This is a genomic window from Caballeronia glebae, assembly GCF_001545035.1.
Lineage (GTDB): Bacteria > Pseudomonadota > Gammaproteobacteria > Burkholderiales > Burkholderiaceae > Caballeronia > Caballeronia glebae.
In genome coordinates this window covers 113,661-227,494 of the sequence record NZ_FCOJ02000002.1, presented here as the reverse complement: position 1 = coordinate 227,494, position 113,834 = coordinate 113,661, and the positions used below count along the sequence as shown (strand labels likewise).

The window sequence follows — 113,834 nt, the reverse complement described above, 5'->3', positions numbered from 1 at the left end:
GCGCGCGTTGCTCACGCAGGCATCGCTCGGCTTCAATCAGGCTCTCGCGGCGGCGTTGACGCAAACGGGGCTGATGTCGAAAGTGATCTATCTCGACATCGTGCCGGTGCTCGCCAATGTCACCGCGAATTTCGCGCAGTTCGGCTTCACGGTGTCGAACACCGGGACGGCTTGTAATCTGCAGGCGATGGCGGCGGCGGCGAAGAAGTTCGGCGAGCCGAATCCGCAGGCTTTCGCGACTTCGCTGTTCTGCTCGCCGGAGACGTTGACCGTCGCGGGCGCGGATCAGACGTATATGTACGCGGACACCGTCCATCCGACGACGCATCTCGGCGCGCTCTACGCGCAGGCGGCGGAGCAAGTGGTTGCTAAGTCGGGGTTGGGGAAGTAAGGGATTCGGTTTAGGGATGGGAAAGCCGCTCGGTTGAGGTATCGCCGGGCGGTTTTTGTTTTGGTGGGTTGGTCTTCGGAGGGGCGGAGGAAACTCGCGTCTGTCGGTTGCGGGCGCGACCAACAAGGGGCTATCTCCGCGCAAGCGGAGGAAACGGCGTCACGCAGTTCTTGCAATCCATCGACTACGGTCTATCTCCGCGCACGCGGAGGAAACTGCCGCAAGCACGCAGCCATTAGATACACCCCGGGTCTATCTCCGCGCACGCGGAGGAAACCACTGACCCGAAACCGAGCCGCGATACATGAAAGGTCTATCTCCGCGCACGCGGAGGAAACTCGCGCAGAAGCGCTTCAGCGGCAAGATAAAAGGGTCTATCTCCGCGCACGCGGAGGAAACGACGGGCCCCTATATTGCCGACCTGATGAGGCGGGTCTATCTCCGCGCACGCGGAGGAAACATCGCGACACCGTCACACGGCACGGCGTATCAAGGTCTATCTCCGCGCACGCGGAGGAAACCGGGTCGTATTGAGCTGGCCAGTCCGCGACTGCGGTCTATCTCCGCGCACGCGGAGGAAACCAAGCGGGGCCTGAAAACGGACCGGAAAAAAGAGGTCTATCTCCGCGCACGCGGAGGAAACTGCGAATGACGTTTCCAACGCCGGGAAGACTCGGGTCTATCTCCGCGCACGCGGAGGAAACTCATCGACTACGAAATCCGACGCCCCGAGCGTGGGTCTATCTCCGCGCACGCGGAGGAAACCCTAGATCATAACCCACTGATCTAAAAGCAAAATCCCCACAACACATCTTCATAAAATCCGACCCAACCCCCACCCTCACTCCTGCGCCTCGAACGCCGCCGCCGCCCTCCCAAGTCTGTCGTTAACAGCAATCCACTCGACCGTCTCCGGCAGCTTCTCGATCAGAATCCGCTCGACATCCGCCCGATCGAGCGCCCGCAGCAGCCCGTAAAGATCGCGCGCGTAACCCTGCGGATCTTCCGGCGCAGCCACAAAATGCACGTTCGCCGCATGCGCCCATTCTCCCGCGCTCGACGCACGCGCAACCAGCGCGATCTTCTTCCCGCTCGCCCGATCCCGAGCCGAAAGCAGCGGCGCGATCGACGCAAACGGCAGCAACGCCAACGGCGTTCGCGGCGCGTAATGCGCTTTCAACGTCCCCGATGCGCGCGGCGCGGTCGCATCCGACCCATCCGGCAACTTCGGCGCGATCCCGATGACATCCGCGATCTGCTGCGGACTCACGTGCCCCGGCCGCAACAACGCCGGGAATCCGCGCGACAAATCCAGAATCGTCGATTCGATGCCGACATCCGCCGCGCCGCCATCGAGCACATGCACGGCATCGCCGAACTCGTCGCGCACGTGCTGCGCGGTCGTCGGACTGACATGGCCGAAACGATTCGCGGACGGCCCCGCGACGCCACCCTGCCTGTCCGTTCCCAGACGACGCCGATGAAACGCCGACAACAATTGTTGCGCCACCGGATGCGACGGGCACCGCACGCCGACAGAATCCTGTCCGCCGCTGACCGCCGCCGGAATATGCGCGGCGCGCTTGAGAATCAGCGTCAAAGGCCCGGGCCAGAAGGCATCGATGAGCTTTTGCGCATCGGCGGGCAGTTCGCGCACCCAATAGCCGGGATCGGCCTCGGGCGCGAGATGCACGATCACCGGATGATTGGCCGGCCGCCCTTTCGCGGCATAGATTCGCGCGATGGCGTCGGGATTCTCGGCGTCGCCGCCGAGCCCGTACACCGTCTCGGTCGGAAACGCGACGAGCTCGCCGGAGTCGAGCAAGGCGGCGGCTTCGTCGATCTGCGCCGCGCTCGGATAAATGAGGGTCATTGCTTCTACTACGAAAGAGCTCAATCGAGCGAGATGTGCAGCATACGCGCGCAGTCGCGCGCTGCCGTGCGCGCTTCTTCGAGCGTCGCCGCCGTGAAATTGATGTGGCCCATCTTGCGGCCGCGTCGCGCCTCTTCCTTGCCATACAGATGCAGGCGCGCCGCCGGCATCGCGGCGACTTCCGCCCACGCGGGCGCACGCGCCTTGGCGCCGTCGAACCAGATATCGCCGAGCAGATTCAGCATCGCGGCCGGCGAATGCTGGCGCGTGTCGCCGAGCGGCATGCCGGTCATCGCGCGCACTTGCTGCTCGAATTGACTGGTGGCGCAGGCATCGACGGTGTAGTGGCCGGAATTGTGCGGGCGCGGCGCCATTTCGTTGGCGATGAGCGAGCCATCTTCCAGCACGAAGAATTCGACGCACAGCACGCCGACATAACCGAGCTTCGCGGCAATCGTGAGCGCGGCGTCCTGCGCCTGCGCGACGAGGGCAGCGGAGGCATCGGGCGCGGGCACGACCGTCTTCGCGAGAATGCCGTTCACGTGCACGTTCTGCGCGAGCGGGAACACGGCCGACTTGCCGTCGCCGCCGCGCGCGATCAGCACGGACACCTCGTACTTCAGCGGCATGCGCTTTTCCAGCACGCACGGCACGCCCGACAGCGACGCATGCGCGTTGCGCACTTCCGCGACGTTGCGCACGCTGACCTGCCCCTTGCCGTCGTAGCCGAGACGCGCGGTCTTGAGAATGCCCGGCAGCACGGCCGCGATCTTCTCGTCGGGCAACGCGGCGAGCGCCTCCGCCGATTCGATCACGACATGCGGCGCAACCGGCACGCCCGATTCCGCAATGAAGCGCTTCTCCGCGACGCGATCCTGCGCGATCGCCACGCAGCTCGCCCCCGGACTCACGAAGGTGCACGACGCGAGGAATTCGAGACTCGCGGAAGGCACGTTCTCGAATTCCGTCGATACCGCCGCGCACAGGCGGCCGAGCTCGATGAGCGCGGCGCGGTCGTCATATGCGGCGCGGATGTGGCGATCCGCGACGGCGCCCGCGGGGCTCGTCTCGTCCGGATCGAGGACGGCGACGCGATAGCCCATCGATTGCGCGGCGAAGCAGAACATGCGGCCGAGCTGGCCGCCGCCGACCATGCCGAGCCAGGCGCCCGGCAGAATGGGAGACATCGGGGAGTTTTGTGGGTTCATCGTGGCTGAACGTGGGCTACGTTGCAAACTGTGAGCGGCGCGCGCCGTACCCGGCGCGCCAGACAGGACCAAGCGTGATCAAGCGGAATCAAGCGGGATCAAAGCGGCGGCAGCGCCATGTCCCGCGCCGCCTGATTCTGCTTCACGCGAAAAGCGGCGAGCGCGTCGGCGAACTTCGCATCGGCGACGCTCAGCATCGATACCGCGAACAGCGCCGCGTTCGCCGCGCCCGCCTCGCCGATGGCGAACGTCGCGACCGGCACGCCCTTGGGCATCTGCACGATCGAATGCAGCGAATCGACGCCCTTCAGATACTTGCTCGCCACCGGCACGCCGAGCACCGGCAGCGTGGTTTTCGCGGCGAGCATGCCGGGCAGATGCGCCGCGCCACCCGCGCCCGCGATGATCGCCCGCACGCCGCGCGCCCGCGCGCTCTCGGCGTAGGCGAACATTTCGTCCGGCATGCGATGCGCCGAAACGACCTTCGCCTCGTAAGGCACGCCGAATTCCTGAAGCATCGCGACGGCATGCTTCATCACTTCCCAGTCGGAGCTGGAGCCCATCAACACGCCGACGAGCGGCGCTTCGTGCGTATGCGCCGCGGTCTGTACTTCGCTCATTCCATTTCCCTTGAATTGCGCGCGCCGCTTCACGAGCGGCGCTTCATCCGACGATTACGAAAGCGTCTTGCCAGTGAGACGCTGCAACGCTTCCTGATATTTCTCCGAGGTCTTCGCGATCACGTCATCGGGCAGCTTCGGCGCGGGCGGTTCCTTCTTCCACGGCTGCGTTTCGAGCCAGTCGCGCACGAACTGCTTGTCGAAGGACGGCGGATTCGTGCCGACCTGATAGCCATCGGCGGGCCAGAAGCGCGACGAATCGGCGGTCAGCACTTCGTCCATCAGGTAGAGATCGCCCTTGTTGTCCAGACCGAACTCGAACTTCGTATCCGCGATGATGATGCCGCGCGTCGCCGCGTACTCCGCCGCTTCCTCGTACAACTGGATGGAAATGCGCTTGATCGTCGCGGAAAGCTCGGTGCCGATGCGCCGCTCCATCTCATCGTAGGTGATGTTTTCGTCGTGATGGCCCATTTCGGCCTTGGCCGCCGGCGTGAAAATCGGCTCGGGCAGCTTCTGCGCATTCTGCAGGCCCGGAGGCAATTCGACGCCGCACACCGCACCCGTCGCCTGATAGTCCTTCCAGCCGCTGCCCGCGAGATAGCCGCGCACCACGGCCTCGACGAGAATCGGTTCCAGCCGCTTCACGACGACCGCGCGATCTTTCACCTGTTCGGCTTCGCCGGCGGCGACAACCGTCGCCGGATCGATGCCCGTGTTGTGATTCGGCACGATATGGCCGAGCTTCTCGAACCAGAAATCGGCCATCGTGTTCAGCACGCGGCCCTTGTTCGGAATCGGCTCGCCCATGACGACGTCGAATGCGGAAAGCCGGTCGGTGGTCACGATCAGGAGCTTGTCGTCATCGACGGCGTAGTTGTCGCGGACCTTGCCGCGGCCGAGCAGCGGCAACGATTTGATCGTGGATTCGTATAGCGTGGACATCGTCATGTACCGGAGAAGGACTGAAAAGATGAGCCCCGCGCCTCGTGCACGAGGCCGCGGGGAAACAAACGCGAACGGGTTCCGAACCCGGAACCCGTTGATTTTACTTTACAAAACCCGCCTGATTCAGATCAGTCTCATTTCACGATCTGAGCAAGCGTGCCGGCCTTGTACTTTTCGGCGATCTTGTCGAGCGAAACCGGCTTGATCTTGCCTGCCATGCCTTCGCAGCCGAACTGCATATAGCGCTGACGGCAGATTTCCTTCGCCGCTTCGCGCGCGGGCTTCAGATAGTCGCGCGGATCGAACTTCGACGGATTTTCGAACAGATAGCGGCGGATCGCGCCGGTGATCGCGAGGCGCAGATCGGTGTCGATATTCACCTTGCGCACGCCGTGCTTGATACCTTCCTGAATTTCTTCGACCGGCACGCCGTAGGTTTCCTTCATGTCGCCGCCGAATTCGCGGATCTCGGCGAGCAGTTCCTGCGGCACCGACGACGAACCGTGCATCACGAGGTGCGTGTTCGGAATGCGCTGGTGAATTTCCCTGATGCGGTCGATGGCGAGGATATCGCCCGTCGGCTTCTTCGAGAACTTGTACGCGCCGTGCGACGTGCCGATGGCGATCGCCAACGCGTCGCATTGCGTCTGCCTGACGAAGTCGGCGGCCTGCTCGACGTCGGTCAGAAGCTGCTCGCGCGTCATCGTGCCTTCGGCGCCGTGACCGTCTTCCTTGTCGCCCTTCATGGTTTCGAGCGAGCCGAGCACGCCCAGTTCGGCCTCGACCGTGACGCCGATCGAATGCGAAAACTCCACGACTTGCTTCGACACCGCGACGTTGTACTCATACGACGCGACCGTCTTGCCGTCGGCTTCGAGCGAGCCGTCCATCATCACGCTGGTGAAACCTGAGCGGATCGCGGCCATGCACACGGCCGGCGACTGGCCGTGATCCTGGTGCATCACGACCGGAATATGCGGATACGACTCGACCGCCGCCTCGATCAGATGGCGCAGGAACGCTTCGCCCGCGTACTTACGCGCGCCGGCGGACGCCTGCATGATCACGGGCGCGTTGACTTCGTTCGCGGCCGACATGATCGCCTGCACCTGCTCCAGATTATTGACGTTGAAGGCCGGAAGGGCGTAACCGTGTTCGGCTGCGTGATCCAGCAATTGACGCATTGATATGAGAGGCATTGTGGTGAAACTCCATGATGTAAAACGAATTCGAGGCCTGTTTGCCGATGAAACGGTTTTGCGGATGCGACGCCGCCCTGTGGATGATTTCTGGCATTCCCGAAGGCTTGCCCTGCATGGGCAGCATGATCGTTTTCATAGGCAGACAGGCCTTGCGCGCTCGATTCCGCTCTCGGGCGGTTTTCGGCTTGATCGTTGCATCGACTGACGAATATGGCTCCGTCGTCTGGCGCGCTTGTTGAAGCGCCCGCCGCTGCTGGCAGGGCGGGCGCTCCGGACGTGCGACGAATCGCGCGATCCTTGCTCGCGCATCGTTCTCGTTATTGCTTACGCCGGCTAAGGCGTGCGATCGACTCAGATATGGTCGCCCACGCGCACGATCTTGAGCGTGTTGGTGCCGCCCGCCTGGCCCATCGGTTCGCCGACGGTCAGCACGACCATGTCGCCGCGCGCCGCATAACCCTTCGACACGACCACTTCCAGCGCCTGATTCAGCGCGGCGTCGCGGTCCATGTTCGTGTCGACGTGCAGCGACGTGACGTTGCGGTACAGCGCCATCGTGCGTTCGCTGGAAACGCGCGGCGTCAGCGCGAAGATCGGCACGTGGCTCCAGTGACGCGACATCCACAGCGCGGTCGAGCCGGATTCCGTCAACGCGACGACAGCCTTCGCGCCAAGGTGATAAGCGGTGAACAGCGCGCCCATCGCAATCGACTGGTCGATGCGCGTGAACGTGCGGTCGAGGAAATCGCGATCGAGCTGCGACTCTTCCGACTTCTCCGCTTCGACACAAATGGCCGCCATCGTCTCGATGGTCGTCACCGGATATTTGCCCGCGGCGGTTTCGGCGGAGAGCATCACGGCGTCGGTGCCGTCGAGCACGGCGTTCGCCACGTCGGACACTTCGGCGCGCGTCGGCACGGGCGCGTGGATCATCGATTCCATCATCTGCGTGGCGGTGATCACGAGCTTGTTCGACTCGCGCGCCATGCGGATCATGCGCTTTTGCAGCGCCGGCACCGCCGCGTTGCCCACTTCCACCGCGAGGTCGCCGCGCGCGACCATGATGCCGTCCGACGCGTCGAGAATGCCCTGCAACGCGGGAATGGCTTCGGCGCGCTCGATCTTCGCGATCATCTTCGGCTTGATGCCGTAGGGCGCCCCAGCGATGTTCGCCAGTTGCCGCGCCATTTCCATGTCCGTCGCGTTTTTCGGGAACGACACCGCGACGAAGTCCGCGCCGAGCGACATCGCCGTCTTGATGTCCTCCATGTCCTTCTCGGTCAGCGCGGGCGCGGTGAGACCGCCGCCCTGGCGGTTGATGCCCTTGTTGTTCGAGAGCTCGCCGCCGACCTTCACGACCGTGTGAATCTCCTCGCCGATCACGCGCGTCACGTCGAGCACGATGAGGCCGTCGTTGAGCAGCAGCACGTCGCCCGCGCGCAGATCGCGCGGCAGATCCTTATAGTCGAGACCGCAACGCTCGTTGTTGCCGAGCGTGCAATTGGCATCGAGGATGAACGGATTGCCCGCGACGAGCATCGTCTTGTTGTTCTCGAACTTGCCGACGCGGATCTTCGGGCCTTGCAGGTCCGCCATGATCGCGACTTCGCGGCCGATCTGGCGCGCCGCGTCGCGGACTATCTCGGCGCGCTGGCGATGATCGTCGGCGGTGCCGTGCGAAAAGTTGAAGCGTACGACGTCGAGACCCGCCTGAAGCATTTGCAGCAGGATGTCCGGGCTCGTGGAAGCCGGGCCGATGGTGGCAACAATCTTGGTAGCGCGATGCATGTCTTTCCTCGTCTCTGTAGGAACGCCCGTGTTGAGGCTGCGAGCACGTTGCGCTTGCGGTGAGGTGTTGCTCACCGGTTGCGCGCGCGCGCCAACTCGTGCCGGCGTCGCTTTGTCGATTTCTTGTCTGGCATGGGCGGCCACGCCGCCAATGATGACCGGAGGCGTCGCCGGCACTGCGGCTTCGTCTTCGGGAGATGCGGGTTCTGGCTGAGCCGCTTCCGCGATCGTCAAAGCTGCTTCAGCGGCGGCTTGGGGCGCGCCGCTGTCGATCACGTTCTGCGTCACATCGTCTTGCGCGCCGCCGGCAGCTTGCGCGCCCTTCTTCCCTGCTTTCGCCGGATTGTCTCGGGCCGCCAACGCCTTAAGCCCCGGCGCGCGATTCGAGCACTTCGACCGCCGGCAGCGTCTTGCCTTCCAGGAACTCCAGGAACGCGCCGCCGCCCGTCGAGATATAGCTCACCTTGTCCGCGATGCCGTACTTCGCGATGGCCGCGAGCGTGTCGCCGCCGCCCGCGATCGAGAACGCGGACGAACTGGCGATCGCCTGCGCGAGCGTCTTCGTGCCGTTGCCGAACTGGTCGAACTCGAACACGCCGACCGGACCGTTCCACACGATCGTGCCGGCCGTTTCGAGTTGCGCAGCGAGCGCCTTCGCGGTGTCCGGGCCGATGTCGAGGATCAGGTCGTCGTCGGCGACATCGGCGACGGGCTTGGTTTGCGCCTTCGCGGTCGCGGCGAATTCCTTGGCCGTGACGACGTCGCTCGGAATCGGCACCGATGCGCCGCGCGTGCGCGCCTGATCGATGATTTCCTTCGCTTCGCCGACGAGATCGGCCTCGGCCAGCGACTTGCCGATCGCAAGCCCCGACGCGAGCATGAACGTATTGGCGATGCCGCCGCCGACGATCAGTTGATCGACCTTCTCGGCGAGCGACTTGAGAATGGTGAGCTTGGTCGACACCTTCGAGCCCGCGACGATCGCGACGAGCGGACGCTTGGGGTTGCCGAGCGCCTTGCCGAGCGCATCGAGTTCGGCGGCGAGGAGCGGTCCGGCGCACGCAACAGGCGCGTACTTCGCGATGCCGTGCGTCGTGGCTTCGGCGCGGTGCGCGGTGCCGAACGCGTCGTTGACGTAGATGTCGCAGAGCTTGGCCAACTTCTGCGCGAGGCCGTCGTCGTTCTTCTTCTCGCCCTTGTTGCAGCGGCAGTTTTCCAGCAACACGACATTGCCCGGCTGGACCTGAACGCCGTCGACCCAGTCGGCGACGAGCGGCACGTCGCGGCCGAGCAGTTCCGACAGGCGTTTCGCGACCGGCGCGAGCGAGTCTTCCGGCTTGAACTGGCCTTCGGTCGGGCGGCCCAGATGGGACGTGACCATCACGGCCGCGCCCGCGTCGAGGGCGGCCTTGATCGCCGGGACCGAGGCACGCACGCGCGTATCTTCGGTGATGTTGCCGTCATCGTCTTGCGGCACGTTGAGATCCGCGCGGATGAACACACGCTTGCCGGAAACTTTGCCTTCGGCGATCAGATCGGTGAAACGCAGTACTTTCGTCATGGGAGTCAACGTAGATTAAGAAGCGGTTCGGGCGGGAACGGCCGTCGGGGCTGGGCCGGTTCGTGGAGTTGCCGCGCGCGGGCCGTCGGGCAGGACGGCTCGCGCGCGGATCAAGCTGGAGGCGAAGGACGCGCGGCGAAGCCGAACGCGCGTGCGGGAAGCGGGAGAAAGGGAGCGGAAAGATGAATCCGGAGATGCGCGCGAGCGGCGCTCAGACACGGCGACACGGCCGTGAGCGGCGAATTGCAAAAACGTAGCGCGGTGACTGCCGGACACACTTTCGACCTCGCTCACTCGGGAAAGACCGTCATTTTAACCGATCAACCCGGCTGCTTTTAGCGGGCAATCGTTGATGACGCGTATTTGACGCGGCACGCGCGCGGTTCGCAACCCCGCTCACGCCGCGAGCCGCAACAGCGTGAACACCAGCATGCCGACGGCGATCGTGCCCATCATGCCGCGCCGCCACAGGTAGTATGCGAGCCCCGCCGCCGACGCCCACAGCGCATGGTTCGACAGCGCGAGCGAAAAGCCCGCGGGCGTTTCCAGCAGTTCCGGCACGACGACGCCCGCGAGCGCCGCGGCCGGCGCATAGCGCAGCACGCGCTGCACGCGCGGCGGCAACACCATGCGCTCTCCGCCGATCAGAAAGAGCGCGCGCGTCAGCGCCGTGACCGCGCCCATGCCGAGAATCGCGAGCCAGACGTGCAGGGCGCTCATCGGCCGGTCCTCGTCGCGGCGCGCTTGCCGGCTTTGCCATCGACGACGGGTTTGGGCGCGGCGCGCTCGGCGACGACATCCGCGAACGTGCCCGCGACGAGCGCCGCGAACACCGCGAGCGGCAACCCGAAGCGATACGGCAGATCGAACGCCAGCAGCGCGACGACGCTCGCCACCGCGACGGCAGCGAACGTGGAGCGCGTCGCGATGGCCGAGACGATGAGCGGAATCAGCGCGAGCGTGCCGGCGAGTTCGAGGCCCCAGTCGTCGGGAATCAGGCTCGCGAGCAGAATCCCGAGCACCGACGACGTCTGCCAGGACAGCCAGCTCGATGTCGCCAGTCCCCAGAAGAACGCCTCCTTGCCGGGCTGCGAGCCGACCGGGAAATTCCGCTTCGAGAACATCAGGTAGATGATGTCGCCGTTGAAATAGCCGAGCAACAGACGCCGTTTCAGGGGCAAATAAGAAAAATGCGGCGCGAGCCCGGCACTAAAGATCACGAAACGCAGATTGACCATCGCGGCGGTCAGGAGAATCGTCCAGAGGGGAAGCTTCGCGGCGAAGAGCGGCAGCACCGCGAGCTGCGACGAGCCCGCGTACACCGCGAACGACATGCCGAGCGCCTGCGGCACGGTGAGGACCGACTTCGTCATGGCGACGCCGGTCACGAGGCCCCAGGAAAACGTCGCGAGGACGGCGGGAGAGAACGTGCGCACGCCCTCGAAAAACGCGCGGCGATTCGTGTCGGACAGCCGGTCGAGCATGAGCGAAGGCGAGGCGATCAGGACCACCCGTAATGCCACCGCGCGGCCTCGATCGATTGCGCGATGGATCGGAAAAAACCGGGAAAATCGGGAATGGTGAGCTTCGCCGTTCCATTGCGCTGTTTTCAGCGAACGACGAAAGGCAAATTATAGCCTCGTGAAAGGCGCTCCAAGATCGGCTTCGACGGGAAAAGACGCTAAAATAATGGTCTTTTATCGTCTTTGCGCCCTCGAAGCGCGCGTTTCCTCGTAGTCGTCGTTGCACGAACGCGCGAGGGTGCGCACGAGCGCCGCCGCCCCAGACACCGGACGGCCCGCCCCGAACTCACTTGAACGAGACAGCTAGGAGAACCGTATGTCAATGGCCGACCGCGACGGCAAGATCTGGATGGATGGCAAGCTAATCGACTGGCGTGATGCCAAGATCCACGTTCTGACCCACACGTTGCACTACGGCATGGGTGTTTTCGAAGGCGTGCGCGCATACAAGACCGCGCAGGGCACGGCAATTTTCCGCCTGAAGGAACACACGAAGCGCCTGCTCAACTCGGCGAAAATCTTCCAGATGGACGTCCCGTTCGACGTCGCGACGCTCGAAGCCGCGCAACTGGAAGTCGTGAAAGAGAACGCCCTGGAGTCGTGCTACATCCGCCCGATCATCTGGGTCGGCTCCGAAAAGCTCGGCGTTTCGGCCAAGGGCAACACCATTCACGTGGCCATCGCCGCGTGGCCGTGGGGCGCGTATCTCGGCGAAGACGGCCTCGCGAAAGGCATCCGCGTGAAGACGTCGTCGTTCACGCGCCATCACGTGAACGTGTCGATGGTCCGCGCGAAGGCGTCCGGCTGGTACGTGAACTCGATTCTCGCGAACCAGGAAGCCGTCACCGACGGCTACGACGAAGCCTTGCTGCTCGATGTCGACGGCTACGTCTCCGAAGGCTCCGGCGAGAACTTCTTCCTCGTGAACAACGGCAAGCTCTACACGCCCGATCTCGCTTCGTGCCTCGACGGCATCACGCGCGACACGGTCATCACGCTGGCGCGCGATTTCGGCATTCCGGTGATCGAAAAGCGCATCACCCGCGACGAGGTCTACACCTGCGACGAAGCGTTCTTCACCGGCACGGCCGCCGAAGTCACGCCGATCCGCGAGCTTGACAACCGCACCATCGGCGCCGGCAAGCGCGGCCCGATCACGGAAAAGCTGCAAAGCGCGTTCTTCGACGTCGTCGGCGGCAAGAACGAGAAGTACGCGAGCTGGCTCGCGAAGGTCTGACCGACCGCATGCAACGCGGCGAGCTGAACGCTCGCCGCCCGCTGGACACCTGAAAAGAGATAGCAATGAGCGATCTGAAGGAAATGCCGCTGGTGGAATTGTCCGCGAAGGACCTGCCCGCCTTCTGCCCGAACCCGAAAATGCAGCGCTGGAGCACGCATCCGCGCGTGTTCATCGACGTGACGCACGGCGAAGCGCGCTGCCCGTATTGCGGCACGCGCTACAAGCTGAAAGACGGCGAAGTGCTCAAGGGCGGCCACTGAAGCATCGATCCGGGCGCCGGCCGCGCCCCACTCGTCCGCGCCGCGATCTGCGCCACGAAAGCGCCGGCGCGGAACACACCCACGACAATCGACGACTCGCCCCAAGGCGGCGGGCCGCGTTCATTTTGAGATCGGATAACGACAGATGCGCCGTGCGCTGGTTATAGCACCGAACTGGATCGGTGACGCATTGATGGCGCAGCCGCTCTTTACGCTTTTGCGCAAGCTTCATCCGCGTATCGCGATCGATGCCGTCGCGCCCACCTGGGTCGCGCCCGTGCTGGAGCGCATGCCCGAAATTCGCGATGTCTACGCGACGGATCTGGCCCACGGCAAGCTGCAACTGCTGCGCCGCTGGCAACTCGCGAGCGACTTGCGCGATGTCGGTTACGACGCCGCTTACGTGCTGCCCAATTCCGTCAAGTCCGCGCTGATTCCGTGGATGGCGGGCATCAACCTGCGCATCGGTTACAAGGGCGAGAGCCGCTACGGGCTCTTGAACGTGCGTCACGCGAATCCGCCGAAGACCGAGCGTCCGCCGATGACCGCGCACTACGCGGCGCTCGCCTACACGCCGGGCGCGAAGCTGCCGTTCGTCGACAAGTTCGCGCAGCCCGAAGCGGCCGCGAAACCCGAGGCGCAGACGCTTCCCGTGCCGCGTCTCGAAGCCGATCCGAACGAAGCCGCGCGTGTCTCGACGCGCTTCAACCTCGACACGCGCGCGCCGCTCGTCGTGTTCTGCCCCGGCGCGGAATATGGCCCGGCCAAGCGCTGGCCGCCGGAGCATTTCGCGTCGCTCGCGCAGTTTATCGCGCAGTCGTTTCCGTATGCGCGCATCATCGCGCTCGGTTCGAAGAAGGATGCGCCGATCGCGCAGGCCATCGCCGATCGCGCGCCGATGGTGCGCAACCTGTGCGGCCAGACCTCGCTCGGCGAGGCGTGCGCGCTGATTTCGCGGGCGAGCGCCGTCGTCACCAACGATTCCGGCCTCATGCACGTCGCGGCCGCGTCGCGCCGGCCGCTCGTCGCGGTCTACGGCTCGACCGATCCGCGCCACACGCCGCCCTTGTCCGATCTCGCAAAGGTACAATGGCTGCACCTTGAATGCAGTCCGTGCTTTGCCCGCGAGTGTCCGCTCGGCCATCTGAACTGCCTTCGCGAACTCTCGGCCGAACAGGTCTTCGGCGATGTGCGCGGCATGCTGCTCGCGCATCGTTGATGTTGCGCGCACGCGTCGAAAAGCGTGCGCGTAGCGGCGGTTTCCGGCCGTGTGTGCGGGTGCGGACACGCGAATGTCTCCGAACGGGGGCATGCTTTGACCAATGACCGATGCAGCGCGCCGTTTCGTCGCCGCCACCATGAGCGGCTTCGTGCGGCGTGACGCACCGAATGCCAGAGACCCACGAGCCATGCCACGTTTCGCCCGCCTCTTCGAAGCCGCCGCCGATACTCTCAACGCTTACTATCAGGCAGTCGCGGACAACAGCATCGACAGTGTGATGTCGTTGTGGATCGACGAGGAGTTCGCCACCTGCGTGTGCGCGGACGGCACGCATCTGCACGGGCTGGAAAGCATCCGCGCGGGTTTCGGCAAGCAGTTCGAAGCGCTGCCCGTGACCATCGAGCCGCTCGATATCCGCGTGTACGACAGCCTGGGCACGGTCGTGTATGCGATCGCGGAGGCGCACCAGCCGCGCACGCCCGCCAACGTGCCACGCATGATCTACACGACCTACGTGATGGTTCACGAACGCGGCGAGTGGCGCATCGCGCATATTCACGCGAGCGAGATGCCGCTCGAAACCGCCGGCCAGTTCGCCGCAAAGCTGCGTCACGGTCAGGGACCGCTGCACTGAAGATTCGAAGCGCTGAAGAAGACGTCTGTCGGGGAGGGGCCATGAAGCGCGATCCGTTGTTGAAGCACGATTCGTCGTTCGTGGACAAAGCGCCCGCCGCGGCACTGAAGGAAACCGCGCGCCTCGTTGCGCCCGGCGTCGCGGATTGGCTCTACAACGCGCCGCGCTGGCTGCCGACGAGCCACGCGCAGACCATCGTCCCGGCCCTGTTCGGCCGCAAGCCCGCCGTGCGTTACCGGCGCGAGCGCTGGAACACGCCCGACGGCGATTTCATCGATCTCGACTTTCTCGCGCACGATCCCGGCGATCCGCACGATCAGCCCGCCGCGAACGCCCCGCTCTTCGTGCTCTTTCACGGCCTCGAAGGTAATTCCGATTCGCACTACGCCCGCACGATGATGGCCGCCGCCCGCGCGCGCGGCTGGCATGGCGTCGTGCCGCATTTCCGTAGTTGCAGCGGTCCGCTCAATCTGCTGCCGCGTTTCTACCATCTCGCGGATAGCGCCGAAGTCGACTGGATTCTCCGACGGCTCGCGCACGTGCATCGCGGGCCGATCGTCGCGGCGGGCGTGTCGCTCGGCGGCAACGTGCTGCTGCACTGGTTGTGTCAGCGTGGCACGGACGCGTCGATCGTGAGTGCGGCGGCCGCGATCTCCGCGCCGCTCGATGTCCACGCGGGCGGCCTCGCGATCTCGCAGGGCTTCGGCATGATCTATACGCGCAGCTTCCTGAAGTCGCTCAAGAAGAAGGCGCTCGCGAAGCTCGGCCAGTATCCCGGTCTCTACGACCGCAACGCCGTGCTCGCCGCGCGCACGTTGTACGAGTTCGACAACGTCGTCACCGCGCCGCTGCACGGCTTTCGCGACACCGAGCACTATTGGTCGACGGCGACGATCCGCGCGCATCTGAAGCACATCGAAGTGCCTGCGCTGCTCGTGAACGCGCGCAACGATCCGTTTCTGCCCGAGTTCGCGTTGCCGTCGCCGGCCGAAGTGTCGAAGCACGTCACGCTCGATCAGCCGAACCACGGCGGGCACGTCGGCTTCATGACGGGACCGTTTCCGGGCAAGATCGACTGGCTGTCGCTGCGCGTGTTCGGTTATCTGGAGAACTTCGTTTCGTGAACCATCATGGATGAAATCGTCAAGCAGGCGCTCGCCAAATGGCCCAACGTTCCGCATTGCACGGGCTGGTTGCTGCTCGACCGGCGCGGTCAGTGGCGCATGCGCGATGACGCCGCGCAAGCCGCCGGCGAACCCGGCACGCCGATCCGGCATGAAGCGCTGCTGGGCTTCATCAACCGCAACTACGAAAGCGACGCCGACGGCCAGTGGTTCTTTCAGAACGGCCCGCAGCGCGTGTACGTGGAGTTGCTGTACACGCCGTGGATCGTGCGCCTGCATGCAACCGACGGCGCATTGCGCCTGACCGATCAGGCCGGCGCGCCGTTCGAGCCGGCGCAGGTCTGGATCGACGACGAAGGCGGCATTCTCTTTTCCGATGCCGCGACGCCCGCGCGCGTGGCCGCCCTGCACGATCACGATCTGGAACTGTTCGCGGATCACGCGTCGCTCGACGAAGCCGGCAAGCACGGCACCTTCCATTGGCGCGATGCGGCCGATCTGACCGCGCAGCCGATCGCCCGCGCCGATGTCGCGGCGCGCTTCGGCTTCGTCGCGAGTCCTGCCGACCGCGCCGCCGCGCACGCCGCCGCGAAGAAAGACTGAGCTAGCCGTTTTTCTCCATCTCGCGCTCTTCCTTGTAGCGCGTCTCGAAATCGCGCAGCCGCGCGGAGATCGTCGAAAGATCGTAGAAGCTCGCGGACTTCACGTCGCGCGCTTCCTTCAGTTGCCGGATCGCGGATGCCCACGCGCCGTCGAGCGCGAACTTCTCGGCCATCGCCTGATGCTGTTGCAGCGGATCGTTGAGACCCGCGCTCGCCTGCGCGAGATAGAGCCACCAGTCGGGCCGCGTGGGTTCGGCGCGCGTTTCGCGGCGCGCGAGCGTCTGCGCTTCGGCGAAACGGCGTGCGGAAATCAGCGCCTGCAGTTGCACGTCGATGACCGCGTGCGACTCCGGCCAGCGCTTTTGCGCGATGTCCGCGAGGCGGATCGCATCGTCGTTGCGGCCCGCGCGGCGAGCGATGTCGGCCGCGAGCACGTCGAGGCTCGGCGTGCTGCGTAGCGGCTGCGGCGCGGGCCGAGGTTTCGACGCCGGAACCGCCCGCGCTTCGACGTGTACCGGCGCGAGCGCGATGTCGCTGCTCGCACGCGGCGCTTTCGCCGTCGCCGTCGCCGTTGCCGTTGCCGTTGCCGTTGCCGTGGCGGTGGCCGTTGCCGCCGCTTCGCGCTGCGGCGCGTTGCCGAGACTCAACGCGACGCGCGCATTGTCGAGCGGCGTCGCGATCATCGAAGCATCCGCGTTGCGCAGCGACGTCTCGCCGATCTTTTTGCGCGCGGGAGCGAGCGGCGCGCTCGCTGGCGTCGGAGCAGGCGCGTGCTCCGCCTGTTGAACTTGCGCCGACGCGGCCGCCGTGCTCGCCTCCTCGCCCTCGAACAGCTTGCGCGCTGAGGCGAGCGCGTCGTTGGCCGCGTCGTAGTTGCCGAGCAGCGATTGCGCGAGCGCGATCCCATACCAGTTCGACGCGGGATTGAGCGCCGTCTGATCCTCGATTTCAGATTTAAGCCGGCTCGCGACCTCGCGATAATCGCTCGCGTAATTCACCTGAAGCACGCGCGCGCGGGCCCGCACGAATGCGTATTCGGCCGATTGACGCGGCTGGCGGTACGGCACGCGCCGCGCGCGGCCTTCCATGTCGGCGATGCGATCGGTCGTGAGCGGGTGCGTTCGCACGTAGGGCGGCACGCCGTTGTCGGCCATCGACGCGCGATCGAGTCGCTCGAAGAACGCCGCCATCGCGTACGGATCGTAGCCGGCTGCGGCGAGCATCTGGAAACCGACGCGATCGGCTTCGTGCTCGGCGGCGCGCGAAAAGCGCAACTGATTGTCGACGGCGAACGCCTGGCCGCCCATCGCGATGCCCATGCCCAGGTCGCCGCTATGCGCGAGCAGGCCCGCGAGCAGACCGGCGACCATCGCGGCGAGCGCCGCGTAGGTGCTCTTTTCCTGCGTGCCGAGCATCCGCGCGATGTGGCGCTGAAGCACGTGCCCCATTTCATGACCGATGACCGATGCCAGTTCCGATTCCGTTTGCGTCGCGGCGATCAAGCCCGTGTTCACGCCGATGAAGCCGCCCGGCATCGAAAACGCGTTGATCTGCGGATCGCGCACGGCGAAGAGGTCGAAATCCGGCCGATATCCACCGAGATACTGCATGGCGGCCGCAGCGGAAAGCTTCGACGAGATCGAATTAAGGTAGTCGCGCAGCAGCCAGTCATCGAGATAGTCGGGGTCGGCGCGCACTTCGCGCATCATCCGCTCGCCGACCTTGCGCTCGGCCTGCGGCGTGAGCTTGCCGCCGGAGCCGTCGCCGAGATCCGGAAGCTGCATCGACGAAAGCGGCGCGCGCAGGCCGGACATGGTCCCGGGACGGTTCGCGAAACGGCTTTCCGCGCCGCCGTAGACACCGAACACGCCTTCCGCGATGTTGGCCGGCACGTCGCCGTCGGCGCTTTGCTGCGACGCGCGCAGTTGCGATGCCGCGAGCGTGCCGGTCGAACTCGCGGAAGGCGAATTCGTTTGCGCCAGCGCCGCGGGCGGCATGGCGAGGGCAACGCAAATAAGGAAGACGAGCGCGCGGCTCGGACGTGTCGAATGCATGGCGCGAAGCGGGCGAAGCGCCGATGGTCGGCTCGAAAGTTGAAACGAGCTTATCGTATCAAGTGTTGCGCGTGACGCCTGTCACGCCGGCCGCGCATTGCGGCGGAGCGCAACGTTTTGCGGAAAATCGCGCGGATTCACGCTGGTATGATAAGCGCCCATTTGAAGGAGACGCTATGTCCGGACTCACCCATTTCGATGCCGCAGGCGAGGCGCACATGGTCGATGTCGGCGCGAAAAACGAAACGCGTCGGGTGGCCGTTGCGCGCGGCTCGATCGCGATGCTCGCGCCCACGCTCGCGCTGATCCGCGAAGGCCGCGCGAAAAAGGGCGATGTGCTCGGCGTCGCGCGCATCGCCGCGATTCAGGGCGCAAAGCGCACGGCCGATCTGATTCCGCTGTGTCATCCGCTGGCGCTCACGCGCGTCGCGGTGGATTTCACGATCGATGAAGCGCTGCCCGGCGTGCATTGCCAAGTGCGCGTGGAGACGGTCGGGCGAACGGGCGTGGAAATGGAAGCGCTGACCGCCGTGCAGGTCGGATTGCTGACCATTTATGACATGTGCAAGGCGGTGGATCGGGGAATGACCATCACGAATGTGAAGGTCATGGAAAAGCATGGCGGCAAGTCGGGGGATTGGGTGGCGGACGATCACGCGCCGACACCCTGATCCATCACTCGTCGTCATCGTCCGACGAAGGCTCCTGGTCCGGCAGCGGCACACCATATAGCCTCACCAGATCCGCCTTGAACGAGGCGAGGGGCTTGCCCGCTTCGTCTGTCATATCGTAGACGGCCAAAAGCTGCTTCGGCCAATCGTGCAACTGCGTCGAGAAGATCTTCAGGCGCGCCATCGTGTCGAGCGCCTCCGCCTTCTGTCCGGCGAGCGCCTGCAACACCGCGTACCGGCGCAACACGGTTTCACCCGGCAACAGCGCAATCGCCTTCCGATGCGCCGCGAGTTTCTCCGCGACGTTCTGCGCGTTGATCGGCAGCAAGGTCGCCGCGCCGTATTCCCCCCAGGCCGTGAACAGGAACGACGGATCGTCGCGATACTGCTCGGCGGGGCGCGAACCGTAATAGAGCACCTCGGCGCGGTTGTAGTCGCGCAAAGTCGGGTACAACGCCGCGAGACCGCCGAGCACGAGCACGACATACACGCCATACGACAGCGGTCGCGCGACGAGTCGCAAAGGCCGCGTCTCCAGAAGGCCGAAGACGAGCATCGCCGGCATCAGAAAGAACATGTACTGCTGCGGATACTCGACGAGCGCGTGCATCAACAGCACGCCAAGTAGCGACAGCCCGAAAATGCGCGCTGGCGTCTGCGGGGCGCGCAGCACGCGAATCAGCCAGAACACGACGCTCGCGACCAGAATCGCCACGCCGAGCGCGCCCGTTTTCGCGAGCAGATCGATGAAAATATCGTGCGCGTTGTTCGCGATCTCGACGCCACCCAGATCGCGCACGAGGTCGAACTGATAGCGCGGAAACTCGCCCCAGCCGACGCCCAGCAGCGGATGCGTCTTGAACATCGTCCAGCCGTACTTCCAGAGCGCGAGGCGCGGCGCGATCTGGCTGGCTTCCTGCATGCGCTCCGCCGCCGATTGCGCGAGCCCGAGGTCGAAGCGCACGTTCGCCCAGCGCACCGCCGCGTTCACCGCGAAAAACACGATCGCGAGCAGGATCGGGACGATCCACGCGCGCACGTCGCGCCGGCCCGGGCCGTCGAAGCCTTCCGACGCAACCGGCCGCCCAAGTATGAAAGCCATCCAGAAACCGGCGACGACGATCACCGCCGTCTGCAGCCACGGCCCGCGCGACACGGTCAACGCGAGCCCGAGCGAATAGATCGCCGACAAAACCAGCCATAAAACGAACGGCAGGCGCCGCGCCTGTACGAAGTAAAGCGCACCCGCCAGCGCGAACGCGATCACGGTCGCGAGGTGATTCGCCTGCGCCATGTTGCCGAACGGACGCCTTTCGATCATCACGTTGTACGCGACCACGAACGGCGTGAACTTCACTTCGAGATGCATCAACTGCACGATCTGACAGAAGACCGCGAACAATCCGCCGACCATCAGCGCCGCGGCGCCGATACGCAGCGCTTTCTCGCCGAGTCCCGCCCGCACGAAGCCGAAGCCCGTATGCACCGCCACGAACGAAGCGAGCAGATACGCGCCGCCAAGCCAGTTCATCGACGGCTGCGCGATCGGCAAGAGCCAGGTCTGCGCGACGAGCAGCGCGCCGAACGCGAGCGGCATCAACGCGACGACCGGCGATGCGAACGGCACGCGCGGCTCGGAGACGCGCACGAGCAGAGCGACCGTCGCGCCGAGCGCCAGATAAAGCGCGAGCGCGCTGTATTCGGCGTAGAAGGTCGGAATCGGATACGTATGGTTGACGACCGCGAAAGGGAACGTCAACGCAAGGCACAGGACGGCAAAGCAGAGGAAGCGCGCGTATTGGGAAGGCATGAGGAACTGGGAACGTCGGCGACCGGCGCACTATACAAAACTTTGCCCCCGCTGTCCGTCGAAGCGCCGGATTTGCTACGAAATCGCTGGTTTTCGCGCAAAAACGACGGCGCGAAGGCGCGGCGGCGGCGTAAATACTGCCGCCGCGCCCCTCGTGTCCTACGCGCCCATCGTGCCTCTTACGCGCGGCACTCCGGCGGCGCGAGATTGGCCGGCAAGGTCGGCGCTTGCGTGGGCGCCGGACCTGCGCCCGGCGCGGGCAGCGACGATTCCGCTTTCGTGCCCGCGAAGCACTCCCATGTCACGGATCCCGCCTGCACCGCGCCACGACTGAGCGCGATGCGCGCGGTGGGTGCGTCGGCGTTATCGGGTGTCGAGGGCACGAGCACGAGCGTGTTCGAGCCCGCAGGCGCGACGCGCGTCGAATAGGCGATCGCGATCTGCCCGTTGTCGCTGTCGACCTGAATGGACTCGACGTTGCGCGTGCCCGGCGGCGATGAAAAGCCGCCCCCGAGATCCGCGCCGCTCGCCGCGTTCTCCGCCACCGCGAGCCGCGCGCCCGCCGCGAGCGTCAAGCCCTCGCCCACGCGACTTCGCGCCAGATAATCCTGATATGCCGGTATCGCATAGGCCGCGACCACGCCCACGATCGCGAGCACGATCATCAGTTCGATCAGCGTGAAGCCGCGCGTCAGTGCATCTCGCGCGCGCCCGAACCACAATGCGCGCCGCTTGCGCGGCGCGTACAAACCACAAACCGTCTTCGTCATTACTGCTCCCAAAAAACAAAAAAGCGCCCTTCCGCGCAATGCGGGCAGGACGCTTCGATCGTATTCAGGGAGCCGCTAAAGCGGCAGTCAGCCAAACGGCCTAGGAGAATTCAGCCCGCCGCGCGATTGCCATCGGCAAGCGCGCGCCGCTTGAGCAACCAGCCCAGCGCGACGACAAACAATGCACCCGCCAGGCGCGCCGCATATCCGGCCAGCTCGGTATTGAGCGCGGGCCATCGGTCGATGAACGGATCGTCGATGACCAGGCCGCCCGCGATCCACCCGAGCAGCCCCGCGCCGAACAGCGCGACGGCAGGAAAGCGGTCGAGCAGCTTCAGCACCAGCGTGCTGCCCCAGACGATGAGTGGAATGCTCACGATCAGGCCGAAGATCACGAGCGTGAGCCGATGACGCGGATCGGCGGCTTCGGCCGCGCCCGCGATGGCGATCACGTTGTCGAGGCTCATCACGGCATCGGCGACGATGATCGTCTTCACCGCGGCCCACAGCCGGTCCGATGCGTCGATCTCGTGTTCATCGTGGTCCGGCTGCATTAGCTTCACGCCGATCCACAGAAGCAGCACGCCGCCCAGGAACTTGAGAAACGGAACGTCGAGCAGCAAGACCGCGAACGCGATCAGCACGACGCGCAGGATGATTGCGCCGAGCGTGCCGAACACGATGCCACGCGTGCGCTGCCGATCCGGCAGATTGCGGCAAGCGAGCGCGATCACGACGGCATTGTCGCCGCCGAGAAGGATGTCGATCACGATGATCTGAACGACCGCGCCCCAGTGAAGCGTGGAGAAGAATTCGAGCATGTGGCGGAAATAAAAAAGCGAGGAAGCAATGCTCCCTCGCTTTTCATCGGTTTATACGAAAGGAATCAGTAAGAGTACCAAACCCTCGTGTAATTTGCCCGCTTCACTATTAGAGAATCGACTTCAGCAGACGTGCCATCTCCGACGGATTCTTCGTGACCTTGATGCCGCACGCGTCCATGATTTCGAGCTTGGCGTCCGCCGTGTCCGCGCCGCCCGAGATCAGCGCGCCCGCGTGGCCCATGCGCTTGCCCGCAGGCGCCGTCACGCCAGCGATGAAGCCGACGACCGGCTTCTTCATGTTGTCCTTGATCCAGTAAGCGGCATTCGCTTCGTCCGGACCGCCGATCTCGCCGATCATGATGACGGCGTCCGTTTCCGGATCGTCGTTGAACATCTGCATCACGTCGATGTGCTTCAGACCGTTGATCGGATCGCCGCCGATACCGACCGCCGACGACTGGCCGAGGCCCAGCGCCGTCAGTTGACCGACCGCTTCATACGTCAGCGTGCCCGAGCGCGACACCACGCCGATGCGGCCTTTCTTGTGGATGTGGCCCGGCATGATGCCGATCTTCAGCTCGTCCGGCGTGATCGTGCCGGGGCAGTTCGGTCCGAGCAGCAGCGTCTTGCGGTTTTCGCGACGCATGCGGTCCTTGATTTCGAGCATGTCGCGAACCGGAATACCTTCCGTGATGCAGATCGCGAGATCGAGATCGGCCTCGACGGCTTCCCAGATCGCGGCGGCTGCGCCCGCGGGCGGCACGTAGATGACCGAAACGGTCGCGCCGGTTTCAGCCTTCGCTTCCTTGACGGACGCGTAGATGGGAATGCCTTCGAAGTCTTCGCCCGCGCGCTTCGGGTTCACACCCGCGACGTAGGCTTCACGGCCGTTCGCGTATTCGCGGCAGGCGCGCGTATGGAACTGTCCGGTCTTGCCGGTGATGCCCTGCGTGATGACCTTCGTGTCTTTGTTGATCAGAATCGACATGTAGTGACCTCTGTTCGTTTGGCGTCGCTAAAGCTCACGCTTCGCGCCGCCATTCGTATCTGGTGGAACGCTCTCTTAGGCAGATAAGCGAATGCGCTTACTTGCCTTCGGCAGCCGCGACGACCTTCTGTGCGGCTTCTTCCATGCTGTCCGCCGAGATGATCGGCAGGCCCGAGTCAGCCAGCATCTTCTTGCCGAGGTCTTCGTTGGTGCCCTTCATGCGCACGACGAGCGGCACCTTCAGGTCCACGGCCTTCGACGCGACGATCACGCCTTCCGCGATCACGTCGCAGCGCATGATGCCGCCGAAGATGTTGACGAGGATCGCCTTCAGATTCGGGTTCTTCAGCATCAGCTTGAACGCTTCGGTCACTTTCTCGGTCGTGGCGCCGCCGCCGACGTCGAGGAAGTTGGCCGGCTCGCCGCCGAACAGCTTGATGGTGTCCATTGTCGCCATCGCGAGGCCCGCGCCGTTCACGAGACAGCCGATATTGCCGTCGAGCGAGATGTACGCGAGATCGAACTTCGACGCTTCGACTTCAGCCGGATCTTCTTCGTCGAGATCGCGGTACGCGACGATTTCCGGGTGACGGAACAGCGCGTTGGCATCGAAGTTGAACTTGGCGTCGAGCGCGATGACCTTGCCGTCGCCGGTCAGGATCAGCGGGTTGATTTCCGCGAGCGATGCGTCCGTCTCGTAGAACGCCTTGTACAGGCCTTGCAGAATCGCGCGCGCTTGCGGCAGCGACGCGTCGGGGATGCCGATCTTGCGGCCGAGGTCGTCGGCTTCTGCGTCCTTCAAGCCCGTCGACGGATCGACCGGCAGCTTGTGCAGCAGCTCGGGCGTCTTTTCCGCGACTTCTTCGATGTCCATGCCGCCTTCGCTCGACGCCATCACGACGATCTTCTGCGAAACGCGGTCGAGCACGAGGCCGACGTACAGTTCCTTCTTGATGTCCGCGCCTTCTTCGATCAGCAGACGATTGACCTTCTGGCCCTCGGGACCGGTCTGGTGCGTGACGAGCTGCATGCCGAGGATCTGGTTCGCGTATTCACGTACCTGTTCGATCGACTTCGCGACCTTCACGCCGCCGCCCTTACCGCGGCCGCCGGCGTGAATCTGCGCCTTGACGACCCAAACCGGGCCGCCCAGCTCTTCCGCGGCCTTGACCGCATCATCCACCGAGAACACGGGTTTGCCGCGCGGGACCGCGACGCCGAATTTCCGCAGGATTTCCTTACCCTGGTACTCGTGAATCTTCATGCGTGATTCCTTCAGTCTGAGAGTTGGAGTGAACTTCTGTTTGCTTGAACCGCTGATGCTTCGATTCTTGTTGGAATTGTTTGAATTCCGTGTGCGTGCGCAAGCGCCGCATGCGTGCTACGAGGCGGACTTTGTCTTCGGCCTGTCTTGTACCGCTGTTCCGGATTCGGTTTGTTCGGTGGGCGCGTGGCCGAACCAGCGCGGGTAATGTTCCTTGACCGCGGGTCCGTCGAAACGCAAGGCGTGGCATCGGCCGAGCTGAAACGGAGGCTCGTCCTGTTGCGCGGTGCGCTCGCCATGCGTGAATGGATTGCCGTTCTCGATTTTCCAGACGTCGCCCGCGAACGCTTGAATGGCCGCGGTCGGCAAGACACCGCACAGTTCGGTGAGATGCGTACAGCCGGCCGTGCCGCGCAGCAGCTTGTTGGCTTCGCGGCGAAAACTTTGGAGCAGATTGAGCCCGATGAGCTTGCGATAGGCAGAATTGGACTCGGCGCACAAACCGCCATAGGGCGCCCAGTCGGACGACGCTTCGACGTCGACGATGGTGAGTTCGCGGTCGATGGTAATGCGCAGCCAGAGTTCATGGATCGGCAGGCCGTGTGGCCGGACGCCCGTCGCGAGCTGGAGGTCGCGCGGCTTCTCATCGGTTAGACAGGCTTCGATATCCCACAGGCCGTCGTCGCGTTCGAACGCTTCCACCCGAATCGCGCGGCTATGACGCAATTGTCGGAGAGCGGGAGGCGAGAGAGGCATGCTGGAGTGAGCCGGTACGGGGGAAACCGTGGAATTTTAGCATATTGGGTATTTCGAGCCGGACATGCGCCTGACGAATGGAACGTGCGTGCGGATCGAGCGGAGCCGGCGCTCAATCGTCGACGATCTCTTCGCTCCAGTCTTCGTCGCCGCCCTTCAGGATTTTGCCGATCGTCCCGCCCGAAAAGCCGCGCGCGGCCAGAAAGCGCGCCTGCTTGGCACGCTCGGCTGGCGTTTCGGGCAGCACGCCGTATTTCTTCTCCCACACCGCGTGGGCGCGCGCGGTTTCGGACTGCGCGAGCTTGTCGGCGGTCTCGCTGATGAGCGTATCGCCGACAGCATGCCGTTTCAGTTCGCTCACGATCCGGCTGCCGCCCATGAGCGGCGCCCGCCGATGCACGACGCTCTCGACGAACCGCTCGTTCGACAGCCAGCCGTCGCGTTCGAGACTGTCGAGCAGAGTTTCGAGCGAATCGGCTTCTTCGACATGCGGACGCAGCTTGCGCGACAACTCCGCGCGACTGTATTCGCGGCGCGACAGGAATCCGAGCGCGCGGCCCTTCAACGAGCGCTGCGGACGTTTGGGATTGTTGGCTTCGCGTGCCGAGGTCTTGCGCGTGCGCTGGCTGGAGCGACTGTAGACCGGTTCGCCCGATTCGGCGGGCGTTGGTTCGGACGGCGCGCATTGTTCGAAGGGCTCGAATGGATCGGCGTCTTCGAATGGATTGGCGAAGGGATGTGAATCGACGGCGGGAACCGTGGGCTTTCCGCTCGGCGGCGCGCGATCGGCAGGAGGTGGCTTCGGCAGCTCTGTCGCCTGCTTCAGCAAGGCGCGAGCTTGTTCGAGACGGGCGGCGCGGTCAATCTCGTCCGCGCTGCTTTCGCCGTCTTTGGCTGGCTCGAAAACGCGACGCGCCGACGCGAATGACTTCGCGCCGGCGCGCTCCTTGTTGCTGCGCCTGAAGCTGCTGGACTTCGACGATGCGCTACGCCGCTCGCTGCTTCGTTCGTAGCGATTGGCGGATTCGGAATCGTCGCCGGTTCCTTCATCCGCCGCGTCTGCCTTGGATCCGAACCGGCGCGTCTGCATCTTCTTTCAGGCTCGATGCTTACTCGCCGTCGGCGGTTGCAGCGGTTGCGGCGCCTGCTGCGACAGCGTCGCCCAGTGCGGCCACGCCCAGCGATTCGCGGATCTTGTTCTCGATCTCGCGCGCAATGTCGGGATTCTCGCGCAGGAATTCGCGCGCGTTGTCCTTGCCCTGACCGATGCGATCGCCGTTGTAGCTGTACCAGGCGCCCGCCTTGTCGACCAGCTTGGCCTGCACGCCCAGATCGATGATTTCACCCTGACGCGAAATGCCTTCGCCGTAGAGAATGTCGAAGATGGCTTCCCGGAACGGCGGCGCCACCTTGTTCTTTACGACCTTCACGCGCGTCTCGTTGCCGATGACTTCGTCGTTCTTCTTGATCGAGCCGATACGGCGGATATCCAGACGCACCGACGAATAGAACTTGAGCGCGTTGCCGCCCGTGGTGGTTTCCGGGTTGCCGAACATCACGCCGATCTTCATGCGGATCTGATTGATGAAGATGACGAGGCAGTTCGTGCGCTTGATCGAGCCGGTGAGCTTGCGCAGCGCCTGCGACATCAGACGCGCCTGCAGACCGGGCAGCGAGTCGCCCATTTCGCCTTCGATTTCCGCCTTCGGCACGAGCGCCGCCACGGAGTCGATGACGATCATGTCGATGGAACCGGAGCGCACCAGCGCGTCCGTGATTTCCAGCGCCTGCTCGCCCGTGTCCGGCTGCGAGATCAGCAGTTCCTGCACGTTCACACCGAGCTTGCCCGCGTACTGCACGTCGAGCGCGTGTTCCGCGTCGATGAACGCCGCCGTGCCGCCGAGCTTCTGCATCTCTGCGATAACTTGCAACGTGAGCGTGGTCTTGCCCGACGACTCCGGACCGTAGATTTCGACGACACGGCCGCGCGGCAAGCCGCCGACGCCGAGCGCGATATCCAGTCCGAGCGAGCCGGTGGAAACCACTTGAATGTCTTCGACCGCCTCACCTGCGCCGAGCCGCATGATCGACCCTTTGCCGAATTGCTTTTCGATCTGCGAGAGCGCGGCGGCCAGGGCCTTGCTTTTCTCCGCAGTCATTCCAGCCGGGCCTTTCTTGCTTTCTTCCATGAATCGTCCTTTGCTATGATGAACGGCGTCTGAGGCAGTGTTCACGGGCTTTTCCGCTGCTCGATCGAGCATACGAAAGCGCCCTTCCCACTCACGCAGACACTGTATAAAAAAACAGTAGTTTTTGCAAGTATGTAACGGCGTGGCGCAGCTTTTTTGCCACGCCGCGCGAAACGCGCAAAAACCACGAACACCTGGAGACCGCCGCGCCGGGCGACATACGGTGCCGGCAACGCCGCTGCGCTTCATTGCGCATGCATGGCGGACAAAGGCGCACACGACGATGCGAATCCTCATTGCCGAAGACGACAGCATACTCGCGGACGGCCTCGTCCGATCACTCCGCCAATCGGGATACGCCGTTGACCATGTGAAGCATGGCGTCGAAGCGGATACCGCCCTTTCCGTGCAGACGTTCGACCTTCTGATCCTCGATCTCGGCCTGCCGCTCATGCCCGGCCTCGAAGTGCTGCGCCGCCTGCGCGCGCGCAATTCGCAGATGCCCGTGCTGATTCTCACCGCCGCCGACAGCGTCGATGAGCGCGTAAAAGGCCTCGACCTCGGCGCGGACGATTACATGGCCAAGCCCTTCGCGCTCAACGAACTCGAAGCGCGCGTGCGTGCGCTCACGCGGCGCGGCGCGGGCGGCGGTCCGACCGTCGTCAGGCACGGCTCGCTCTGCTTCGATCAGATCGGGCGGATCGCGACGATCGGCGATCAGGTCATCGACCTGTCCGCGCGTGAGCTCGGCGTGCTCGAAGTGCTTCTGCAAAGAACCGGCCGGCTCGTCTCGAAGGAACAACTTGTCAATCACCTGTGCGAGTGGGGCGAGGAAGTCAGCAATAACGCGATCGAGGTCTACGTGCATCGGCTGCGGAAGAAGATCGAGCCGAGCGGCGCGAAGATCATCACGGTACGCGGCCTGGGTTACACGCTGGAGAAAGCGGCCGCCGCAAACGGCGCCGGCGCGCAACACGCCGGCGAGTCCGCCAGCCATCAATATAAGTAGGTCGCATGGCGTCTCCCGTTTCCACCGAAACTCAGCGAAACGCGGAAGCGAACGACGACTCCGACGCCCGGCGCGACGCGCGCTACGCCAACCCGTTCGCGCCGCCCGACGAACTGGAGCCCGACACCGAAACGCATCCGCGCTCGCTCTTCGGCGAGATTCTCGACTGGATGCTCGCGCCGCTTCTCCTGCTCTGGCCGATGAGCATCGCCGTGACGTATCTCGTCGCGAAGTCGATCGCGAACGGGCCGTTCGACCGCGCGCTCGAAGCCGACGCCTACGTGCTCGCGCGCCAGATTCAGCCCGTGAACGGCGTCGCGGAACTGCGCCTGCCCGACGCGACGCGCGATTTTCTGCGCGCCGATAACGTCGACAGCGTGTTTTTTCAGGTGCTCGGCACGCGCGGCGAACTCGTCGGCGGCGACCGCGACATGCCGCTGCCGCACGACGACGATCGTCCGCAGCCGGGTATCGTCGAGTTTCGCGACGATGTGCTGCGCGGCAACGACATCCGCGTCGCGTATACGACCGTCGATCTGCCCGGCCTCACGTCGGGACGCGATCCGCGCGGCGCGCAGCCGGTGCTCGTGCAAGTGGCCGAGACGCTCGACAAACGCAGCCAGCTCGCCAACGACATCATCAAGGGCGTGATCCTGCCGCAGTTCGTCATCCTGCCGCTCGCGATCATCCTCGTTTGGTTCGGGCTTTCGCGCGGGCTCGCGCCGCTGCATGCGTTGCAGTCGAACATCCGCGCGCGTCGTCCGGACGATCTCTCGCCGCTTCAGGCCGGCAGCGCGCCGCCGGAGATCGCGCCGCTCGTCGCTTCGTTCAACGATCTGCTCACGCGCCTCGAACAGAACATGGAGTTCCAGAAGCGCTTCATCGCCGATGCCGCGCATCAGATGAAGACGCCGCTCGCGGGCCTGCGCATGCAGGCGGAATTGGCGATGCGTCAGGACGTATCGACGGAAGTGCAGCGCTCGCTCGAACAGATCGCGACGAGTTCCGAGCACGCGGCGCGCCTCGTCACGCAATTGCTCGCGCTCGCGCGCGCCGAGAATCGCGCGACGGGCCAGATATTCACGCGCATCGTGCTGACGGATCTCGCACGGCTCGCGGTGCGCGACTGGGTGCAGGCCGCGCTCGCGAAACGCATGGATCTCGGTTATGAAGAGCCGCCGTTTCCGGTCGAAGTGGAAGGCAACGTCGTGATGCTGCGCGAAATGTTGTCGAACCTGATCGACAACGCGATCCGCTACACGCCGGCGCGCGGGCGCATTACCGTGCGCGTGCGGACCGACGATAACGATCTCGATCTCGTGCATCTCGAAGTGGAAGACACAGGACCTGGCATTCCGGCGGCGGAGCGCGGGCGCGTGGTCGAGCGCTTCTATCGCATCCTCGGGCGCGATGGCGAAGGCAGCGGACTCGGCCTTGCCATTGTCAAGGAGATCGCGGCGATGCACGGCGGCACGCTTGCCATTGAGGATCACGTGTATCAGGAAAGCCCGCGGCTCGCCGGAACGCTTGTACGGGTCAGCCTGCAGCGGGTTTTTCCTGCCCGGGACAAACCCTGAGCGCTAGCGTCGCGGCGCTTTCGAACAAACGCACGAAGAACGATGTTTGCGAGTATTTAAACGATCGTTCGAAACACATATCGGCGGTTTCCCCGCAAATCCCTTTTTTCGATCATCCCGGCCGATGCTCGCCGCGTCAGAACGCCGTAAGTTTTCGTTCCAATAATCCTTTGCACCGGAGCCGCCCTATCGCGGACCGATGTAATCGATAATCAAAACAGGAGACGATGCATGGCTACGGTCGAAGGGCGCGTGTCACACGCACCGATGACGGCGGAGGAGAAGAAAGTCATCTTCGCCTCGTCGCTCGGCACGGTGTTCGAATGGTATGACTTCTATCTGGCGGGCTCGCTCGCCGTCTATATCAGCAAGACTTTCTTCTCGGGCGTCAATCCGACAGCCGGCTTCATCTTCACTTTGCTGGGCTTCGCGGCGGGCTTCGCGGTGCGTCCGTTCGGCGCGATCGTGTTCGGGCGTCTTGGCGACATGGTCGGGCGCAAGTACACGTTCCTCGTGACCATCGTCATCATGGGTCTGTCGACGTTCCTGATCGGTTTCTTGCCGGGATACGCGTCGATAGGCATCGCGGCGCCGATCATCTTCATCGCGATGCGGCTTTTGCAAGGACTCGCGCTCGGCGGCGAATACGGCGGCGCGGCGACCTACGTTGCGGAGCACGCGCCTTCGAACAAGCGCGGCGCGTGGACCGCGTGGATTCAGACCACGGCGACGCTCGGCCTCTTCATCTCGCTGATCGTGATTCTTGCGGTGCGCACGATCATGGGCGAAGAGCAGTTCGGCGCGTGGGGCTGGCGCATTCCGTTCCTCGTGTCGATCCTGCTGCTCGCCGTGTCCGTGTGGATCCGGATGAAGCTGCACGAGTCGCCGGTGTTCGAGCGCATCAAGGCCGAAGGCAAGACCTCGAAGGCGCCGCTCACGGAAGCGTTCGGCCAATGGAAGAACCTGAAGATCGTGCTGCTCGCGCTCTTCGGTCTGACGGCGGGACAGGCGGTCGTGTGGTACACGGGTCAGTTCTACTCGCTCTTCTTCCTCACGCAGACGTTGAAGGTGGATGGCACCAGCGCGAACATCATGGTCGCGGTGGCGCTTCTCATCGGCACGCCGTTCTTCGTATTCTTCGGATCGCTGTCGGATCGTATCGGCCGCAAGCCGATCATCATGGCGGGCTGCCTGATCGCCGCGTTGAGCTTCTTCCCGCTCTTCAAGGCGCTCGCGCACTACACGAACCCGACGCTCGAAGCCGCGACGCAAAAGTCGCCGATCGTCGTGATCGCCAATCCGGACGAATGCTCGTTCCAGTTCAACCCGGTGGGCACGGCCAAGTTCACGAGTTCCTGCGATATCGCGAAGGGCGCGCTGTCGAAGGCCGGTCTGAACTATGAGAACGTGGCGGCGCCCGCGGGCACGGTTGCGCAGATCAAGGTCGGCGAGACGGTGGTGAACACCTACGACGGCAAGGCCGCCGACGCGAAGGCGCAAGGCGCGGCGTTCGACAAGACGCTCGCCGGCACGTTGAAGAGCGCGGGCTATCCGGCGAAGGCCGATCCGGCGCTGATCAACTGGCCGATGGCGATCGTGGTCCTGACGATCCTCGTGATCTTCGTGACGATGGTGTACGGCCCGATCGCGGCGATGCTGGTCGAGATGTTCCCGGCGCGGATTCGCTATACGTCGATGTCTCTGCCGTATCACATCGGCAATGGCTGGTTCGGCGGCTTCCTGCCGGCGACGGCGTTCGCGATCGTCGCGGCCAAGGGCGACATCTACTCGGGCTTGTGGTATCCGATCGTGATCGCGTTGATCACCTTCGTGATCGGCATGCTGTTCGTGAAGGACACGCGCAAGTCGAATGTGTATCACGAGGACTGATTCTGGCCCGACCCTTCCCTTCCGCGCGATTCGTTAAGAATTTGCGTGGAAGGGGTTGACAGTAGTTTGGACGCTCGCCATAATCTCGTCTTCTTTCGGCGAATTAGCTCAGTTGGTTAGAGCGACGGAATCATAATCCGCAGGTCCGGGGTTCGAGTCCCTGATTCGCCACCAGCTTCAAGAAAAAGCCGCTGTTCCAAAAGGACAGCGGCTTTTTTGTTTTCCACGCGCGACCGCCCTCCACGTCGCGCTCATGCTTAAATAGCGCGTCCGCTTCCTCAAGCATCCAGAACGTGCCCACCTTCGACCAACTCGCGGCGACCATCCGCGACCGCTTCCCCGATCTGAGCCCGCAATTCCAGGCCGGCGCCGCCTTCCTGCTCGACTATCCCGACGAAGTCGCCGTCCTCTCGATGCGCAAGGTCGCCGAGCGCGCGAAGGTCCAACCCGCCGCGATGGTCCGTCTCTCGCAGCAACTCGGCTTCCCCGGCTGGAACGAGTTGCGCGATATCTTCGTGAGCCGCGTACGCACGCGGCCCGAACCGCTCACGACGCGCGCCCGTTCGCTCGTCAAAGGCGGCGCCGACAACCACCTGAACCGCGATCTCGCGCAAGCGCAATCGCACAATCTCGAACTCACGCTCGCGCAGAATGCGCAGAGCGTCGTCGAAGCAGCGAAGACCTTGAAGAAAGCGCCGCACGTGCACGTCGCGGGCTTTCGATCGTGCTACCCCATTGCGTTCGGCCTGCTTTACGGATACCGCCTGTTCCGCCCGTCGGTGAGTCTCGTCAGCGGAGAAGCCGGCACGCTCGAAATGCAGTTGCGCGGCATCGAAAAGAAGCACGCGGTGATCGTCGTCAGCTTCGCGCCGTATTCCGTCGAAGCGGTGCGCGTCGCGCAGGCGGCGATCGAGCGCGGCGCGAAACTCATCGCGCTGACCGATAGCGCCGTCTCGCCCATCGCGTTGAACGCGGATCACACGCTGATCTTCGCGCACGAATCGCCGTCGTTCTTTCCGTCGCTCGTCGCGGCGTCGGCGTTGGCGGAAATGCTCGTCGCGCATCTGCTCGCGCTCGAAGGCAAGGACGCAGTCGCGAATCTGGAACAGGCCGAAGCCGCACTGCACGCGCACGGCGCCTACGCGGCGAATTAGCCGATCGAGCGTTGCATCGACATTGCCGATACACGCGATATTGACAACATATGTTGTTGTCGCGCTAGAATGATACATCGCGTGTTGCACGCGCATTCCGCATTCGAAAGGCAAAACTATGACCACGGTATTTCACCGCGCGCCGCGCGCCAGGCTTCCCGTCGCCGTGCGCGGCGACGGCATCGAGATCGTCGATTCGACCGGCAAACGCTACATCGACGCGTGCGGCGGCGCGGCCGTCTCGTGTCTCGGGCACAGCCATCCGCGCGTGACCGAAGCCATCCAGCGGCAGGTGCAGCAGTTGCCTTACGCGCACACATCGTTCTTCACGACGCAGCCCGCCGAAGAACTCGCCGACCTGCTGATCGAAGCCGCGCCTAAAAACCTCGGTCACGTGTATTTCGTCTCCGGCGGCTCGGAAGCGATGGAAGCCGCGCTCAAGCTCGCGCGCCAGTATTTCGTCGAGAAAGGCGAGCCCGCGCGGCGGCATTTCATCGCGCGCCGGCAGAGCTATCACGGCAACACGCTCGGCGCGCTCGCGATCGGCGGCAACGCATGGCGTCGCGAGCCGTTCCTGCCGATGCTGATCGAAGCGCATCACGTCACGCCCTGTTTCGCGTATCGCGAGCAGCGCGCGGGCGAAACCAACGAAGCCTTCGCGCAACGCCTCGCCGACGAGCTCGAAGCGAAGATTCTCGATCTCGGAGCGGAATCGGTGGCGGCGTTCGTCGCGGAAACGGTCGTCGGCGCGACGGCGGGCGCGGTGCCGCCGGTGCGCGAATACTTCCGCAAGATCCGCGCGGTCTGCGACAAGTACGGCGTGCTCCTGATCCTCGACGAAGTGATGTCGGGCATGGGCCGCACGGGCTACTTGTTCGCGTGCGAAGAAGACGGCGTGTCGCCCGATATTCTCGCGATCGCGAAAGGTCTCGGCGCGGGCTATCAGCCGATCGGCGCGACGCTCGTCAGCAACGCGATCTTCGATACGATCGTCGGCGGTTCCGGGTTCTTTCAGCACGGTCACACGTATATCGGTCACGCGACGGCGTGCGCGGCGGCGCTCGAAGTGCAGCGGGTCATCGCCGAAGACAGCCTGCTCGACAACGTGAGGGCGCGCGGCGAGCAACTGCGCGCCTTGCTGCGCGAGCGGCAGGCGAATCACCCGTTCATCGGCGATGTGCGTGGCCGCGGCCTTTTCACCGGCGTCGAACTCGTGCGGGATCGCGCGGACAAAACGCCGTTCGATCCGAAGCACAAGCTCCACGCGCTCATCAAGAGCGAGGCGATGAAGCGCGGCCTCATGGTGTATCCGATGGGCGGCACCGTCGATGGCCGCATCGGCGATCACGTGCTCATCGCGCCGCCTTTCATCACGACGAGCGCGCAGATCGAGACGATCGTCGAACGCCTCTCCGATGCCATCGACGGCGCGCTCGGCGTCATCGGCGTGACGGCGGCATGATCGAGTCTTCGAACACATCACCGACATCGACCGAAAACATGAACAAGCGACTTCCCGATTTCCAGACAGCCACCGCGTCCGACGAACAGAAAGCCGTGTTGCAGGACATTCTGAGCGGCCCGCGCGGCAATCTAAACGGGCCGTTTCTCGGCTGGATCTTCAGCCCAGAACTCGCGCAAAACGCGCAAAAGCTCGGCGCGTTCTGCCGCTACAAAACCGGCCTGCCGCTGCGTCTTTCCGAGCTGGCGATTCTCGTGACCGCGGCGCGCTGGCGCTCGCAGGCCGAATGGCATATTCATCTTCCGATCGCGCTCGATGCCGGCGTGCCCGCCGATCTCGCCGAAGCGCTGCGTACGGACAAGACGCCCGCATTCGCCGATGCCGACGACAAGCTCGTCTTCGATTTTGCCACCGAGCTCTACGAAAAGAAGCGCGTGAGCGATACGACCTACGACGCCGCCGTCGCGCGCTTCGGCCATACGGTCGTGGTGAATCTCGTCGGCTTGCTGGGCTACTACGCGCTCGTCGCGATGACGCTCAACACGTTCGGGATGCGCGCCGAAGGGCAAACGGACCTGCCCTTCGCGGAGTGAGAGGCGCGCGCCGAAGCGCTACTCGAACGCCTTGTCGTTCGGCGCGGCGTAGAGTTTTTGCATCGTTTCGCTCATCGGGAAATCGAAGTTGATGTTCTTCGGCGGCACCGGCTTCGTGAACCACTTGTCGTACATCGTCCGGATCTCGGGGCCTTTCATCACCTGACTCATGGCGTCGTCGACGAGCTTTTTGAACTCCGGATCGTCGCGCCGCATCATGAAACCGTATGCCTCCGACGACTGCGGCGTGCCCACGAGCACCCAGTCGGAAGGCTTCGCCGCGAGCGAGCGCGTGCCGGCCAGCAGCACGTCGTCCATCATGTAGGCCACCGCGCGCCCGGTTTCGAGCGTCGCGCGCCCTTCCCCGTAGTCCTTCGCGCTGATGATGCTCATGTTCATCTTCTTCTCTTCGTTCATCTTGCGAAGAATGCGCTCGGACGTCGTGCCCTGATTCGTCACGACGGTCTTGCCCGCGAGATCGGGAAAGTCCTTGATGCCGGAGTCCTTCTTCGTGAGCAAACGCGTCGTCGCGACGAAGAACGTGTCCGAAAACGCGACCTGATTCTGCCGCGACGCGAGATTGGTCGTCACGCCGCATTCGAGATCGACCGTGCCGTTCTGCACGAGCGAAATGCGATTCTGCGACGTCACGGGAATGAAGCGCACGCGCAAATCCGGATGCTTCGTCTTCGCCTTAACCGCGTCGATCACCTTGTTGCACAAGTCCTGCGAGAAGCCAACGACGTCGTTGTTCGCATCGACGTAGGAGAACGGCACGGACGTCTCGCGATGCCCGATCGCGATCAGGTTGACGCTCTGAACCTTGGCGAGCGTCGGCTGGCCGTCCTGCCCGTAGCTCGCGCCCGCGACGAGGGATAACGCTACAGTCGATGTGAGCAACGACGTGAGTTTCATGGCGGCCTCTTTAGATGGAATGATACATATGTTGCCATCTACAAAATTCACGCAACATATGTATTCACCCTAAGCCACATCGCACGACCGCGCGTCGCGACTTTTGCTTACAAATGTCACAGCAATCGCGTCCACCGCCGTCGTCGCGCGGCGTTATAGCTGGCAGGCACCCACAGGAGTCGCTGCCATGAACGCCGTATCCGAGATTCAAACTAAGTCGTCCCGCATCCATCCGCTCGTCGCGGTAGCCGCCGTATCGGTCATCCTCGCGTGCGGCACCGGCATTGCCGCGATGACGGGCCTTCTCCCATCGTCGAAGGCGACGGCCACGACGGTCACGGCCTCGCCGCTCGTCGACGCGCAAACGGCCACGCACGCGCCTGTCGCGCAGGCGTCGCAGGCTTCGCAGCCGGTGATTCCGCAAGCCGCATCGCTGCCGCGCGCCGTGCGCGGGCATCATCCGACGCCGGTGCGCAGGCCCGCGCCGGCTCAGGAAAGCACGTCCTATGCGCCGCCTTCCGCGCCCGCCTACGATCCGTACGCCGGCGAAGTGACCGCCGTCAACGCCGTGCAAAGCGCGCAGCCGACGACCGGCATCGGGGCCATCGGCGGCGCGGTGGTCGGCGGCCTCGCGGGCACGCAGATCGGCAACGGCCGCGGACGCACGGCGGCGACGATCATCGGTGCGATCGGCGGCGGGCTCGCGGGCAACCAGATCGAACACGTCGTTCACAAGGCGACGACTTATCAGGTGCAGGTCCGCATGAGCGACGGCAGCGTGCGCAACTTCGATTACCAGGCCGCGCCCGGCGTGGCGGTCGGTCAGAAAGTGCACGTCTCCGGCGAGACGTTGACGCCCGCGTGAGCGAGCGGCCGCGCGCCTTAAGACAAAGCTAATTTTCCGGTGCGATGATGCTTTCGACGTCAAAAGCATCCAACGCACCCAGCGTTCCGGCGCGACAGACCGCCCCGGCCCGCGCGAACACCTCTTTCGGGAGTACTGCCGTGAAGAAGAAATCGACGAACATGAAATCCGCCCGTCCCGCGATGTCGCCGCTTTTGCGCGCGCTGACATACAGCCGCGCCGCACGCGAACCGATGATCGACGCGATGCTGTTGCACTGCTATGCGGCGCTCGATGCGTTTCATCGCGGACACGGTTCGCAGCCGCTTTTCATGACGCTATGCCGTCACATGCTGGTCGCCGAAGAGTTGTGCCAGCTTGGCCACGCGCCGGAATTCGAAGACGACATCATGTTCGCGCACGAAGCGCTGGTCGAACTCGATTCGCATCATTCGGCCGATGGCGTCTGGACACTCGACGCCGATCAACACGCGCGTCTGTGCACGGCGCTCGCCGTATTCGCTGAGCAACTGGAAGACGCGACGCTCGAACACATCGCGCAAGCCGAAGCGCGCATGGTCACGCAATCGCTCGTCGCGTCGAGCATGCGTTCGGGTATCGGGCGTGTGGAAGCGGTGTCGTCGGCTGGCTGAAAAGCGCTCCGAGGGTTGGGACTTTCCCGCAGGTGCTTATCATTTTGCGAATGTGTTTGCGAGCGTACATTCTTAGGAATGGCTATTCGCAATACTTATTTCAGCGCACGGGGGGGAAGCAGTAAAACGCGCTGAGAGACCGACAAACAGGATGGGCGGCACTCGAACGGGTTGTGGGTAAAAACAAAGCGCAAGAATAAGAAAGCAAAGCGCGAGTTTTTGCCGACGACGCGGCGAGTCGCAGGCGAAGGACGCCAGCGCCCCGACAAAGAAGCTCAAAAGCCGGCATTCGCCGGCTTTTTCTTTGGTGTTCCCGAAGCGGGATCAGCGGATGGCGGCGAACACGGTCCGCGCGCACTCGGCGCACCAGTGGCGCGGCACCGCGTCGGGACGCGCGTTCCACACGTGGCCGTATGCGCATCGCCAACTCAGGGGTGTCGCGACGTCGACATAGTGGTGCGAGAGCAGCGCGCCGCCGCGAGCTTGCGCGAGTTCGCGCAGACGCTTCGTCTCCAGTTCGCGCCGCTCGGTCGCGCAATTCATGCAGCGCACGTTCTGCGCAATGTCGAGCGCCTTGTCCCAGCGATGCCCGCGGCCGCAATCCCAGAGCGTGAGTCTCTTCGCATCGGCGCCGCTCAGCGCCCGATCGCGATAGCGCGATGCTTCGTCCATCAGACGAAGGCGCGTGTCGTATGTCATCGGATCGCTCATCGTTCTCATGCCGGGAATCAGCGTTGGCCGCCGCGAATCGCTTCGGAGCGCGACGTCGTCACGACGGTGCCGTCCGGGCCGAAATGCGCGTTGAACATGGCGTCCTGATTCACGCCATCTTCCAGCCAATGCCAGCTCCAGACGCGCTCCTTCTTCAGCCGATACTCCGCGATCTCGGTGGGCTTGCCGAGCAGTCTGCGTACTTCGTCCATCGTCATGCCGGGCCGCACTTTCGCGAAATTCGCGGCGGTCAGCACCTGCGTCACGGAGACGAAGCGGCCGTTCGCATCGAGATCGACCATATAGGTGTTCGTGCCCGCCGGGCCGCGCGGATATTCGAGGCGCTTGCTGCCGTCGGTGAAAGCGCGCTCGGTTTCCGGTTCGCCCATCTGATCGCGAATCTGCGCCTCGGTCGTGACGCCGGGCTGCAGATTCTTGAGCAACAGGTTATCCGGCTTCACGGCATTGAAAACCGACTTGAGCTTGTTCAACGCTTCCTCGCTCTGTTGCTGATCGCAGCCGGAAAACAGCGATGTCAGCGACGCCGCGGCCAGCACGGCGATGATGATCTTCTTCACTTTCGGCTCCCTTGCCGCGCGGATCAAATCAGCCACCCGACGCGCCGAGCAGCGGCATTGGATTGACCGCGGCGCCCGACTTTCTGACTTCGAAATGCAGCGACGGCGTGCCGCTCGGTCCGGTGCCCATGTCCGCGATGGTGGCGCCCTGTTTCACCGTGTCGCCTTCCTTCACGAGCAGCTTCTCGTTGTATGCGTAAGCGGTCAGATAGTCGTTGCTGTGCTTGACGATGATCATGCGCCCGTAGGCACGCAAGCCGCTGCCCGCGTACACCACCTTGCCCGAAGCCGCTGCCTTGACCGGTTGCCCGACCTTGCCTTCGATGTCTATGCCCTTGTTGCCGCTCGCGCCGAACTTGCGCACGATGTCGCCGCGCACGGGCCAGGCGAAGGTGCCCTTCGACGCGGTCGCGGCGGGTTTTTCAGACGCGGACTTTTCAGCTACGGACTTTTCGGCTGCCGGCTTTTCAGCCACGGGCTTTTCAGAAGCGGACTTTTCAGCCACGGACTTTTCAGAAGCCGATTTTTCAGCCACGGACTTTTCAGCCGCAGGCTTCTGCGCGATCGATTTTTCCGGTGTCGGCAGAAGCGGCGGCTGCGCCATCTTCGATCCGGCGGCCGTCGAACTCGCCATCGTCGACGGCGCACCCGGCGGCGCCACGCGCAACACCTGGCCGACGTTCACCTGCTTGCTCTCCGGCAGCGTGTTCCACTTGGCGAGATCGGCGGGCTTCTGCTTGAAGTTGCGCGAAATGCCGTAGAGCGTATCTCCGGGCTTCACGCGATAAAAGCCCGGCTCGACGGGCGTGGACGTCGTCGGTGCGAGCGGCGCGGGCGTCACGCTCGGCGACGCGCTCTGCAAGACCGGCGGCGCGGTCAACGCCGAATTTTCGACGATCGGCGCTGGCGAGCGCGGCGTCGATGTACACCCCGTCAGCCACGCGGTCATTCCCGCAACGAGCGCCATGCCCGCGATCGCCGCGCGCGGATTCGATCCGAAACCATTCTTGTGCATCACCACCAGCTTTCTCATGCTTGTCGTCTTGAACTTTTTCACTTGCCGGCCGCACTCGCTCAGGCGGCGTCTTCAACAGGCGCAAACGCCGATCGCCACGGTGAATACCGCGCGCTCCCGCTTGCACCGCATCATTCTCAAACTCTGAAGAAACACAATCCCGCCAGCATAAAACATTACAGAAGCAAATTCGCCTCAGTTACCTAAACGACACACTTCGTCAAACGGCTGACCGAAACCTTTGGCATTCCAAATTTTTGACATACACCGCGCCGGCCATGCGTCGGCCTGTCGTCCACGCGATTGGCAGGCGGCTGCATCGACAATCCTTGACAGTCGATAAGCGGCCGATTGCAGATTCCGCTTGCATTCCGCATCGCATCGCGCTTCCCGCGGCCGTGATTTGCGCGCCCCGTTCCGCCGCCAGGACGGTTCGATGTCTTCGCGAAGCCGGCATTCCACGACCTCGCGAATCCTGCCCTTATTCAAGCCTTCGAATTGCGACGGCTCATCTTCCACAGCGCGCCGATCGCCACCGGCACGATTGCCGCGCCGATCCCGACCAGCACGATCACGTTCAGATACTGCTTGATGAACGGAATGTTGCCGAAGAAATAGCCGAGCAACACGAGCAACAACACCCAGATGAGCGCGCCCAGAATATTGAAGAGCTGAAAGCGCGCGTGGCTCATCGACGACACGCCCGCGACGAACGGCGCGAAGGTCCGCACCACCGGTACGAAACGCGCGATCACGATGGTCTTGCCGCCGTGCTTTTCATAAAAATTGTGCGTTTTCTGCAGCGCGGCGCGGTCGAGAAAGCGTTCGAGCACGGGAATGTTCGTGTCGAACACTTTCGGCCCGATGGCGCGGCCGATCCAGTAGTTCAGCGTGTTGCCGGTCACGGCCGCGACAAGCAGAAGCGAGATCAGCGCGAAGAGATCCATCTCGTGCGACGCGGCGAACGCTCCGCCGATGAACAAGAGCGAATCGCCCGGCAGGAACGGAAACACGACGAGCCCGGTCTCGCAGAACACGATCAGGAACAACACCGCGTAGACCCAGGCGCCGTAATTCTGGATGAAGACACCGAGCGACTTGTCGATGTGAAGGATAAGTCCCAGGAATTGCAGCAACGTGTCCAAAAATCTTTCCTCAAAAAAGTAAGCCGGCGCCGGAAAAGCGGCGCGTCGGCAACGCGTGCGGGAGTCGCGCCATGATACCGAAGTGGCGCGTCGCCTCGGATAAAAAGGCGTATCCAGACGCCATGATGCGGCGTGTTGGCGGGCATGGACGGGCGCGGGCGATCGCGCCGGAGGCAAAAAGGGCGCAACGTCGCGAATCGTTATAATTTCGCCATGTCCGACCTCAACGAAACCTCCGCTGGCGCTTTGACAGCCGATGGCGAGCGCCGTTCGCGCGCCATCGCCCCGCTGCCCGACCAGCTCATCAGCCAGATCGCCGCGGGCGAAGTGGTCGAGCGGCCGGCGTCGGTCGTCAAGGAACTGCTGGAAAACGCGCTCGACGCCGGCGCGACGACGCTGCGCATCACGCTTGACGAAGGCGGCGTAAAACGCATCGTGGTTGCCGACGACGGTTGCGGCATTCCGCCGAACGAACTTGCCCTCGCGCTGATGCGCCACGCGACGAGCAAGATCCGCTCGCTCGCCGACCTGGAAGCCGTCGCGACGCTCGGGTTTCGCGGCGAGGCAATCGCATCGATCGCATCGGTGGCCGAGTTGTTCATCACGAGCCGCACCGAAAGCTGTGAGCACGCGACGCGCATCGACGCGCAGACCGGCGCGATTTCACCCGCCGCGGGCACCGTCGGCACGACGATGGAAGTGCGCGAACTGTATTTCAACACGCCCGCGCGGCGCAAGTTCCTGAAAAGCGAGCAGACCGAGCTCGGACATTGCCTCGACGTGATTCGCCGCACGGCGCTCGCGCGGCCCGATGTCGCGATTTCGGTGATGCACAACGGCAAAGCCGTCGAGCACTGGAACGCGAGCGATCCACGAACGCGCGTCGCGAAGATTCTCGGCGAGGTGTTCGAAACCGCGCACCTGCCGCTCGACGAGCGCGCGGGGCCGCTCGCCGTCTACGGCTGCGCGGGCCTGCCGACGGCGAGCCGCGGCCGCGCCGACCAGCAATATTTCTTCGTGAACGGCCGCTTCGTGCGCGACAAGCTGCTCACACACGCCGTGCGCGCCGCGTATGAAGACGTGTTGCACGGCAATCGCTATCCCGCGTATGTGCTGTTTCTCGATCTGCCGCCCGAATCCGTCGATGTGAACGTGCATCCGTCGAAAATCGAAGTGCGCTTTCGCGATTCGCGCTCGATTCACCAGTACGTCTTTCACGCCGTGCAGCGCGCGTTGGCGCGGCACGCGGGCGCATCGCCGGAAACCACGGCGGGCGGCCACGCGGCGCAGTTGCAGCCGACCGGCCCGGCGTCGTTCAGCGCGAAGCCCTTCGCGGGCACGCCGGACTCGCTCACCCTGAAAAGCGAGAATGGCACGAACTGGATGCGCCAGTCGCGCATGACGCAAGGCACGTTGCCCGTCGCGCAGCCCCTCGCGCTTTACGACGCGCTCTTCGGCCGCAAGGACACGGGCGCGGGTACGTCGAACGCGACGACGGCCGTCGACACGACTTATCCGTCGCTGAACGAGCGGCCGTCCGCGCCGTCGATGGCGAACGACAGCGCCCTCGATCATGCCGGCGAGCAGCCGCTCGGCTTCGCCGTCGGTCAGATTCACGGCATCTATGTGCTGGCGCAGAACGCGCGCGGTCTGGTGGTCGTCGACATGCACGCCGCGCACGAGCGCATTCTCTACGAGCAATTCAAGCACGCGCTCGCCGATCGCGCGATCGCGGTGCAGCCGCTTCTGATTCCCGTGTCGATGACGGCCGAGCCGGTCGAGATCGGCATCGTCGAGGAAGAGCGCGAGACGCTCGATGCGCTCGGCTTCGATCTCGCGGTGCTATCGCCGACGTCGATCGCGATCCGCGCCGTGCCCGCGTTGCTGAAGGACGCCGATCTGCAATCGCTCGCGCGCGCCGTGCTCGCCGACCTGCACGCCTATGGCGGCTCGCGCGTGCTCACCGAGCGTCAGCACGAATTGCTCGGCACGCTCGCATGCCACAACGCGGTGCGCGCGAATCGCCGGCTCACGCTCGACGAGATGAACGCGCTTCTGCGCCAGATGGAAGCGACCGAGCGCGCCGATCAGTGCAATCACGGCCGGCCAACGTGGTATCAACTCACGCTCGCCGATCTCGACCGCCTCTTCATGCGCGGCCAATGAGCGCTTCCGCTTTGCCTGTGGCTTGCCTTCTCGGGCCGACCGCGTCGGGAAAAACCGCGGCCGCGCTGGCGTTCGCGGCGCGGCATCCGGTGGAAATCGTCAGCGTGGATTCGGCGCTCGTTTATCGCGAGATGGATATCGGCACGGCCAAGCCGAGCGCTGCGGAGCGGGCGGCGGCGGCGCATCATCTGATCGACATCATCGATCCCGCCGAGAGCTATTCCGCCGCGCAGTTTCGCGCGGATGCGCTGCGCCTGACCGGTGAGATCGTCGCGCGCGGCAATGTGCCGTTGCTGGTCGGCGGGACGATGCTCTACTACAAGGCGCTGACGCAAGGTCTGAACGATCTCCCCACCGCCGACGCCGACGTGCGCGCCGCACTCGACGCCGATGCCGCCCGCGACGGCTGGCCCGCGCTGCACGCACGGCTCGCGGCGGTCGATCCGCAAACCGCCGCGCGGCTCGCGCCGAACGACTCGCAGCGCATTCAGCGCGCGCTCGAAATATTCATGCTTTCCGGGCAGCCGATGTCCACGCTGCTCGCCGCGCCGCGCACCCAGCACGCGGATACGCCGTACCGCTTCGTGCCGATCGCGCTGGAGCCGTCGGACCGCGCGGTGCTGCACGCGCGTATCGCCGCGCGTTTCGATGCGATGCTCGCGCATGGTTTCATCGACGAAGTTCGCGCGTTGCGTGCTCGCGGCGATTTGAATCTGTCGATGCCGTCGATACGCTGCGTCGGCTATCGGCAAGCGTGGGAATATCTCGACGGCGCGACGGGCTATGACGAAATGCGCGACAAGGGCATTTTCGCGACGCGGCAGTTGTGCAAGCGGCAATTGACGTGGCTGCGCGCGATGCCGGAGCGAGTCGTGGTGGATTGCTGCGCGGAAGACGCGACAGAGCGCGCGCTGGAGGCGATCGAAAGGATCGCGGGCGGCTGAAGCCGGAAACAAAAAACCCTCGCGCTCGGCGAGGGTTTTGGCTTCTGATGTCAACGCGACACGGCGATATCAGACCACCACCGTCTGCGCCTCGCCTTCCTTGCTCTCGCGCACCACGCCGATCTTCCACACTTGCTCGCCCGCGCCCGACAGCAAACCGGTAGCCGCATCGGCATCTTCCGCCGCGACGATCACGGCCATCCCGATGCCGCAGTTGAACACGCGATGCATCTCCGCATCCGCCACGCCGCCGTGCTTCTGCAGCCACGCGAAAAGCGGCGGCAGCGGCCACGCGCGATGATCCAGCTCCGCCGTCAGGCCTTCGCGCAGCACGCGCGGAATGTTCTCGACGAGACCGCCGCCCGTGATGTGCGCCATGCCCTTCACCGTGATGCTTTGCATTGCCGACAGCAGCGGCTTCACGTAAATGCGCGTGGGCGCCATCAAGGCGTCGGCGAGCGAGCGGCCGTCGAAATCGGCGTTCAGATCGGGATTCGCGCGCTCGATGATCTTGCGCACCAGCGAATAACCGTTCGAATGGATGCCGCTCGACGCGAGGCCCAGCACGACGTCGCCCGGCTTGATCGTGCTGCCGTCGATGATCTTGCTCTTTTCCACCGCGCCGACCGCGAAGCCCGCGAGGTCGTATTCGCCGTCCGGATACATGCCCGGCATTTCCGCCGTCTCGCCGCCGATCAGCGCGCAGCCCGCGAATTCGCAACCCGTGGCGATGCCCTTCACGACGTCCGCGGCGGTGTCGACGTCCAGCTTGCCGCACGCGAAGTAATCGAGGAAGAAGAGCGGCTCGGCGCCCTGCACGAGGATGTCGTTCACGCTCATCGCGACGAGATCCTGGCCGACCGTGTCATGCCGGTTCAGCGTGAACGCGAGGCGCAGCTTCGTGCCGACGCCGTCCGTGCCCGACACGAGCACCGGCTCCTTGTACTTCTTCGGCACCTCGAAGAGCGCGCCGAAACCGCCGATGCCGCCCAGCACGCCGTCACGCAACGTTTTCTTGGCAAACGGCTTGATCCGGTCGACGAGCGCGTCGCCCGCGTCGATGTCCACGCCCGCGTCGCGATACGACAAACCTTGGGCGTCCGGTGCGGATTTCGGTTGATTCATGGAGGGGAGAGCGAGAAGGTCGGTAAAATGCGATTTTAACCGATGATGACCCGTCGACGGTCGGCAGGCCGGATTTTCCCGCGTACGCCAGAATGGCGAAGGCGTTTTTTTCGAGATCGAAGGCGATCTCGAAAACGCCCGAGCCATTGACGCACAGGGTTGTTCGCTGCGGCCTTGCGCGTATACCCGCGGCTCAGCCGACAGTTTTCAAGATACGCCCGACTCAAGGCCTGACGATACCGATCTCCCGTGCAACGCCAACTGACGCTCGATCTGGGCACGCCGCCCCCCGCCACCTTCGACAATTTTTTCGCCGCCGGCAATCACGAACTGATCGCGCGGCTGCGCGCGCTCGAAGGCGCGCTCGCGGCCGGGCCGGTCGCGGACCGCACGTTCTACGTGTGGGGCGAGCCGGGCAGCGGCCGCAGCCATTTGCTGCAGGCGCTCACGCACGAGGCGAACGGCCATGCGCGCTATCTGAGCCCGCAAAGCGCGCTCAACGCGTTCGGTTTCGATCCGCGCGTGACGCTTTATGCCGTCGACGACTGCGACCGCCTTTCGCCCGCCCAGCAGATCGCCCTCTTCAATCTCTTCAACGAAGTGCGCGCGTATCCGACGAGCGCGCTGGTCGCGACCGGCAACTACGCGCCGCTTGCGCTCACGGTGCGCGAAGATCTGCGCACGCGGCTCGGCTGGGGCCTCGTGTTCCACCTTCAGCCGCTATCCGACGAAGCGAAAGCATCGGTGCTGAAGCACGCGGCGCGTGAACGCGGCATCGTGCTCGCCGAGGACGTGCCCGGCTATTTGCTCACGCACTTTCGCCGCGACATGCCGAGCCTCATGGCGCTCCTCGACGAGCTCGACCGCTTTTCGCTCGAACAAAAGCGCGCGGTGACGCGGGCGCTCCTGCGCACGATGCTCCAGCAGAGCGGCCGCGCCGCGCCGCTCGCGCCCGTATCGGCGCAGGAGCAGACGCCCGCAGATCCCATCTTCCCCGATTCCGCCCCGGCCGCGCCGGACAACGATCCGACCCGCTTCAAGTAGAATGCGCACCCATGGACCTCGCCCTCTTCGATCTCGACCACACGCTCATTCCCACCGACAGCGACCACGAATGGGGCCGCTTCATGGTGAAGCTCGGCATCGTCGAGGCGCAATCCTTCGCGCGTCAGAACGACGCCTTCTACGCCGATTACAAGGCGGGCGTGCTCGATATCAACGCGTATCTGCACGCGATGCTGGCCCCGCTCGCGAAATACTCGCGCGCGCAACTCACCGACTGGCACACGCAATTCATGCGCGAGGTGATCAACCCGCGCATCGTGCCGGCGGCCGTCACGCTCGTGCGCGAGCATCAGGACAACGGCGATCTCTGCTGTCTCGTCACCGCAACGAACGCGTTCATCACCGCGCCCATCGCGGAAGCATTCGGCATCGAAACGCTGATCGCCTGCGAAGTGGAAACGGTCGACGATCATCCGCACGGCGCGCTCACCGGCCGGCCGGCCGGCACGCCGAGCTATCGCGAAGGCAAGATCGTGCGCGTCGAGCAATGGCTCGCGTCGCTCGGCAAGCATCTCGACGACTTCAAGCACAGCTATTTCTACAGCGACTCGCACAACGACATTCCGCTGCTCGAGCGCGTCACCGACCCGGTCGCGACCAACCCCGACGACACCCTGCGCGCGCACGCGCAAGCCAAAGGCTGGCGCATCCTGAACCTGTTCGACACACGTGATTAAAAAACTCATCCGCAAGCTGTTCGGGCATGAAAGCGCCGATTCCGACGAAGGCGCTGCGAACGACACGCCGAGCGCTTCGCCCGAGGCCAAACCCGCTCGCAAGAGCACGCGCAAGAAAGCCGCCGCGCCCGTGAAGCGCGACCCGAGCGTGCCGATCATCCTTTCATCGGAGATTCACGGCATCGATCCGTCGCTGATCTCGAAGAACGCGGTCCGCGTGACCGACGGTCTGCAGCACGGCGGACATCGTGCGTTCATCGTCGGCGGCGCGGTGCGCGATCTGCTGCTCGGCGTCGCGCCGAAAGACTTCGACGTCGCCACCGACGCCACGCCCGATCAGGTGCAAAAGCTCTTTCGCCGCGCGCGCATCATCGGGCGGCGCTTTCAGATCGTGCACGTGCAGTTCGGGCAAGAGATCATCGAGACCTCGACGTTTCGCGCGCTCATGGACGTGCCGCCGGAGCCTTCCGCCGAACCGCCGCGACGCCTGAAACGCGGCGAGCTCGACAGCCGCACGCACGCCGTCGATGCGAGCGGCCGCGTGCTGCGCGACAACGTCTGGGGCGAGCAGCACGAAGACGCCACGCGCCGCGACTTCACCATCAACGCGATGTACTACGATCCGGCCACGCAAACCGTGCTGGATTATCACGACGGCATGGCCGATATCCGCGCGCGCCTGTTGCGCATGATCGGCGATCCGGCCACGCGTTATCGCGAAGACCCGGTGCGCATGCTGCGCGTCGTGCGTTTCGCGGCAAAGCTCGGCTTCGAGATCGACGAAGCCACGCGCGCGCCGATCAAGGACCTCGCCGACCTGATGAACAACGTGCCGGCCGCGCGCCTCTTCGACGAGATGCTGAAGCTGCTGCTGTCCGGTCATGCGCTCGCGTGTCTCACGCGGCTGCGTCAGGAAGGCCTGCATCACGGCGTATTGCCTTTGCTCGATGTCGTGCTCGAACAGCCGCATGGCGAGAAGTTCGTCACGCTCGCGCTCACCAGCACCGACGAGCGCGTGCGCGCGGGCAAGAGCGTGTCGCCCGGCTTCCTGTTCGCCACGCTTCTATGGCACGACGTGCAGACGCGCTGGCAGCAATACACGGCGAACGACGACTATCCGGTGCCGGCATTGCATCGCGCGATGGACGATGTCCTCGACATGCAGACGGAAAAGCTCGCGATCCACAAGCGCTTCTCGTCCGACATGCGCGAGATCTGGGGTCTTCAGCATCGGCTGGAAAAGCGCGGCCGCAGCGCGCTTAAGCTGCTGGAACACCAAAGATTCAGAGCGGGGTATGATTTCCTGCTACTGCGTTGCGAATCGGGCGAGCTCGATGCGGCCATCGGCCAATGGTGGAGCGACTTCATCGACGGCGATCACGCCGCGCGCGAAGCGCTGCTGTCCGAAGGCGGCAAGGATCGCAGCGGCCCGAAGAAGCGGCGGCGCCGCAGCAACGCGAAGCGCCGCACGGGCGAGCCGGGCGAGTTGGGTACGCAAGACGAGCAAGCCGCGCAAGAAAACGCTGGCGAGCCGGTATCGAGCGCGGCGAACAAGCGCGAAGGCGCCGACAACGAGTAACGCCGGATTTGGTTACAGTAGCGAAGAGCGATCCTGCTTACCCGCTTTTCGCTGTGACCCACGCGTAGGACTTTTGCCATGACGATTGCTTATCTGGGCCTGGGGGCGAATCTCGGCGATGCGCGCCAGACCCTGAAAGACGCAGTCGTGTGTCTCGCCCAGCAGCACACGATCAGCGTGCTCGCGAAATCGAGCGTCTATCGAACCGCGCCGATCGATTCATCGGGCGACGATTACTTCAATTGCGTCGTCAAGCTCGAAACGAGCCTGCCCGCGCGATCGCTGTTGCGTCTGTGTCATCACATCGAGTTGCAGTTCGGGCGCGAGCGGCCGTATCGCAATGCGCCGCGCACGCTCGATCTCGACATTCTGTTGTACGGCGCATCGAGCATCGACGAAGCGGATCTCGTCGTGCCGCATCCGCGCATGACCGAGCGCGCGTTCGTGCTCGTGCCGCTCGTCGAGCTAGAGCCGGATCTCATTCTTCCGCAACGCGGCCGCGCGGATGCGTTCATCGACGAGGTCGCCGATCAGCGCATCGAGAAAGTGGCCGCCTGCCAGTGCATGGTCGCCGCGCAGCCGAGCGCCGCGGACGCAACCGCCACTCCTTCCACCAAGACAGACTGCCGATGAGCGTAACGCCACTCACCGTGACCGCGCCGCAATTGCGGCCGCCGCATCGTTACATCGCGATCGAAGGGCCGATCGGCGTCGGCAAGACGACGCTTGCGACGCTGCTCGCCGAACGCTGGTCGATGCGCACGCTCTTCGAGCGCCCGCAGGACAATCCGTTTCTCGAACGCTTCTATCGCGACACGACGCGGCACGCGCTCGCCACGCAGTTGAGCTTTGCGTTGCAGCGCGCCTCGCAGGCGCTGGAAGCCGCCGATATCGTGACGGGCGGCGCCGCGTTGATGACCGACTTTCTCACGCAAAAGAGCGAGATTTTCGCGCGTCTCACGCTGCCCGACGACGAGTTTCAGCTCTACAAGGACGTCGTCTCGCGCATTCGAGCGAGCGCCCCCGCGCCCGATCTCGTCATCTATCTGCAGGCGAGCCCGGAAGTGCTCTTCTCGCGCATCCAGAAACGCGCGCTGCCAATGGAACTGCAAATCTCGGATTCGTATCTGCGCGCGCTCTGCGATGCTTATAACGAATACTTCTATCACTACGACGCGACGCCGTTGCTCACGGTGAACGCCGAGCACCTGAACCCGCTTGCTTCCGATGACGACCTCGCGCTTCTGATCGAGCGCATCGAGACCATGCGCGGGCGCAAGGAATTCTTTGTCAAAGGCGTGTCGGTCTGAACTCGCAGCCCGGCCACGCTCTCTTCAGTGAAACGATCATGACGTATCTGCAGGAAACGAATCGCGCGACGATCACCGTCCCCAAGCTCCAGACCATGCGCGAAAACGGCGAGCGCATCGCGATGCTCACGTGCTACGACGCGAGCTTTGGCGCATTGCTCGAACGCGCGGGCGTCGATGTGATGCTGATCGGCGATTCGCTCGGCAACGTGCTGCAAGGCCACGGCACGACGCTGCCCGTGACGCTCGCCGACATTGCGTATCACACGGCATCGGTCGCGCGCGGCAATCGCAGCGCGCTGATCGTCGCGGACATGCCGTTCGGCACCATCGGCTCGAAGGAAGACGCCTACGCGAACGCCGTGCAACTGATGCGCGCGGGCGCGCAAATGGTGAAGATCGAAGGCGGCGAATGGCTCGCGGACACCGTGCGCTTTCTCGTCGAGCGCTCGATTCCGGTGTGCGGACACGTCGGTTTGACGCCGCAATCGGTGCACGCTTTCGGCGGCTTCAAGGTGCAGGGCAAGTCCGAAGCGGCGGCCGAGCAGATGAAGCGCGACGCCCTTGCGCTGCAGGAAGCGGGCGCGCAACTGCTCGTGATCGAAGCCGTGCCGACATTGCTCGCGAGCGAAGTCACCGCCGCGCTCGCGATTCCGACGATCGGCATCGGCGCGGGCCTCGGCTGTTCGGGGCAAGTGCTCGTGCTGCACGACATGCTCGGCATCTTCCACGGCAAGCGGCCGCGCTTCGTCAAGGACTTCATGCAAGGTCAGCCGAGCATTCTCGCAGCCGTCGAAGCGTACGTGCGCGCGGTGAAGGACGGCAGCTTCCCCGGCCCTGAGCACACGTTCTGATTGTTTGCGCCCGGCATCGACCGGGCTTTTGGTTTCGGCGTGCGCGGTCTGCGTTTTGTCGTACATACTGGCGAGCTTCTTGCACATACGCTTGCTGGCAGTCACCAAAAAAAAAGCGAGAACAATCATGTGGCAGGTTCTTCCCGATGAATACGTCCGGGCTCAACTGGCGGTCGGCGCGCTCGTCGCGCTGGGCGTGGCGCGCGTGGTGGCTGCGGGAATCGGGGCACAGCGCGGCTGGCGCATTGCGGCCGTCACGCGCTGGTTCATCGGTGCGGCGGTCGTGTTCTGCCTGCCGCAGATTATCGAAGTGATCTTCCTCGGCAATTCACACACGGCGTTCGTCGAACTGCAAGGCAAGATCATCGGCTGCGCGGTGGCGCTCTTTTGCGCGCCGATCGTCAGCCACAGGCTCGGCTACGAGTAACGATCGCGCCGGGTTCGCGCCGGGTTCGGCCGCCCGTCGGCGTTTCCGATCCAGCGCTTTTCATTGACGAAACGCATCGGAATTTTCGTATTGCCACGACGAGGGCCGACGGCGTACTGTCGCTTTGCGCAGCCTACCGTTTGAAAGGATCGACGCTCAGCGAATCGTTTCGTCGTCCAAATCGAAATTGAAGTTGGCGAGGCTGTCGCATTTCCCATTTCTGGAGCGACAGATGCCTGGTTTCCTGAAGCAGTATTTCTTTCTCGCGTTTGCGTTGGTGTTCGCGTCGACGGGCAGCGCTCCGGCATGGAGCGCGCCCGACTGCTCGACCATGAACACGCCGATCCTTCAATCCGTCAACCCGGCGTTGCAGAGCAATCTCCTCACGCCATGGCAGGAGGAGATCGACAGCGCGGCTCGCGACAACGGCTTTACGGACAAGCGCGGCACTGCCTTTCTCGTCTCGATGAACCAGGCGGACGGACTCGTTCCGGTAACACGCACGTATCACCCGGGCACGCACGACTTCTTCTGGACCACCAATCCGCAATCCGCGGCCGCCTATGGCTATCAACCGACGACGCTGGTCTTCTACGCATCGCCGGACAACGCGTCCGGCTGCGACGTGCCCGTGTACCGCTTCAACAAGAACGGAATGCATCGGTACGCGGTGACGCCTGCCGATCAGGCGCAACTGAAGGCCGACAACTGGACCGCGGACGGCGTCGTGTTCTGGGCGCGCGCCAATCCGAAGTTCAGCATCGCAATCATGCCCGACACGCAGATGGAAGTGGGCGTCGACGGCGGCGGCAAGGACGACAAGCGTTTCGCGCAGCGCACGCAGTGGCTCGCGGATTCTCGATACACGCTGAATCTGCAATACGTCCTGCACAGCGGCGACGTAACCAACTGGGGCGAACGCGACACGCCGCAACTCGACATGGCGAGCGAGGCGATCAAGCGGCTGGAGCAAGTGAAACTTCCCTATGTGCTCACCGTGGGCAATCACGACACGCGCGCGGTTTGCGCAGGCGGCTCCGCGTGCCCGGGCGAAAAGGCGTGGGAAACCGTGCGGCAACTGCCGGCGTTCAACCGATACTTCAATGCGCGTTTCTCGAATGGCGGCGTCGCGGGCCAGTTCGCGGCCGGCGATCTCTCCAACGTGTACAGCACTTTCGAAGCGGGCGGCCTGAAATGGCTCGTGATGTCGCTGGAATTGTGGCCGCGCGCGGAGGTGCTCACATGGGCCGACGGGATCATCAAGAGCATGCCGACGCGTAACGTGATCATCGTCACGCACTCGTTCCTGAACAGCGGCGGCGCGATACGAGCCGACAACGGCGGCTACGGCGTCAGCAGCCCGGCTACGATCTACGAAAAGGTGATCAAGTACAACCCGAACGTGCGCTTCGTGTTCTCCGGGCACGAGGGGAACGCGGCGCGTCTCGTCGTGCCGGCCGGCGGCAACAACGCGGTCGCGTATCTGCAGGCGTTTCACTCGGCTACCACCAATCCGGTGCGCATCGTGGAGATCGACACGGACGCCAACACCGCGACGAGTTTCATCGCCGCGCCGTACACGAACGAGACGTGGGACCAGTACTGGAGCCTCGACAGCAACATGAAGTACGTGCGCTGAACGCTGGCGGCCGGGCCCGCCGCGCGTCAATTCATCAGCGCCGATCCCGGCATGCTGTGCGACAGCACGGCGGCCGCCACGAAAACTCCGGCCATCATCAGTGCTTCGACGCGCATCACGTTGATGACCGTGTGCGCGTCCATCGTCGATGCCGAGCGTGACAGGCGCGGCAACGCCGACCAGCGATTGAGCGCGCCGAATACGAGCGCCGCCGCGACCAGCAGCAACTTCACGATCAACGCATGACCCCACGTGCTCGCGCTCAGCACCGCGAGCGATCCGCCGGTGCCGCGCCACGCGTTGAACGCGCCCGTCAGCACGACGAGCGCGACCGCGATCGACGCCGCTCGCGACATGCGCGCGACCGTGCGGATCAGAAACGCCCGCGCCACCGATGTATCGAGCGCCGGCAACACGAACGCGCCCACGACGACAATGCCGCCCCACACCGCTGTCGCCAGCAGATGCAGCGTCTGGACCGCTTCGGCGAGCGAGAACGCGCCAGCATCGGCGGCATGCCCGACCGCCGACTTGCCCGCCGCGACGATCAGCGCCGCAAGCAGCGCCATGCCGATGCGCGCAACCGCCGTTGCGCCGCCGCCTGCCGTTGCCGCCGCCGCCAACAACAGCACGCTGCCCGCCAGCGCGACCGACCAGCCGATGCCCGCATGAGTGGCCGTCGCGACGAGCCACAACGCGTCGCCCGCCTGCGCGATCGGCGCGCCGCTCATCGACGCCGATTGCAGCCACAACGAAACGAAGGTGCACAGCACGAGCGAAATGGCGGCGATCGAACCGCCGCGCGCCGCCCGCAGCCAGCCGCGCCGCGCGGGCGACACGGTCGCGAACGCCTGTTCGCGTGACAACCAGACGTTCAGCAGCAGCGCACCGAGCGTGCAGGCAAAGGCAAAATCGGCGAGCGCCGCGAAGGCCGTCTGCGCGAGCCAGAGAGGATCGTCGTTCATCATGCGGAATCGGGCGCGGCGCGAACGCGCATGGCCAAGGGGAAGGTCATCGGGGGAAATTGGCGGAGTCTAAACGAACGTTCACGGTGCAGCACAGCATCGAACGTGATCGAAACGCCTTGAATTTTTGCCGGACGCTTCCGAAACTGCATGAAGCGCATCGGTCGGACGTCGCATCGAGTCGAATATTTGTCGAAAGTCATTGAACCGCGCGCGCCTAGGAAGTTCGCCGCGGGCGGTCAATAGCCGCGCGGCATATTGTCGCGAATGCGCTGCAGTGGGACTTAGAGCGAGATTGTGTCAAATAGTCACCATCATGCATCGATGATAGAATTCCGCGTCGCATCAGAGGCTCGTCGAGCCGCTGTGGCCGTGGTCCGCCACCCACCGCCCCTTGCGTGGCCGTGGTTCGCCACCTTCGCACCGAGCCGCACGAAGCTCGGCAGGTCCCCGAATTTCATGGAGTGTCGCGTGTTTTCAAGACGCATTTTTCGTCCGCTGCTCGCTATGGCTTTTGCCTCGGCTCTGGTAGGCAGCGCTGGCGTTTTCAGCTCCGCCGCGCAGGCGCAAAACCAGCCGATCGCACCGGACACGATGGCCGCGCGCGTGCAAGGCTGTACCGCGTGCCACGGCGTTCACGGTGAAGGCACGGACAACGACTACTTCCCGCGTCTTGCCGGCAAGCCTGCCGACTATCTGTACAACCAGCTCCAGAATTTCCGCGAAGGCCGGCGCAGATATCCGCCGATGAACTACCTCGTCACGTATCTCTCGGACGATTACCTTCATCAGATCGCGACGTACTTCTCGAACCAGCGCCCGCCGTATCCGCCGCCCGTCAAATCGAACGTGTCGGCATCGACGCTCTCGCGCGGCCAGCAGATCGTGCTGAACGGCGATGCGTCGAAGAACATTCCCGCGTGCGCGGCCTGCCACGGCAAGGGTCTGACCGGCATGCAGCCGGCCATCCCGGGTCTCGTCGGCCTGCATTCGGACTACATCAGCGCGCAAGTCGGCGCATGGAAGTCGGGCACGCGTCACGCCAAAGCGCCCGACTGCATGCAGCAGATCGCCTCGCGCCTGACGGATGACGACGTGACCGCCGTCGCCGCATGGCTCTCTACGCAAACCGCACCCGCCAACCCGGTGCCCGCGCCTGCTGGCTCGTTGAAGATGCCGCTCAAGTGCGGCAGCGAACTGCAATAAGGCGTCTGGAGCGACAACATAATGAAACGCAAGTCCCTGTTCGCACTTTCCTCGGCTGTCGTGGTGGCAGCCGTCGCAGCCGGCGCCGTCCTCTGGTCGGGCGGCGACAACCTGCATTCGGGCGGCGCCATCGCGGCGACACCGGCCGACAAAGCCGCGCTCGTTAAGCAAGGTGAATACCTCGCGCGCGCCGGCGACTGTATCGCGTGCCACACGGTGCGCGGCGGCAAGGAGTTCGGCGGCGGCCTGCCTATGGCAACGCCTTTCGGCACCATGTTCACGCCGAACATCACGCCGGACGATCAATACGGCATCGGCAAGTGGACCTCCGACGACTTCTATCGCGCGATGCACACGGGTCGCTCGAAAGACGGTTCGCTGCTCTATCCGGGCTTCCCGTTCACGAGCTACACGAAGGTCACGCGCGCCGACTCGGACGCGATCTATGCGTACCTGCGTTCCGTGCCGCCGATCTCGGAGCCGAGCCGTCCGCATGAACTGCGCTTCCCGTTCAACAACCGCAATCTGCTGATCGGCTGGCGCACGCTGTTCTTCTCCGAAGGCGAGTACAAGCCGGACCCGACCAAGTCGGTCGAATGGAACCGTGGCGCGTATCTCGTGGAAGGCCTCGGTCACTGCGGCATGTGCCATACATCGATCAACGCGATGGGCGGCCCGGTAAGCTCGGCGGCCTTTGCCGGCGGCCTGATCCCGCTGCAGAACTGGTACGCGCCGTCGCTGACGTCGAACAAGGAAGCCGGTCTGGGCGACTGGGACCTGAAAGACATCAACGATCTGCTGAAGACCGGCGTGTCGCAACGCGGCGCGGTGTTCGGCCCGATGGCGGAAGTGGTTCACAACAGCCTGCAGTACATGACCGACGCGGACATCAACGCGATCTCGACCTATCTCAAGTCGATTCCGCAGAAGAAGGAAGCGCCGGAAGTCATGCAGCTGGAGACGTCGGACAAGTTCGGCGGCGAGCTGCAGACGCTGGGCAAGAAGGTCTACACCGAAAACTGCGCGAAGTGCCATCAGGAAAACGGTCTCGGCAAGCCGCCGGCATATCCGCCGCTCGCCAACAACCAGTCGATCCAGATGCCGTCGGCCGTCAACCCGATCCGCATGACCTTGAACGGCGGATATCCGCCGAGCACGGAAGGCAACCCGATGCCGCACGGCATGCCGCCTTTCGCGCAGGCGCTGTCGGATACGGAAGTCGCCGCAGTCGTGACGTACATCCGTATGTCGTGGGGCAACCACGGCACGCCGGTGTCGCCGCAGCAGGTGAGCAACCTGCGTTCGGCGCCGCTCGACTGACGTCCGCGGCGGCCATCCGCCAAGAGAGCGTACAATACGCATTTGGGGCGCAGCCTTCGTAGTTGGGGCCGCGCCCTTTGTCTTTTGGTGGATTCGATTCATGCACGCAGGCGAGCGTTTCAACAGCATCAGCCATCTGGTCGGCGCGCTGCTGTCGGTGGCGGGACTGGCCGCGCTCGTCACGATGGGCGCGCTGGACGGCGACGCGTACAAGGTCGTCAGCTTCGCCGTGTATGGCGCGATGCTCTGCGTGCTCTACATCATCTCCACGCTGTATCACTGGGCGCGCACCCCGCGCGTGAAAGCGATACTGCAAAAGTGCGATCACTCGGCCATCTACTTGTTGATCGCCGGCAGCTACACGCCGTATACACTAGTGACCTTGCGTGGTCCCTGGGGCTGGTCGCTCTTCGGCGTGAGCTGGGGGCTTGCGACGCTCGGCATCACGCAGGAACTGACGCTCGGGCGCCGAACCCGCAGCGTATCGATGGTGCTGTACGTGTTGATGGGCTGGCTTGCGCTCGTAGCCGTTCATCCGCTCGTTAAGGCGCTGCCGCCCGCGGGCACCGCGTGGCTGGTGGCAGGCGGCGTGATCTACAGCGCCGGCATCTACTTTTTCATCAACGACGAGCGCATTCGGCACGGACATGGGATCTGGCATCTGTTCGTGCTGGCAGGCAGCCTGTGCCAGTTCGTGAGCGTCGCGCGCTACGTCGCGTGAGCACTGGCCGGAACGGGCGCCACCGCGTCGAATAGTCCGTCGATGCAACTTAGCGCCAGATGACGTGTCTTGATAGCACGTCGAACCTCGCGGCAACGCCAGGCGATCGCTGATCGCCAGATGGCCCGCCGCCCGATTTTTCTTCGAGCGATGCACATGCGCTCTGCCGGCCGAACATGATTCGCCGCGCCCCGTTTCGCATGCGCGCCGTTCGACATAACGAATAAGCACCCAATTTATGTCTTTTGATTCACTCGGCCTGTCCGAACCTCTGCTTCGCGCCGTCAACGAACTCGGCTATTCCATTCCCACCCCGATCCAGCTTCAGGCGATTCCCGCCGTGCTGAAAGGCGGCGACCTGCTCGCGGGCGCGCAAACCGGCACGGGCAAGACCGCCGGTTTCACGCTGCCGATCCTGCAACGCCTGTCGCAACTCGCGCCCGCTGCGGGCGGTGCGAAGCGTCCGGTGCGCGCACTGATCCTCACGCCGACGCGCGAACTCGCCGCGCAGGTCGAGGAAAGCGTCCGCGCGTACGGCAAATATCTGAAGCTCAAGTCGACGGTTATGTTCGGCGGCGTCGGCATCAATCCGCAGATCGACGCCTTGAAGCGCGGCGTCGATATCGTCGTGGCGACGCCGGGGCGTCTGCTCGATCACATGCAGCAAAAGACGATCGACGTTTCGCAACTCGAAATTCTCGTGCTCGACGAAGCCGACCGCATGCTCGACATGGGCTTCATTCACGACATCAAGCGCGTGCTCGCGCGCCTGCCGGCGAAGCGCCAGAACCTGCTGTTCTCGGCAACTTTCTCCGACGAGATCAAGACGCTCGCGGACAACCTGCTCGATTCGCCCGCGCTGATCGAAGTCGCGCGCCGCAATACGACGGCGGAAACCGTGGATCAGAAAATCCATCCGGTCGATCGCGATCGCAAGCGCGAGTTGCTCACGCATCTGATCCGCGGCAATAACTGGTTCCAGGTGCTCGTGTTCACGCGCACGAAGCACGGCGCGAACCGTCTCGCCGAGCAACTGGGGCGCGACGGTATCAGCGCGCTCGCGATTCACGGCAACAAGAGCCAGTCGGCCCGCACGCGCGCGCTCAGCGAATTCAAGGCCGAGACGCTGCAGGTGCTGGTCGCGACCGATATCGCGGCGCGTGGCATCGACATCGATCAACTGCCTCACGTCGTCAACTTCGATCTGCCGAACGTGCCGGAAGACTATGTGCACCGCATCGGCCGCACGGGTCGCGCGGGCGCGGAAGGCGAAGCGGTGTCGCTCGTGTGCGTGGATGAGCATCAACTGCTGAAGGACATCGAACGCCTCATCAAGCGTCCGATTCCGCACGAAGTGGTTCCCGGCTTCGAGCCGGACCCGAACGAGAAGCCGGAGCCGATCCAGCGCCGCAGTCAAGGGCGCGGTCAGGCACCGGGTCAGGGCCAGGGGCGTCAGAATCCGCGCGGTGGCGAGGGACGTCCGAACGGCGAAGCGCGTCGTGAAGGCGGTCGTCCGAACGGCGAGGCACGTGGCGCGCGGCCGGCGAAGCCGAGCAATGGCGGCGCTCAGCCTTCCCGCGATGCGCGCAATCACAGCAAGCCGAACGTGAACGCGGACTCCGCGCCGCGTCGTCAAGAGCCGGCTAAAGCGGGTCAGGTCGCGAATTCGCGCAAGCCCGGCGGCAACCCCGGCGCGTTGCTCAACGGACGCCGCGACGCAGTGCGATCGGGCGATCGCGGCCGTTAAGTCATCTCGTGTCTTTCGGTGCGGCGCACGCGTGCGTCGCGCCGATGCGTCAGGCAGCGGCGCTCGCCGCTCGCTTCAGCCAGTCGAGTTGCTCGCGCCAGCGCGCGAGCGCCGATTGCGCTTCCGTCAGTTCGAAGACGATTCCGTTCGTGAGTCGCGCATATCCCACCCGTTGCACTTCCCCGCTTTCGATCGTGCCGACGAAGCACGCGAGCGGCACGTCGTCGAGCGACACGCGGCGCACATCCAGATGCACCTGATAGAACGCCTCGTCGAATACGAAGGCGAGCGTCGCGCGTCCGGTCGCGGTGACGGCCTGAGCGGTCCGCGACGACGGCCACAACGCAAACGCGAGCCTGCGCGCATCCGGCGCAAGCAGTTCGCCTGCGCTCAGCAGCGCCGTTCGCACGCGATGAGCGTGATCCGACGCGCATAGCGATGCGGTGAAACCGTCGCCGGCATGAGCGAGCGTACCCTCGAAGCGCGCGCGCAACTCGGGCGGCCATTCATCGAAAACGGATTGGGACGAGAGCGACGGTTGAGGCACGTCAGGTTCGGTCATGAAAAGATGCCGGCTTTGCGCCGGCATCGTCGATGGTTAGCGGAAGAACAACTGCGTCATTTTCGAGAGCGGATAGTGCACGCCGGGTTGAATGCGCGCGGGCAGATCGAGCGGTTTGAGCAGCATCTTGATGGCCTGATCCGCCGACAGATTGCGCCGCACGAGCGCATTCACGCGCGCGGACAGATCGCGGTTGTACTCCGCATCCTGCGCGCGCTCGGGATAACGAATGGCGAAGACATGTCGCAGCGCGATCTCCGAATCTTCGCTCTTCAGTTCCAGCACGCGCCGCACGAGTGCGCCGAGCACGGCCAGGCGACCATTGCCTTCGATCTTGTTCCACTTCTTGAAGAAATGGAAAAAGTGCTTGTAGTGCCGCACTTCGTCCGTGCGGATGTTGTCGGTGAGCTCTTTCAGCACCGGCTCATCCGAACAATCGTTGATCGCGCGATAAAGCGTGGCCGTTCCCGTCTCCACGACGCAGCGCGCCACCATTTCGAGCGCGCGCTTCTTCTCGAAGTCCTCGTAGGAGCAGGTGAGCGAGTATTCGTCGAAGAAATTCTTGAACGCCGTGTCCCAGTCGAACTCTGGCCACACGTAATTGATATAAGTCTTGAGCGCCCTGCCGTGCTGCATCTCCTCGGGCTCCCATTCGTTGTTGAGCCACGCCGAGATCTCGGGATCGTCGTGAAAATACTTGCTGAGATTGCTCGTATAGAGGTCCGTGCCGCTCTCAATGAACGAGCAGGCGCACAACAACAAGAGAAGATGCTCGTTGGATGCCGCCTTTTGGCGATCGATTCGCGTGAGATCGATGTCTTCGATGCGCCAGGGCATCACGTAGGTACTGTCTGTATGCATATATCGCGCTCCCAAGCTGGACTGAACGCGCCTTCGGCCGGCAAGAGACGGCCGAGGTTCAGGCGACGCCGTGAACGTTCGATTCCAGCGTCCTCGACTTCAAGTAATAGCGGCTCTTTTTCATCTTAGCCGCCCTGCAACGAGTTTGCAGACATGGGGACAGACTCGTGCGTGGCGCGCCAGTTCCGTGCGTGCCAAATTCTTACGATTCAATGGGTTCAACCATGACGCGCTGCAGCATTAATCGTGCCGGTCATGCTTAAAAAAATGCGTCGTATGGTCTCTGGATGCACGAAAGGCGGCCGAAGCCGCCTCTGATGTTTAGCGCGATGCCGCTGCGGCGTGCGCCGCTACGCCGCGCGCCGCGCCACGTGCATGCGCCAGGCGACGACCGCGAGTGAAATCCCGGAAAGTACCGCGGCCAGCAACACGTAGTAGCTCGGCGCGAGTTTGTCGCCCGTGACGTGGATGAAGGCTTCGACGATGGTCGGTGCGAAACCGCCGAACAGCGTGACGCCGAGCGCATAGCCGATCGAGAGACCCGTCGAGCGCACGCGGGTGGGGAAAATCTCGGACATGAGCGCGGGCATCGGGCCGGAGTAGGCCGCTTTCAGAATGCCCGCGACCGACTGGAGGACGACCAGCGACGCGACCGTCGGATACGCCTGCAGCCACGCGAACATCGGATAAATCGTGACGCCCATGAAAATCGACGTGCCGAGCATGATGCGGATGCGCCCGATCCGGTCGGAGAGCGCGCCCATCAACGGCGAAAAAATGAACTGAAGTCCACCGTTCAGCACCACGACGGCGAACGATGCAGTCGCGGGAAGGTGCAACTGCTTCACCGCGTACATCGGCATATAGAGTTGCAACACGTACACGCCGACGGTCGATTGCGCGACGATGCCGACAGCGAGCAAGAGATTCAGCCATTGATTCGCGAAGGACACGCCGGGCGCGCTCTCCTTACCAGCGGCACGCGTCGCGAGAAATTCCGGCGTTTCGTCCAGATGCGAGCGGATGTAGTAGCCGACCGGCCCGACGAGCAGACCGAAGACGAACGGAATGCGCCAGCCCCAGCTTTCGAGTTGCGGCGGCGGCAACCAGGCGGTGAGCACCGAGCCGAACGCCGCGGCCATGATAGCGGCAAGCCCCTGGCTCGCGAACTGCCAGCTCGCGTAGTAACCGCGCCGGGCTTCGCTATGTTCGACCATGAATGCTGTCGCGCTGCCGAACTCGCCACCTACCGCGAAGCCCTGCACGAGGCGCGCGAGCAGGATCAGCAGCGGCGCCGCGATACCGATTTGCCGATACGAAGGCATGAGGGCCATCGTCAACGTGCCCACCATCATCAGCAGAATGGCTAGCGTGAGCGCGGCCTTGCGCCCTTTGCGGTCGCCGTAGACGCCGAGCACGATCGCGCCGAGCGGCCGCATCAGGAAGGAAATGCCGAACGTACCGATGGCGAGCATCGTCGAGAGCCACTCGTCGTGCGACGGAAAGAACGCCTTCGCGATGACCGTCGCGAAGTAGCCGTAGACGAGAAAATCGAACCACTCAAGCGCGTTGCCGATCGACGACGAGAACACGATGCGACGGATCATCGCCTTCGACTGCGCCGCCCTTGGGGCGGATGTCTCAGCATTCGCCGCCGCCGCGCCGCCAGCATCCGGCGTCCGATACACGCTTTCGTTCATGACGTCTCCTTCCCCTGCTTCCATGTCGTAATGTCGAGCCCTATGCGGCAAGGCACGGGCGCACGCATGCCCCTCGCCCGCGAGATTGCGGCGATCGGATGCGCTTGTTTTTATCGACGAAGACCGGCCGATGGCGCGGCCTCCGAGAGATTTGCCCTAGAACCCGGCGGCGAGTCCGTCGCGCCGGCTGTCGCTTGCCGCAACGTAGCCGCGCTCGGGATCATTGCGATCGAGCTTCCAGATGTACTGGCCCGAGCCGAAGTCCATGTAGGGATCGTCGATGGACTTGATCGTGTGGCCGAGGCCTTCGAGCCCGCGCGCGGTTTCGAGATCGAGCGTGGCTTCGATGTCGATGGTGAAGTCGCGATTCACCTTCCAGCGCGGCGCGTCGCACGCGGCCTGCGGCTGCTGGCCGTAATCGAGCATGCGCACGATGGATTGCAGATGCCCTTGCGGCTGCATGTCGCCGCCCATCACGCCGAAGCTCATGACAGCCTCGCGGTTGCCTTCGACTTCCTGCGTGAGGAATGCCGGAATGATCGTGTGGAACGGACGCTTGCCGCCTTCCACGACATTCGCGGACTTCGGATCCATCGAGAATCCGCAGCCACGGTTCTGCAGTGCGATGCCCGTGTCGGGCACGACGACGCCCGAGCCGAAGCCCATGTAATTCGACTGGATGAAGCTCACCATCATGCCGCGCTCGTCCGCCACCGACATATAGATGGTGCCGCCCGCCTTCGGCATGCCGAAGTCGAACTGCGTGGCCTTCCTCGGATCGATGCGCTTGGCGCGTTCGGTCAGGTAAGCGTCGTCGAGCATTTGCTCCGGCGTGACTTCCATCGAGCGCGGATCGGCGACATAGCGATACACATCGGCGAAGGCGAGCTTCATCGCTTCGATTTGCAGATGCTGCGACTCGATGCGATCGACGTTCAGCGTGCTTACATCGAACTTGTCGAGAATGCCGAGCGCGATCAGCGCCGCGATGCCCTGGCCGTTCGGTGGAATCTCGTGAACCGTGTAGCCCCGATAATCCTTGCTGATTGGCTCGACCCAGTCCGCGCGATAGTTGCGCAGGTCGTCCATCGTCATTGCCGCACCGCCCACGCGCGCAAACGCGGCGATGCGCTCCGCGATCTCGCCTTCGTAGAACGCGCGCGGACCTTGCTGCGCAAGCTGGCGCAGCGTCTTCGCGTGGCCGGGAAAGCGCACGAGCTCGCTCACTTCAGGCGCGCGGCCGTGCGGCATGAACACATCCGCGAAGCCCGGCATATCCTTCAGTTCCGGCACCGCCGCCGCCCATTTGTATGCAACGATGCTCGCCACCGCATGACCACGCTCGGCGATCTCGATGGCAGGTTCCATGAGATCCGCGAAGGGCAGCGAGCCGAACTTCGTGTGCAGCGCCTCCCACCCGGCGATGACGCCTGGCACCGTCACCGCGTCCCAGCCGCGCTTGGGCTGGCGCGCGAGGCCGTTCTCCTCGCCATGTTTGCGGCGGAAATAGTCGACGTTCCACGCCGCCGGCGACACGCCCGATGCATTCAACCCGTGCAGCTTCTGGCCGTCCCAGACGAGCGCGAAAGCGTCGCCGCCCAACCCGCACGACACCGGCTCCACCACGGTGATGGCGGCCGCCGCGGCGATGGCGGCATCGACGGCATTGCCGCCCTTCCATAGCATGCGCAGACCGGCTTGCGCGGCCAGCGGATGAGATGTCGACACGATATTGCGGGCGAACACCGGAAGGCGCGGCGTGGGGTACGGGTTTTGCCAGTTGAAGCGAGTCATTGAATGAAGTCCGAAATTCCAGCGGGCATAACGTCCCGGATAGCTTTGTGGTCCGGCCGGGCAAAAGGGGAATATTGCATTGTCCGCTTAAGTGAAAACAAATTCATTTATCGTATAAATTAATGAATACAACTCATTAATCGATCGCATGCCTTTGACGCCTCGATGTGCCTTCATCCAACCGATGTTTGTGTGCGCCGCCGCACGAACTTCAAGTCGATTCTCCGAATTCGCGCAAACGCCGGACCGCTTTCACGACATGAAAAAGTCAAAGCCAAAATTTTCACTGCGGATTTGTCACTTGTCAGACGCTTGCCTACAATCCGTATTCCCGGCAGTCGCAGCACAAAATCGATGCGTCTGCCCGGCAATTTCAGTTTTCCCGTACAACGTTTCGAAGCAAAAAGATCCGGCTTACAAAGCCGGCTGCTTATGCCGTTCGGTCGTCATGGAGAACACAATGCTGAGTCCGCACGAATTTGCCACGCTGCTATTGGTTCAAGAAGCGCCTAATCAGGTCGACATGGAACGCGAAGAGCTCGACGCTCTGCTCGAACGTCAGCTCGTCCAACTCGAAAATCTCGCATCCGGGCGTCAGCAATGGCGCCTCACCGCCACCGGCGATTCCACCGTCAAGGCGTTCAAGCGTTACTCGTAGCTCGCGGCAGGACTCAGGGCGCGGCTTTTTGGGCCGCGTCCGTTTCACTTCTCCTCTACCTAACATCGAATCGCGTCAGCCGGCACGCAGTGTCGGGTCCACCGCCGCGCGCCAGCTCACCGCCTGCGCCCGCTGATCCAGGAAGAAATTCGCCCATGCGCTTTGCGCCTCGGGGCCGGGATTTGCGCGATAGGCGCGATACCGCTCGGCGATCGACGCCTGGAACGCGCAGAACCGCTCCCTCGACAACCCGTGGCGTCGCTCGGCCACATAGGCATCGTAGAAAGCCGAATAGACCGATTGCGCGTCCGCCCCGTAGTCGACGGCCGACGTTCCGCACATGTCCTGCAGCGCACTCAACGACGGCGCGCCCCTCGATCCGTCCAGACTGGGCGTGCCCACGCAGCCCGCGAGCAACGCCGCGCCCAGCACACCGGAAACCAACAACATTCGCATTGCACTCACCTTCGATCGATTTAGTGCCGCCAGTATCGGACGAACGGGATCGTCGCGCCACTCGGCCGAATGGCATAGGCCAATCGACACTCGAACGAGAGGTGTTGCGCGGCTTATGCCGTTCGGCCAGGTTGTCCGCGTGGCCTCACTCCGATAGATTGCGGAAACGGACGTCGCCTTCGCTGCACGAAGCGTCGATGTCCGCCGAACCGGAGGAGACCATGCAGGATCAGTACGTTCTCGCACTCGACCAGGGCACCACCAGCTCGCGGGCCATGCTGTTCGACAGGAACGGCAATATCGTGTCCGTGGCGCAGAAGGAGTTCCAGCAGATCTATCCCCAGGCGGGCTGGGTCGAGCACGACCCGCAGGAGATCTGGTCGACGCAGGCGGGCGTCGCTGCGGAAGCCGTCACGCGCGCCGGCGCGAGCGCCGCATCGATCGCGGCGGTCGGCATCACGAACCAGCGCGAAACCACGATCGTCTGGGACCGCGAGTCGGGCAAACCGGTCTATAACGCGATCGTCTGGCAGGACCGCCGCACGGCCGGCCTCTGCGACGAACTCAAGTCGCGCGGGCTAGAAGCGATGGTGCGGGCGAAGACCGGCTTGCCCATCGACGCATATTTTTCAGCGACAAAGATCCGCTGGATTCTCGACAACGTGGAAGGCGCGCGCGACAAAGCGAAGCAGGGACGGCTCGCGTTCGGCACGGTCGATAGCTGGCTCGTGTGGAATTTCACGCGGCACGGCATGCATATCACCGACATCACCAACGCGTCGCGCACCATGCTCTTCAACATCCACGAACGCCGCTGGGACGACGAGCTGCTCGACGCGCTCGATATTCCCCGCAGCATGCTGCCCGAAGTGCGCACATCGTCCGAACTGTATGGCACGACGCAAGGCACGGTGTTCGCCGCCGACGTCCCGCTCGCATCGCTTGCCGGCGATCAGCACGCCGCGCTTTTCGGACAGATGTGCACGGATCCCGGCATGGTGAAGAACACTTACGGCACCGGCTGCTTTCTCGTCATGAACACGGGCGACAAGCCAATCGAGTCGCGCAACAACCTCGTCACGACCATCGCGTGGCAGATCGGCGATCAGGTTAACTATGCGCTCGAAGGCAGCATCTTCATCGCGGGCGCGATCGTTCAGTGGCTGCGCGACGGCCTCGGTCTCATTCGGCACGCGAGCGAAGTCGAGACGCTCGCGAGCGGCGTGCCTCACAGCGACGGCGTCTATCTCGTACCGGCGTTCGCTGGGCTTGGCGCGCCGCACTGGAACGCGCGCGCACGCGGCACACTCTTCGGCGTCACGCGCGGGACGACATCGGGTCATATCGCGCGGGCGGCGCTCGATTCGATCGCCTATCAGTCCCTCGACGTGCTGAAGGCCATGGAAGCGGATTCCGGCATACACATCGGCGAGTTGCGCGTCGATGGCGGCGCCTGCGCGAACGATCTGCTGATGCAATTCCAGGCCGACATCCTCGGCGTCGATGTCGCGCGCCCGCGCATCGCGGAAACGACGGCGCTCGGCGCGGCTTATCTGGCGGGGCTCGCGGTCGGGTACTGGAAGGACGTCGATGAACTCAAGGCGCAATGGCAACTGGAGCGGCGGTTCACGCCGTCGATGCCGAAACAGGAAATCGATTCGTGCCTTGCCGGATGGCAGCGCGCGGTCAACGCTGCAAAGACCTGGGCGGACAACTAGCGGCGGCGCAATGTCGTTTCCCGCAACGCGTTGTCATGCGGCGGTGCAAAAAACGCTGCCGTGCTGTATTCTCAAAAATGCTGGCGAGCCTTTCGGCCTGCCGGCATCCAGTACGTCTTCAGGGCGGGGTGCAATTCCCCACCGGCGGTATGTGGCGAGGCTTCGCGGCCGGACCACGAGCCCGCGAGCGCCCGTGCGAGATTCATGCGCGGGGTCAGCAGATCTGGTGAGACGCCAGAGCCGACGGTCACAGTCCGGATGAGAGAAGATGTGCAGATGGTCATGTCCGTTCCCCTTGGCGATTCCTACGTCGCGCCGAACCGGACGCCGCCGCGCCTTTTGGCGCGTCGCCGTGGGGTGTCGTTCTGTCTGTTTGCAATGCCCTGAAACGTTTTTCGCTTAAATTTCCCGCGAGAGCGTTTCACATGTCCCAGACCCAAACTACCAACCTGTCGTTCGCCACACCCGCCGTCATCGCCGACGACGCCTTTGCCGATCTCGCCCAACTCGCTTCGTTTGAAGCCCCGCCGCGCATCGCCGCCGCGCTCGACGCCATGCGCGAAGGCCGCCCGGTCGTCCTGCAGGACGACGATGATCGCGAAAACGAAGTCGATCTGATCGTCGCCGCCGAGAAGCTCACCGACGCCACCATGGCGCTTCTGATCCGCGAGGGCAGCGGCATCGTGTGCCTGTGCCTGCCCGACGAAAAAGTGCGCGCGCTAGAACTTCCGCCGATGGCCGCCGCCAACCGCAGCCGCTACGGCACGGCGTTCACGGTGTCGATCGAAGCGCGCGAAGGTGTGAGCACCGGCGTGTCGGCGGCGGATCGCGTAACGACGATCCGCGCGGCCATCGCCGATCACGCGAAGCCCGGCGATATCGTGCGGCCCGGCCACGTTTTTCCGCTGCGCGCGATGCCCGGCGGCGTGCTCGCGCGTCGCGGCCACACTGAAGGCACCGTCGATCTGGCGATTCTCGCCGGCCTCAAGCCCGCCGGCGTGCTGTGCGAGCTGATGAACGCCGACGGCACGATGGCGCGCGGCGCGCAAGTCGAGCGATTCGCAAAGGAACGCGGCCTGCCGATGCTGACCATCGCGGAACTGGTCGAATTCCGCGCGGCGCTCGCAGCGGCGCGTGAGACCGTGGCGGAAGAAACGGTCTGAGCGAGAAAGCGTCTAGGACAGCACGTCGCCGAAATCTCCGCGCACGCCCGCCGCGACGAGCGCGGGCAGTTCGTCCATGTGCTCCATGATCCGCGTGATGCCGGTTTCGCGCAGCACTTGCGCGTAGCCGGACGGAATATGACTCGCGCCGACGAACGCGATGGTCTTCATGCCCGCCGCGCGCGCCGCCGTCAATCCCGCGACACTGTCTTCCACGACGAGGCAGCGCTCGGGCGCGACATCGAGCGTGCGCGACGCGAGCAAATAGACGTCGGGATAAGGCTTGGGACGCTCGACCTGCTGCGCGCTGAACACGCGCGCGCCGACGACTTCGTCCAGCCCCGCGCGCCGCACCGACGCGCGCACGCGCTCCAGGCGGCTGTTCGACACGACCGCCACGGGCAGGCCGCAGCCTTCCAGCGCGGCGCGCACGCCGGCGATCGGCCCGACCGAGCGCGCCAGTTCCACTGCGACGCGCGCCTCGATCGTATCGACGAACTTCGGTGGCATAACAATGCCGAACTTCGTTTCCAAATGGGTCAGGAAGCGCGAGGTCTGCTGCCCGAAAGCCGTCTTGACGACCGGTTTGAAGTCGATGCCGGGAAACGTCTCGTTGAGCACGTCCAGCATCACGCGATCCGCGACGACTTCGCTATCGACGAGCACGCCGTCGCAATCGCAGATGAGATGTTCGATCATGTTGGCTCGAATTACGTTGAGCCAACATGATAAGCGTTCAACAAGCGTCGGCTGCTTTTACTTCGGATGTAATGCGCGGCGCGTCGAGTCGCGCGGCGAACCATGTCACCGCGAGCGCGGCGAGCGCGACCGCAGCCGCCGCCCACGGGAGCGCATCGAGGCCGTGACCGTGCGTCAGCACCGCGCCGCCGAGCCACGCGCCGCCCGCATTGCCGACGTTGAACGCGCCGATATTGAGCGTCGACGCCAGATTCGGCGCGTCTTTCGCCTTCTCGACGACGCGCGTCTGCAAGGGCGGCACCGTCGCGAACGCCGCGATGCCCCAGATGAAGATCGTCAGGATCGCGCCAATCTGGCTGTGGCTCGTCTTCGCGAACACGGCCATCACCACGGCGAGCGCGAACAGAATGCCCATCAGCGACGGCATCAGCGCGCGGTCCGCGAGCTTGCCGCCGATCGTATTGCCGATCGTCAGCCCGAGACCGAACAACACCAGAACCAGCGTAACGGCGCGCGGCGAGAATCCGCCCACCTGTTCGAGAATCGGCGCGATGTAGGTGAACACCACGAACACGCCGCCGAAACCGAGTACCGTCATCGTGAGCGCGAGCCAGACCTGGCCGTCGCGCAGCACGCGCACTTCCCGGCCGAGGCCGCTCGGCGCGGCGTCGTGCCGATTGGGCACGAGCGCGGTCACGCCGAGCGCGGAGAGCACGCCCAGACCGGCGACGATCCAGAACGTCGCGCGCCAGCCCAGCTCCTGGCCGACGAACGTCCCGAACGGCACGCCCAGCACGTTCGCGAGCGTGAGCCCGGTGAACATCAGCGCAATGGCGCTCGCACGCTTCTCGGCCGGCACGAGCGACGCCGCCACGACAGCGCCGATGCCGAAGAACGAGCCGTGAGCGAACGACGTCACGACGCGCGCGATCATCAGCAAGCCATAGTTCGGCGCGAGCGCGCACAACACGTTGCCGACGATGAACACGAGCATCAGCAGTTGCAGCGCGAGCTTGCGCGGCAGCTTGCTCGTGAGCACCGCGAGCAGCGGCGCGCCGACCGCGACGCCGAGCGCGTAGCCGGTGACGAGCAGGCCCGCCGACGGAATCGACACGGAAAGATCGTGCGCGACGTTGGGCAGGAGGCCCATGATGACGAACTCCGTCGTGCCGATGGCGAACGCGCTGATCGCCAGCGCGAGAAGTGGAAGAGGCATGATGACTCCAGATCAGGATTGAGCAGTCACGAATTCGACGACCACGCCCGGCGCGAGGCGCACGAAGAGCTGACGCTCGCGGGCGAGCGGCACTTCGGCGAATTGATAGGCGTAGCCGTGGCAATCGAGACGTTCGAGCAACGCGCGCCATTCGGCTTCGTCGTCGATGCGCAGCGCCAGATGGTCGATGCGCGCCCCGCCCGCCCGTTCCGCCGACGCCGATCCGGCCGCGCCCGATGCGATCAGATGCACCGCCGGCCGCGCGCCGAGATACAGCCAGTAGCCGGCGACGCCGAAAGGCGGCCGCGGCCCGGTGCGCATGCCGGCGATATCGACGAAAAAGCGCATGAACGCATCGCAATCCGGCGCAACGATGGTGACGTGGTCGAGTTGCATGTCGTGTCTGCTCCCTCAAGGGTTTACGCTGAAGCGAATTCTGCGGGCAGCGCAATGTTTTGAGAATTGGCCTACGCTTTGAATCATTCTCAAAGCGGATTTGAAAATGACGATGGATCGGCTCGGCGACATGCGCCTTTTCGTGGAAGCGGCGGCGGCGGGAAGCCTCTCGGCGGCGGGACGCAAGCTCGGACTTTCGCCGGCGGCGGCGAGCGCGCGGCTCATCAAGCTGGAAAAGGCGCTGCACACGCGACTCTTCGAGCGCACCACGCGCCAGTTGCGCGTAACGGACGAAGGCCGCATGTATCTGGTGCATTGCCGGATCGCGCTGCAGGCGATCGACGATGCCGAAGCCGCGCTGCAGGCCGGCCAGAACGTCGTGCGCGGCAAGGTGCGCATTTCCGCGACGTCGAATTTCGGGCGCTCGATGCTGCGCGGCTGGCTCGACGAGTTCAGCGCGTTGCATCCGGATGTGAAGTTCGCGCTGACGCTATCGGATTCGGTGTCGAATCTCTTACTGGAAGAAATCGATCTCGCGATCCGCTTCGGCGCCCCGCCCGATAGCGGACTCGCCGCCCGCGCGCTCGCGCCGAATCGCCGCGTGTTGTGCGCATCGCCCGGCTATCTCGCGCGCAAGGGCGCGCCCCAAACGCCCGCCGATCTGATCGGGCACGATTTCGTCGTGGTGGTCACGGCGAACGGGCCGCTCAACGAGTTAACTTTCGTGCGCGGCGACGAGCGTTACGCGTACACGATTCCGCTCGCCGACGCCTGGGAAACCAACGACGGCGCGATGACGCGCGCGTGGGCGCTCGCGGGCCACGGCATCGCGCATAAATCGATCTGGGATATCGCCGCCGACGTGCGCGCCGGCACGCTGCAAATGGTGCTGCCCGACTGGTGTACGCACGAGGCCGCCGTGCACGCTCTCTTTCACGCCAATCGCTACATGGCTCCGCGCGTGCGCGTGCTGCTCGACTTTCTGGTCGAGCGTTTCGAAAAAACGACGAACGAACTGCTCGGCGATCTGGCTTATCCGCCCGACATGCGCGGGCAACGTCCGAGATGGCGGCCAGAGCTATAATATTGGGCCAAATACAGTAAAAAGCGGTGCAGATCAGCGTAAATGCGCCGCAACTCCCTTTTCAATCTCTTATATAGCGCCCCCAGGTTAACCACTGCGACCGGCGACGATTCATGACCAAAAAAGTTTATGTAAAGACCTTCGGCTGCCAGATGAACGAGTACGACTCCGACAAAATGGTCGACGTGCTCGGCGCGGCGGAAGGACTCGTCAAGACGGACACGCCCGAAGACGCGGACGTCATTTTGTTCAACACGTGCTCCGTGCGCGAGAAGGCCCAGGAGAAAGTGTTCTCCGATCTCGGCCGCGTGCGGGAGCTGAAGGAAGCGAATCCGAATCTGCTGATCGGCGTCGGCGGTTGCGTCGCGAGCCAGGAAGGCGCGTCGATCGTCGCGCGCGCGCCGTATGTCGATCTCGTTTTCGGCCCGCAAACGCTGCATCGCCTGCCCGCGATGATCGATCAGCGCCGCGCCACCGGCCGCGCGCAGATCGACATCTCGTTCCCGGAAATCGAGAAGTTCGATCATCTGCCGCCCGCGCGCATCGACGGCCCGAGCGCGTTCGTGTCGATCATGGAAGGCTGCAGCAAGTACTGCAGCTATTGCGTCGTGCCGTACACGCGCGGTGAGGAAGTGTCGCGTCCGCTCGACGACGTGCTCACCGAAATCGCCGGCCTCGCCGATCAGGGCGTGCGCGAAGTCACGCTGCTCGGCCAGAACGTGAACGCCTATCGCGGCGCGCTCTCGCTCGGTTCGCACGAGATCGCGGACTTCGCGACGCTCATCGAGTACGTCGCGGACATTCCGGGCATCGAACGCATTCGCTATACGACTTCGCATCCGAAGGAATTCACGCAGCGCCTCATCGACACCTACGCGAAAGTGCCGAAGCTCGTCTCGCATCTGCATTTGCCGGTGCAGCACGGCTCGGATCGCATTCTTATGGCGATGAAGCGCGGCTACACCGTGCTCGAATACAAGTCGGTCATCCGCAAGCTTCGCGCGATCCGTCCGGACTTGTCGCTCTCCACGGATTTCATCGTCGGCTTTCCCGGCGAGACCGAGGACGATTTCAACAAGATGATGACGCTCGTCGACGAGATGAGCTACGACACGAGCTTTTCGTTCATTTACAGCCCGCGCCCCGGCACGCCGGCCGCGAATCTGCATGACGACACGCCGCGCGAGGTCAAGCTCAAGCGTCTGCAACATTTGCAGGCGACGATCGAGACCAACGTGCAGCGCATCAGCGAATCGATGGTCGGAAAGGTCGAACGCATTCTGGTCGAGCGCCCGGCGCGCAAGGATCCGAACGAGCTCGCGGGACGCACGCAGAACAACCGCGTCGTCAATTTCCCGGCGCCGGCCGAGTCGCACGCGCGGCTGACCGGCCAGATGATCGACGTGAAAATCGTCCATGCGTATCCGCACTCGCTGCGCGGCGAGCTGGTCATGACGCCCGATCTGACGCACTAAAGACAGGAACCCTAGTTCACTTTGAAGAACGCTCCTACGCAGCACCTGGAATTCACCGCACCGCGCGAGGACAACGCGCGGCTCGCCAACCTCTGCGGCCCGCTCGATGAAAATCTGCGGCAGATCGAGCAGGCGCTCGACGTGACGCTTTCGCGTCGCGGCCACAAGATCGCGATTCGCGGCCGTGGCGCGAAGGTCGCGCTCGCGGCGCTCGAAAACTTCTACAACCGCGCGCGCGATCCGATTACCGTCGACGACATCCAGCTCGCCCTCGTCGAGGCCAGTCATGCGACGCGTCGCGCCAAAGACGCGCGCGAAGCCAACGGCGAAGAAGGCGAGGCCGATCCGCGTTTTCGTGGCGATCCGGATCATCCGTTCGATGAGCCGAGCGCGACGATCGATCTCGGCGAAGACGAAGACCACGGGCCGAAGCTCTACACGCGCCGCGCCGATCTTCGCGGACGCACGCCCGCGCAGCGCGAGTATCTGAAGCAGATCATCGCGCACGACGTGACGTTCGGCATCGGGCCGGCGGGCACGGGCAAGACCTATCTCGCGGTTGCATGCGCGGTCGATGCGCTGGAGCGCGATCAGGTCAAGCGCATCGTGCTGACGCGCCCGGCCGTCGAAGCGGGCGAGCGGCTCGGCTTTCTGCCGGGCGATCTCGCGCAGAAGGTCGATCCGTATCTGCGCCCGCTCTACGACGCGCTTTACGATCTGCTCGGCTTCGACAAGACCGCGAAGATGTTCGAGCGCCAGATGATCGAAATCGCGCCGCTCGCGTACATGCGCGGGCGCACGCTGAATCACGCGTTCATCATTCTCGACGAGGCGCAGAACACCACGCCCGAGCAGATGAAAATGTTCCTCACGCGTATCGGCTTCGGCTCGAAGGCGGTCGTCACCGGCGACACGACGCAGGTCGACTTGCCGCGCGGCCACAAGAGCGGGCTGATCGAGGCGCAGCACGTGCTGGCGGAAGTGCGCGGTATCGCGATTACCCATTTCACGTCGGCGGACGTGGTGAGGCATCCGCTCGTCGCGCGCATCGTCGAAGCTTACGACGCGCAATCGCAGAAAGACGCGGCGCTCGCCGAGGCCGCGCGCGCCGCTCAACAGCAATCGCAGAAGCCCGAATAATGCCGCGCCTCACGCTGAGCTTGCAGTTCCCCGCGGCGAAAGCGTATCCGTCGCACAAGGCGATCCTGCCGCGCGCGACGGTCGCGCGCTGGATCAAGGCTGCGCTTTTCGCCGACGCCGAGCTGACCGTGCGCTTCGTCGACGAGGAAGAAGGCCGGATGCTCAACCGCACATATCGGCAGAAGGATTACGCGACGAACGTGCTGACCTTCGCGTATGCGGAATCGGAAGAAGATCCCGTCGCGGGCGATCTGATTCTGTGTTGCCCGGTCGTCGAGCGCGAGGCCGCCGAACAGGGCAAGCCGCTCGCCGCGCATTACGCGCATCTGATCGTCCACGGCACGCTCCATGCGCAAGGCTACGACCACGAAGTCGAAAGCGAAGCGCAGGAGATGGAATCCATCGAGACGGATATCATGCAGTCTCTGGGATTTTCCGATCCTTACGTGCCTTTGACCTGAAGCCGGTCCGATGTCCTCGATGCCTTGAAAGCGCCGTGAACGACAAGCTGCCCGAACCCACGCAAACCGCTTCACTTTCTGACATTGCCCCGGCGTGCTGCGCCGGCTATCCGCCCGCGCTCGGCGACTCGGCGCTGTGGACGGACGCGCAGCTCGCGGCGTCGCGCGAGGCGACGTTCGCGCATTGGGACGGCAAGTCGGACGTCTGGCTCTTCGGCTACGGATCGCTGATCTGGAATCCCGGCCTGCCGACGGTCGAAGCCGTGCGCGGAAAAGTGCATGGCTATCATCGCGGGCTTTATTTGTGGTCGCGCGTGAATCGCGGCACGCCGGAGCAGCCGGGCCTCGTGCTCGCGCTCGATCGCGGCGGATCGTGCACCGGCATGGCGTTTCGTCTCGACGGCATCGGCGCGACCGAACATCTCGACGTGCTGTGGCGCCGCGAAATGGCGATGGGCTCGTACCGCCCCGCCTGGCTGCCCTGCACGCTCGCGGACGGACGGCGCGTCGACGCGCTCGCATTCGTCATGCGGCGCGATGTGGCCTCCTACACCGGCAAGCTCGCCGATCCAGTCGTGCGCACCGTGCTTGGCTGCGCGAGCGGCCGCTATGGCACGACGCTGGATTACGTCAGCCGGACCGTCGAGGCGTTGCGCGAAAGCGGCATGCCGGATCGGGCGCTGGAGGCGCTGTTGCAGCGCTGCCGGGCGCAGGGCAATCGATGACGCGCGTGCTTTTTGCCCGCGCATGATTTTCGCGCCGCATATCGTCCGTTCGGCCAACGTTTCGGGCTGGACATACTTCTCGCATATTTATCGGCTAGCATGGCTCATGTCATGCGCGCCGTGCCACGCAGCCCGCATTTTGCCTTGGTGTATGCTTAACTTTCCGCTAACCCGCGCCCGGGAACTCCCGGGCGCTCCGCTATGAACGATCCCTATCCCAGTCGACGCCACACCGACAAACCGCAAGAAAAGCGCTCGCTTCTCGAACGCTTGACGGATTTCATCTCGCACGAGCCCGAATCGCGCGGCGAACTACTCGAAGTGCTTCAGGATGCGCACGAGCGCAACCTGCTCGACGCCGATTCGCTTTCGATGATCGAAGGCGTCTTCCAGGTGTCCGATCTCTGCGCGCGCGACATCATGATTCCGCGCGCCCAGATGGACGCCATCAACATCGCGGAAACGCCCGCCGAATTCATCCCCTTCGTGCTCGACAAAGCGCACTCGCGCTATCCCGTGTACGAAGGCAATCGCGACAACATCATCGGCGTGCTGCTCGCGAAAGACCTCCTGCGCTATTACGCCGAAGAAGAATTCGACGTGCGCGGCATGCTGCGCCCCGCCGTGTTCATTCCCGAATCGAAGCGCCTGAACGTGCTGCTGCACGACTTTCGCGTGAACCGCAATCACATCGCGATCGTCGTCGATGAATACGGCGGCGTCGCCGGCCTCATCACGATCGAGGACGTGCTGGAGCAGATCGTCGGCGACATCGAGGACGAATACGACTTCGACGAGGAAGCCGGCAACATCATCGCGACGCCCGACGGCAAGTTTCGCGTGCGCGCGCTAACCGGCATCGAACAGTTCAACGAGGAATTCGGCGCCGATTTCTCCGACGACGAAGTCGATACCATCGGCGGTCTCGTCACGCATCACTTCGGGCGCGTGCCGCATCGCGGCGAGAAAGTGCGCATCGACGAATTCGTGTTCGAGATCCAGCGCGGCGATGCCCGCCAGATTCACGTTCTTCTCGTGCGGCGCGTGCCGAATCTCGCGCAGCAACATCACCACGCGGGCGACGACGAAGACGAACTGCGCGACTAAGCGCTTCGCGGGCGTCGAAACCGAACGGCGCCCGCCCTCATTCCTTCACCCGCTTTTCAGATTCATCTCGACCTTCATCAATGGCCGATTCATCGTTTCGCTCGTTATTCCGTCAACGTGCCGCGTCCGCGGCTTCCGCCACGTCCGTATCGCCGCGCGCATTGCCGTTCTGGCATTACCTGGTCGCCGCCGTGCTCGGCGCGGTCAACACGCTCTCCTTCGCGCCGACGCCGCACGGCGGGTGGATCGAACTCGTCATCTTCGCGTTGTTTTTCGCGTGGCTCTCGCGCACGAACGGCTGGAAGAGCGCCGCCGCGACCGGCTGGGCGTTCGGCTTCGGCAACTTCGTGACGGGCGTGTGGTGGCTGTACATCAGCATGCATGTGTACGGCGGCATGGCCGCGCCGCTCGCCGCCACCGCCGTCGCGTTGTTCTCGCTGTATCTCGCGATCTATCCGGCCTTGTCGAGCGTCGTCTGGTCGTTAGTCGCGGGCCGCGCGCGCTTCGGCGATGAAGACGCCGCCACCGCACGCGACATCGAGACATCGCCCCGCAATGCGCCGACATGGCACGGCGCGTTTGCGTTCGCGAGCGCATGGGCGCTCGGCGAATGGCTGCGTGGCCTCGTCTTCACCGGCTTTCCGTGGCTCGCGAGCGGTTATGCGCAAGTCGACGGGCCGCTCAAGGGCTTCGGCGCGATCGCGGGCGTATATGGCGTCGGCTGGGTGCTCGCGCTCGTCGCCGCGCTTATCGTGGAGGCGGTGTATCACTTGCGCAAAACGCAGCGGCTCGCGTTCGCGCCGGGCATCGCGGCCATCGCGCTGATCGTCGCGGGCATGCTGCTATCGCTCGTCGAATGGACGACGCCCGCCAACGCGCCGCTCGATGTGCGTCTGCTGCAAGGCAACGTGAAGCAGGAGATGAAGTTCGAGCAAGCGGGCGTCGATGAATCGCTCGCGCTCTATAAGCGGCTCATCACCGCGAAGCCGGCCGATCTGATCGTCACGCCGGAAACCGCGCTGCCGGTGCTGTCGGTGCAGATTCCGCAAGACTTCGCCGTGGCGATACGCAATTTCGCCGACGACACGAACTCCTCGATTCTCTTCGGCGCGATCGGCGTCTCGATTCTTCCCGACGGCCGCGCGACCGATTTCACCAACAGCCTCTTCGGTGTTACGCCGCACGTGAACGGCGTCTTCCGCTACGACAAACATCATCTCGTGCCCTTCGGCGAGTTCGTGCCGCTCGGTTTCCACTGGTTCGTGCGCATGATGGGCATTCCGCTCGGCGATCTCGCGCGCGGGCCGAGCGTGCAGCAAGCGTTCATGGTGCACAACCAGCCGATCGCCGTCGATATCTGCTACGAGGACATCTTCGGCGAAGAGATCGCGCGCACGATCCGCGAACAGGAAACGCCCGCGGGCATTCTCGTCAACTCGACGAATCTCGCATGGTTCGGCAATACGATCGCGCTTGACCAGCATCTTCAGATCGCGCGGATGCGTTCGATCGAAACCGGCCGGCCGATGCTGCGTTCGACCAACACCGGCATGACGGCGGTGATCGCGGCCAACGGCGATGTCGTGTCGAAGCTGCCTACGTTCACCACGGGCGTGCTCGAAGCGCGCGTGCAAGGGACGTCGGGCCGCACGCCATATGTGACGAGCGGAAACATGACGGTGATCGCGATCTCGCTGATTTTGCTCGCGTTCGGGTTCGCGTTCGCGCCGAGCAGAAAACGTTCGGGCACACGCTGAACATCGGTTGAAACGAAGCCGCGTTGCACCCTGCGACGCGGCTCGCGCGGCCCGCCCTCCTCCCAAAAAGCCGCACCCGCTCCTGCGTTCGGCTAAAATTCCACGTTTCAGCACTTCGGCCGAGCTTCCGAGTCGCGTCGTCACGACGATGTCCGCGCCGCGTTCGCCCGCATAAGGCAATCATGCTCACTTTCCAGCAAATCATTCTGACGCTGCAGTCCTACTGGAACGAGAAGGGCTGCGCGCTCCTCCAGCCGATCGACATGGAAGTCGGCGCAGGCACCTCGCACGTCCATACGTTCCTGCGCGCAATCGGCCCGGAGCCGTGGCGCGCGGCCTATGTTCAACCGTCGCGCCGCCCGAAGGACGGTCGCTACGGCGAGAATCCGAACCGCCTGCAGCACTACTATCAGTATCAGGTCGTGCTCAAGCCCGCGCCGGAAAACATCCTCGATCTGTACCTCGGCTCGCTCGAAGCGCTCGGCTTCGACTTGAAGCAGAACGACGTGCGCTTCGTCGAGGACGACTGGGAAAACCCGACGCTCGGCGCCTGGGGTCTCGGCTGGGAAGTGTGGCTCAACGGCATGGAAGTGACGCAGTTCACCTATTTCCAGCAAGCGGGCGGCATCGATTGCAAGCCCGTGCTCGGCGAAATCACCTACGGTCTCGAACGCCTCGCGATGTACCTGCAGAAGGTCGAGAACGTGTACGACCTCGTCTGGACCGAGTGGGAAGAAGACGGCCCGGACGGCCCCGTTCTGCGTCAACTGAGCTACGGCGACGTGTATCACCAGAACGAAGTCGAGCAGTCCACGTACAACTTCGAGCACGCGAACGTCGATCTGCTGTTCACGTTCTTCAAGAGCTACGAAGAAGAAGCGAAGAAGATGATCGACGCGAAGCTCGCGCTGCCCGCGTATGAGCTCGTGCTGAAGGCCGGCCACACGTTCAATCTGCTCGACGCGCGCGGCGCCATTTCCGTGACGGAGCGCGCGGCGTATATCGGCCGCATTCGCGTGTTGTCGCGCCTCGTCGCGCAGGCTTATTACGAGTCGCGTGAAGCGCTCGGCTTCCCGATGCTCGGCAATCCGGTCAAGGGCGATCGCGATCTCATCAGCGACGAGCAGGAAGCGCAGCGCCCCGCATGGGCGCCGCCGCTCCGAGTGGAAAGCTCGCCCACGGGCAACAACGAACAGGTTTGACGAGGCTCGACAGAACAATGACGCAATCCAACCACGCTTCTCTGCTCGTCGAGCTGCTCACCGAAGAACTGCCGCCGAAAGCGCTCGCGCGTCTCGGCACCGCTTTCGCTGAAGGCATCGTCGAACGTCTCGCCTCGCGCGATCTGATCGACGGCGCGCCTTCGTTCGAGAAGTACGCCACGCCGCGCCGCCTCGCCGTGCTCATCAGAAACGTGCGCGATGTCGCGCCGGAAAAGCAGGTGCGCGAAAAGGTCCTGCCGGTGACGGTCGCGCTCGATAAGGAAGGCAATCCCACGCCGCCGCTCGCGAAGAAACTCGCGGCTCTCGGCTTTCCCGACTTCCCCCTCGCCGAACTCGAACGCGCGCAGGACGGCAAGGCCGAAGCCTTCTTCCTGCGCTACGCCGCGCCGGGCGCGACGCTCGCCGACGGCCTGCAGGCCGCGCTCGACGAAACCCTCGGCAAGCTGCCGATTCCGAAGGTCATGACCTACCAGCGTCCGGACGGCACCAGCGTGCAGTTCGTGCGTCCCGTGCAGCGCCTGGTCGCGATGCACGGCCGCAACGTCGTGCCGGTCAGCGCGCTCGGCGTCGACTCGGTCGACACGACCATCGGTCATCGTTTCATGTCGGAAGGCTTCGTCGCGATCGCTCATGCCGATGACTACGCCGACACGTTGCGCCACAAGGGCCGCGTCGTCGCCAATTTCGACGATCGCCGCGAATCGATCCGCACGCAGCTGCAGGCCTTCGCGGGCGAAGATCGCGTCGTGATGCCCGAAGCGCTGCTCGACGAAGTGAACGCGCTCGTCGAATGGCCGGTCGTCTACGAATGCCGCTTCGACGAGGAATTCCTGCAAGTGCCGCAGGAATGTCTCATCCTGACGATGCAGACGAACCAGAAATATTTCGCGCTCACGGACCCGAACGGCAAGCTGCGCTCGCGCTTCCTGATCGTGTCGAATATCGATACGAAGACGCCGGGCGAGATCGTCGAAGGCAACCAGCGCGTCGTGCGCCCGCGCCTCGCCGACGCGAAGTTCTTCTTCACGCAGGACAAGAAAAAGCGCCTCGAAGACCGCGTGCCGCTGCTCGCGAACGTCGTGTATCACAACAAGCTCGGCTCGGCCCTGCAACGCGTGGAGCGTCTCGAAGCGCTCGCGGGCGAGATCGCGCCGATGGTCGGCGTCGACCCGGCATTGACGCGCCGCGCCGCGCGTCTCGCCAAGGCGGACCTGCTGACCGATATGGTCGGCGAATTCCCCGAACTGCAAGGCACGATGGGCACGTACTACGCGCGTCACGACGGCGAGCCGGAAGAAGTCGCGCTCGCGTGCTCGGAGCACTATCAGCCGCGCTTCTCGGGCGACGAAACGCCGTCGACGGGCGTCGGCGCCGCGGTCGCGCTCGCGGACAAGCTGGAAACGATCGTCGGCATCTGGGGCATCGGGCTCGCGCCCACGGGGGAGAAAGACCCGTTCGCGCTGCGCCGTCACGCGCTGGGCGTCTTGCGCATCCTGCTGGAAAAGAAGCTGCCAGTCGATCTGCGCGATCTCGTCGGCGCGGCGCAACGCCAGTTCGCGGGCATGCCGCAAGTCGCCGATTCGACCGAAGCCATCTACGCGTTCTTCCTCGATCGGCTGCGCGGTCTGTTGCGCGAGCGCGGCTTCGAAGCGAACGATATCGAAGCGGTGCTGAGCCTGAATCCGACGCGTCTCGACGACATCGTCGCGCGCCTCGACGCCGTGCGCGAATTCGCGGCGCTGCCCGAAGCCGCGTCGCTCGCGGCGGCCAACAAGCGCATCTCGAACATTCTCAGGAAGTCGGAGCAAGGCGCGCCGTCGGCGGTGAACAAGGCGCTGCTCGTCGAAGCGGCCGAGAAGAACCTGTACGCGCAGATTGAGCAAGTGAGCCCGCGCGTGCAGAGCCAGCTCGCCGCGCGCAACTATACGGAAGCGTTGAGCGCGCTCGCCGCGCTGCGCGAGTCCGTCGATACGTTCTTCAACGACGTGATGGTGAACGCGGAAGACGCCGACTTGCGCCGCAATCGGCTCGCATTGCTCAACGCATTGCATCAGCAGATGAACTGCGTCGCCGACATCTCGAAGCTCGCCGCCTGACGCGCCGCCATGGTCATGAACAGAAAACTGGTCATCCTCGATCGCGACGGCGTGATCAACGTCGATTCCGATGCGTTCATCAAGTCGCCGGACGAATGGGTCGCGATTCCCGGCAGCCTCGAAGCCATCGCGCGGCTGAATCAGTCGGGCTATCGCGTGGCGATCGCATCGAATCAGTCGGGCATCGGCCGCGGTCTCTTCGACATGGCCGCGCTCAACGCAATGCATCAGAAGATGAATCGCGCGGCCGCGGCCGTTGGCGGGCGTATCGACGCGGTGTTTTTCTGCCCGCACACGGCGGAAGATCAGTGCGATTGCAGAAAGCCAAAACCCGGCATGTTGCAGCAGATCATCGACCGCTTCGAGATCGATCCCGAAGACACGCCTGTCGTCGGCGATTCGCTGCGCGATCTGCAGGCGGGCGCGGCGCTCGGCTTTCCCGTGCATCTCGTGCTGACCGGCAAAGGCGAAAAGACGCTCAAGGAAGGCCAGTTGCCCGAAGGCACCGTCGTTCACAAAGACTTGCGCGCGTTCGCGCTCGACTTCCTCGCGCGGCATCAGGACCGCTCCGCGGCTCAGTAACATCGAGACTCCATGCGCTTCATCCGTTCGTTGCTGTTCATGCTTTATCTCATCGTGTACACGGTGCCGTACGCGATCGCCTGCTTCATCGCGTTTCCGTTCATGCGCGCCGACAAGCGTTACTGGATGGCCGCCGGCTGGTGCAAATCGACGATCGTCGTGCTGCGGTATCTGATCGGCATTCGCTACACGATCGAAGGCATGGAGAATCTGCCCAACGGGCCCGCCGTGCTGCTGTCGAAGCATCAGTCGGCATGGGAGACGGTCGCGTTTCCCGCGCTGATGCCGCGACCGCTTTGCTACGTGTTCAAGCGCGAACTGCTCTTTGTGCCTTTCTTCGGCTGGGCGCTCGGACTCCTGAAAATGGTGCACATCGACCGCAAGCAGGGCCGCGACGCGTTCACGTCGGTCACGCGCCAGGGCCGCGCGCGCATGGACGAAGGCGCGTGGGTCATCATGTTTCCCGAAGGCACGCGCACGCGCGTCGGCAGCCAGGGCAAGTACAAGACGGGCGGCGCGCGTTTCGCCGTGGCAACCGGTGCGCCGGTCGTGCCGATCGCGCACAACGCGGGGCACGTGTGGCCACGCAATTCGTTCATCAAATATCCGGGTATAGTCACGGTGTCTGTCGGCAAGCCGATCGATACGGCCGGCCTCACACCCGAGGAAGTGAACGAGCGCGTCGAGATCTGGATCGAGGCGGAAATGCGCCGCATCGATCCTCACGCTTACGCCGCGTCGAACGCGCAGCCGGGTGAAGCCGGCGCTGCGGGCGCGGGCCGCTGACGCGGCCGGCGTTCGAATCGAGCTGCGGCGTGCCCTACTCTTTCTTCTCGTCATTCCTGCGCCGCGAGCGCAAAGCGGAGCCGATGCGGAAAGCCCCATCGCGACAGCGTCCCGCCGTCGCGCTCGATACTCTGCAACTCGATCTGCCGTTCGAGCATGCGCCGGCTTACTCCGGCGCGACGCCCGCGAACGGACCGGCTCCGCTGCGCGGCGAAGTCCCCGCCGCCGATCCCGCTCCCGTCCCGACGCCCACCGCTCCGGCGCCGCCGCTGCCGCTGCCCGATGGCGTGCGCCTGCGCCGCATCGTGCTCAAGGCGGGCGCGCTCGAATACCGGTTGAGGCGTTCGTCGCGGCGCACGATCGGCTTCTGCATCGACGGCACCGGGCTTACGATCACCGCGCCGCGCTGGGTGACGATCGCGGATATCGAAAGCGCGATCCTCGACAAGCAGAACTGGATCGTCAGGAAGCTCACCGAATGGCAGACGCGCGTCGAGCAACGCGCGCTGCCGCGCATCGAATGGAAGGACGGCGCGCAGCTTCCGTTTCTCGGCAAGACGATCAGCGTGGCGCTGACGGCGGCAAGCGCGCTCTCGTTCGATGACGAGACCAGCGTGCTCACGCTTCCCCTGCCCGCGCTCGCCGACGCGCAGCAGATCAAGGATCGCGTGCAAGGCTGGCTGCAAAGCGAAGCGAAGCGCATTTTCGGCGCGCGGCTCGCGGTCTATGCGGCGAAGCTCGGCGTCGAGTATCGGGCGTATGCGCTGTCGTCGGCGGCGACGCGCTGGGGCAGTTGCTCCAGCGACGGCAAGATCCGCCTGAACTGGCGGCTCATCCATTTCCCGATGTCGATCATCGACTACGTCGTCGCGCACGAGCTCGCGCATCTGCGCGAAATGAACCACAGCCCGCGCTTCTGGCAGACGGTCGAATCGATATTCCCCGAGTTCCGCGAGGCGCGGCATACGCTGAAGCATCATCCGCCGGACCTGTTGCCGGCGCTCTGAGCGTCGTCAGCGCGCAAAAAGCGTCGACGGTACAATTTCTTTCCTGTCCCCCCGCAAACCCACAAACAGGAATCCCACCATGCGACTCCTCCACACGATGCTGCGCGTCGGCGACCTGCAGCGTTCCATCGACTTCTACACTCGCATTCTCGGCATGAAAGTGCTGCGTCAAAGCGAAAACACCGAGTACAAGTACACGCTCGCGTTCGTCGGCTACGGCCCGGAAAGCGAGAACAGCGTGCTCGAACTGACCTATAACTGGGGCACCGAAAAGTACGATCTCGGCACGGCATACGGCCATATCGCGCTCGAAGTCGACGACGCCGCTAACGCGTGCGAGCGCATCCGGGAGGCAGGCGGCAAGGTCACGCGCGAAGCGGGTCCCGTGAAGGGCGGCACGACGGTGATCGCGTTCGTCGAAGATCCGGACGGCTACAAGGTCGAGCTCATCGAAAGGCATTCCTGATTCACGCATGATTCACGCATGACTCACGCATAAGCTCGCGCCGCGCATCCGTCGCGGCGCACGACACCTGCGCAATTCCACGGGCCCGACCCGGCCTTTCACCCTCGCGGCCGGTTCGCTGGCACAATCGACGCTCCAAATCAGTGCATGCCGATGTGCGCGTCACGTCGGCTCTCTCCAGCCACGCTTGCCCGACAGCCGATGAGCACGCCGACCCTCGCCCTGCGCCGCGCCCCCGACGCCACCGCCGTCATCGTGATGATCGCCTTGTGCGGCGCGTGGGGATTCCAGCAAGTCGCGATCAAGGAAGCGAACGCATCGATTCCGCCAATGCTGCAGGCCGGCATCCGCTCGACGATCGCAACGGTGCTCGTATGGATCTGGACGCGCACACGCGGCGTGCCGCTCTTCCAGCGCGACGACACGCTACCCGCTGGACTGCTCGCGGGCTTGCTGTTCGGCGGCGAGTTCGTCTGCATCTTTTTCGGCCTGAGTCTCACCACGGCGACGCGCATGGCCGTGTTTCTCTACACCGCGCCCTGCTTCACCGCGCTCGGTCTCCACTGGTTCGTCGCGGGCGAGCGGCTCTCGCGCACGCAGTGGAGCGGCATCGTGCTGGCGTTCTGCGGCATCGCGCTCGCGTTCGCCGACGGCTTTCTGCACGGCAATGCCCACAGCGCGTCGACGTTGCAAGGCGTCGCGGGCGACGCGCTCGGCATCATGGCCGGCATCTTCTGGGCCGCGACGACCGTGGTCGTGCGCGCGTCCACGCTGGCGCATGCGAGCGCGAGCAAGACGCTCTTCTATCAACTGGCGGTGTCGGCGGTTTTGCTGCTTGCGCTGGCGGCGGGAATTGGACAGACGCACGTCGAAGCCGTATCTGCGCTCGCGCTCGCGAGTCTCGCGTATCAGGCGATCGTCGTTGCGTTCATCAGCTATCTGACGTGGTTCTGGCTGCTCACGCGCTACATGGCGTCGCGGCTTTCGGTGTTTTCGTTTCTCACGCCGATCTTCGGCGTCACCTTCGGCGTGCTTCTGCTCGGCGAGCATTTCACCGCGCGCTTCATGATCGCGGCGGCGATGGTGCTCGCGGGCATCGCGCTGGTGAACCGGCCGGCGCCGCGCAGCTAAGGTCGGTCATTCCGGCGCGGTCGCGCGGATCGTGATCATGTCGCGATCGATGTCGTCGTGACTGGCCGGCACGTGCGCATGCTCCGCCGGAATCGGCTCGGTCGGATAGCCGTGCTTTTCCCACGCATCGAGCCCGCCCTTCAACGGGCGAACTTGTTTGAAGCCCTTCGCCCGCAACTTCCGCGCAATGTTCTTCGCGGTGGCCTCGTTCGGGCACACGCAATACACGACCACCTCGTGCTCCGCATACAACTGATCGACGCGATCCGGCGAATCGAGATCCAGCGCGATCGCGCCCGCGATGCGATGTGGCTCGCGACGGCGAATGTCCGCCGGGCGCGCGTCGTAGATCACGGGCGGCGTGTCGGTGCGCATCATCGCGTCGAGCTGGTCGGGCGTGATGTGAAACTTCGCGAGCCACTGGCGAAACTGCTCGCGCCTGATCCATCGATACAGCACGAAGCCGAGCGCGACCATCACGAAAACGTCGATCACCGTCGCGCCGTTGGCCCGCACCAGCACGAGGAGCCGTCCGAGTTGCTCCTGCAGCGCCGCGCCGCCGAGCATCCAGGCGCTCGCCCACGCCGTCGCGCCGATAAGATCCCACAACACGAAGACGTGCACTGCGATCTGCGTGGTGCCGAGCAACGGCGCCGACACGAGCCCGAGCCCCGGCACGAACTTCGACAGCGCGAGCAGCGGCACGCCGAAGCGCTCGAACCAGCGGCGCGCGGTGCGCAGCGTCGAATCGATCGAAAGCGAAAAGCGCACGAGCGAATTCAGAAAGCTCCGACCGTAGAGACGGCCCGCGGTGAACCACAAGGAATCGGCAAGCAGGACGGCGAGCACCGCGGCCAGGAGCATCTGCCAGAACGGCACGTTGCCGGCGGCGACGAGCGTGCCGGCGAGAATCAACATCGGCGCGGCGGGGACCGGCACGCCGAGTTGCGTCGCGAGGACGCTGACGAAGACGGCCCACGCGCCCCAGGACGACGCAAGCGCAGTCGGGACGTGCGGCATTCGAACCTCTTGATGAGCTTTCGTAGGAGTGACAGCCGGCGTTTGATGCACGGCACAAAGGGTTACACTGTATCGCGATCCTGACAAAAACGCCCAATCGATCCGGGCGAAAGAAGCACGGATTGACGCGCGGCAAAGCGCCGCAAGGCCGCCCGGGGGAACCAGCGTGCAAGCGATCACTCAGCCTTTCTTCGATATCGACACCGGCACGATGACGTATGTCGTCTACGAGGCGCCCGGCTCGGCGGGGGCAATCGTCGATCCCGTGCTCGACTACGATCCCAAAGCCGCGCGCACGTCGACCGAATCCGCCGATGCGGTCATCGCGTTCGTGCGCGAATCGCAACTTTCCGTCGAATGGATTCTGGAAACGCACGCGCACGCCGACCATCTTTCGGCGGCGCCTTATCTGAAGCGCACGCTTGGCGGAAAGACCGGGATCGGCGAGTCGATATGCGCGGTGCAGGGCGTGTTCAAGAAGATCTTCGATCTCGAACCGGAGTTTCAGCTCGACGGCTCGCAGTTCGATCATCTCTTTGCCGATGGCGAGCGCTTCATGATCGGCGAGATCGAGGCCACCGCGCTCTTCGTGCCGGGGCACACGCCCGCCGACATGGCGTATCGGATCGGCGACGCGGTGTTCGTCGGCGACACGCTCTTCATGCCGGACCTGGGCACCGCGCGCTGCGATTTTCCGGGCGGCAGCGCGCGCCGGCTGTATCGATCGATTCAACGTCTGCTCGCGCTCGATCCCGACACGCGGATTTTCGTGTGTCACGACTATCCGCCCGAGACGCGTGGCCCGCAATGGCAAACCACGGTGCGCGAGCAGAGTGAGAAAAACATTCACGTAGGCGGCGGCAAGACCGAGGACGAGTTCGTCGCGATGCGCGAGGCGCGCGACGCGACCCTCGGCATGCCCACGCTCATCCTGCCCGCGATTCAGGTGAACATCCGCGCCGGCCACTTTCCCGAAGCGGCGGGCAACGGCACGACCTATCTGAAGATTCCGCTGAACGCGTTCTAGCCTTCGATTCTGCCGCGCGTCACGCCGAGCAGACCGGCCATGGCGCGGCGCGCAGCGTTCGAATCGCGTGCGATGATCGCTTCGAAAACCGCCGTATGTTCCGCGAGCGATGCGTTGTACACGTCGGCGCGCTTCGCATTCAGGCGCAACTGGCCTTCGAGCGTGCGCTCAATCAGCGCGCCGAGCGGAATGAGCAATTCGTTGCTGCATGCGGCGAGCACGCCCAGATGGAAGTCGAGATCGGCGCGCACCCATTCGTCGACGTTCTGCGCGTCCGCCATCGCCCGATGTGCGCGCGTGAGGCGCTCGCGGGTGTGTTCCTCGTGGTTTTCGGCGGCGAGCGCGGCGGCGTATGGCTCGATCATCTCGCGCATTTCCTGAAGCTTGAGCGCGAATTGCAGCGGCGGCGCGACGCGCGAGTACCAGTCGAGCATGTCGGCGTCGAGCAGATTCCACGCATTCTGGGCGCGCACGCGCGTGCCGACTTTCGGGCGCGACTCGACGAGCCCTTTCGACGTGAGCGTGCGCAACGCCTCGCGTAGCACCGTGCGGCTCACGCCGAAGCGCTCCATCAGTTCCGCTTCGCGCGGCAGCGGCGAGCCCGGCGCGAAGTCGCCGCGCAAAATCGCCATGCCCAGTTCATGCGTCACGCGGCCATGCAGATCGCGGTAAATAATCGTCTTCCTCCACGTTTGAGAAGGATTATCGGGTATTCGACTGATGTTTGGTAAGTCTCAATATCTGTCGAATAATACTATTAATATGCCTAAATCACCGGTTTTTGCTACCATGTAAAACCCTTCAGGAGACGCTCAATGAAAATCACGAAACTTGAGACCTTCATCGTTCCGCCGCGCTGGTGCTTCCTCAAGATCGAAACCGACGAGGGCATCACGGGCTGGGGCGAGCCGGTCGTCGAAGGCCGCGCGCACACGGTCGCCGCCGCCGTCGATGAACTCGCCGACTATCTCGTCGGCCGCGACCCGCGTCATATCGAAGACCTCTGGCAGGTGATGTATCGCTCCGGCTTCTATCGCGGCGGTCCCATCGGCATGAGCGCGATCGCGGGCGTCGATCAGGCGCTGTGGGACATTCTCGGCAAGCATCATGGCGTGCCGGTTCACGCGCTGCTCGGCGGTCAGGTGCGCGACAAGATCAAGGTGTATTCGTGGATCGGCGGCGACCGGCCAAGCGATGTCGCGAACAACGCGCGCGCCGTGGTGGAGCGCGGCTTCAAGGCCGTGAAGATGAACGGCTCGGAAGAACTGCAGATCATCGATACCTTCGACAAGGTGCAGGGCGTGATCGACAACGTGCGCGCGGTGCGCGAGGCGGTCGGGCCGAACGTTGGCATCGGCGTCGATTTTCATGGACGCGTGCACAAGCCGATGGCGAAGGTGCTCGCCAAAGAGCTCGATCCGTTCAAGCTGATGTTCATCGAAGAGCCGGTGCTTTCGGAGAACGTCGAGGCGTTGCGCGATATCGTCAACCAGACGAGCACGCCGATCGCGCTCGGCGAGCGGCTCTATTCGCGCTGGGACTTCAAGCACATTCTGGCGGGCGGCTACGTCGACATCATTCAGCCGGACGCATCGCACGCGGGCGGCATCACCGAATGCCGCAAGATCGCGACGATGGCCGAAGCCTATGATGTCGCGCTCGCGCTCCATTGCCCGCTCGGTCCGATCGCGCTCGCGACCTGCCTGCAGATCGACGCGGTCAGCTACAACGCGTTCATCCAGGAACAGAGCCTCGGCATTCACTACAACAAGGGCAACGACCTGCTCGATTACATCAGGAATCCGGAAGTCTTCAAGTACGAAGACGGCATGGTGTCGATCCCGCAGGGACCGGGGCTCGGTATCGAAGTGAACGAGGAGAAGGTGCGCGAAATGGCGAAGGTCGGCCATCGCTGGCGCAATCCGGTGTGGCGTCACGCGGACGGCAGCGTCGCCGAATGGTGATCGTGTCGTGCTGACTGCGCGCTGTTCTAACGCGCGGTCAGCGTTTCAGACGAGCCTTGACCGCGCCGCGTAGCGCATTGCTGATGAGCAGATCTTCGGCTTCGAGCAAGTCGTCGGGCGTGAGCGTGCGTTCGACGGCGCCGAGTTCTTCGATCGATACCGCGCGCATCACGCCCGGCAACACGCCGGCTCCGATGGGCGGCGTGCACCACTCGCCGTCGAGTTTCACGAAGACGTTCGAGCGGCCGCCTTCGGTCAACTCGCCGCGTTCGTTGACGAACAACATGTCGAACGCGCCTTCGGCTTCGGCCGCTTTCCACGCGCGATCGTAGTCGGCGCGGCGCGTCGTCTTGTGTCCGAGGAGCGGATCGGCGGAATCTTTCGGCGCGAATCCTCGATCCGACGCCAGCAAGACGTTCACCGTATCCGAGGGCAACGGCGCAAGCGGCGCACTCGTTATCGTGACGCGCCCGCTCTTGTCCAGCGCGATGCGCATGCGATACGGCTTTTCGGCCTCGAATCCCGCGCAATGCACGGCGACTTGCGTGTCGAGCGCGCGCGCGTCGAAGGCAAAGCCGAGGTACGCCGCGCTGCCCTTCAGCCGCGCTGCGTGACGCGCGTAATGGCGCACGCCCTCATCGCGCGTCGCGAAGGTCGTTTCGAAGAGTTCGAAGCCGGGGTCCGCGCCGGTCAGAAAGCGTGCTTTCAACAGACACTCCTCGTATTCGTCGGCGGCGACGCTGTCGAGCACGATGCCCGCGCCGATGCCGAGCACGCCGCGCCGCGCGGCCGCGTCGATGACGAGCGTGCGAATCGCCACCGACATGCAGAAGTCGCCGCTCGCATCGAGCCATCCGATCGCGCCGGTGTAGAGACCGCGCGGCGTGCTCTCGATTTCGTCGATCAGTTGCATCGTTCGGTACTTCGGCGCGCCGGTGATCGAGCCGCACGGAAAGAGCGCGCGCACGATGCCCGCGAACGACGTGCCGGGAATCACGCGCGCTTCGATCGTCGAGGTCATCTGCCACACCGACGCATACGGCTCGACCGAAAACAGCGCGGGCACGTTCACCGAACCCGTGACCGCCACGCGCGACATGTCGTTGCGCAACAGATCGACGATCATCACGTTCTCGGCGCGATTCTTCGGATCGAGGCGCAACGTTTCCGGATCGGCCTCGCGCGGCGCGGTGCCTTTCATCGGCCGCGCGCGCAGCAGATCGCCATGCTTTTCGACGAACAACTCCGGCGAGCACGACACGACCGATCTGCCATCGGGCAACGCGATGAACGCGCCGTAATGCACGGCCTGGCGCTCACGCAATCGCCGATACAACGCGAGCGGCGTGCCGAACACATCGAAGTTCAGCCGATACGTGTAGTTGATCTGATACGACTCGCCTTCGCGCAATGCGTCGTGCACGGCGGCGATGGCGGCATCGAATTCGCCGCGCGTAACGCTCGGTTCGATGCCCGCCACGCCCGCCGTGTCTTCGTCGCCCGTGGATTCGAGCCACACGTCCACTTCACCGCGCGACAAGTGCGCGCAATCGCGGAACATGAGCACGCGCAGTGCATGCTCTTCGCCACGCCCGATTTCGCCGAACTGGAGATTGCGCCCGAACTCGTAATCCGCGACGACGAGCGCGTGCAAACCGCTCTGCAAATCGCGCGCATTCTCGGCACACACCGCATCGAGATCGCGCGCGTTCACGCACACGCGTTCGCGCACGAAGTCCGTGTACAAACGACTCGACCGCCTTTCGGCGGTCGCGTCGCAATCGTCGAGCAGCGCGAACACCGCGCTGCGCTCTTCCGTTTTCATCGTCATGCTCGCACAACGTACGACGCACTCGACCGCATTAGTCGAAGAAACTCTTCACGCGGTCGAACCAGCTCTTGCTTTGCGGACTATGCCGCGCGCCGCCCTCGACGAGCGATTTCTCGAACTGCTTGAGCAGATCGCGCTGCGTGTCGGTGAGCTTGATCGGCGTTTCGACCTGCACATGCACATACAGATCGCCGGCGATACTCGAACGCAAACCCTTGATGCCCTTCCCACGCAGACGGAACGTCTTGCCCGACTGCGTGCCTTCCGGCACCGTGAAGCTCGCGCGGCCCGCCAGTGTGGGCACTTCGATCTCCCCGCCGAGCGCCGCCGTCGTGAACGGAATAGGCATCTGGCAATGCAGGTCGTCGCCGTCGCGCTCGAACACCGAGTGCTGCTTGATGTGGATTTCCACATACAGATCGCCGCTCGGACCACCGTTGATGCCCGGCTCGCCGTTGCCCGCCGAGCGGATACGCATGCCGTCGTCGATGCCCGCCGGAATCTTCACTTCCAGCGTCTTCGTTTCCTTCACCTTGCCCGCGCCGTGGCAGTTCGCGCACGGTTCGGGAACGTAGCTGCCGCTGCCATGACACTTCGGGCACGTCTGCTGGATGCTGAAAAAGCCCTGCGACATGCGCACCTGGCCTTGACCGTGGCAGGTCGGGCAGGTTTCGGGCTTCGTGCCCGGCTTCGCGCCCGAGCCGTGGCAGATGTTGCAGTTGACCCAGCTCGGCACGCGAATCTGCGTGTCGTAGCCGTGCGCCGCCTGCTCCAGCGTGATCTCCATGCTGTAACGCAAGTCCGCGCCGCGATACACCTGCGGCCCGCCGCGCCCGCCGCGCGCTGCGCCGCCCGCCGCTTGTCCGAAGATGTCGCCGAAGATATCGCCGAAGGCATCGGCGAAACCGCCGAAGCCTTGCGCGCCCGCGCCCGCCATGTTCGGATCGACGCCCGCGTGCCCGTACTGATCGTACGCGGCGCGCTTCTGCTGGTCGGAGAGCATTTCGTAGGCTTCTTTCCCTTCCTTGAAATTCTCTTCCGCCTTCTTGTTGTCCGGATTGCGGTCAGGGTGATACTTCATCGCGAGCTTGCGATACGCCTTCTTGATCTCTTCGTCGCTCGCGTTCTTCGCGACGCCCAGAACGTCGTAGTAATCCCGTTTCGCCATGTCGGTTCAATGCCGCCGCGCTTGAGCGCGCCGGTTCCTGTCAGATGCTGCGGGTACGGTTGCCACCCGCGCGTAAAACCTGTTGCGCCTCGCCACAAGCAAGGCGCCTCTAAAAACAACGTGCCCGGAGAGCCGAAAAGCTCGCCAGGCGCGTTCCACGTCAGACGCCAACGCGTCCCGGTGATACCACCGAAAAGCGCGTGAATGTCGCCACTCACGCGCCCGATTCGGCGTTAGTCCTTCTTCACTTCCTTGAAGTCGGCGTCGACGACATCGTCGTGCTGCTGGCTCGCGCCCGCGTCCGCCGAAGCGCCCGCGCCCGCCGCACCAGCGGCCGCGCTCGCCGCGCCCTGCTGCGCCTGCATGTCGGCGTACATCTTTTCGCCGAGCTTCTGCGAAGCCTGAGACAGCGTCTCGATCTTCGCTTCGATCGTGGCCTTGTCGCTCGAACCGCTCTTCAGCGTGTCTTCGAGATCCTTCAGCGCCGCTTCGATCTTTTCCTTCTCCGCCGCGTCGACCTTGTCGCCGTACTCCGCGACAGCCTTCTTCGTGCTGTGAACCAGCGCGTCGCCCTGGTTGCGCGCGTCGGCCAGCTCGCGCAGCTTGTGATCTTCCTCGGCGTTGGCTTCGGCGTCCTTCACCATCTTGTCGATTTCAGCGTCCGTCAGACCCGAGTTCGCCTTGATGGTGATCTTGTTTTCCTTGCCCGTCGCCTTGTCCTTCGCGCCGACGTGCAGAATGCCGTTCGCGTCGATGTCGAAGGTCACTTCGATCTGCGGCGTGCCGCGCGGTGCCGGCGGAATGCCTTCGAGGTTGAATTCGCCGAGCAGCTTGTTGCCCACGGCCATTTCACGCTCGCCCTGGAACACCTTGATCGTCACGGCGCCCTGGTTGTCGTCCGCCGTCGAATACACTTGCGCGTGCTTCGTCGGGATGGTCGTGTTCTTGTTGATCATCTTCGTCATCACGCCGCCGAGCGTCTCGATGCCGAGCGAAAGCGGAGTCACGTCGAGCAGCAGAACGTCCTTGCGGTCGCCCGACAGAACCTGACCCTGAATCGCGGCGCCCACGGCAACCGCTTCGTCCGGGTTCACGTCACGGCGCGGGTCCTTGCCGAAGAACTCCTTCACCTTTTCCTGCACCTTCGGCATACGCGTCATGCCGCCGACGAGAATCACGTCGTCGATGTCGCCGACCTTCACGCCCGCATCCTTGATGGCGATGCGGCACGGTTCGATCGTGCGCTCGATCAGCTCTTCGACGAGCGCTTCGAGCTTCGCGCGGGTGAACTTGAGGTTCAAGTGCTTCGGACCGGATGCATCCGCCGTGATGTACGGCAGGTTGATGTCGGTCTGAGCCGTCGACGACAGTTCGATCTTCGCCTTTTCAGCAGCTTCCTTCAGGCGTTGCAGCGCGAGCACGTCCTTCGACAGGTCGACGCCCTGCTCCTTCTTGAACTCGCCGATGATGTAATCGATGATGCGCTGGTCGAAGTCTTCACCGCCGAGGAACGTGTCGCCGTTCGTCGAGAGCACTTCGAACTGCATTTCGCCGTCCACGTCCGCGATCTCGATGATCGACATGTCGAACGTGCCGCCGCCCAGGTCGAACACCGCGATCTTGCGGTCGCCCTTTTCGGCCTTGTCCAGACCGAACGCGAGCGCGGCCGCGGTCGGCTCGTTGATGATGCGCTTCACTTCCAGACCGGCGATGCGGCCCGCGTCCTTCGTTGCCTGACGCTGGCTGTCGTTGAAGTACGCCGGCACCGTGATGACGGCTTCCGTCACCGGCTCGCCGAGGTAGTCTTCGGCGGTCTTCTTCATCTTGCGGAGCACTTCGGCCGAAACCTGCGACGGCGCGAGGCTCTTGCCATGCGCTTCGACCCATGCGTCGCCGTTGTCGTGCTTGACGATCTTGTAGGGCATCAGGTTGATGTCCTTCTGCACTTCCTTCTCTTCGAAGCGGCGGCCGATCAGGCGCTTGACCGCGTACAGCGTGTTACGCGGATTCGTGACCGACTGGCGCTTTGCAGGCGCGCCGACGAGGATCTCGTTGTCATCCATGTACGCGATGATCGACGGCGTGGTGCGCGCGCCTTCCGAGTTCTCGATGACCTTGACCTGATTGCCTTCCATCAACGCCACGCACGAGTTCGTGGTGCCGAGGTCGATACCGATGATTCTGCCCATTTTTTATACTCTCCTAGCTTTGATCGCATTGGCGTTGCGGCCGGCGGTGTGTCGTGCCTGACGCCGGCTTTTGCCGATTTACCGGGCCGAACGCCCAAAATTCATACCTGTACGCAAGATAAGTGCGCCAGGTTCGATTTCAAGACCCTGCAAACGATGCGGTCTATAGTTTTTTCGTGCGACGGCCGGCGCGCGATGCCGCGCGAAGCGCAGAACGGGCGCGCGCTGGCCATGATCGCCTCGGGATGCGTTACTTCGGCGCCGCGACGGTCACGAGCGCCGGACGCAACACGCGGTCCGCGATGACGTAGCCCTTTTGCAGCACCGAAACGACGGTATTCGGATCCTGTTCGGCCGGCACCATCGAGATAGCCTGATGGCGATGCGGATCGAATTTCTCGCCGACCGGATTCAGCGCGATCACGCGGCCTTTCTCCAGCGCGCCGGTAAGCTGGCGCAACGTCAGTTCGACGCCCTCGCGAACCTTGGCGAGATCCGTCGACTGGTCGGCTAGCGCGGCTTCGAGGCTGTCGAGCACCGGCAACAGGTTTTCCGCGAAATTCTCGATGGCAAATTTATGCGCCTTCGAGACGTCTTCCTGGCTGCGGCGGCGCACGTTTTCCGTCTCGGCCTTCGCGCGCAGGAATTCTTCCTTGAGTGCGGCGATGGCGGCCTGCGCTTCGGCGAGCGCAGCTTCAGCCTCGTTCGGCGCGGCTTGCGGCGCAGCGGCCGCGTTGGCGGATGCGCCCTGAGGCGCTTGAGCGGCCGCGTTGGTCGGCTCGGCGGACTGGCGCGCGTTATCGTCGGCGGGCGCCGGGTTCTGGCTCGCTGAATTCTCTTGCGTGTTTTCCATGTCGCTGAATATGCATTGCTGTGGGTTAAATCGGCTGCGAAAGCGGCCAGACGAAAATATCGGCCGCGTTTTTCGCACTAACGGCCGAAATTGGGGCTTCGAGAGCTTTTTCAAGCCTTCAAAGCGAGTTTTTCGGACAAATGTCAACGCCCAGATGGCGCCGAAATGACCGGCAACGCAGACTTCGCCACAGCGCGCAATTTTCAGATTGAGGGGAAGCCCTTAGTCGCCTACACTTCAAACAAGCACCGCAGGACGCACGTTTACCCTAATCCTACGAAATGCTTCAAACCGCTTACAGCCCTTGCCTGTTTCCTGATCCGGCCGCTTTCTGACCGGGCAACCCGCTCTCCGGGGATACCATGAAACTGACCTTTGCTATCGCGGTGGTCGCCCTGGTACTCGTTGCGGGAACGACCACCATCTGCATGTCCGGCGTCGTGACCGACCGTAACACCGAGTACGGCGGCGTTCACGCGACCATCGAAAGCTACTTCAATCCGAACGAGAAAATTTGTCGATAGTGCGCCGGTCGCGCTTCGTCGGCCTGCCCTGCAACGCCGACGTGGGTTCGCGAAAATTCTTGCGGCGCTCGGCCTCGGCCACGCGTTTCGCGCGGCCTTCCCCGGTTTCGGCGTAGAGCGTCTGCGCGACCGTCGCCGGGCCGCGCACGTCGCACAGGCCCAGCACTTCGACCTGCCATACCAGCCGCTCAATATCGATCTCGACGATATCGCCGACACGCACATCCTTCGACGGCTTCACGTTCGCCCCGCCGATCTTCACGCGGCCCTTCTCGACCGCATCGCTCGCGAGCGATCGCGTCTTGAAGAAACGCGCCGCCCACAGCCATTTATCGATGCGCAAACGCGCGTCGGGTTCCGTCGAAATCTTGTAGTTCATCGGTAAATGCTCGAAAAAGCCGTGCTCAGGCCACTGCGGTGAGCGGCTGCGCGGTCTGCACGGGCCATCCCTGAAGATGTTGCGCGGCGATTTCGCCCAGCGCCTTGATCCACGCGGGCGCCGTGTTGAGGCAGGCAATCCGGTGAAAATGCTTGCCGCCCGCCTTCAAGAATTCGTCGCGCACCTCGATGCCGATTTCCTCGATCGTCTCCAGGCAATCCGCCGTGAAGCCGGGACAGAACACGTCCACGCGCGAGACGCCGCCCGCGCCGAGTTCCGCGATCGTCGGCGCGGTGTACGGCTGAAGCCACTCCGCGCGGCCGAAACGGGACTGGAACGTCACGCGGCATTCGACCGGCGTGAGCCCGAGCGCGGCCGTGAGCAACGAACCGGTCAACTGGCACTGCTCGTGATACGGGTCGCCGAGATCCATCGTGCGCTTCGGCACGCCGTGGAAGCTCAGCACGAGCTTGTCGCCCGCCGCAAAGTCCGGCTGACCGTGGTGCCGCCAATAGTCGCGCACCTGTTCCGCGAGCGCCGCGATATAAGCAGGGTGGTCCGCGTAATGGCGAATCGTGCGGATTTCCGGCTGGTTGCGCACGCGCTTCAATGCGGCGAACGCGTCGTCGAAGGCGGTCGCCGTTGTTGACGACGAGTACTGCGGATACATCGGCAAGAGAAGGATGCGGTCGGCGCCTTCGAGCTTCAGCCGGTTGAGCATCGCGCCGATGCCGGGCGTGCCGTAGCGCATCGCATAGTCGACGATCACGTGATAGTCGTTCGCCGCGAACAGCCGCCGCAAACCGTCGACCTGCTTTTCCGTGTGCACGCGCAGCGGGGAACCTTCCGGCAACCACACTTGCGCGTACTTCTTCGCCGACGCGCGTCCGCGAAACGGCAGGATCAGCCCGCGCAAAATGAACTGCCACACGAATGAGGGAATTTCGACGACGCGCGGATCGGACAGGAATTGCGCCAGATATTTGCGCACCGCCCGCGGCGTGGGCGCGTCCGGCGTGCCGAGATTGATCAGCAGCACCGCGACGCGATGCGAAGCGCTGGGCTGCGAGGGCAACTCGAGGTCGAAACGCATAGGGCAAGCGGGCCGGAGTGGTCGTCGAAAAGGTGAAGACCATTATAGCGGCGCGCCCGGACGCGCATCATTGGCCGAATGGCTGAGTGGCGCAGCCGCGCCCGGCACGTCACGATACCCGGGAATGCAGCGTCACTGATGACTGAGCGACAGCGAGAGCAGGCGCGCGGTGATATCCACGATCGGAATCACGCGGTTGTACGCCATGCGCGTCGGGCCGATCACGCCGAGCGTACCGACGATCCTCCCGTTGACCTCGTAGGGCGCCGTCACGACGCTCATTTCCTCGATCGGCACGAGATTGCTCTCGCCGCCGATGAAAATCTGCACGCCTTGCGCGTGACTCGATACATCCAGCAATTGCAGGAGGCTCGTCTTTTGGTCGAACAGGTCGAAAAGCTTGCGCAGCCGCGCCATGTCGGACGAAAGGTCCGCCACTTCGAGCAGGTTGCGCTCGCCGGAAATGAGCACGGTGTCCGTGGGATCGGTCTCGGCAGTGCTCGCGACCACGGCGGCCTGCATCAGCGTGGTCATGTCGCCGCGCAACTGGTCGATTTCCTCGCGCAGGCGCCGGCGTACTTCGTCGAAGGACAGGCCCGCGAAATGCGCGTTGATGTAATTGGAGGCTTCGACGAGCTGCGAAGGCGAGTAGTCGCGCTGCGTCGCCATCATGCGGTTTTGCACGTCGCCTTCCGGCGTCACGATGATGAGCAGAATGCGCTTGTCGGACAGCCGCATGAATTCGATCTGCTTGAACATGTGGCTGCGGCGCGGCGTGAGCACGACGCCGGCGAACGACGACAGACTGGACAGCACGCTCGCCGCCGCCGCGACGATCTTCTGCGGTTCCTCGCCCTGCAAACGGGTCTTGACCGCAGTGGTCATGGCCTCGTCTTCGGGTGCTTCCACAGTCAGCATCGTGTCCACGAAAACCCGGTAGCCGCGCGGCGTGGGAATGCGTCCCGCCGACGTATGCGGACTCGCGACGAGCCCGAGCTCTTCGAGATCCGACATCACGTTGCGGATTGTCGCGGGGCTCAGTTCGAGGCCCGAATGACGTGATAACGTGCGCGAACCGACCGGCTGACCTTCGGCGATATAGCGCTCGATCAACGTTTTGAGGAGGGTTTGTGCACGTGGGTCTAGCATGGGCAAATTTTAGCTCAACGTGTCGGCTAGCGGCGAGCCGCGCCGGATGCCGGGCATTCAATGTCCGCTCCATTCTAGCGAGAAACGGCGGGCGTGCCGGCGCAACGTCGCACGGTCTTGCGGCGACACGGCCGGCGGCCATCGTCCACGGTTCTTTTCGCTCTCTGACTATGGTGTAATGCCGGCATGCAAATTGGCCAATTCAAGACCGTCGCCCTCGTGGGGCGCACCAACACGCCAGGCATCGAGGCGCCGCTGAGATCGCTCGCCGATCTCCTGGCGAAGCAGGGCTTCGAGGTCGTGTTCGAGGCGGGCACCGCGAAAGACGTGGGCGTGACGGAATTCCCGGCGCTTTCCATCGCCGAGATGGGCGCGCGCGCGGACGTCGCGATCGTGCTCGGCGGCGACGGCACGATGCTCGGCATCGGCCGGCAACTTGCGCCGTACAAGACGCCGCTCATCGGCGTGAATCACGGCCGGCTCGGCTTCATCACCGACATCCCGCTCAAGGCCATGCAGGAGATCGTCCCGCAGATGCTCGCCGGCCAGTTCGAGCGCGAGGAGCGCAGCCTGCTCGAAGCGCGCATCGTTCGCAACGACAAGCCGATTTACCACGCGCTCGCATTCAACGACGTCGTGGTGAATCGCAGCGGCTTTTCCGGCATGGCGGAGCTGCGCGTGTCGGTGGACGGCCATTTCATGTACAACCAGCGCTCGGACGGCCTGATCGTCGCGACGCCAACCGGCTCGACGGCCTACGCGTTGTCGTCGGCGGGGCCGATTCTCCATCCGCAGTTGCAAGGCTTCGTGCTCGTGCCGATCGCGCCGCATTCGCTGTCGAACCGTCCGATCGTGCTGTCCGACGATTCGAAAGTGACCATTCAGATCATCGGCGGGCGCGACGTCAACGTGAACTTCGACATGCAGTCGTTCACCGCCGTCGAGCTGAACGACGCCATCGAAGTGCGGCGCTCGAAGCACACGGTGCCGGTGCTGCATCCGGTCGGCTACAGCACCTACGCCACGCTGCGCAAGAAGTTGCACTGGAACGAGCATCCGTCGCAGGACTCATCGGCGCTCTGATCCACTCGTCTCCCGAATCCCGAATCCCCTTCCCCGAAGCGTCCATGCTCCGTCATCTTTCCATTCGAGATTTCGTCATCGTCGCCACGCTGGACATCGATTTCGATCCAGGCTTCACGGTCTTTTCGGGTGAAACCGGCGCGGGCAAGTCGATCCTGATCGACGCCCTCGCCCTCACGCTCGGTGCGCGCGCCGACGCGAGCGTCGTGCGCACCGGTCAGACGCGCGCGGACATCACCGCCGAATTCGGCACGTATCCTCAAGTAACGCGCTGGCTGGAAGAGCACGCGCTCACGCAAGACAGCGACTCGGTCATGCTGCGGCGTGTGATCGATTCGGGCGGCCGCTCGCGTGCGTTCATCAACGGCACGCCCGCGACGCTCGCGCAGTTGCGCGAAGTGGGCGAAATGCTCGTCGATATTCACGGCCAGCACGCGCACCAGTTGTTGGTGCGCCCGGACGCGCAACGCGAACTCTTCGACACGCACGCCCAGTTGCTCGATGCGGCCGGCGCGGTGAATCGCGCATGGCGCGCCGTGCGTGAGGCGCAGCAGGCCGTCGAAACCGCGCAAAGCCGCGACCGCGAACTGCAACTGGAACGCGAGCGTCTCGCGTGGCAACTGAGCGAATTCGACAAGCTCGCGCCGCAGCCGGGCGAATGGGAAGAAGTGAGCGCGGAGCAACACCGGCTCTCGCATTCGGCGAGTCTCATCGACGGCGTGCAGGGCGCGCTCGGCGCGCTCTCCGAATCCGACGAGGCGATGATCTCGCAGCTCGGCGCCATCATCTCGAAGCTGCGTGGCCTCGCCGATATCGATCCCGCACTGAACGACGTGCTCGCGTCGCTCGAACCGGCGGAGATCCAGTTGCAGGAAGCGTCGTATTCGCTGTCGCATTACGCGCAGCGGCTGGAGCTCGATCCGGACCGGCTCGCGCAAGTCGAAAGACGCATGGATCAACTGCATTCGACCGCGCGCAAGTTCCGGCTGCAGCCCGAAACGCTGCCCGAGGAGCACGACGCGCGCCGCCGCCAGCTCGCCGAACTCGACGCCGCCGCCGATCTCGACGCGCTCAATGCCGCCGCCGAAAAAGCGCAGAGCGAATATCTCGTGCAGGCCAGGGTGTTGTCGAAGGCGCGCGCGAAGGCCGCGAAGAATCTATCGAAAGCGGTCACGGAAGGCATGCAGGAACTGTCGATGGCGGGCGGCAGCTTCGACGTCGCGCTCGTGCCGCTCGCCGAAGGCGGCGCGAACGGCCTGGAACAAATCGAATTCCGCGTCGCGGGTCACGCGGGCGTCGCGCTGCGGCCGCTCGCAAAAGTCGCGTCGGGCGGCGAACTGGCGCGTATCAGCCTTGCGCTCGCCGTCATCGCGAGTACCGCGAGCCCGACGCCCACGCTCATCTTCGACGAAGTGGACACGGGCATCGGCGGCGGTGTCGCGGAAGTGGTCGGGCGTCTCTTGCATCAGCTCGGGCGCGACCGTCAGGTGCTGTGCGTCACGCACTTGCCGCAAGTGGCCGCGCGCGGCGATCAGCATTTCCAGGTCGCGAAATCGTCCGACGATGCCGGCGGCACCGTGAGCACCGTGACGCCGCTCGACAAGAGCCGGCGCATCGAGGAAGTGGCGCGCATGCTCGGCGGTCTCGAAATCACCGCGACCACCCGCAAGCACGCGAAGGAAATGCTGGCGGCCTGAGTCAGGCCGCCGACGCCACCGCGAATACGCGGTCCCACAACGCCGTCACCGCTTCGCGTTCGCCCTGAACCGTGGCCGGATCGACGCGCGCCTTTTCCATGCCGTCGAGCCGCAGCGTATGTTGCAGCTTGCGGTAGTGCCGGTACGCCGCGCCGATCGCATCGGCTTCTTCTTCCGCGATCAATCCGCTCTTCGCGGCGATCTTCAAGAGCGTGATATTGCCCGCGTTGCGCAGGAATTCCCGATGCTCTCGCGCGTGCAGCAGCACCCAGTACTGCACGATGAACTCGATATCCACCATGCCGCCGCGATCGTGCTTCAGGTCGAACAGCTCGCTGCGATTCGGATGACCGTCGGCGACGCGCTCGCGCATCGTCACGATCTCGCGAGCGAGCGCGGAAGCGTCGCGTTCCATGAAGAGCACGTCGGCGCGAATCTGCTCGAACTCCGCGCCGATTTCGGCATCGCCCGCGCTGTAGCGCGCCCGCGAAAGCGCCTGATGCTCCCAGACCCATGCGGTGTTCGCCGCGTCGCCTTCGCGAATCTGATAGCGGCGAAACGTTTCGAGGTCGGTCACGAGCAGGCCCGATTCCCCGTTCGGCCGCAGACGCAAGTCGACATCGAAGAGCGTGCCCGCGCCCGTTGCCGACGTGAGCCACGTTATGAGGCGGCGCGTGAACATCGCGTAGATGTCGGAGGCCGCGTCGTCGGCATCGTCGTAGAGAAAAATGAGATCGAGGTCCGACGCGTAGCCCAGTTCCTTGCCGCCGAGCTTTCCGTACGCGATGACCGAAAAGCGCGGCGTCTCGCGATGCCGCTTCGGGAACTGCTTCCACACGGTCTGCACGGTGACGTCGAGCACGGCGTCGGCGAGTTCGGACAGCCGGTCGCTCACGTGCTCGACCGTCAAGTGGCCGGCGAGATCGATCAGCAGAATGCGGAACACTTCCGCCTGATGCGCGTGGCGCAACAGATCCATCTGATGTTCGACGTCCTCCGCGGCGTCGAGACGCGCGATCAGCGAGCGCTTGAACGCGGCCCAGTCGAACGGGCTGGCGATGGCTTCGTCGTCGAGCAATTCATCGAGCAATTGCGGGTGGCGAATCAGATAGCCCGCCGCCCAGCGCGATCCCGACAACACCGACAGCACGCGGGCGAGCGCCGCCGGATATTCGGTCAGGAGCGCGAGATACGCGCCGCGTTTGCCAATGGCTTCGAGCAGATCGAAAAGCCGCGTGATGGTGTCGGCGCGTCGCGGCGCATCGACGGACCGGACCGCTTCGAGCGCCCGTTGCGCGACGATATCGAAGCGCTCGCGGCTTTGCGAAGGCAAGCCGGCGTAACGCGCGGAATTCCACACGCCCGTGAGACGGGAAAGCACCGGCGCCGGGTCCGCGAAGCCGAGTTCCGCGAGGCGCGCGGCGAGTTCTTCCTGCGCGGAATCGTCGGCGAGCGCGCTGCTCCAGATCCACGACGCTGCCGAATCTTCCGCGACGCCGCAGCCGCCCTGCCCGCTCACCTTGTCGGCGAAGATCGCGTCGAACTGCTGCTCGACGAGCTCGCGGTGCGCGTCGAGCGTTTTCATCAGCGCGGCATAGTCCGCGAAGCCGAGCGATGTCGCGAGCAGCGCGCGCTCGTCGTCGGCGACGGGCATCGCGTGCGTCTGCGCATCGTTGCGGTACTGCAGCCGATGCTCGACCGTGCGCAAAAACAGATACGCATCGGAGAGCGCCGTGCACACGTTGGGCGCGAGCAGACCGTGCGCGGCGGCGCGTTCGAGCACCGCGAGCGTCGGACGAATACGGAAATCCGCTGCCTGACCGCCGCGAATCAATTGAAAAACTTGCGCACTGAACTCGATCTCGCGAATGCCACCGCGACCGAGCTTGATGTCGTCGGCTTTGTCGGGGCGCATCGACGCGCGCCGCCGCGCTTCCTGCCGAATCTGCAGATGCAGCGAGCGGATCGCGGCGATCACGCCATAATCGAGATAGCGCCGGTAGATGAACGGCGTCGCGATGGCTTCGAGTTGCTTCGCGAGGCGCTTCGCGGAATCGCTGCGCGTCTCCGAAACGAGCCGGCCCTTGATCCACGCGTAGCGCTCCCATTCGCGGCCCTGCACGTAGAAATACTCTTCGAGCATGCCGAGACTGCAGACGAGCGGACCGGAATCGCCATTGGGACGCAGCCGCATGTCGACGCGAAACACGTAGCCGTCCTGCGTGATCTCCGCGAGCGCGCCGATCAGCCGTCTGCCGAGCCGTGTGAAGAATTCCTGTGTCGTGAGCGCCGAGCGCGTGCCGCCGGAGGTTTCGCCGTCCTCTTCATAGACGAAGATCAGATCGATATCCGACGATGCGTTCAGCTCGCGCCCGCCCAGCTTGCCCATGCCGACGACGCCGAGCGTGAGCCGCTCGCCGTCCGGCCCGCGCGGCTCGCCGAAGAGCGCTTCGAGATCCGCCGACAGCACCGCCAGCGCGCGCTGCACCGTGACTTCGGCGAGATCGGTCATCGCGCCGGTGACTTCGGCGACATCGGCCGCGCCCGCGAGATCGCGTTCCATCACCGTGCAGAACACGTCGCCTCGCAGGCGGCGCAACGCGGTCTTGAGCGCGGCTTCGTCGAGCACGCCGTTTTCGGTGCACGGCGTGCAGTGCGCGTCGAGTCGCGCCTCGATCCATGCGCGCGTGATGCGAGACCGCGCCCACTGCGCGACATTCGACGCCAGTTCGGGACGCGCCGAGTACGCGCGCGCCGCATAGTTGGAATAATCGGAACTGAGAAGAGTGGCTTCGGTCATGAAAGGTTGGGTTCGCTCATTGCTTCCTGAATGGCATCGCGGTATAACACCGCGCCGCAAGTCTTGCCAGGCGCGGCTTCGCGAGCGTTCACGAGTGCGCAGGCAGCGGCCGTCGCCGCTATGCCCGTGTTACATTTCAGCGTTAAACACGCAAAACTACCATATCGCCGAACAGCAGCAGCATGTCCGACAGCAGACGATCCGTCGACCCGACCGAAGTTGGACAAGCACAGCCCAGCGGCAACGCCGAGCGCGTGCTTTCACGCGTTTTCAAAATTGTTCTCGTCATTGCGGCCATCGCGTATTTCGCGGTGGCGGGCGTGTATGTGGGCCTGCGCTACATCGTCATGCCGCAGGTCGATTCGTTCCGGCCGCGCATCGAGCAACTCGTCTCATCGCAGATTCACGCGCAATTGCGCATCGGCAGGATTTCCGCGCGATGGTCCGGGCTCTCGCCGACAATCGATATCGACAATTTGCGCATCGACGCCGCCGACGGTGCGCCGGGCCTCGCCGTGCCGCACGCGAGCGCGAGCATCGCATGGGCGTCGCTGCTGCATCTGCGGCCCAAGCTCGCGGACCTGACCGTAGACGGACCCGACGTGATCGTCGCGCGCAACGCCGACGGCGCGCTGTCCGTCGCGGGCGTGCCGATTCCCACGCATCGCACGGGATCGAATGCATTCACGACCTGGCTGGTCGGCCAGGACCACATTCTTCTGCGTGACGGCACGCTGCGCTGGCGCGACGCGCAACGCGCCGCGCCCGAGATCGCGTTCAAGCGCCTGCATCTCGCGATCATCAACGACGGCACGCGCCATCGGCTCGCGCTCAAGGCGCCCGCCGACGGCGACGTGCTGCACGGTCCGCTCGACTTGCGCGCGGACTTCCATCATCGGCCCTTCTCCGCGATGGGCGCGCCCGCGAACTGGACCGGCCGCCTTTACGTGTCGACCGGTCCCGTCGATCTGCCGACCCTGGCGCGCTACGTGAAGCTGCCGTTTCAGATGTTCAGCGGCCGCATCAACAATCTGATCTGGCTGAACTTCGCGGGCGGCCAACTTCAGAACGCGACCGGCGACTTGACCGGGGCGAACGTCGCGCTGCGCGTGCGCGCGACGCAGCCGCGCCTCGATCTGCCGATCACGCGCTTCAACTGGAGCATCGACAAGAAAGACACCGAGTACACGCTCGAATTGCGCGATCTGCACACGGAGCTGGGGCAGTTGCCGCTCGACGACGGCACGCCGGTCGCGCGGCTGCTCACGTTGCGTTCGTTCACGGGCATGTACAGGGTGCCTTCGGTCGGTAACGGGCAACTGTTGCGGCTGACGGGCGACACCGTCGATATCGGCATCCTCGCGGAATTCGCGCGCGCGTTGCCGCTGCCCGCGACGATCCTCAAGGAGCTCGTGCGCTTCAATCCGCGCGGCCAGGTTTCGGATTACACGATCTTCAGTGAGCGCGCCGCGCCGAAGACCGAAGAAGAAGCGCAGCGGCAACGCAAGAAGGGCGACGCGCCGGTTCTGCACTATGCGTTCAAGGGCAACCTCGACGGCCTGAGCGTGCAGGCGCAGGAGCCGCCGCCCGGGCTCACGATCAACAATCATCCGCGCGCGGGCATTCCGGGCGTCGAGAATCTGTGGGGCAGCGTCGACGCGAACGAGAAAGGCGGCAACATCGCGATCGACACGAAGAACGCGGCCGTGATCATTCCCGGCGCGTTCGACGATCCGCGTCTCACCTTCGATTCGCTGGCGGGGCGCGCGCGCTGGAGCGTCGCGGACGCGATCGCGCCGGGCGAACTGCGCCGCGCGTTCGCGATCCATCTGGAATCGTTGCGCGTGAAGAACGCGGACGCAGAAGGCGAAGCCACCGCCGACTACTGGAACCAGGGCCACGGGCGCGGCAATCTCGATCTGAAGGCGAAGGTCGCGCATCTGAAGGTGACGAGCCTCGTGCGCTATCTGCCGACGAGCCTCAACGAGCGCGTGCGTGTCTATCTCGGTCATGCGCTGCAGGCGGGCGTCGCGAAGAACGGGACGATCGAGGTGCACGGCGATCTCACGCGCTTCCCTTACGCGAAGTTTCCCGATGCGGGCATCTTCCGCATCGAGACGCCGTTCACGGGCGGCAAGTTCGATCCGACGCCGTTTCCGCCGCGCAAGATGGCCAACGGCCTGCCGAACTTCTGGCCGGCGTTCGAGGGCATCAACGGCACGTTCACGCTCGCGCAGAACAAGCTCGGCTTCGATATCGACAAGGGTCATTACCGTGGCGTGAAGGTCTCGAAGGTTGTCGGGCGCATCGACGATACGGGCAATCGCGAGACCAAGTTGTGGATCGACGGCAAGGCGCGCGGCCCGCTCGCCGACATGCTGCAATACGTCGACGACAGCTCGCTCGGCCTGATGGCCAAGCACGCGACGCGCAAGATCGACGCGAAGGGCGACGCCGCGCTCGCGCTCACGCTCGGCATTCCGCGTTATCGGCCGCCCGCGCCGCAGCCGCCGATCAAGCCCGAATACAAAGGCTCGCTCACCTTCGCCGGCAACGAAGTCGCGTACGGCAATTTGCCGCCGCTCACGCATCTGCGCGGCCGCGCCGACTTCGCCGCGAAAACCGTCACGCTCGATGGCATCGAAGCGCAACTGCTCGGCGGCGACGTGCGCGCCAAAGGCGGCGTGCAACCGGACGGCAGCTATGCGATCGACGTGAACGGGCGCATCGGCGCGGACGCCGCCGGGCGGCTCAACAAGCGAATCACGCCGCAGGTCGCGGCGTTCATGAAACGCATCGAGGGCACCGCGCCTTACGAGCTGCACGTGCGCGGCGTGAAGAACGCATTGCCGAACGTGCAGGCGAGTTCGGATCTGACGGGACTCGGCATCGATCTGCCCGCGCCGTTCGGCAAGACGCAAGGCACGCCGATGCCCTTCTCGTTCAGCTTCCAGCCCGCGACCGGCGGCGCGCCGGATCTGCATGACGCGCGGTTGAACTTCGGGCCGGTGGCGGCGCATTACGTGTTTCAGCAGATCGGCCGGGCTCAGGTGAAGATCGATCCGCAGAACCCTGCCGAGCCGATGAACATGCGCGCGCGCGTGAAAGTCGTGCGCGGCGCGATCGGCCTGAACAAGCCGGCGGATTTGCCGGCCGAAGGCGTGAGCGCGGTAGCCGATCTGAACGAGCTCGATGCCGACGCCTGGCGCAAGACCTTCGCCGAGATCAGCGCCGCAGCGCCCGAGTCGCCGACTGCCGTGAACATGCCGCGTCCGCCGATGAGCGAGAACGTGAGGCAGTTCATCCCGACGCGCGCGGCGATCCACTTCACGACGCTCAAGCTGCTCGACCGGCGCTGGGAGAACGTCGTGATCGGCGCGAGCCAGGAAGGACAGGACCGGGACGGCAAGTGGCAGGCGAATGTCGCGTCGAATCAGGTGTCGGGCTATGTCTCGTGGACGCCCGGCGCGACGAAGGAAAGTCCGGGCGCGTTGCAGGCGCGCTTCGCGAAGGTCGTGATTCCGGATAAGACGGAGAACGATCTCGTCGGCAAGGTCGTGCGCAAGCCGCCGCGCAACATGCCGACGATCGATCTCATCGTGAACGATCTCGTGCTTCGCGATCACAGCCTCGGCCGGCTCGAAGTCGACGCGCACAACGAAGTGATCGCCGACGAGCCGATCTGGACGCTCGACAAACTCGAACTCGCGAACGCCGACGCGACGCTCACCGCGAACGCGACGTGGCGCACGCTGCCGGGCGGCGTCGTGCAGGCCACGCTTGCCGAGACGATGCCCTACGACACCGACGACGGCATTGCGCGCCGCACGTCGCTGGATTTCAAGCTCGACGTGAAGAACGGCGGCCAGCTCATCGATCGCTTCGGCGCGCCGCACGTCGTCAATTCGGGCAGCGGCACGGTGTCGGGCCACGCGGCGTGGAACGGCGGCCCGACCAACGTCGACGTGAACACGCTCGACGGCAACGTCGCCGTCGATCTGCGTCACGGGCAGATTCTGCGTGCGCCGGGCGCGGCGAAGTTGCTCGGCATCTTCAGCCTGCGCAGTCTCGCGAGCCTGATGACGCTGCATTTCGAGGACGTCGTCGGCAAAGGCTTGCCGTTCGAGAAGATCACGGGCAATGCGAAGATCGTCGATGGCATCAGCCGTACGGACGACTTCCTGATGGTCACTTCGCCCGCGCGCGTGCAGATGCAGGGCGTCGTCGATATGCCGAAGCAGACCCAGAACCTGCACGTGAAGGTGATCCCGACCGTCGGCGCGGGCGCGGTTGCGCTGGGCGCGGCGGTGATCAATCCGCTGCTCGGCCTTGGAGCGCTCGCGGCGGACCTCGCGCTGTCGGCGTCGATTCAAAAGGCTTTCGCGGTCGACTACTCGATCACCGGCTCGTGGAGCAAACCCGTCGTCCAGCGTCTCCATGGCGATCAGGGTAAGATCGAAACACCCGCCGCCGCCGTGGCTCCGGCCGCTGCCCGCTGAAAACGGGCGTCCGGCGGCGCCGTTTTCGTCCCCTTTTTTAACAGCGCACAGAGACATGAGCGAAAGATCGAGCGAAAGCGCGGCCCCGTTTCAGGTCGCCGCGCTGCAAATGGTCAGCACGCCGGAGCGCGACCGGAATCTCGCGGACGCCGGCCGCCTCATCGCCGGAGCCGCACGCAGCGGCGCGCGGCTCGTGCTCCTGCCCGAATATTTCTGCTACATGGGCTTCAAGGACACCGACAAGCTCGCGATCCGCGAAACGCCTGGCGTCGGCCCCATTCAGCAATTTCTTTCCGATGCGGCGCGCGAGCACGGCGTATGGATCATCGGCGGGACGCTGCCGTTGCAGTCGCCGGAACCGGAGCGCGTGCTGAATACGACGCTCGTCTTCGACCCGGCCGGCAAGCAGGTCGCGCGCTACGACAAGATTCATCTGTTCAATTTCGAAAAGGGCGAGGAATCGTTCGACGAAGCGCGCACCATTTGTCCGGGAAGCGACGTGCGAACCTTCGAAGCGCCGTTCGGACGCGTGGGATTGTCGGTGTGCTATGACCTGCGCTTTCCGGAGTTGTACCGGAAGCTCGGCGATTGCGCGCTGATGGTCGTGCCATCCGCGTTCACTTACACCACCGGCCGCGCGCACTGGGAGACGCTGCTCAAGGCGCGCGCCGTCGAGAACCAGTGCTACGTGCTCGCGGCGGCGCAAGGCGGCAACCACGAGAACGGACGACGCACGTGGGGTCACAGCATGCTAATCGATCCGTGGGGCGAAATCGTCGACGTGAAGGAAGAAGGACCGGGCGTCGTGATCGGCGGCATCGATCTGCAACGCATCGCCGCCGTGCGACAAAGTTTGCCGGCTTACCGACATCGCGTGATCGCTTGATCGCGCGCCAATCCAATCGACTCCAACCGACTCCAACCGATTCCGACCGATGACTTGAATACGCGGGTATTGCTCCGCACATGAGCTGACTCGAACAGACCGTAGAATGGGCTGCAATTCGTCTGAAATATCATCGAACTCGTCACAGAACACGCAATAGGCACCGCATGAACATCATCGAACCCGGCATTCGCAACCTGGCCACGGCGAAGGACGTTTTGCTTACGCCCTACGGCCTCGACGAAGGGCTGATCATCCGCACACTGGCGGAAATTTTCACGCATCGCGTCGATTACGCGGATCTGTATTTCCAGTCCACGCGCAGCGAAGCGTGGAGTCTCGAAGAAGGCATCGTCAAATCGGGCAGCTTCAGCATCGATCAGGGCGTTGGCGTGCGCGCCGTGTCCGGTGAGCGCACGGCGTTCGCCTACTCGGACGACCTCTCGCCGGAATCCATCCGTCAGGCCGCGATCGCCACGCGCGCGATCGCCAAGGCGGGCGGCGGCAAGCATAAAGTCAAGCCGGCGAGCACGCTCACGGGCGTGTCGGGCCGCGATCTGTATCTGGCCGCCGACCCGTTGCATTCGCTCGACGCCACGGCCAAGGTGAAGCTGCTGGAACGCGTCGAGCAAATGGCGCGGTCCAAAGATCCGCGCATCACGCAAGTAATGGCTGGCATGGCCGGCGAATACGACGTCGTGCTCGTCGCGCGCAGCGATGGCGCGCTTGCCGCCGACGTGCGCCCGCTCGTGCGCGTATCGGTGACGGTGATAGCCGAGCAGAACGGCCGGCGCGAAATCGGCACGGGCGGCGGCGGCGGTCGTTTCGACTACGGCTATTTCACCGACGCGATCCTGCAGAAGTACGTCGACGATGCCGTGCACGCCGCGCTCGTCAATCTCGAAGCGCGCCCGGCTCCCGCCGGCGCGATGACCGTCGTGCTCGGGCCGGGCTGGCCGGGCGTGTTGCTGCACGAGGCGGTCGGACACGGGCTGGAGGGCGATTTCAACCGCAAGGGATCGTCTGCGTTCGCGGGACGTATCGGCGAGCAGGTCGCGGCGAAGGGCGTCACCGTGGTCGATGACGGCACGCTGCCGAATCGGCGCGGCTCGCTCAACATCGACGACGAAGGAAATCCGACGCAATGCACGACGCTGATCGAAGACGGCATTCTCAAGGGCTACATTCAGGATTCGCTCAACGCGCGCCTGATGAAGATGCCGGTGACGGGCAACGCGCGCCGCGAATCCTACGCCGCGCTGCCCATGCCGCGCATGACCAACACGTACATGCTCAACGGCGACAAGGACCCGCGCGAGATTCTCGCGTCGGTGAAGAACGGCTTGTACGCGGTGAACTTCGGCGGCGGTCAGGTCGATATCACCAACGGCAAGTTCGTGTTCTCGGCATCCGAGGCGTACATGATCGAGAACGGCAAGATCACGTATCCGGTGAAGGGCGCGACGCTGATCGGCAGCGGCCCGGAATCGCTCAAGTACGTGACGATGATCGGCAACGATATGTCGCTGGATAGCGGCGTTGGCGTGTGCGGCAAGGAAGGCCAGAGCGTGCCGGTGGGCGTCGGTCAGCCGACGTTGCGCATCGAGAAGATGACGGTTGGCGGAACGGCCTGATTCTTCATGCGGGATTTCCGCATCGCGAGGGCGTGGAAGGTGCATCCTCGTTTCTTCCGATGCGGATTGTCCGCGTTTTTGCGGGTGCAGGCTTGTCAGCGCTGCATGTTTGAGGTTATAAAAGCAGTCAAAACTTTTTTCGACCGACGTTCGGTTACTTTTCGATCCATCATGTCCGCCAAGTTTTATTTTTATTTCTTTTGGCATCTCAGGCCGCTGGCGGATCGAGAGGGTAAGTCGTACACAGGTTGAACAGACCGAATTCCCGAAAAAACCGCCAGCGAGTCTGGCGGTTTTTTTTCGTCTCATAGTTTGATTAGAACGCTGCAGTGGAGAACCGACATGCCCCCGCACAATACCGATGACGTTCGTATCCGTGAACTGAAAGAACTCACCCCGCCCGCGCATCTGATCCGCGAATTCCCGTGCGCCGAGCAGGTTTCGGAGCTGATCTATAACGCACGGCAGTCGATGCATCGCATTCTTCATGGGATGGATGACCGGCTGATCGTAATCGTCGGACCATGCTCGATTCATGATCCGAAGGCGGCGCTCGAATACGCCGAACGGCTGATCGAGCAGCGTCGTCGCTTTGCCGGCGAACTGGAAATCGTGATGCGCGTGTACTTCGAAAAGCCGCGCACGACCGTTGGATGGAAGGGGCTCATCAATGATCCGTATATGGATAACAGCTTCAAGATCAACGATGGCTTGAGGAAAGCGCGGGAGTTGCTCATGCATATCAATGAGCTTGGGCTTCCGGCTGGGACCGAATACCTCGATATGATCAGTCCGCAGTACATTGCCGATCTGATTTCGTGGGGCGCGATTGGGGCGCGGACTACCGAATCACAGGTGCATCGTGAGTTGGCGTCTGGATTGTCGTGCCCGGTCGGGTTCAAGAACGGCACTGACGGCAACGTCAAGATCGCCGTCGATGCGATCAAGGCAGCTTCGCAACCGCATCATTTTCTGTCTGTGACCAAAGGCGGCCATTCGGCGATTGTTTCCACCGCCGGTAATGAGGATTGCCACATCATTCTGCGCGGCGGCAAAACGCCGAATTACGATGCCGCGAGTGTGGATGCCGCTTGTAGCGATATCGGGAAAGCCGGCCTCGCCGCACGTCTGATGATCGATGCGAGCCACGCGAATAGCTCGAAGAAACATGAGAATCAGATTCCGGTTTGCGCGGATATTGGGCGCCAACTCGCTTCCGGCGATGAGCGAATCGTCGGTGTGATGGTTGAATCGCATCTTGTCGCGGGGCGGCAGGATTTGAAGGACGGATGCGAATTGACATACGGCCAGAGCATTACCGATGCCTGTATCGGGTGGGATGAAAGCGTGAAGGTTTTGGAAGGACTGGCCGACTCGGTTAAGCAGCGGCGCGTTGCGAGAGGCGGCGGCAATTAAACACGCGATCGATGAGCGGCTGCCAAACAGCAGCTCATCGATCGGGTGTCCGGGACTGACCTCTTCTTGAGAATGTCCTGGAAATCGCTGGCTAAGTCGGATTCTTTTGGTGATTCCATAAGACATCCGTTCCGCCATCGGCCCGATTGAGCACTCTCGAAAAAACGAACAACAAATCCGAAAGACGATTCACATATCTCCGCGGCGCCTCATTAACGCCGGTCGTCTCCACACGCCCCAACGACACAATCGCCCTTTCCGCTCTTCGGCAAATCGTCCTTGCCACATGGCCCAGCGCCGCCGCCCTGGAGCCACCCGGCAAAATAAACTCTTTAAGCGGCGGCAGCGTCGAGTTGTACTCTTCCAGCCAAGCATCCAACTGAGCGAGATGCGACTCCTGAATCATCGAATGCCCGGGAATCGATAACTCGCCGCCAAGATCGAACAAATCATTCTGAATCTGCGTCAGCGCATCCCGCACGTCAGAAGGCATCGGCTCGCAAAGCAGCACGCCGATCGTCGAATTCAACTCATCCACATCTCCGATTGCGGCGATGCGCGCATCGTCCTTCGATACGCGGCTGCCATCGCCCAGTCCTGTCGTTCCATCATCGCCGGTACGCGTGGCGATCTTGCTCAAGCGGTGACCCATCGCTGACTCCCTGATAAGCGGACAAAAACCCCGGCCCATTATAGGCACGCGCCCGCGCCCTAATCCTGCCCGCCGGCCTGCGTCCCGACGGCGTAAAATGAGATGAACACCGTGCGGCTTTCGCGCCAATCGCAAAACGGCGAAACAGCAGAAAACGCTTCAAGCCGAAAGCATCACGCGAAATCCGCAACGCCCATACCAAGCGCGAAAGCCGAGAAACACAAAGCCGCACCGCCCGGAGACACGCACGTGAATCACCCCAACGAACATCAGGCGCTTCAGAAACGCCCCTTCCCCGCCGCGCTTCTCGACGCCCTGAAGCAGAAATTCGCCGACCGCGTCTCGACGGCGCAAGCAGTCAGAGAGCACCACGGCCGCGACGAATCTCCGTTCGATCCGCAACTCCCCGACGCCGTGGTCTTCGCGCGCAACACCGACGAAGTGCAAGCCATCGTCAAACTCTGCGCCGAACACGACGTCGCGATCATCCCCTACGGCAACGGCTCGTCGCTCGAAGGACATCTGCTGGCCGTGCAAGGCGGCGTTTCCATCGACTTGTCGGAGATGAACCAGGTCGTCTCGATCAACGCCGAAGACCTTACGGTCACGGTGCAACCCGGCATCTCCCGCAAGCAGCTCAACGAAGCGCTGAAAGACACCGGCCTCTTCTTCCCCATCGACCCGGGCGCGGACGCGAGCATCGGCGGCATGTCCGCGACGCGCGCCTCCGGCACCAACGCCGTGCGCTACGGCTCGATGCGCGAGAACGTCCTCGCGCTCACCGTCGTGCTCGCCGATGGCCGCATCATCAAGACCGGCACGCGCGCCCGCAAATCGGCGGCGGGCTACGACCTCACGCGCCTTTTCGTCGGCTCGGAAGGCACGCTCGGCGTC

At 64.1% G+C, this 113,834-nt stretch carries 103 protein-coding genes, 1 tRNA gene, 1 pseudogene, 1 CRISPR repeat array and 1 riboswitch (2 of these 107 cut by a window edge); of the genes and pseudogenes, 60 read left to right on the top strand and 45 right to left on the bottom strand.

Going from position 1 to position 113,834, the window contains the following annotated elements; genetic code table 11:
- Nucleotides 1–391, top strand: the end of a protein-coding gene (locus tag AWB82_RS02665) for an SGNH/GDSL hydrolase family protein (protein ID WP_086965547.1). It extends 719 nt beyond the left edge of the window; the window shows 391 of its 1,110 coding nt (coding positions 720–1,110); its start codon lies off the left edge, out of view; it ends in the stop codon at nt 389–391.
- A 127-nt stretch (nt 392–518) separates the two neighbouring features.
- Nucleotides 519–1,156: direct repeats of the CRISPR family, unit length 28 nt; unit sequence GGTCTATCTCCGCGCACGCGGAGGAAAC.
- A gap of 76 nt (nt 1,157–1,232) precedes the next feature.
- Here AWB82_RS02665 and AWB82_RS02660 read toward each other — a convergent pair.
- The 9 genes from AWB82_RS02660 to AWB82_RS02620 all read right to left on the bottom strand — a co-directional run bounded on the left by AWB82_RS02660 (nt 1,233) and on the right by AWB82_RS02620 (nt 11,075).
- Nucleotides 1,233–2,264 carry an L-threonylcarbamoyladenylate synthase gene (locus AWB82_RS02660; RefSeq protein ID WP_086965545.1) on the bottom strand — a complete coding sequence of 344 codons (1,032 nt, stop codon included), beginning with the start codon at nt 2,262–2,264 and terminating at the stop codon, nt 1,233–1,235.
- Nucleotides 2,265–2,284: 20 nt separating this feature from the next.
- The gene (locus AWB82_RS02655) at nt 2,285–3,472 is read right to left on the bottom strand and encodes a 5-(carboxyamino)imidazole ribonucleotide synthase (RefSeq protein WP_086965543.1); all 1,188 of its coding nucleotides are present in this window, start codon (nt 3,470–3,472) and stop codon (nt 2,285–2,287) included.
- Between the two features lie 98 nt (nt 3,473–3,570).
- The gene (gene purE / locus AWB82_RS02650) at nt 3,571–4,092 is read right to left on the bottom strand and encodes a 5-(carboxyamino)imidazole ribonucleotide mutase (RefSeq protein ID WP_086965621.1); all 522 of its coding nucleotides are present in this window, start codon (nt 4,090–4,092) and stop codon (nt 3,571–3,573) included.
- Nucleotides 4,093–4,146: 54 nt separating this feature from the next.
- Nucleotides 4,147–5,037, bottom strand: coding sequence for a phosphoribosylaminoimidazolesuccinocarboxamide synthase (locus tag AWB82_RS02645; RefSeq protein WP_086965620.1), 891 nt, complete (start codon nt 5,035–5,037; stop codon nt 4,147–4,149).
- A 137-nt stretch (nt 5,038–5,174) separates the two neighbouring features.
- Nucleotides 5,175–6,239, bottom strand: coding sequence for a class II fructose-bisphosphate aldolase (gene fba, locus AWB82_RS02640; RefSeq protein ID WP_086965541.1), 1,065 nt, complete (start codon nt 6,237–6,239; stop codon nt 5,175–5,177).
- Nucleotides 6,240–6,593: 354 nt separating this feature from the next.
- On the bottom strand, nt 6,594–8,030 hold the full coding sequence (gene pyk / locus AWB82_RS02635; protein WP_086965619.1) for a pyruvate kinase: 1,437 nt from the start codon (nt 8,028–8,030) through the stop codon (nt 6,594–6,596).
- 364 nt (nt 8,031–8,394) lie between these two features.
- The gene (locus AWB82_RS02630; protein ID WP_086965539.1) at nt 8,395–9,591 is read right to left on the bottom strand and encodes a phosphoglycerate kinase; all 1,197 of its coding nucleotides are present in this window, start codon (nt 9,589–9,591) and stop codon (nt 8,395–8,397) included.
- Nucleotides 9,592–9,987: 396 nt separating this feature from the next.
- On the bottom strand, nt 9,988–10,311 hold the full coding sequence (locus AWB82_RS02625) for an AzlD domain-containing protein (protein WP_086965537.1): 324 nt from the start codon (nt 10,309–10,311) through the stop codon (nt 9,988–9,990).
- The gene (locus AWB82_RS02620; protein ID WP_086965618.1) at nt 10,308–11,075 is read right to left on the bottom strand and encodes an AzlC family ABC transporter permease; all 768 of its coding nucleotides are present in this window, start codon (nt 11,073–11,075) and stop codon (nt 10,308–10,310) included. The genes AWB82_RS02625 and AWB82_RS02620 overlap by 4 nt, the downstream gene beginning before the upstream one ends.
- Nucleotides 11,076–11,430: 355 nt before the next feature.
- Between AWB82_RS02620 and AWB82_RS02615 the strand changes: the two genes are divergently transcribed.
- The 6 genes from AWB82_RS02615 (at nt 11,431) to AWB82_RS02590 (ending at nt 16,197) form a co-directional block, all read left to right on the top strand.
- Nucleotides 11,431–12,351 carry a branched-chain amino acid transaminase gene (locus AWB82_RS02615; protein WP_086965535.1) on the top strand — a complete coding sequence of 307 codons (921 nt, stop codon included), beginning with the start codon at nt 11,431–11,433 and terminating at the stop codon, nt 12,349–12,351.
- A gap of 65 nt (nt 12,352–12,416) precedes the next feature.
- The gene (locus AWB82_RS02610) at nt 12,417–12,614 is read left to right on the top strand and encodes a zinc-finger domain-containing protein (RefSeq protein WP_008351333.1); all 198 of its coding nucleotides are present in this window, start codon (nt 12,417–12,419) and stop codon (nt 12,612–12,614) included.
- A gap of 145 nt (nt 12,615–12,759) precedes the next feature.
- Nucleotides 12,760–13,833, top strand: coding sequence for a lipopolysaccharide heptosyltransferase II (waaF, locus tag AWB82_RS02605; RefSeq protein WP_086965533.1), 1,074 nt, complete (start codon nt 12,760–12,762; stop codon nt 13,831–13,833).
- A 190-nt stretch (nt 13,834–14,023) separates the two neighbouring features.
- Complete coding sequence (locus tag AWB82_RS02600) at nt 14,024–14,470, top strand: nuclear transport factor 2 family protein (protein ID WP_086965531.1); 447 nt, start codon at nt 14,024–14,026, stop codon at nt 14,468–14,470.
- Between the two features lie 41 nt (nt 14,471–14,511).
- Nucleotides 14,512–15,594, top strand: coding sequence for a YheT family hydrolase (locus tag AWB82_RS02595; protein ID WP_086965529.1), 1,083 nt, complete (start codon nt 14,512–14,514; stop codon nt 15,592–15,594).
- A 6-nt stretch (nt 15,595–15,600) separates the two neighbouring features.
- Nucleotides 15,601–16,197, top strand: coding sequence for a DUF2946 family protein (locus AWB82_RS02590; RefSeq protein WP_086965527.1), 597 nt, complete (start codon nt 15,601–15,603; stop codon nt 16,195–16,197).
- 1 nt (nt 16,198) lies between these two features.
- On the opposite strand, the gene AWB82_RS02585 is transcribed toward AWB82_RS02590, so the two are convergent.
- Nucleotides 16,199–18,250, bottom strand: coding sequence for a M48 family metalloprotease (locus AWB82_RS02585; protein WP_086965525.1), 2,052 nt, complete (start codon nt 18,248–18,250; stop codon nt 16,199–16,201).
- A gap of 176 nt (nt 18,251–18,426) precedes the next feature.
- Between AWB82_RS02585 and moaC the strand changes: the two genes are divergently transcribed.
- A complete protein-coding gene (gene moaC / locus AWB82_RS02580; RefSeq protein WP_086965617.1) occupies nt 18,427–18,921 on the top strand; it encodes a cyclic pyranopterin monophosphate synthase MoaC in 495 nt (164 codons plus the stop codon).
- 4 nt (nt 18,922–18,925) lie between these two features.
- Here moaC and AWB82_RS02575 read toward each other — a convergent pair whose 3' ends face one another.
- From AWB82_RS02575 to recA, 8 genes are all read right to left on the bottom strand, one after another.
- Nucleotides 18,926–20,731 carry a PglL family O-oligosaccharyltransferase gene (locus AWB82_RS02575; protein WP_086965523.1) on the bottom strand — a complete coding sequence of 602 codons (1,806 nt, stop codon included), beginning with the start codon at nt 20,729–20,731 and terminating at the stop codon, nt 18,926–18,928.
- A gap of 179 nt (nt 20,732–20,910) precedes the next feature.
- Complete coding sequence (locus AWB82_RS02570) at nt 20,911–21,501, bottom strand: pilin (protein WP_086965521.1); 591 nt, start codon at nt 21,499–21,501, stop codon at nt 20,911–20,913.
- A gap of 110 nt (nt 21,502–21,611) precedes the next feature.
- A complete protein-coding gene (locus tag AWB82_RS02565) occupies nt 21,612–22,322 on the bottom strand; it encodes a TerC family protein (RefSeq protein WP_086965519.1) in 711 nt (236 codons plus the stop codon).
- A gap of 109 nt (nt 22,323–22,431) precedes the next feature.
- Nucleotides 22,432–23,313, bottom strand: a complete 882-nt coding sequence (gene sucD, locus AWB82_RS02560; RefSeq protein ID WP_086965517.1) for a succinate--CoA ligase subunit alpha — start codon at nt 23,311–23,313, stop codon at nt 22,432–22,434.
- Between the two features lie 97 nt (nt 23,314–23,410).
- Nucleotides 23,411–24,592 (bottom strand): ADP-forming succinate--CoA ligase subunit beta, encoded by a 1,182-nt coding sequence (sucC, locus tag AWB82_RS02555; RefSeq protein WP_327343962.1) that lies wholly within the window; start codon nt 24,590–24,592, stop codon nt 23,411–23,413.
- A gap of 102 nt (nt 24,593–24,694) precedes the next feature.
- Complete coding sequence (locus AWB82_RS02550; RefSeq protein WP_086965513.1) at nt 24,695–25,333, bottom strand: DUF2889 domain-containing protein; 639 nt, start codon at nt 25,331–25,333, stop codon at nt 24,695–24,697.
- 112 nt (nt 25,334–25,445) lie between these two features.
- On the bottom strand, nt 25,446–26,423 hold the full coding sequence (gene recX, locus AWB82_RS02545) for a recombination regulator RecX (protein WP_086965511.1): 978 nt from the start codon (nt 26,421–26,423) through the stop codon (nt 25,446–25,448).
- Nucleotides 26,424–26,442: 19 nt separating this feature from the next.
- Nucleotides 26,443–27,522 (bottom strand): recombinase RecA, encoded by a 1,080-nt coding sequence (gene recA / locus AWB82_RS02540; protein ID WP_086965509.1) that lies wholly within the window; start codon nt 27,520–27,522, stop codon nt 26,443–26,445.
- Nucleotides 27,523–27,805: 283 nt separating this feature from the next.
- Between recA and AWB82_RS02535 the strand changes: the two genes are divergently transcribed.
- The 7 genes from AWB82_RS02535 (at nt 27,806) to AWB82_RS02505 (ending at nt 35,207) form a co-directional block, all read left to right on the top strand.
- Nucleotides 27,806–28,531: a response regulator transcription factor gene (locus AWB82_RS02535; RefSeq protein WP_086965616.1), complete on the top strand. Its 726-nt coding sequence runs from the start codon at nt 27,806–27,808 to the stop codon at nt 28,529–28,531.
- Nucleotides 28,532–28,536: 5 nt separating this feature from the next.
- The gene (locus AWB82_RS02530) at nt 28,537–30,108 is read left to right on the top strand and encodes a sensor histidine kinase (protein ID WP_086965507.1); all 1,572 of its coding nucleotides are present in this window, start codon (nt 28,537–28,539) and stop codon (nt 30,106–30,108) included.
- Between the two features lie 231 nt (nt 30,109–30,339).
- A complete protein-coding gene (locus AWB82_RS02525) occupies nt 30,340–31,998 on the top strand; it encodes an MFS transporter (protein ID WP_086965506.1) in 1,659 nt (552 codons plus the stop codon).
- A 97-nt stretch (nt 31,999–32,095) separates the two neighbouring features.
- Nucleotides 32,096–32,172 (top strand) — tRNA-Met (locus AWB82_RS02520).
- A 119-nt stretch (nt 32,173–32,291) separates the two neighbouring features.
- Nucleotides 32,292–33,152 carry a MurR/RpiR family transcriptional regulator gene (locus AWB82_RS02515; protein WP_086965504.1) on the top strand — a complete coding sequence of 287 codons (861 nt, stop codon included), beginning with the start codon at nt 32,292–32,294 and terminating at the stop codon, nt 33,150–33,152.
- 118 nt (nt 33,153–33,270) lie between these two features.
- Nucleotides 33,271–34,614, top strand: a complete 1,344-nt coding sequence (locus AWB82_RS02510; protein WP_086965502.1) for an aspartate aminotransferase family protein — start codon at nt 33,271–33,273, stop codon at nt 34,612–34,614.
- A gap of 38 nt (nt 34,615–34,652) precedes the next feature.
- On the top strand, nt 34,653–35,207 hold the full coding sequence (locus AWB82_RS02505; RefSeq protein WP_086965615.1) for a carboxymuconolactone decarboxylase family protein: 555 nt from the start codon (nt 34,653–34,655) through the stop codon (nt 35,205–35,207).
- An 18-nt stretch (nt 35,208–35,225) separates the two neighbouring features.
- On the opposite strand, the gene AWB82_RS02500 is transcribed toward AWB82_RS02505, so the two are convergent.
- The gene (locus tag AWB82_RS02500) at nt 35,226–36,122 is read right to left on the bottom strand and encodes a glutamate/aspartate ABC transporter substrate-binding protein (RefSeq protein ID WP_086965500.1); all 897 of its coding nucleotides are present in this window, start codon (nt 36,120–36,122) and stop codon (nt 35,226–35,228) included.
- Nucleotides 36,123–36,309: 187 nt separating this feature from the next.
- Here AWB82_RS02500 and AWB82_RS02495 point away from each other — a divergent pair, with 187 nt between their 5' ends.
- Nucleotides 36,310–36,987 (top strand): glycine zipper 2TM domain-containing protein, encoded by a 678-nt coding sequence (locus AWB82_RS02495; RefSeq protein ID WP_086965498.1) that lies wholly within the window; start codon nt 36,310–36,312, stop codon nt 36,985–36,987.
- A 28-nt stretch (nt 36,988–37,015) separates the two neighbouring features.
- On the opposite strand, the gene AWB82_RS38790 is transcribed toward AWB82_RS02495, so the two are convergent.
- On the bottom strand, nt 37,016–37,150 hold the full coding sequence (locus tag AWB82_RS38790) for a hypothetical protein (RefSeq protein WP_268811013.1): 135 nt from the start codon (nt 37,148–37,150) through the stop codon (nt 37,016–37,018).
- On the opposite strand from AWB82_RS38790, the gene AWB82_RS02490 reads away from it, so the two are divergent.
- Complete coding sequence (locus tag AWB82_RS02490; protein ID WP_200818024.1) at nt 37,128–37,619, top strand: hypothetical protein; 492 nt, start codon at nt 37,128–37,130, stop codon at nt 37,617–37,619. The genes AWB82_RS38790 and AWB82_RS02490 overlap by 23 nt on opposite strands.
- 324 nt (nt 37,620–37,943) lie before the next feature.
- Here AWB82_RS02490 and AWB82_RS02485 read toward each other — a convergent pair whose 3' ends face one another.
- Genes AWB82_RS02485 through AWB82_RS39100 form a run of 3 tightly spaced genes read right to left on the bottom strand, consistent with a single transcriptional unit; the run spans nt 37,944 to nt 39,272 of the window.
- Nucleotides 37,944–38,330, bottom strand: coding sequence for a hypothetical protein (locus AWB82_RS02485; protein WP_235023138.1), 387 nt, complete (start codon nt 38,328–38,330; stop codon nt 37,944–37,946).
- 17 nt (nt 38,331–38,347) lie between these two features.
- A complete protein-coding gene (gene bamE, locus AWB82_RS02480; protein WP_086965614.1) occupies nt 38,348–38,908 on the bottom strand; it encodes an outer membrane protein assembly factor BamE domain-containing protein in 561 nt (186 codons plus the stop codon).
- Nucleotides 38,909–38,936: 28 nt separating this feature from the next.
- Nucleotides 38,937–39,272: a murein hydrolase activator EnvC family protein gene (locus AWB82_RS39100; protein WP_159462552.1), complete on the bottom strand. Its 336-nt coding sequence runs from the start codon at nt 39,270–39,272 to the stop codon at nt 38,937–38,939.
- On the opposite strand from AWB82_RS39100, the gene AWB82_RS39095 reads away from it, so the two are divergent.
- A complete protein-coding gene (locus tag AWB82_RS39095) occupies nt 39,232–39,669 on the top strand; it encodes a pentapeptide repeat-containing protein (protein ID WP_086965491.1) in 438 nt (145 codons plus the stop codon). The two genes, AWB82_RS39100 and AWB82_RS39095, sit on opposite strands and share 41 nt — an antisense overlap.
- Before the next feature lie 45 nt (nt 39,670–39,714).
- On the top strand, nt 39,715–40,071 hold the full coding sequence (locus AWB82_RS39090) for a hypothetical protein (protein WP_086965489.1): 357 nt from the start codon (nt 39,715–39,717) through the stop codon (nt 40,069–40,071).
- 337 nt (nt 40,072–40,408) lie between these two features.
- Here the strand turns inward: AWB82_RS39090 and AWB82_RS02460 are convergent, their stop codons facing one another.
- Nucleotides 40,409–41,068 (bottom strand): DedA family protein, encoded by a 660-nt coding sequence (locus AWB82_RS02460; RefSeq protein WP_086965487.1) that lies wholly within the window; start codon nt 41,066–41,068, stop codon nt 40,409–40,411.
- A gap of 264 nt (nt 41,069–41,332) precedes the next feature.
- On the opposite strand from AWB82_RS02460, the pseudogene mutL reads away from it, so the two are divergent.
- Nucleotides 41,333–43,234: pseudogene (mutL, locus tag AWB82_RS02455) on the top strand (DNA mismatch repair endonuclease MutL); the annotation flags it as partial.
- Nucleotides 43,231–44,178: a tRNA (adenosine(37)-N6)-dimethylallyltransferase MiaA gene (gene miaA, locus AWB82_RS02450; protein WP_086965485.1), complete on the top strand. Its 948-nt coding sequence runs from the start codon at nt 43,231–43,233 to the stop codon at nt 44,176–44,178. The pseudogene mutL and the gene miaA, both read left to right, overlap by 4 nt.
- A 69-nt stretch (nt 44,179–44,247) precedes the next feature.
- On the opposite strand, the gene purM is transcribed toward miaA, so the two are convergent.
- Nucleotides 44,248–45,303: a phosphoribosylformylglycinamidine cyclo-ligase gene (gene purM, locus AWB82_RS02445; RefSeq protein ID WP_086965483.1), complete on the bottom strand. Its 1,056-nt coding sequence runs from the start codon at nt 45,301–45,303 to the stop codon at nt 44,248–44,250.
- Nucleotides 45,304–45,552: 249 nt separating this feature from the next.
- On the opposite strand from purM, the gene hda reads away from it, so the two are divergent.
- The 8 genes from hda (at nt 45,553) to AWB82_RS02405 (ending at nt 52,854) form a co-directional block, all read left to right on the top strand.
- Entirely contained in the window at nt 45,553–46,347 is a 795-nt protein-coding gene (hda, locus tag AWB82_RS02440; RefSeq protein WP_086965481.1) for a DnaA regulatory inactivator Hda, read from the top strand.
- An 11-nt stretch (nt 46,348–46,358) separates the two neighbouring features.
- A complete protein-coding gene (locus tag AWB82_RS02435) occupies nt 46,359–47,045 on the top strand; it encodes a histidinol-phosphatase (RefSeq protein ID WP_086965479.1) in 687 nt (228 codons plus the stop codon).
- Nucleotides 47,038–48,624, top strand: a complete 1,587-nt coding sequence (pcnB, locus tag AWB82_RS02430; protein WP_086965477.1) for a polynucleotide adenylyltransferase PcnB — start codon at nt 47,038–47,040, stop codon at nt 48,622–48,624. The genes AWB82_RS02435 and pcnB overlap by 8 nt, the downstream gene beginning before the upstream one ends.
- A gap of 78 nt (nt 48,625–48,702) precedes the next feature.
- Complete coding sequence (gene folK / locus AWB82_RS02425) at nt 48,703–49,257, top strand: 2-amino-4-hydroxy-6-hydroxymethyldihydropteridine diphosphokinase (protein ID WP_086965474.1); 555 nt, start codon at nt 48,703–48,705, stop codon at nt 49,255–49,257.
- Nucleotides 49,254–49,934: a deoxynucleoside kinase gene (locus AWB82_RS02420; protein ID WP_086965472.1), complete on the top strand. Its 681-nt coding sequence runs from the start codon at nt 49,254–49,256 to the stop codon at nt 49,932–49,934. Before folK ends, AWB82_RS02420 begins: the two co-directional genes overlap by 4 nt.
- Nucleotides 49,935–49,972: 38 nt before the next feature.
- Nucleotides 49,973–50,788, top strand: coding sequence for a 3-methyl-2-oxobutanoate hydroxymethyltransferase (gene panB / locus AWB82_RS02415; protein ID WP_086965470.1), 816 nt, complete (start codon nt 49,973–49,975; stop codon nt 50,786–50,788).
- Nucleotides 50,789–50,915: 127 nt separating this feature from the next.
- Nucleotides 50,916–51,215 (top strand): hypothetical protein, encoded by a 300-nt coding sequence (locus tag AWB82_RS02410; protein ID WP_086965468.1) that lies wholly within the window; start codon nt 50,916–50,918, stop codon nt 51,213–51,215.
- Between the two features lie 232 nt (nt 51,216–51,447).
- On the top strand, nt 51,448–52,854 hold the full coding sequence (locus AWB82_RS02405) for a metallophosphoesterase (RefSeq protein ID WP_086965466.1): 1,407 nt from the start codon (nt 51,448–51,450) through the stop codon (nt 52,852–52,854).
- Between the two features lie 26 nt (nt 52,855–52,880).
- On the opposite strand, the gene AWB82_RS02400 is transcribed toward AWB82_RS02405, so the two are convergent.
- Complete coding sequence (locus AWB82_RS02400; RefSeq protein ID WP_086965612.1) at nt 52,881–53,819, bottom strand: CopD family protein; 939 nt, start codon at nt 53,817–53,819, stop codon at nt 52,881–52,883.
- Between the two features lie 459 nt (nt 53,820–54,278).
- Between AWB82_RS02400 and AWB82_RS02395 the strand changes: the two genes are divergently transcribed.
- The 4 genes from AWB82_RS02395 to AWB82_RS02380 all read left to right on the top strand — a co-directional run bounded on the left by AWB82_RS02395 (nt 54,279) and on the right by AWB82_RS02380 (nt 58,813).
- Nucleotides 54,279–55,025 (top strand): c-type cytochrome, encoded by a 747-nt coding sequence (locus AWB82_RS02395; protein WP_086965464.1) that lies wholly within the window; start codon nt 54,279–54,281, stop codon nt 55,023–55,025.
- A 21-nt stretch (nt 55,026–55,046) separates the two neighbouring features.
- Nucleotides 55,047–56,345 (top strand): c-type cytochrome, encoded by a 1,299-nt coding sequence (locus tag AWB82_RS02390; RefSeq protein ID WP_086965462.1) that lies wholly within the window; start codon nt 55,047–55,049, stop codon nt 56,343–56,345.
- Nucleotides 56,346–56,445: 100 nt separating this feature from the next.
- Nucleotides 56,446–57,066 carry a PAQR family membrane homeostasis protein TrhA gene (gene trhA / locus AWB82_RS02385; RefSeq protein ID WP_086965460.1) on the top strand — a complete coding sequence of 207 codons (621 nt, stop codon included), beginning with the start codon at nt 56,446–56,448 and terminating at the stop codon, nt 57,064–57,066.
- A 238-nt stretch (nt 57,067–57,304) separates the two neighbouring features.
- Nucleotides 57,305–58,813 carry a DEAD/DEAH box helicase gene (locus AWB82_RS02380; RefSeq protein ID WP_086965458.1) on the top strand — a complete coding sequence of 503 codons (1,509 nt, stop codon included), beginning with the start codon at nt 57,305–57,307 and terminating at the stop codon, nt 58,811–58,813.
- A gap of 49 nt (nt 58,814–58,862) precedes the next feature.
- Here the strand turns inward: AWB82_RS02380 and AWB82_RS02375 are convergent, their stop codons facing one another.
- From AWB82_RS02375 to ggt, 4 genes are all read right to left on the bottom strand, one after another.
- Nucleotides 58,863–59,375, bottom strand: coding sequence for a hypothetical protein (locus tag AWB82_RS02375; protein WP_086965611.1), 513 nt, complete (start codon nt 59,373–59,375; stop codon nt 58,863–58,865).
- Nucleotides 59,376–59,411: 36 nt separating this feature from the next.
- Entirely contained in the window at nt 59,412–60,236 is an 825-nt protein-coding gene (locus AWB82_RS02370; RefSeq protein ID WP_086965457.1) for a ferritin-like domain-containing protein, read from the bottom strand.
- A 350-nt stretch (nt 60,237–60,586) separates the two neighbouring features.
- Nucleotides 60,587–61,936, bottom strand: a complete 1,350-nt coding sequence (locus AWB82_RS02365; protein WP_086965455.1) for an MFS transporter — start codon at nt 61,934–61,936, stop codon at nt 60,587–60,589.
- Between the two features lie 156 nt (nt 61,937–62,092).
- Nucleotides 62,093–63,730 carry a gamma-glutamyltransferase gene (gene ggt, locus AWB82_RS02360; RefSeq protein WP_086965453.1) on the bottom strand — a complete coding sequence of 546 codons (1,638 nt, stop codon included), beginning with the start codon at nt 63,728–63,730 and terminating at the stop codon, nt 62,093–62,095.
- Between the two features lie 460 nt (nt 63,731–64,190).
- Between ggt and AWB82_RS02355 the strand changes: the two genes are divergently transcribed.
- Nucleotides 64,191–64,388, top strand: a complete 198-nt coding sequence (locus tag AWB82_RS02355) for a hypothetical protein (RefSeq protein ID WP_008351420.1) — start codon at nt 64,191–64,193, stop codon at nt 64,386–64,388.
- Between the two features lie 75 nt (nt 64,389–64,463).
- On the opposite strand, the gene AWB82_RS02350 is transcribed toward AWB82_RS02355, so the two are convergent.
- Nucleotides 64,464–64,844: a hypothetical protein gene (locus tag AWB82_RS02350; protein WP_086965451.1), complete on the bottom strand. Its 381-nt coding sequence runs from the start codon at nt 64,842–64,844 to the stop codon at nt 64,464–64,466.
- A 221-nt stretch (nt 64,845–65,065) separates the two neighbouring features.
- Here AWB82_RS02350 and glpK point away from each other — a divergent pair, with 221 nt between their 5' ends.
- Nucleotides 65,066–66,562, top strand: coding sequence for a glycerol kinase GlpK (gene glpK, locus AWB82_RS02345; protein ID WP_086965610.1), 1,497 nt, complete (start codon nt 65,066–65,068; stop codon nt 66,560–66,562).
- Between the two features lie 110 nt (nt 66,563–66,672).
- Nucleotides 66,673–66,836: riboswitch (FMN riboswitch) on the top strand.
- 175 nt (nt 66,837–67,011) lie between these two features.
- A complete protein-coding gene (ribB, locus tag AWB82_RS02340) occupies nt 67,012–67,725 on the top strand; it encodes a 3,4-dihydroxy-2-butanone-4-phosphate synthase (protein ID WP_086965608.1) in 714 nt (237 codons plus the stop codon).
- 12 nt (nt 67,726–67,737) lie between these two features.
- On the opposite strand, the gene AWB82_RS02335 is transcribed toward ribB, so the two are convergent.
- Genes AWB82_RS02335 through AWB82_RS02325 form a run of 3 tightly spaced genes read right to left on the bottom strand, consistent with a single transcriptional unit; the run spans nt 67,738 to nt 70,036 of the window.
- Nucleotides 67,738–68,424 (bottom strand): HAD family hydrolase, encoded by a 687-nt coding sequence (locus tag AWB82_RS02335; protein ID WP_086965449.1) that lies wholly within the window; start codon nt 68,422–68,424, stop codon nt 67,738–67,740.
- A gap of 37 nt (nt 68,425–68,461) precedes the next feature.
- Nucleotides 68,462–69,640, bottom strand: coding sequence for an MFS transporter (locus tag AWB82_RS02330; RefSeq protein WP_086965447.1), 1,179 nt, complete (start codon nt 69,638–69,640; stop codon nt 68,462–68,464).
- 12 nt (nt 69,641–69,652) lie between these two features.
- Nucleotides 69,653–70,036: a VOC family protein gene (locus tag AWB82_RS02325; RefSeq protein ID WP_086965445.1), complete on the bottom strand. Its 384-nt coding sequence runs from the start codon at nt 70,034–70,036 to the stop codon at nt 69,653–69,655.
- Nucleotides 70,037–70,148: 112 nt separating this feature from the next.
- On the opposite strand from AWB82_RS02325, the gene AWB82_RS02320 reads away from it, so the two are divergent.
- From AWB82_RS02320 to AWB82_RS02255, 14 genes are all read left to right on the top strand, one after another.
- Entirely contained in the window at nt 70,149–71,120 is a 972-nt protein-coding gene (locus AWB82_RS02320; protein WP_086965443.1) for a LysR family transcriptional regulator, read from the top strand.
- Nucleotides 71,121–71,233: 113 nt separating this feature from the next.
- Nucleotides 71,234–72,595 carry a tRNA (N6-isopentenyl adenosine(37)-C2)-methylthiotransferase MiaB gene (miaB, locus tag AWB82_RS02315; RefSeq protein ID WP_086965441.1) on the top strand — a complete coding sequence of 454 codons (1,362 nt, stop codon included), beginning with the start codon at nt 71,234–71,236 and terminating at the stop codon, nt 72,593–72,595.
- 21 nt (nt 72,596–72,616) lie between these two features.
- Nucleotides 72,617–73,735, top strand: a complete 1,119-nt coding sequence (locus tag AWB82_RS02310) for a PhoH family protein (RefSeq protein WP_086965439.1) — start codon at nt 72,617–72,619, stop codon at nt 73,733–73,735.
- Nucleotides 73,735–74,196 carry an rRNA maturation RNase YbeY gene (gene ybeY / locus AWB82_RS02305; RefSeq protein WP_086965437.1) on the top strand — a complete coding sequence of 154 codons (462 nt, stop codon included), beginning with the start codon at nt 73,735–73,737 and terminating at the stop codon, nt 74,194–74,196. Before AWB82_RS02310 ends, ybeY begins: the two co-directional genes overlap by 1 nt.
- A 47-nt stretch (nt 74,197–74,243) precedes the next feature.
- Nucleotides 74,244–74,921: a gamma-glutamylcyclotransferase gene (locus tag AWB82_RS02300; RefSeq protein ID WP_407642967.1), complete on the top strand. Its 678-nt coding sequence runs from the start codon at nt 74,244–74,246 to the stop codon at nt 74,919–74,921.
- A gap of 201 nt (nt 74,922–75,122) precedes the next feature.
- Nucleotides 75,123–76,028, top strand: coding sequence for an HlyC/CorC family transporter (locus tag AWB82_RS02295; RefSeq protein WP_086965435.1), 906 nt, complete (start codon nt 75,123–75,125; stop codon nt 76,026–76,028).
- An 80-nt stretch (nt 76,029–76,108) separates the two neighbouring features.
- Nucleotides 76,109–77,785: an apolipoprotein N-acyltransferase gene (gene lnt / locus AWB82_RS02290; protein WP_086965433.1), complete on the top strand. Its 1,677-nt coding sequence runs from the start codon at nt 76,109–76,111 to the stop codon at nt 77,783–77,785.
- 182 nt (nt 77,786–77,967) lie between these two features.
- Nucleotides 77,968–78,987, top strand: coding sequence for a glycine--tRNA ligase subunit alpha (gene glyQ, locus AWB82_RS02285; protein WP_086965431.1), 1,020 nt, complete (start codon nt 77,968–77,970; stop codon nt 78,985–78,987).
- Nucleotides 78,988–79,004: 17 nt separating this feature from the next.
- Nucleotides 79,005–81,104, top strand: coding sequence for a glycine--tRNA ligase subunit beta (gene glyS / locus AWB82_RS02280; protein ID WP_086965429.1), 2,100 nt, complete (start codon nt 79,005–79,007; stop codon nt 81,102–81,104).
- 9 nt (nt 81,105–81,113) lie between these two features.
- A complete protein-coding gene (gmhB, locus tag AWB82_RS02275) occupies nt 81,114–81,686 on the top strand; it encodes a D-glycero-beta-D-manno-heptose 1,7-bisphosphate 7-phosphatase (protein WP_086965427.1) in 573 nt (190 codons plus the stop codon).
- Between the two features lie 12 nt (nt 81,687–81,698).
- Entirely contained in the window at nt 81,699–82,472 is a 774-nt protein-coding gene (locus AWB82_RS02270; RefSeq protein WP_086965425.1) for a lysophospholipid acyltransferase family protein, read from the top strand.
- Between the two features lie 83 nt (nt 82,473–82,555).
- The gene (locus tag AWB82_RS02265) at nt 82,556–83,479 is read left to right on the top strand and encodes a M48 family metallopeptidase (RefSeq protein WP_086965604.1); all 924 of its coding nucleotides are present in this window, start codon (nt 82,556–82,558) and stop codon (nt 83,477–83,479) included.
- A 79-nt stretch (nt 83,480–83,558) separates the two neighbouring features.
- Nucleotides 83,559–83,945 (top strand): lactoylglutathione lyase, encoded by a 387-nt coding sequence (gloA, locus tag AWB82_RS02260; protein WP_086965423.1) that lies wholly within the window; start codon nt 83,559–83,561, stop codon nt 83,943–83,945.
- Nucleotides 83,946–84,146: 201 nt separating this feature from the next.
- Nucleotides 84,147–85,076, top strand: a complete 930-nt coding sequence (locus AWB82_RS02255; RefSeq protein WP_086965421.1) for a DMT family transporter — start codon at nt 84,147–84,149, stop codon at nt 85,074–85,076.
- A gap of 6 nt (nt 85,077–85,082) precedes the next feature.
- On the opposite strand, the gene AWB82_RS02250 is transcribed toward AWB82_RS02255, so the two are convergent.
- On the bottom strand, nt 85,083–86,096 hold the full coding sequence (locus AWB82_RS02250; protein ID WP_086965420.1) for a DedA family protein/thiosulfate sulfurtransferase GlpE: 1,014 nt from the start codon (nt 86,094–86,096) through the stop codon (nt 85,083–85,085).
- Nucleotides 86,097–86,262: 166 nt separating this feature from the next.
- Here AWB82_RS02250 and AWB82_RS02245 point away from each other — a divergent pair, with 166 nt between their 5' ends.
- On the top strand, nt 86,263–87,123 hold the full coding sequence (locus AWB82_RS02245; RefSeq protein ID WP_086965418.1) for an MBL fold metallo-hydrolase: 861 nt from the start codon (nt 86,263–86,265) through the stop codon (nt 87,121–87,123).
- Here the strand turns inward: AWB82_RS02245 and AWB82_RS02240 are convergent.
- Nucleotides 87,120–87,755: a FadR/GntR family transcriptional regulator gene (locus AWB82_RS02240; protein ID WP_327343960.1), complete on the bottom strand. Its 636-nt coding sequence runs from the start codon at nt 87,753–87,755 to the stop codon at nt 87,120–87,122. The two genes, AWB82_RS02245 and AWB82_RS02240, sit on opposite strands and share 4 nt — an antisense overlap.
- Nucleotides 87,756–87,938: 183 nt before the next feature.
- Between AWB82_RS02240 and dgoD the strand changes: the two genes are divergently transcribed.
- Nucleotides 87,939–89,087, top strand: coding sequence for a galactonate dehydratase (gene dgoD, locus AWB82_RS02235; RefSeq protein ID WP_086965414.1), 1,149 nt, complete (start codon nt 87,939–87,941; stop codon nt 89,085–89,087).
- A gap of 37 nt (nt 89,088–89,124) precedes the next feature.
- Here dgoD and pabB read toward each other — a convergent pair whose 3' ends face one another.
- The 4 genes from pabB to grpE form a co-directional block, all read right to left on the bottom strand.
- A complete protein-coding gene (gene pabB, locus AWB82_RS02230; protein ID WP_086965602.1) occupies nt 89,125–90,912 on the bottom strand; it encodes an aminodeoxychorismate synthase component I in 1,788 nt (595 codons plus the stop codon).
- A gap of 37 nt (nt 90,913–90,949) precedes the next feature.
- Complete coding sequence (gene dnaJ / locus AWB82_RS02225; protein ID WP_086965413.1) at nt 90,950–92,086, bottom strand: molecular chaperone DnaJ; 1,137 nt, start codon at nt 92,084–92,086, stop codon at nt 90,950–90,952.
- A gap of 233 nt (nt 92,087–92,319) precedes the next feature.
- Nucleotides 92,320–94,275 (bottom strand): molecular chaperone DnaK, encoded by a 1,956-nt coding sequence (gene dnaK / locus AWB82_RS02220; protein ID WP_086965411.1) that lies wholly within the window; start codon nt 94,273–94,275, stop codon nt 92,320–92,322.
- Between the two features lie 250 nt (nt 94,276–94,525).
- A complete protein-coding gene (gene grpE / locus AWB82_RS02215; protein ID WP_086965409.1) occupies nt 94,526–95,128 on the bottom strand; it encodes a nucleotide exchange factor GrpE in 603 nt (200 codons plus the stop codon).
- Between the two features lie 362 nt (nt 95,129–95,490).
- Here grpE and AWB82_RS37880 point away from each other — a divergent pair, with 362 nt between their 5' ends.
- Nucleotides 95,491–95,652 (top strand): hypothetical protein, encoded by a 162-nt coding sequence (locus tag AWB82_RS37880; protein ID WP_181291003.1) that lies wholly within the window; start codon nt 95,491–95,493, stop codon nt 95,650–95,652.
- Here the strand turns inward: AWB82_RS37880 and AWB82_RS02210 are convergent.
- The 3 genes from AWB82_RS02210 to hrcA form a co-directional block, all read right to left on the bottom strand.
- The gene (locus AWB82_RS02210; RefSeq protein WP_086965407.1) at nt 95,624–96,031 is read right to left on the bottom strand and encodes an RNA-binding S4 domain-containing protein; all 408 of its coding nucleotides are present in this window, start codon (nt 96,029–96,031) and stop codon (nt 95,624–95,626) included. The genes AWB82_RS37880 and AWB82_RS02210 overlap by 29 nt on opposite strands.
- A 25-nt stretch (nt 96,032–96,056) precedes the next feature.
- Nucleotides 96,057–97,124 carry a ferrochelatase gene (gene hemH, locus AWB82_RS02205; protein ID WP_086965405.1) on the bottom strand — a complete coding sequence of 356 codons (1,068 nt, stop codon included), beginning with the start codon at nt 97,122–97,124 and terminating at the stop codon, nt 96,057–96,059.
- 132 nt (nt 97,125–97,256) lie between these two features.
- Nucleotides 97,257–98,273: a heat-inducible transcriptional repressor HrcA gene (gene hrcA, locus AWB82_RS02200; protein ID WP_086965403.1), complete on the bottom strand. Its 1,017-nt coding sequence runs from the start codon at nt 98,271–98,273 to the stop codon at nt 97,257–97,259.
- A gap of 186 nt (nt 98,274–98,459) precedes the next feature.
- On the opposite strand from hrcA, the gene AWB82_RS02195 reads away from it, so the two are divergent.
- Both AWB82_RS02195 and recN read left to right on the top strand, forming a co-directional pair.
- Nucleotides 98,460–99,356 carry an NAD kinase gene (locus AWB82_RS02195; protein WP_086965400.1) on the top strand — a complete coding sequence of 299 codons (897 nt, stop codon included), beginning with the start codon at nt 98,460–98,462 and terminating at the stop codon, nt 99,354–99,356.
- Between the two features lie 44 nt (nt 99,357–99,400).
- On the top strand, nt 99,401–101,053 hold the full coding sequence (gene recN, locus AWB82_RS02190) for a DNA repair protein RecN (protein WP_086965398.1): 1,653 nt from the start codon (nt 99,401–99,403) through the stop codon (nt 101,051–101,053).
- A 1-nt stretch (nt 101,054) separates the two neighbouring features.
- Here the strand turns inward: recN and glnE are convergent, their stop codons facing one another.
- Entirely contained in the window at nt 101,055–103,853 is a 2,799-nt protein-coding gene (glnE, locus tag AWB82_RS02185) for a bifunctional [glutamate--ammonia ligase]-adenylyl-L-tyrosine phosphorylase/[glutamate--ammonia-ligase] adenylyltransferase (RefSeq protein WP_086965396.1), read from the bottom strand.
- Nucleotides 103,854–104,035: 182 nt separating this feature from the next.
- Here glnE and AWB82_RS02180 point away from each other — a divergent pair, with 182 nt between their 5' ends.
- The 4 genes from AWB82_RS02180 to aroG all read left to right on the top strand — a co-directional run bounded on the left by AWB82_RS02180 (nt 104,036) and on the right by aroG (nt 112,288).
- Entirely contained in the window at nt 104,036–108,352 is a 4,317-nt protein-coding gene (locus tag AWB82_RS02180; protein ID WP_086965394.1) for a YhdP family phospholipid transporter, read from the top strand.
- A gap of 55 nt (nt 108,353–108,407) precedes the next feature.
- Nucleotides 108,408–109,238: a carbon-nitrogen hydrolase family protein gene (locus AWB82_RS02175; protein WP_086965392.1), complete on the top strand. Its 831-nt coding sequence runs from the start codon at nt 108,408–108,410 to the stop codon at nt 109,236–109,238.
- 167 nt (nt 109,239–109,405) lie between these two features.
- On the top strand, nt 109,406–110,872 hold the full coding sequence (gene tldD / locus AWB82_RS02170) for a metalloprotease TldD (RefSeq protein ID WP_086965390.1): 1,467 nt from the start codon (nt 109,406–109,408) through the stop codon (nt 110,870–110,872).
- Between the two features lie 342 nt (nt 110,873–111,214).
- Nucleotides 111,215–112,288: a 3-deoxy-7-phosphoheptulonate synthase AroG gene (gene aroG / locus AWB82_RS02160; protein ID WP_086965386.1), complete on the top strand. Its 1,074-nt coding sequence runs from the start codon at nt 111,215–111,217 to the stop codon at nt 112,286–112,288.
- A 91-nt stretch (nt 112,289–112,379) separates the two neighbouring features.
- Here aroG and AWB82_RS02155 read toward each other — a convergent pair whose 3' ends face one another.
- The gene (locus AWB82_RS02155; protein WP_086965384.1) at nt 112,380–112,940 is read right to left on the bottom strand and encodes a cob(I)yrinic acid a,c-diamide adenosyltransferase; all 561 of its coding nucleotides are present in this window, start codon (nt 112,938–112,940) and stop codon (nt 112,380–112,382) included.
- A 249-nt stretch (nt 112,941–113,189) separates the two neighbouring features.
- Here AWB82_RS02155 and AWB82_RS02150 point away from each other — a divergent pair, with 249 nt between their 5' ends.
- On the top strand, nt 113,190–113,834 hold the start of the coding sequence (locus AWB82_RS02150; protein ID WP_086965600.1) for an FAD-binding oxidoreductase. Its footprint extends 774 nt past the window's final position; the window shows 645 of its 1,419 coding nt (coding positions 1–645); its start codon is at nt 113,190–113,192; the stop codon falls past the right edge of the window.

What these genes read in the sequence shown, in the direction of transcription:
- AWB82_RS02620 (WP_086965618.1), bottom strand. Translation starts at nt 11,075, where the DNA reads ATGCTCGACCGGCTGTCCGACACGAATCGCCGCGCGTTTTTCGAGGGC.
- trhA (WP_086965460.1), top strand. Translation starts at nt 56,446, where the DNA reads ATGCACGCAGGCGAGCGTTTCAACAGCATCAGCCATCTGGTCGGCGCG.
- AWB82_RS02485 (WP_235023138.1), bottom strand. Translation starts at nt 38,330, where the DNA reads ATGAGCGATCCGATGACATACGACACGCGCCTTCGTCTGATGGACGAA.
- glnE (WP_086965396.1), bottom strand. Translation starts at nt 103,853, where the DNA reads ATGACCGAAGCCACTCTTCTCAGTTCCGATTATTCCAACTATGCGGCG.
- AWB82_RS02325 (WP_086965445.1), bottom strand. Translation starts at nt 70,036, where the DNA reads ATGCAACTCGACCACGTCACCATCGTTGCGCCGGATTGCGATGCGTTC.
- gmhB (WP_086965427.1), top strand. Translation starts at nt 81,114, where the DNA reads ATGGTCATGAACAGAAAACTGGTCATCCTCGATCGCGACGGCGTGATC.
- AWB82_RS02410 (WP_086965468.1), top strand. Translation starts at nt 50,916, where the DNA reads ATGTGGCAGGTTCTTCCCGATGAATACGTCCGGGCTCAACTGGCGGTC.
- glyQ (WP_086965431.1), top strand. Translation starts at nt 77,968, where the DNA reads ATGCTCACTTTCCAGCAAATCATTCTGACGCTGCAGTCCTACTGGAAC.
- ybeY (WP_086965437.1), top strand. Translation starts at nt 73,735, where the DNA reads ATGCCGCGCCTCACGCTGAGCTTGCAGTTCCCCGCGGCGAAAGCGTAT.
- hemH (WP_086965405.1), bottom strand. Translation starts at nt 97,124, where the DNA reads ATGCGTTTCGACCTCGAGTTGCCCTCGCAGCCCAGCGCTTCGCATCGC.
- AWB82_RS38790 (WP_268811013.1), bottom strand. Translation starts at nt 37,150, where the DNA reads ATGTTCGTCGATTTCTTCTTCACGGCAGTACTCCCGAAAGAGGTGTTC.
- aroG (WP_086965386.1), top strand. Translation starts at nt 111,215, where the DNA reads ATGCCCCCGCACAATACCGATGACGTTCGTATCCGTGAACTGAAAGAA.
- waaF (WP_086965533.1), top strand. Translation starts at nt 12,760, where the DNA reads ATGCGCCGTGCGCTGGTTATAGCACCGAACTGGATCGGTGACGCATTG.
- AWB82_RS02435 (WP_086965479.1), top strand. Translation starts at nt 46,359, where the DNA reads ATGGACCTCGCCCTCTTCGATCTCGACCACACGCTCATTCCCACCGAC.
- panB (WP_086965470.1), top strand. Translation starts at nt 49,973, where the DNA reads ATGACGTATCTGCAGGAAACGAATCGCGCGACGATCACCGTCCCCAAG.
- AWB82_RS02590 (WP_086965527.1), top strand. Translation starts at nt 15,601, where the DNA reads ATGGATGAAATCGTCAAGCAGGCGCTCGCCAAATGGCCCAACGTTCCG.
- AWB82_RS02565 (WP_086965519.1), bottom strand. Translation starts at nt 22,322, where the DNA reads ATGCTCGAATTCTTCTCCACGCTTCACTGGGGCGCGGTCGTTCAGATC.
- AWB82_RS37880 (WP_181291003.1), top strand. Translation starts at nt 95,491, where the DNA reads ATGAAACTGACCTTTGCTATCGCGGTGGTCGCCCTGGTACTCGTTGCG.
- AWB82_RS02625 (WP_086965537.1), bottom strand. Translation starts at nt 10,311, where the DNA reads ATGAGCGCCCTGCACGTCTGGCTCGCGATTCTCGGCATGGGCGCGGTC.
- AWB82_RS02655 (WP_086965543.1), bottom strand. Translation starts at nt 3,472, where the DNA reads ATGAACCCACAAAACTCCCCGATGTCTCCCATTCTGCCGGGCGCCTGG.
- AWB82_RS02380 (WP_086965458.1), top strand. Translation starts at nt 57,305, where the DNA reads ATGTCTTTTGATTCACTCGGCCTGTCCGAACCTCTGCTTCGCGCCGTC.
- dnaJ (WP_086965413.1), bottom strand. Translation starts at nt 92,086, where the DNA reads ATGGCGAAACGGGATTACTACGACGTTCTGGGCGTCGCGAAGAACGCG.
- folK (WP_086965474.1), top strand. Translation starts at nt 48,703, where the DNA reads ATGACGATTGCTTATCTGGGCCTGGGGGCGAATCTCGGCGATGCGCGC.
- AWB82_RS02195 (WP_086965400.1), top strand. Translation starts at nt 98,460, where the DNA reads ATGCAAATTGGCCAATTCAAGACCGTCGCCCTCGTGGGGCGCACCAAC.
- miaA (WP_086965485.1), top strand. Translation starts at nt 43,231, where the DNA reads ATGAGCGCTTCCGCTTTGCCTGTGGCTTGCCTTCTCGGGCCGACCGCG.
- AWB82_RS39095 (WP_086965491.1), top strand. Translation starts at nt 39,232, where the DNA reads ATGTCTATGCCCTTGTTGCCGCTCGCGCCGAACTTGCGCACGATGTCG.
- gloA (WP_086965423.1), top strand. Translation starts at nt 83,559, where the DNA reads ATGCGACTCCTCCACACGATGCTGCGCGTCGGCGACCTGCAGCGTTCC.
- AWB82_RS02350 (WP_086965451.1), bottom strand. Translation starts at nt 64,844, where the DNA reads ATGCGAATGTTGTTGGTTTCCGGTGTGCTGGGCGCGGCGTTGCTCGCG.
- AWB82_RS02175 (WP_086965392.1), top strand. Translation starts at nt 108,408, where the DNA reads ATGAGCGAAAGATCGAGCGAAAGCGCGGCCCCGTTTCAGGTCGCCGCG.
- AWB82_RS02495 (WP_086965498.1), top strand. Translation starts at nt 36,310, where the DNA reads ATGAACGCCGTATCCGAGATTCAAACTAAGTCGTCCCGCATCCATCCG.
- AWB82_RS02320 (WP_086965443.1), top strand. Translation starts at nt 70,149, where the DNA reads ATGGATCGGCTCGGCGACATGCGCCTTTTCGTGGAAGCGGCGGCGGCG.
- pabB (WP_086965602.1), bottom strand. Translation starts at nt 90,912, where the DNA reads ATGAAAACGGAAGAGCGCAGCGCGGTGTTCGCGCTGCTCGACGATTGC.
- glpK (WP_086965610.1), top strand. Translation starts at nt 65,066, where the DNA reads ATGCAGGATCAGTACGTTCTCGCACTCGACCAGGGCACCACCAGCTCG.
- pyk (WP_086965619.1), bottom strand. Translation starts at nt 8,030, where the DNA reads ATGCATCGCGCTACCAAGATTGTTGCCACCATCGGCCCGGCTTCCACG.
- AWB82_RS02575 (WP_086965523.1), bottom strand. Translation starts at nt 20,731, where the DNA reads ATGCCTTCCCAATACGCGCGCTTCCTCTGCTTTGCCGTCCTGTGCCTT.
- AWB82_RS02365 (WP_086965455.1), bottom strand. Translation starts at nt 61,936, where the DNA reads ATGAACGAAAGCGTGTATCGGACGCCGGATGCTGGCGGCGCGGCGGCG.
- recA (WP_086965509.1), bottom strand. Translation starts at nt 27,522, where the DNA reads ATGGAAGAAAGCAAGAAAGGCCCGGCTGGAATGACTGCGGAGAAAAGC.
- dgoD (WP_086965414.1), top strand. Translation starts at nt 87,939, where the DNA reads ATGAAAATCACGAAACTTGAGACCTTCATCGTTCCGCCGCGCTGGTGC.
- recN (WP_086965398.1), top strand. Translation starts at nt 99,401, where the DNA reads ATGCTCCGTCATCTTTCCATTCGAGATTTCGTCATCGTCGCCACGCTG.
- glyS (WP_086965429.1), top strand. Translation starts at nt 79,005, where the DNA reads ATGACGCAATCCAACCACGCTTCTCTGCTCGTCGAGCTGCTCACCGAA.
- AWB82_RS02645 (WP_086965620.1), bottom strand. Translation starts at nt 5,037, where the DNA reads ATGTCCACGCTATACGAATCCACGATCAAATCGTTGCCGCTGCTCGGC.
- ggt (WP_086965453.1), bottom strand. Translation starts at nt 63,730, where the DNA reads ATGACTCGCTTCAACTGGCAAAACCCGTACCCCACGCCGCGCCTTCCG.
- AWB82_RS02355 (WP_008351420.1), top strand. Translation starts at nt 64,191, where the DNA reads ATGCTGAGTCCGCACGAATTTGCCACGCTGCTATTGGTTCAAGAAGCG.
- AWB82_RS02405 (WP_086965466.1), top strand. Translation starts at nt 51,448, where the DNA reads ATGCCTGGTTTCCTGAAGCAGTATTTCTTTCTCGCGTTTGCGTTGGTG.
- purM (WP_086965483.1), bottom strand. Translation starts at nt 45,303, where the DNA reads ATGAATCAACCGAAATCCGCACCGGACGCCCAAGGTTTGTCGTATCGC.
- purE (WP_086965621.1), bottom strand. Translation starts at nt 4,092, where the DNA reads ATGAGCGAAGTACAGACCGCGGCGCATACGCACGAAGCGCCGCTCGTC.
- AWB82_RS02295 (WP_086965435.1), top strand. Translation starts at nt 75,123, where the DNA reads ATGAACGATCCCTATCCCAGTCGACGCCACACCGACAAACCGCAAGAA.
- tldD (WP_086965390.1), top strand. Translation starts at nt 109,406, where the DNA reads ATGAACATCATCGAACCCGGCATTCGCAACCTGGCCACGGCGAAGGAC.
- AWB82_RS02255 (WP_086965421.1), top strand. Translation starts at nt 84,147, where the DNA reads ATGAGCACGCCGACCCTCGCCCTGCGCCGCGCCCCCGACGCCACCGCC.
- AWB82_RS02370 (WP_086965457.1), bottom strand. Translation starts at nt 60,236, where the DNA reads ATGCATACAGACAGTACCTACGTGATGCCCTGGCGCATCGAAGACATC.
- sucD (WP_086965517.1), bottom strand. Translation starts at nt 23,313, where the DNA reads ATGTCGATTCTGATCAACAAAGACACGAAGGTCATCACGCAGGGCATC.
- fba (WP_086965541.1), bottom strand. Translation starts at nt 6,239, where the DNA reads ATGCCTCTCATATCAATGCGTCAATTGCTGGATCACGCAGCCGAACAC.
- AWB82_RS02615 (WP_086965535.1), top strand. Translation starts at nt 11,431, where the DNA reads ATGTCAATGGCCGACCGCGACGGCAAGATCTGGATGGATGGCAAGCTA.
- AWB82_RS02570 (WP_086965521.1), bottom strand. Translation starts at nt 21,501, where the DNA reads ATGACGAAGACGGTTTGTGGTTTGTACGCGCCGCGCAAGCGGCGCGCA.
- AWB82_RS02335 (WP_086965449.1), bottom strand. Translation starts at nt 68,424, where the DNA reads ATGATCGAACATCTCATCTGCGATTGCGACGGCGTGCTCGTCGATAGC.
- AWB82_RS02420 (WP_086965472.1), top strand. Translation starts at nt 49,254, where the DNA reads ATGAGCGTAACGCCACTCACCGTGACCGCGCCGCAATTGCGGCCGCCG.
- AWB82_RS02595 (WP_086965529.1), top strand. Translation starts at nt 14,512, where the DNA reads ATGAAGCGCGATCCGTTGTTGAAGCACGATTCGTCGTTCGTGGACAAA.
- AWB82_RS02660 (WP_086965545.1), bottom strand. Translation starts at nt 2,264, where the DNA reads ATGACCCTCATTTATCCGAGCGCGGCGCAGATCGACGAAGCCGCCGCC.
- AWB82_RS02265 (WP_086965604.1), top strand. Translation starts at nt 82,556, where the DNA reads ATGCGGAAAGCCCCATCGCGACAGCGTCCCGCCGTCGCGCTCGATACT.
- AWB82_RS02210 (WP_086965407.1), bottom strand. Translation starts at nt 96,031, where the DNA reads ATGAACTACAAGATTTCGACGGAACCCGACGCGCGTTTGCGCATCGAT.
- lnt (WP_086965433.1), top strand. Translation starts at nt 76,109, where the DNA reads ATGGCCGATTCATCGTTTCGCTCGTTATTCCGTCAACGTGCCGCGTCC.
- AWB82_RS02390 (WP_086965462.1), top strand. Translation starts at nt 55,047, where the DNA reads ATGAAACGCAAGTCCCTGTTCGCACTTTCCTCGGCTGTCGTGGTGGCA.
- AWB82_RS02395 (WP_086965464.1), top strand. Translation starts at nt 54,279, where the DNA reads ATGGAGTGTCGCGTGTTTTCAAGACGCATTTTTCGTCCGCTGCTCGCT.
- AWB82_RS02550 (WP_086965513.1), bottom strand. Translation starts at nt 25,333, where the DNA reads ATGCCTCTCTCGCCTCCCGCTCTCCGACAATTGCGTCATAGCCGCGCG.
- recX (WP_086965511.1), bottom strand. Translation starts at nt 26,423, where the DNA reads ATGCAGACGCGCCGGTTCGGATCCAAGGCAGACGCGGCGGATGAAGGA.
- grpE (WP_086965409.1), bottom strand. Translation starts at nt 95,128, where the DNA reads ATGGAAAACACGCAAGAGAATTCAGCGAGCCAGAACCCGGCGCCCGCC.
- dnaK (WP_086965411.1), bottom strand. Translation starts at nt 94,275, where the DNA reads ATGGGCAGAATCATCGGTATCGACCTCGGCACCACGAACTCGTGCGTG.
- AWB82_RS02270 (WP_086965425.1), top strand. Translation starts at nt 81,699, where the DNA reads ATGCGCTTCATCCGTTCGTTGCTGTTCATGCTTTATCTCATCGTGTAC.
- AWB82_RS02535 (WP_086965616.1), top strand. Translation starts at nt 27,806, where the DNA reads ATGCGAATCCTCATTGCCGAAGACGACAGCATACTCGCGGACGGCCTC.
- AWB82_RS02585 (WP_086965525.1), bottom strand. Translation starts at nt 18,250, where the DNA reads ATGCATTCGACACGTCCGAGCCGCGCGCTCGTCTTCCTTATTTGCGTT.
- AWB82_RS02400 (WP_086965612.1), bottom strand. Translation starts at nt 53,819, where the DNA reads ATGAACGACGATCCTCTCTGGCTCGCGCAGACGGCCTTCGCGGCGCTC.
- AWB82_RS02375 (WP_086965611.1), bottom strand. Translation starts at nt 59,375, where the DNA reads ATGACCGAACCTGACGTGCCTCAACCGTCGCTCTCGTCCCAATCCGTT.
- AWB82_RS02155 (WP_086965384.1), bottom strand. Translation starts at nt 112,940, where the DNA reads ATGGGTCACCGCTTGAGCAAGATCGCCACGCGTACCGGCGATGATGGA.
- AWB82_RS02180 (WP_086965394.1), top strand. Translation starts at nt 104,036, where the DNA reads ATGTCCGACAGCAGACGATCCGTCGACCCGACCGAAGTTGGACAAGCA.
- AWB82_RS02500 (WP_086965500.1), bottom strand. Translation starts at nt 36,122, where the DNA reads ATGAAACTCACGTCGTTGCTCACATCGACTGTAGCGTTATCCCTCGTC.
- AWB82_RS02525 (WP_086965506.1), top strand. Translation starts at nt 30,340, where the DNA reads ATGGCTACGGTCGAAGGGCGCGTGTCACACGCACCGATGACGGCGGAG.
- AWB82_RS02250 (WP_086965420.1), bottom strand. Translation starts at nt 86,096, where the DNA reads ATGCCGCACGTCCCGACTGCGCTTGCGTCGTCCTGGGGCGCGTGGGCC.
- miaB (WP_086965441.1), top strand. Translation starts at nt 71,234, where the DNA reads ATGACCAAAAAAGTTTATGTAAAGACCTTCGGCTGCCAGATGAACGAG.
- moaC (WP_086965617.1), top strand. Translation starts at nt 18,427, where the DNA reads ATGTCCGGACTCACCCATTTCGATGCCGCAGGCGAGGCGCACATGGTC.
- AWB82_RS02510 (WP_086965502.1), top strand. Translation starts at nt 33,271, where the DNA reads ATGACCACGGTATTTCACCGCGCGCCGCGCGCCAGGCTTCCCGTCGCC.
- AWB82_RS02630 (WP_086965539.1), bottom strand. Translation starts at nt 9,591, where the DNA reads ATGACGAAAGTACTGCGTTTCACCGATCTGATCGCCGAAGGCAAAGTT.
- AWB82_RS02610 (WP_008351333.1), top strand. Translation starts at nt 12,417, where the DNA reads ATGAGCGATCTGAAGGAAATGCCGCTGGTGGAATTGTCCGCGAAGGAC.
- AWB82_RS02505 (WP_086965615.1), top strand. Translation starts at nt 34,653, where the DNA reads ATGAACAAGCGACTTCCCGATTTCCAGACAGCCACCGCGTCCGACGAA.
- AWB82_RS02240 (WP_327343960.1), bottom strand. Translation starts at nt 87,755, where the DNA reads ATGGCGATTTTGCGCGGCGACTTCGCGCCGGGCTCGCCGCTGCCGCGC.
- hrcA (WP_086965403.1), bottom strand. Translation starts at nt 98,273, where the DNA reads ATGCTAGACCCACGTGCACAAACCCTCCTCAAAACGTTGATCGAGCGC.
- AWB82_RS02600 (WP_086965531.1), top strand. Translation starts at nt 14,024, where the DNA reads ATGCCACGTTTCGCCCGCCTCTTCGAAGCCGCCGCCGATACTCTCAAC.
- AWB82_RS02530 (WP_086965507.1), top strand. Translation starts at nt 28,537, where the DNA reads ATGGCGTCTCCCGTTTCCACCGAAACTCAGCGAAACGCGGAAGCGAAC.
- AWB82_RS02330 (WP_086965447.1), bottom strand. Translation starts at nt 69,640, where the DNA reads ATGCCTCTTCCACTTCTCGCGCTGGCGATCAGCGCGTTCGCCATCGGC.